This is a genomic window from Lysinibacillus sp. A4 (assembly GCF_024919535.1).
GTDB classification, from domain to species: domain Bacteria; phylum Bacillota; class Bacilli; order Bacillales_A; family Planococcaceae; genus Lysinibacillus; species Lysinibacillus capsici.
Map to the genome: position 1 here is coordinate 113,701 of NZ_JANWTB010000001.1, position 113,365 is coordinate 227,065.

Here is a 113,365-nt window from a genome sequence, read left to right on the forward strand (position 1 = left end):
CCTTTACATCATGCTCATTGTAATCATCAGGCAGCATATCCCCAATGGTTGATCGTAACTCAAGTGCGATATCCTCACGATTTTTTTCAGGGAGCCTCCGCGTGACTTCTTGAATATAAATTTCAGTCAGATTCATCTTTATCCTCATCTCCTTTTAGTAGCTCATAAAGTTCTTTTGAATTATTAATCCATTCTCGTTTCAATTGCAAAAAGACGTCTAATCCAAATTCACTTAAGACATAATACTTGCGGGGTCTACTCTCAGAGGTTTCCCAGCTACTTGTCACTAACTCTTGTTTTTCTAAACGGCGAAGCAATGGATATAAGGTACTTTGATCGATGTTAATGCCCGAATCTTCCAATAATTGAACAAGTGAATATCCATACTGCGGTGTTCGTAATTGACTTAAAACGGCTAATGTCAGTGTTCCTCTCCTAAGTTCTGTCATTAATGAATTCAGTAACGTACTCATTCACTCACCTCAATTCCACTTACTATATGATATACACTGTATAACTTATACTATGTATCGTACACTATTATTGTTACAACAACAAGCAATTTTTTTCCTTTATAGAAAAAATAGCTGTTTTCAGGAGTCAGGAGTCTTAGTTCCTTTTCAGCTGCTTGGTTTCTACCAATTAAAACGGAATGGCAAAATTTATAGCAACAACCTTCTGCTAATTAAAGGTCCAATCACTGTATTATCGTTAAATTTCCAATACATAACATTTCAGACATTAGTCTGAAGACAATCATTGATGTTAGACGTTATATTGTATTTATACTTTTTAACGATAAAAGTATGAGGAAAAATCCTAGACAACCATTACGTATAGAAAAAAATTACTACTAAAACGTTCAAGTATCTTAATTTATAAAACTATACGTAATGTGTTTGTTAGATTTGTACTTGAAAAATTACCAACAGGTAGAACATCTTGTACAACGTAGCGTACAGTGATGTTTTTTTTATGCGTTTTGCTATGAGCAAAAACTGTATGTTCAGACCGATTAACTATTTATTAATAAGGAAATACAAATGTGTCGAGGTGACTTCTATGAAAGAGAAAATGCATTTTACAATTTTAAGTAACGATTCAACTGACGGAGATGGAGGTTACGGAGTAGGTACCCTTGATCTAAATAATGTAACGTCAATTATTATAGATTGTGAAAAAGAGCACGTGTTTATAGATTTAGAAGCCTTACACGGACGAAGTAAAATTGAAAAAAAAGTTCGTTTTTCACCTGATCTAGCTCATGCTAGTAGCGATTATTATCGTTATTGGATAGTTTGGGTAGCGATTCAGGTTAATCAAAATGGCCCCTATTATGCGGGATGTACCGCAAGTGAAGTACGGGTATCAAAAGAAGAACGTCGTATTAAGCTTGGCTATAAATCTTTGCCAGAGCAGGTAAATTTTTTAGATAAGGCACTGAAAGGGAAATTTCACTTGCAGCATATGGATAGTCATTCAAAAAGGCTACTTTTTCAGTTTTTATCTGAATTTAATGAAGCGTATTGGAAACACTCACCCGAAGAATTAAAACACCAGTTGTCTGTATAGGAGGATTTATAATGGCATTTGTAATTACAGAATTATGCAGGGATGAAAAAGCGGCTGTCTGTTTGGATGTCTGTCCAGTAAATTGCATTGTTATGACAGATACCCAATATGTAATTGATCCAGATCTTTGCATTGATTGTGGAGCTTGTGAATTAGTTTGTCCAGTAGAAGCGATTTATTTTGAGGATGATTTGCCTTCTGACTATCAGTCAGCAACCCTTCTAGCACGAAATCATTTTCGAAATTAGCATGGTCTTTATCCATATAGATTGAATAGAAGCGAGAACAAGTCGATTTCCTATACAATAAGAAATCGACTTTTTCGTATGGCTTATTTAATAATGACGAATTTAGCCTAACTGGCGTTTAAATTGTTTAATGGCGAAAAAATATGCGATGACCATGATGCCGATGCTCCACATAAGAGCGGGCCAGATATCATTACTAACAGAGACTAAAAGAAAAACCTTGCTTTGAATCGATAAAGTCTGTTTGTTCAATAAAGTAATAAGGGCTACCTCGCAACTCAATGTTACCTTTTCTGCTTTAGAAACATTCTTTATAAAATCTTTAACTATGTGTTGAATAATCGTATCATTAACTTTTTCATCCTTCGGAAAAATTACTGATGCAGACCTTTTTTAAATTACCACCTGTTCTTATGCTAGTAAATCCTATCATTTGTATATCTATTTATCCATAGCAGGTATCGTGTGGGTCATTACTTATCTAAAAGCAAAAAGCTTACGCTCGATTATTTTATCCCATGTGAGTGTAGATTTAAGGAATTTGACTGTCTTAACCTTCTTAACTATTTACCTTCCTCATAGGCAAAGATGGTGTGAAATCTAGGACACCATCTTCTATTTTTCATGCTACTTAACGATTGCTAAAATATCCTTTGGCTCATAAAAAACGTAATCTGCCTCCTCAAAGCCAATGGTGGATTTGGCTCCCCAATGGGCAAGGGCAAATTTGGTGCCTGCTTGCTTTGCGCATTGGAAATCATAGATAGAATCACCAATATAGATGGCCTCTTCTGGTGCTACCTGTAATGCGTCCAGACATTTTAACAGCGGCTCTGGGTGTGGTTTATGCTTTTCCGTATCACTGGCACTTACAATATGCTGGAAATACTCACTTAACCCAAACGGCTCAAATTCATCCACTACCTCTTGCGCTGTTTTAGAAGTGACAATCCCTAATTGTAGTGGCTTTGTTGCAAGGTGCTGAATAACTTCCTCTAGACTTTCGAAAACAGCCACTTCATGTGAAAAATCCAGCACAGCCGCAGACCATTTCTGATGCACAGCCTCTATGTCATCCACGTTAAGCCTCTGCAATGCATCTTTTCCTGGGATGCCTAAAGCAAATCGTAATGCCTCAAAGGGATAGTCCTGTTGTGTTTCTTCTCGTAAGGTTCTTTGCAATGACTGTAAAATCGCTTGCTCCGTATCCAAAATCGTTCCATCTACATCAAATATAATCGCTCTTAACATGTATAACCCTCCTAGTTAAAGCACGTTATTTATATATGTGCATAATTGCTGATACAATTCCTCTTCATAATCCTTCTGGCCTCTTATAAATTTCTCCTTTAAATTATAAAAACATATTTCAAGATATTCCTGATTATGATGCTGTTGAAAGGGTCTCCTATCCTTTACTGGGCCCAAACCCTTAAAGTAGTTATTCTTTTTTTCGTAGGTTCGAATTTGATAACCCCGCTTCTTCATTTCATCCATGACTTTTTCTGTATACAAATACAAATCTTCTTTTGGGTATTCGTATATATAATTAATCAGTATATGCTGATCCTCTTTCGCAAATATGCTATTTAGCTCTCTCCACTGCGACAGTAGTTGTCCTTTTGGTAGATACGCAATTAAATCTATATGCCATAACCTCATGCGCCTTCTCCTTTCTATTAATCAACCATTAGTGTAAAATATTACTTACTATGATACTAAACTGACGGAGGGATAGTATGGAAATAAAAACTGCAACGCTCGATGAAATTCCACAAATTGAGCGTTTATACCAAGAGCTTTTTTTAGAGATGTCGATTCTTCAACCTAAATATATCAAACCTGCCAAACAAGATGCCAACTTTATCAGGTTTACGATCATTGAAGATGATTCAGATATTTTAATCGCAACATTCGAGAACGAAGTAGTAGGCTTTTTGCTTATTAAAGAAACGACGACCCCACCCTATACTTGCTTGGTTGAACACAAATATGCTTTTATTGTGGATGTGATTGTTGGCAAGCGTTACCAAAATAAAGGAATTGGATCTGCTTTATTAGAAGAAGCGAAAAAATGGGCAGCCTATCGTCACTTGGACTATCTGGAGTTAAATGTATTGACTGAAAATAAAGGCGCTAAATCCTTATATGAAAAACACGGATTCAAGGATACGAACCAGACGATGCGCTTAGAATTTTAAGTATGTGATGAGAAAGAAGGGATTTCAATGGAAGAAATGAAAACCGTACACAAGAAAGCCAACCTCATAGTGCCTGTCTTTATTGGCATGGGGGTAGGTGCGTTTATCGGTTTACTTGCCTATGTAAAAGACTGGCTATAAAAAAAGAGACAAAGCCCCTCAAACTGCTTTGTCTCTTTTTAACACTATATTAGTTTACTTTCTTTCAGTAAATCATAGATGATTGTATCCTTTGTTTTATGAATACCCAATTTACCGATTTGCTTTAAGATAAATGGTGCATCAATATCTGTTAGTTTTTTACCATCCAGCAAACGAGCCGTTGATGCTAATAATGTGCGAACATCAAAGGCAGACGCAAACACCTCTGGCACACCTCGGTCAATCGTTAATAGTTGATAGACCGCCTCCATCGCCGTTCTTACGGAATATTCCGTAGTAAAGACTGTATCTTTTGCTGTTTCGCTGAAGTTGCCAATAAAGGCTAAATTAGCTGATCCTTCTGGCACAACAAGTGGACGATCACCCATTGCTCTTGGCATGAAATAAGAAGTGATGTAAGGCATATAGCATGGAATCGTATTGCAAGAATTTTGTGCAATGTCTGGAATTTCATCCACTGGTACACCCATATGGTATAACCACTCTTGTGCAATCTCAATGCCTGTACATTCTGTGATACTTTTTTTAATAAAATCACCTGGCTTGTTTGAAAGTAAGCCATAAATCCAAACAACTAACTGGTCCTTTGGTTGATTTTTAAAGTGAGGTTGGCGGTTCAATGTATAGCTTAGCATCCAATTAGAATCGGTAGCTGTGACAATCCCTCCTGTTACAACCTTACCAGCGTATGGATCCCTTTTACTGATTTTTTCAATATATGGAGCCACTCGATCATCTAATGTTGTAAGGGTAGCTGAAACAAACCAGCTTTCCTCTGGCAGATTATCGCAGAACTTTTCTGGTCGACCAAACTCTTCACCTTGGGCAGCGATATTTTTCCACAGGGACCAGCTGCCACCTAAATCTTTATTGATAGGGGCTGGCGTATTATTATCCCCGTATGTTGTACTTTCTGTAATACTACCATTTGTCACAAACACTAACTCATTTTCTGTTAGTTCAATATTCTTTTTCACACCATCTTTTCTTAACACCAATGTATGAGCTACTTTTTTGTCTCCTACCTTATCAACTAAAACATTTTCTACAACCGTATTATATTGGAAATCAACATCATGACTTTCTAAGTATTTAATCATTGGCAGCACGAGCGATTCATACTGATTATACTTTGTAAATTTTAAGGCCGATAAATCTGGTAATCCGCCAATATGATGAATGAAACGCATAATATAACGACGCATCTCCATCGCAGAATGCCATTTTTCAAACGCAAACATTGTAGACCAATAGAGCCAAAAATTCGATTCAAAAAATTCATCTGAGAAAACATCTGTGATTTTTTTGTCCTCTAATTTTTCCTCAGGCGTAAAGAATAATTTAATCATTTCTTCTGAGGATTTGTCTGATAAAGTGAACTTGCCATCATCCTCAAGTCTTTGGCCTCTATCCTTCATTAATCGACATTTTGAATAATTAGGATCCTCTTTATTAAGCCAGTAAAATTCATCTAAAACGGAAGCATTTTCTACTTCTAACGAAGGAATGGAACGGAATAAATCCCATAAGCATTCAAAATGATCTTCCATTTCTCGTCCACCGCGAATAATAAACCCTCTCGTCGGATTAAGAATGCCATCTAGACTTCCTCCTGAAATATCTAACTCTTCAAGAATATGAATGTTCTCACCTTTCATTTGGCCATCACGAATTAAAAAACATGCTGCTGACAGTGAGGCTAGTCCCGAGCCAATCAGATAAGCAGACTTTTTATCGACTCCCTCAGGTTTTTTAGGACGTGCGAAAGCTTCATAGTTACCATTGCTGTAATACATATTACCGCCTCCTAATTTATTATTCTAATATAGAATAACACAGGTTATCGACAAAATGGTAAAATGAGCTAATAATTAACAAAAAATTCAAATCCGCTAATTGTGCGTTAATTTATCTTCCCTTCTCATTGGACAAAGCAAGTGCTTGTATTTTTATAAAAGAGAACCATACAGTAAATAATCGTAATAACTCCCTTAACGCCTGCCTTAAAAAGGAAAAACCAATTCAATATGTTACTATTAGCTTTGCATAATTATTATCTCAATAAACCTTTTTCAGCCTTCATTCCCTTTTTATGTTTAGCCAATTTCTCGTTACCTCGTTTAAAATTTCCCGTCATTTTAGCTAACAATAGCTGGATTTCCTTTATCTGCCCCTCCACCTGCTGAATTTTTGCTAGTAGACGCTCAGCCTCTTTCTCCTTGACGATTTTAATGTGCTTCCCTTCATAATAAATAACGACAGTCCCCTTTTTTGTCGTTTGATATGAGAATGGTTCCTTGTTTAGTCTATTACGTTTATCGATTTCACTCACAGCTTCATCCCCGATTTCTTTTTAATTAGATTCAATAATTGCTTACAACTTTTTCTATTTTCAATATGTTATTATTAACATATATTATATAAATATGGTATTTTCAGTCACACTTCAAGCATAGTGATAAGGAGAGAGGTATTCATATGGAATGGTTGAATGTTCAAACACTAATTTGGTTGTTTCCTATTTTATTTATTATCCATGATTTTGAAGAAATTATTATGATAGAGAAATGGTTACATCATAATCGTCATAAGCTGTATGAAAGATTACCCCAAAAATTAGCCGATAAAGTGGTAAAACAATTTTCAATGAGCACCGCACAATTTGCTGTTGCTGTCTTATTTATCTTCTTGTTTGTCAGTCTCTCTACCATTCTGGCTAACTACTATTTTCTAAACGGGGCTGCTTTTACTATTTATTTTTTCACAGCTGTTACACTTGTTTTCTTTATCCATGCTTTTACCCATATTGGACAATCGCTCTTATTTCGTTCTGTTACTCCAGGAGCTATAACATCAGCCATCATCATTATTCCCTATAGCATTATTTTATTTAAATCTTTGTTTACTAGTGGCATCCTTACTTGGCATATCGTTTTGATAAGCCTGCCTTTTGGCATACTATTTTTCCCCATTGTCTTTACTGCGCATTGGATAGGAAAAAAAGTGATATAGATACATATTCATGAAAAGATAGAAAGGAGGCAGGAGAATGGCAAAAACTCCGATTTATTTAAAATTAATGATTGGTATTGGGATGGTTATTATCCTAGCTTCGTTGTACTTTTTAAAAGACCAGCCTTATTATTTATGGGTTAGGTGGACAGGTAATATTTTATTGATTGTAGGCATTGTATGGATGCCGTTCACTAAAGAAACCAATAAAAAACATGTAAATTCTTAGCAGGAGTAAATCTTCTGCTTTTTTTGCGGTAAATTTACCTACGATTATAATAAAAGTGATAAAATCAGATAAAAAAAGAAGGTCTTTGTATGTTAGAAAAACTAAATGTATTTCTCCAAAAATACATTGCGATCCTGACACCATTAAGTTTAATTGTAGGTGTATTCTTAGAAAGTATTGGACATCATTTATTATTCCTCGTCTCCTGGCTATTTGCCTTCATGACATTCTCAGGAAGCTTACATATGAAATTTAAAGATGTAAAAATTTTCATGAAGCATCCAGTTCTCATTTTATTCTCCATCCTTTTTCTTCATCTCTTGATGCCTTTATGGGCTTATTTCTTATCCACTGTTTTGTTCGATGACCATTTGTTGACTGTTGGTTTTGTCTTAGCAGTTGCACTTCCAACAGGTGTAACGAGTGTTATTTGGATCAATATTTGCAAAGGGAACTTACCGTTAGGCTTATCAATTATTTTAATTGATACGCTCCTTTCACCCATCCTCCTCCCCTCCATCCTCTATATCGTTTCGGGTGAAAAAATTGAGTTGGATGTGGCATCCCTGATTCTGAATTTACTATGGATGATTGTCTTACCCACGATTTTAGGTATCTTAGTGAATGAACTTTCGAAAGGAGCCATCCCTCAAAAAATCGGTAAAAAACTTGCTCCTTTTTCAAAGCTATGTTTATTTGCTGTCATACTGATTAATAGCAGTGCCATTGCTCCCTACTTAAAGGATATCAACATGCATCTCTTCTTCGTGGTGCTTTTAGTGTTCTTCCTTGCAGTATCAGGCTATCTATTTGCTTACCTCATTGGTCGATATCTGTTAAAAGACGGTCCACAAATGGCAACCTTTGTTTTTACTGGTGGCATGAGAAATATTGCAGTCGGTGTCATCGTAGCCACAACGTACTTTCCAGGTAAAGTCGCCATGCCTGTTGTGTTCGGTATGCTGTTTCAACAGGTGCTAGCCTCCGTTTTTAGTAAGATGGTGAATCCTTTGTATAAACCAGATAAGAGCACCGTATAGACGGTGTTCTTATTTTAGGTTTGCACTTATACTAAATAGGAGAAGCTTTTATTTATATTTGAAGGGTGTGCTAATATGTCATACAATTTCCAACTTATATCACCAAAAATATCCCCGAATCTTGACAAAGCAAATTTTCAGGATATTTTTTATGAGGAGGAACCCTATTTAACAAATTGCAAGATTACGGATACGGTCATTGCTCACGAGGATATTGAACGATTAATCGTCTCTAATGTTATCTTTAAAAATGTCACATTCATCGATTGTACCTTTCAAAAAATTGATTTAACGGACGTCATTTTTGAAAACTGTGATTTATCTAACACTAACTTAAGTGAAGGCATCATTCATAGAGTGGCCTTCAAAAACTGTAAATTATTAGGGTTGAATTTAACTGAAGCAAACCTCGGCAATGTTTCATTTGAAAATTGCCTTGCAAACTTATGCAATTTCCCCGAAGTGCGCTTTAAACAAGTGCTATTTGATAGCACCTCCCTGCAAGGTGCGAATTTTTATGATTGTTTACTTAATAAAGTAGCGTTTCAGGAAAGTGATCTAAATGATGTTGATTTCTCTCAAACTCCCTTAAAAGGAATAGACATCAGTACATGTAAATTTAAAAGACTTCAAGTAACTCCAGAAAGTTTAAATGGGTGTGAAGTCTCTACTGAACAAGCCATAGGTTTTGCTTCATTACTAGGGTTGAAGGTTAAATACTAGTTTAAGGGCTTAAAAGTTCAAGAAAAAAATAAAGCGCTTATCCTTATGCTCGGATAGCGCTCAATTTTTACAATTTGTTAATCTGCTATTTTATCATCTTTTAGTATTTTATCCTGCTATTTGAGGGCTATCCTCCTAATTTGCGGGCTATCCCTCACTTTGAACGTTCTATCCGCTACTTTTTCAGTTTTATCCTCCACTTTTAGAATTCTATCCTTCTACTTGAGGGCTATCCTCCACTTTGAGCGTTCTATCCGCTACTTTTTCAGTTTTATCCTCCACTTTTTGAATTCTATCCTTCTATTCGAGGGCTATCCTCCTCTTTAAACGCAAGGTGTCTGATAATTACAGCCTTTTATATAGCATTTCTATATGTTCTATTCCATCTTCTAAATAAACATCTGATGTCTTTTCAAATCCGAAGCCCTCATAGAATTTTAGCAAATATGCCTGCGCAGAAATGCGGATTGCGTCTTCTCCAATATCATCTAGAATGTAATCAATTGCTCTTTTAACCATTTCCAGAGACAATCCCTTTTTTCTGTAGGTTTGCTTTGTTAACACTCTTCCGATTGCTGCTTCTTGATATGCTATTCCTTTGGGTAGAATTCTTAAATACCCAACTACCTCTCCTTGGTCTTCACCAAATAAATGATAAGCATTTTCGTCTTTTGAATCTAGATCCTGATAGACACATTTTTGCTCTACAACAAAAACTTCCGCACGAACCTTCAGTATCTCATATAGTTCTTTTACTGTTAATTCATCAAATTTTTTTATCTTCCAATCCACTTTTATAGCCTCCTATACTATTCAATTTCATAAAGTATAGCAAAAGTAGAATAAAAGTGGATCAGCCCCCTTAAAAGATTAAACTACATATCTATCTAGAAATTTACTTGCGTCACTATTAAACTTCCATAGGATTCCGAATTCTAACTGATAGGTTCTACATCTCTTCTATGAGCAGTTTTCGTTTGGCTAATATCACCATATCATCCATCTCAGACCGTTAAATCATTTTCTAATTTTATATTCGTCACTTCTTGTAGAAGCCGCTGGAGGACAGCCGCAAAAATGGCGATAACTAGTGAAACAAAAATGATGAGGAGTCCCACTATTCCAAAAGGAGGATCCATTTTGTTTGTTATAAAATGAAAAAGTGGTGAAGCTAAGACATGCAAGCCACTGATTATTATCGCACACCACTTTATGTACTTTAATGCTTTTACAGATAATTCCGAGAAAGCTGTATTCGCTTCAATGTACCGTAAAAGATTAAAAGCCTGATAGAGAGCAATGTAAAAAGGTACAGCCGATCCATACATCACAATGAAAATGAGATAATTCATTGGGTAAAAATTCGGATACAAACTCGATGCGAAATGAGCCATAGGAGGTACAAAAAATATACATAGGGCAAGAATGGCCATCCCAGCCAGAAGAATTATTACCTTTAAAAAAGATGTTAAACCTGGTTTAACATTCATTGAAAGCACCTCACTTATTTAATGACACTATAAATTTAACACGAAATTTATTGATTAACAATAAATAATAGTTGTTTTTAATTATATTATTATTGTTATTTATATATTTAACATTCATTGAAATATTCACAAGCGCCTTACTACATTAGATTGTAGTAAGGTTATTTAAAAAGCATTTGACTTTCCCCTGCACAGGAAACTGTATACTTGCATTAAGTTATTAGATTGGAGGTGATATTTTGTTTAAAATCAGTGAATTTTCTAGGCTAAGCAAAGTATCCTTGAAAACATTGCGCTATTATGATCAGATTGGCATATTAAAGCCGAGAAAGGTGGACCATGATACTTGCTACCGATACTATTCAGCAGACCAGCTACTAGAGCTCAATCGGATCTTTCTCTATAAGGAATTGGGGTTTACCTTGCCACAAATTATACGTTTGCTCCACGAAGATATTTCGTTAAAAGATATACAAGGGATGTTTAAGCTGAAAAAAAGTGAGATTCAACATATTATCCAGACGGAACAGGCCAAGCTTGCACGAATTGAAGAACGTATGCAACTTTTAGAACGAGAGGGTCAGGTGGAATCAGATCAAGAAATCCGCATCAAGGCAGTGGATGCTCAGCAATTCCTTTCTTTGAAAGCACGCGGGAGAGAAGAAGATATTCCAGATCTGTTTCGTACATTTAATCAATTACTCACAAAGGAAATGCGCCAATTAGCTCAAAGTCCTCAGGTTGTTTTATGGAAAGAAATAGAGGAGAAAGAAGACGAGTTTGAATTTGAAGTCGGCTATTTTTTAACCAAGGAGCTTTCATCATTCCCTGAAACATTTCAACTACGGACTCTTCCTTCTGAGCCAATGATGGCCACAATGACCTTTCGTTCAGATTCTAACTTTGCTTGTACAGCCTGTGTTGATTTAGCTAACTGGATTGTAGAAAATAACTATCAAGTCAAGGAAAACGAACCAGGTAGAGAAATCTATTTACCATTATCTACAACCCAAAACGTCCAATTAATGGAGATACAAATACCTATTATAAATAGCTGAAGGAAGCGTGAATTGAGTTGAAAAATAAGCTGATTATCTATGTTTTATCACTCATTGTTTTTCTAATCGGAACCGTTGAGTACATTATTACAGGCGTTATTGAAATGATTGCCGTCGACTTTGGAGTAACGATTTCAGAAGCTGGGTTATTAGTGACTTTATTTGCCCTAGCAGCAGCTATTTTCGCTCCAATTCTCATTGCGCTCACGATCAATGTGGATCGCAAAAAGTTGCTTATGGCTACCGTTAGTGTGTTCATTATTAGTAACGGATTCATGTTTATCAGCTCTTCTTTTGAGTACGCACTAGGGATACGAATTATTCAAGGGGTTAGCGGAGGAATTGCTACAGTGGTAGCCATGGCAGTAGCTACTCGATTAGTTGAAAAAGAACGAAGAGGCCGTGCTATCGGCATCATTTTGATGGGACTAAGTAGTTCGCTCGTGCTGGGTGTTCCAATTGGCACATTTTTTAGCGAAATAGTTGGATGGAGAGTTTTATTTATGCTGATCGGTTTATTAACTATTCTTCCACTGCTTATCATCTATAAAAAAATTCCAGTTATCAAAGAGGAAGAAGCTGTTACACTCAGGTCGCAGCTTTCGATTTTAAAAGATTCAAAAATTCTAACTGCCCTGGCGATTACTTTATTTTATGTCGGTGGCTACGCTACCCTATTTACTTATATTACGCCTTTCTTACAAGCCACATCCCCTCTTTCTATGACCGAAATTAGTGGCATTCTATTTTTAGCTGGCATCTGTAGCTTTCTTGGCTCAAGAGTGGGCGGGCAATTGGCTGATGCAAAGGGTTCGCGTTTTACCATTTGTTTTGGCTTGCTGTTACAAGCAGTAACGCTCCTCTTATTCGCACTAGCTGGTATCAATCTCTTTGTATTGATCTTGATTTTAATGATTTTTATGGTAGCAACTTGGAGTATTTCTCCTGCCCAGCAGCTCCTTCTTGTTACACTAGTACCTCGAAATCCAGACATTGCCCTCAGCATAAATACCTCCTTTATCCAATTCGGTTTTGCACTGGGGTCTGCATTAGGCGGGTTTGTCATCAGTCATACCTCTGTCCTAAATTTGAATTGGGTCGGTTTTGGTACTGTAAGCATGGCTTTATTCCTTGCTATCTGGCTATTCCAAAAATTGAATAGTAGAGTTGAAACCCCTATTATCACTAAAGTCAAATATTAATTTTTTATCCTACCTTTATATTGAAAATGGCATATTCAATATAAAGGTAGCTTTTCTAAATATGTACTCTTGATTAAAAACATTTATATTTAAAAAATAACAGGTAAAAGCCCGATTGGATATACCTGTGGCAGCTTCCACATGAATGCCATAGAGTGAGCAAAAGTTTCGGCTCTCTGCTATTCCTTCCTTTGTATCAGGGATAAACGCATGAAATCCGCCTTTATTATGCAGCCTAGCATACTCCGTTATGGCATCAAAAACAGGCTTTAAAGCATACAGATTATTGTAGGGTTCCATCCCAAAGACCTGCGTAGTAGTTTTTGAAGAGGCTTGATAAACGTGCATAATCATCAAATGTTTTTCCTAGCTTAGGTTGATCGTTTTAACAATAAAAATCATTTAATATTCCTTTCTATAACGAAAAGGACTCGCACTTTTACTGACACAAAAGCACGAATCCTTTTTGATGAAAGCTAAATACCAGCCTCTATTTTGTATTGATTAAGATTGTTGCGTGAGCACGCCATCTTCCATACGATATACATGGTCACAGAACTGTAGCATTCGTTCATCATGGGTTACCATTATGGCAGCTTTATTACGTTCTTTTGCTTCTTTGGCAAGAAGCTTTACGACTTCAAGTGCCCGTTTAGAGTCAAGGCTAGCAGTTGGTTCATCGGCTAAAATCACTTTTGAGTTATTCATGAATGCGCGTGCAATCGCAACACGTTGACGCTCACCACCTGATAATTCATTCGGCATTTTTTTACATTTATCACTTAAGCCAAGCTCTGTAAGTAGTTGCTTTGCAAACTCTTTATCATCTTTTGTCACTTTACCACCCATTTTTTTCACCAGTAGTAATTGATCAAGTACATTTAAGTAAGGTACTAAGTTAGATGTTTGTAAAATGAAACCAAGCTCTTTTAAACGGAAACTTGCTAATTGTTTTGCTGAAAGATGAACAATATTCCTGCCGTTAATTTCTACAGTACCCTCTGACATCTGTAATAGAGCTCCTGCAATTGAAAGTAGTGTACTTTTACCCGAACCTGATGGACCGATAATGGCTACTAGTTCCCCAGCTTCTACTTCAAGTGTTGCTTGCTTTAATGCTTGGACAGTGCTAGCGCCTTCTTTATAGCTTTTAGAAACATTTTGTAATGATAATAGCGCCATTTATTCCACTCTCCCTAATGCTGTTAATGGATCGATTTTAACGATTTGACGTACAGAAACAATTGAACTTAATAATGCAATAATTAATAAAACAATCGCATAGGTAATGATTAAGGTCGGTTCTAAGTCAAATGGCATACCCTCTGGTAAAATTTTAGCCGTTAAGTATGTGAAGACGATACCAATAACGATACCTAATACTGATAGAATCGCTACTTGTGCAACAATTGCTTTACCGATGAAACCATTGCTAGCGCCAATTGCTTTCATGACACCAAATTGTTGTGTCTTTTGCATTGTAATGACGTAGAAGAATACAGCAATAATGAATGCAGAGATAACGATACAAAAAGCAAGCATCATCATAATAGTGCCGTTTTCTTCTTTATAACCAGGCATACCGTTGATTGCTGTTTTCTTTGTTACCGTTTCAACATCTTTTACGGCTTTGTCGATAGTAGATGGATCTTCTAAGTTTGGAGCCTTTAGGAAGAAAGCTTGTACAGCCTTGTCCGTATCATTGTCAAAGCCAGGAGCTGCATATTGAAAATCACGCCAGTTTTCCAGTACTGTGAAAATAGCAGGTAAGTGATTATAGGTTTCACCTTTTACATAACCTACCACTTCTAATTTCATGTCAGAGTTTGCTACTAGTAAAATATCACCAATCTTGTAGCCTGCTTCTTTTAACGTATCGTTAATAACAACACCTTTTTTGTTGTCGTATGATAATTTTTCACCCTCGATTACCTCTGGCATAAAAAATGCGTCTGGCTCAACGCCTAAAAATGCGACATCTTCCTTCGAATCGGCATCTTTTGACTTTGTTTTACCGACTGCTATTGTAGAAGCGCCAAACGCAGCGACTTTATCTACATTTTTTTGTTTTTCTAAATCATCTTGCAGATTTTCTGACAGGATCGATTTTGCGAATGTAGCCCCTGCTGTTTCTTCATAGACAACGTATTCTGCGTCGATATTTTTCAGTGTAGCGGCACTCAAAGTCGCTAAACCGTTGCCAAGTCCTGATAAAATGAACACGAGCCATGCGATTAAAATGATAATTGTGGTCATCATTACATAGCGGAACTTCGCATATTTTAATTCTTTTAGTGCTAAAAACATGATGTAGCCTCCATATTAGAAATAGAATTCATATGAGCAAAGATTGAATCCTGCTAAATATGAATTCTTTTTCATTATACACAAAAGTTACACCTGTGTAACTAAAATAAGTGACACGCTTGTTACTTATTTTGAAATACCATGTAAAATAAGCAATTTGATCTCCTTTAAAAAGCTTTCTATAGGCATATTGAGATGGTTTGGCATGTCAATCAATTGAAAAATGAAGCTAAGCAAAATAAAGTTGTTACGATCTTCTGCAATTATCCCCTCTTCCTTCCCCTGTTTAATTACTTGTTGAAGTGGTATGTAAAGTCCACCATGCATGTTATTTAATACTTCCTTTTTTTGCTTCACAACCAGCGATACGTCATTAATTTGTGAGGCGAATCCTAAAATTTGATGTAGGTCGCGCATATCAAACATACGAACAAGTAAGTCCTCAAGCTGTTGTTCAAATGATTGCGAAAAATTAACATTTGAAAGGTTCTCGATGCTTTTTTCCATTTGCCAAACCATAAATTGAATAATAAGTTCTTCTTTATTTGGATATTGTTTATAAATTGCGGCCCTTGATACACCGATACTTTGTGCAAGCAAGCTCATTGTAAACCCTTGATATCCAACAGATAGCAAAAGCTGATGCGTATGATGCCAAAGGTCTTGTTCAGAAAATTTTTTATCTCGTCCCATACGATACCTCCAATATTCTACAATGCTAACATTGAGACAAAAAAAAAGCGAGTAACCTTTAGCCATGTTTGATGTTTGAGAAGATGGCGTTTTTGTAACCCCAAAATCAATATTGTCAAATCTCCATAGGTATTTAAAATGTAAGAAAGTTGAAAGGAATGATTGCTAATGTTCGTTTCTCTTTACAAGTGTTTTCAACAATTTTAATAATTATCTTTGTCTTCATAATTTTTCGGGGGACATAGGATTCGATCACCTTCAAACTTTACAAAAAACTCCATTTCAAATCATCTGTGGTAAAAATAGAAATATACTGGTATATTATAGGTTATATTCTATTTATTTCATGAAGGATGGTGCGTTGATGGATAAAACACTGGAAGATTTACAAAAGGAAATGATTGTTGAAGTAAAAAAGGGATTTCCCATTTTACTTTCTGGTGCGGTTGTCTTTTTACTTTTTACTCTAATGCCCTTAGTTTTGCCAATCGAAGCGGTTCGTTTAAGTTGGATATTTGGCTTAGGTGCCATTTTCCCTATTGGTTTAGGCATTAGTAAAATTCTTGGGATTAATTTAAACGCTACTGGCAATCCTTTAGGGACGTTAGGAGGAATCGTTGCCGCTCCTCAAGCTTTTTACATACCTGTATTTATCATTGTGTATATGAACATACCTGAATATCTTCCCTTTACAATTGGTTTACTTGCAGGCTCTCATTTTCTGCCATACATATGGATTTATAAAAGTAAGGCTTATTTATTTGTGACTCTAGGTGTCTGCTTTTCTGCCCTGATTTTAGGTGGTTTCTTTGTTGATCAAGCCTTCACACTTGTACCTTTAGCCATTTCTATCGTGTATGGAGTGGGCGTTCTTTTAATTCTAAGAGAACTTAAAATCAATCCGATCTAATCACCTTCCTCTAGGTGATTTTTTTAATATTCCAGACCTCTTTTAATCTGAGAAAAAAGGATTCATTTCCTATCCTGTGCTTGCTCCTTTACAATAAACCTATTAATAAAAGAAAGGATGTATAGATGTGCTATTTCCATATCGTAATGATCTAAGGAAAACGTTAATACCTTACCTAAGGACACTTGATGAGGCGTTTTGGTTTAAGACATCTGATTTTTATCCAAATAATGTAGCATGGATTATTTCTCATTTATCAAGTAGCGAAGACTATTGGGTGAATGAAATTGGACTTAAAAATCCTTGTATATTAAACCTTCACGATGATTGTTCGCCTAAGGAAATACTAGATAGCTATATTCAAATTAGAAATTATACAGATGACATTCTACATACATTAGACGAATCGCAGCTCAATGAAATAGTCGAGGTGCCGAAGTTTTCCGATGGTTGGACGCCACCTTCCGTCCCTACATGTAACTGGTTGTTTCATCATGTTTACTCACATGAAGCTTACCATGTTGGGCAAATCTCTGTTATCGCGCATCTTAGTGGATTGCCAAAGCTTTTATTTTAATAAAAGGCAACGTAATGAAAGGAACAGCTTTTTAAATGGAAGAACAGTAATATGAAAAAATTTCGTGGGAAAAGGCGTTATTTCCGTAACTTATGGCGACAAACAACCACAGAGCTATCTATTGTAGACATTGACGAAGAAGGTTGGTTTAATTTGTGGCACAATTCACCTTGATTTTTACGGGTACGGCAATGATGGTTTAAAGATAAGAAGAGAGCACATCAAAGCACATATAGCCCTATATAACCGCTTATCAGAAAGGCTCTCGACATTGGGAAAACCTTATCAAATATGGATGGAGTTTGTAGAGGAGGATGCTGGTTTGGATTTAGCTAATATCCATACACCTAATCCGGCTGAGGATAATTTCCCACTAACAATAGCAAATGTAGATTGGAATTGCCCTGTCCCCAAATCCCTTAAGGATTTAATCAACTTGAATGAGTGGAGTGTAGGGCACTATAAGCAGGTATCCACTAACAGCTATTTCATCCAGTCTAAAAATGTAGGGTCGGAAACCATTGGTGGGTTTCCGCCCCTTCCCTTTAATCCAAATATTCTTGAGCTAGTTGCTGATTTTTATAGATGGCCATACCCGTTTTCAATTTTCTAAAGCCCATTTTTGCATAAAACGGTTCATTCCCTGTTGTGGCGATTAACTGAATGCAGGATACCTCCCTTAACTGTGCGATCAGATCCTCCAGAAGTAAACGAGCAATCCCTGTGCCTTGATAGGCTTGATGCACAATCACATCGTAAATGGCGGCATTAAAGACGCCATCTGACAAAGCTCTGGCAAAGCCCACTATTTTTCCATCTACCACAGCGAATACTTGATGTGTGCTTGCATCGAAAACTTGTTTGATAATCTGTTCATCATGTTTCATCCACCCAACAGATTGATAGACCTCCTTTATGATTGGCAAATCCTTCTCTTCCATCACATATTGAAGTATTACCATTTTCATCCCCCTCTTTTTGCTTTCATGAAATCTCCCTATGAAAACGATGTCTATTCTATTATACTAATAAAAAATGACTTGAGGATGGTGGGATTATTATGATGTTTGCTCCATTATTTGAACAGGACGTACCAGCACTTCTTCTTCCTTAACGGTAGAAGCTCTTTTTCTCCGTTAAGGGCATAGGTATCTATGAAAACGGAGGAAAAAAACATGAGAAATCTAATAATCGGTGCTATCTTTTTATCGCTTGCTGCGAGTATTTGGGGTGCCATGTATGTAGTTGTTAAAGTAGTGGTGGAGGTTGTGCCACCATTAGAGCTTGTTTGGATGCGCTATTTGATCGCGGTGATTGCACTTGGGATCATTGGGGTCATGATGAGGCAATCCTGGAAAATAGCTAAAAAAGATTGGCTGATCATTTTTCTTGTTGGCCTTATTGGGAACACGATTTCAATTGTGACACAGGAAATGGGCACAATGCTATCCACCGCGCAGATGGGGGCAATTATTACTGCTACAACCCCTGCTTTTATGGTTGTCTTCGCCCGTTTGATTTTAAAAGAAAGCATTACGCTGAAAAAATGCTTGTCTATCACTCTTGCCACGATTGGTGTCGGGATCGTTGTAGGCAATGGTCAAATCGATGTGACACAGCAATTAGGTGGACTCTATTTACTGCTTGCTGCCTTAACGTGGGCACTGATGTCGGTATTCGTCAAAAAGGTACCAAGCCATTACTCACAAATTGTTGTCACAACCTATACATCTATGATTGCCGTGATGTTATTGACCCCTTTTGTCCTTCCAAGGCTAAAGAATTTAGATCTGGCAAGTGTTTTACAACCGACCATTTCAGGAGGCTTGCTTTACTTAGGCATTATCTCAACAGCTGGTGGTTTTTTATTGTGGAATAAAGGGCTTCAACTAATGAATGCGTCTAGTGGCGGCTTATTTTTCTTCTTTCAACCAATTGTCGGCACATTTTTAGGCTGGCTCTTATTAGGAGAGACGATTGGGCTTTCCTTTTGGATAGGCTCCCTATTAATTTTTAGTGGTGTTTTTATTGTCCTTCGAGATGAATAAATGGAAGTGCGTTTCTATGTTAGATAGAAACGCACTTTTTATGTTGGCTCAGCTTATGGTCATTGAACGTCTTGTTGGCACATATATTGCCAATGCCTAAAGGAGCTGATATTCTGAACATCTTTTTAGATAACTTAAAGGATTTTACTTTATTAATTTTTTTACTTGCTAGTATGGTCTATTGTCGACAGCTAAAATTAACGAGGTGGCAACGGAAATTATCGATTGGTGAATGGAGCATGTACATCCTGCTCTCGATTGCCCTTCCCCTTTATGCAGTGCTTTATCTTGCTTTTCTTTTAGGAGCATAGGAAAATAAGACATCATAGGCTATTTTTGGGGGGATTTCATGTTTCAAACAATCGATCATTTTTTACAGTCTTGGGCATTTGAAGCCGCTGCTACGCAAAAATTACTTAATCATCTAACAGATGAATCACTACATCAGGCAATCACTCCGGAAAACTGGACTTTAGGACGCGTTGCTTGGCACACGGTTACTGCAATTCGAATTATTACCTCGAATTCGAATTTAGCGTTTGAAGCCCCAGCAAAGGATTTTCCAGTTCCTACCTCTGCTCAGTTCATTGCAGATGGCTATCACCAAGCGAGTGAAGCCTTTGTGGAAGCGATACAATCACAATGGACTGACAAGACAATGACTGAAACGATTGAATTTATTGGTCGACAAATGCCCAATGGTTCCCTGTTATTATTTTTACTACAGCATCAAAGTCATCATCGCGGTCAAATGACGGTTCTGATGCGTCAGGCTGGTTTAACTGTTCCAGGTATTTATGGTCCAGCGAAAGAGGAATGGGCTCAGTTTGGGTTGGAAGCTCCTCAAATGTAGCTAAGCTTGTGCCAACTAATAAAGAGGTTGTCTATTTTAAGACAACCTCTTTTATTGATTAACTATAAAGATGCTAGCCAGTTATTCGTATCAGCGATGGTTGGGTTAGCGAGGTAATGTCCGCCTTCAATTTGTAATGTTTGGCCCGTCATAAATTTTGATTCGTCAGAGGCTAAAAATACAACTGCATGGCCAATATCATCCGCTTCCCCATGATATGGTAGCGCATTAAATTTCGCATAAATGGCCAGCATTTCTTCTGGCATATTGTTTTTTGCGGCAGGTGTTAATATGAGACCTGGTGCAACCGCATTACAACGGATATGATCCTTCCCAAATTGTGTAGCAATGTTTCTTGTCATATTCACCACACCTGCTTTTGTTGCCCCATAGGCTGTACGAATTTGGTCACTGGCGAATGCAGCCATAGAAGCCGTATTAATAATTGAGCCCCCGCCCGCTTTTTGCATATGTGGAATGGCAAAACGACTACCCAGTAAAATCGATTTTAAATTCACATTGACTAAACGGTCCCATTCATCTAAATCAATATTTAATACATCTAAATCTTTCTTCAGGTTAGTTAGACCAACATTATTAAAGAGCACCGTTAATGAGCCGTATTGTTCTACAGTGAAGTTCACGGCCGCTTCAATGGAGGAAGCATCCCCTGCATCAAGGAAAACCGCTGCCGCCTCATACCCATCATTGACTAAAGTTGCTGCTGCTTCTTTCGCACCCTCTACATTAAAATCAGCAATGACTACTTTTGCACCCTCTTTTGCTAACAAGCTAGCTGCCGATAAACCAATACCAGAAGCCCCACCTGTTACTAATGCCACTTTATTTTTTACTCGATCCATTTTCAATTCCTCCTTCAAATCACACGAAAAAGAGCAAATTAGCTCTCCTAACGTAAAATAGTTTAACATTAAACTATTTAATTTTAAACTAATAACCTTTAGCATTTTATAGCTCCACTGTGAACTTGTTGATTTTACAAAGATCGTGAAGATGGCATAAATGATTCACTAAACATTCTCTATGTCTATAACGTAGTTAAACAGCATATTTTCAGGAATAAAGATATCACCAATCAGAAAACACCCAATCTTTTCGTTCAAATAGCCAATTCGATAAAATCAAATGAAGTCGCAACATCTAGTTATTTTCCTTCATCTATACAATGAATAAGTTGTTATGCTATAATACTTTTGAAAACCTCAAAGGGTATCAACCAATTCTGACTACAGTGATGCATATCGCTGTAGTTTTTTCTATGCTATAATTTCCTTAAACTTACATTATGAGGTGAGAATATGGAAACAAATACATATAGTTGTAAAGCCTGTGGCGGGCAATCTTTTTCTGAAGGAAAATTAGATGGCTATGCTGCTTTAAGACCCATGAATACCATCTTTTCCTCAGGTTCACCCCTTATTTTCACTGTCTGTACGCAATGTGGAGAAATTGCCTCTATTAAAGCCACAAAACCCGAAAAGTTCAAATAAAAAACAAGAGAGCATCATTTCAATAAATGAAATTTGCTCTCTTGCTTTATGTTTCTTTATTAGTCTTTTTTCCCCATTGATACGGCTTTTTGGACCAATTCCACATCCAAACAAAGAAATAGATGAAGACCATTGTGATGACCAACATCGTCACATTTTCTCCCCATGCAATCGACTCATGCTTCCTCCATTGATTAACCGTTCTAACAATGAAGTATAAAAAAGGATAAATAAAATAACCTACTTGATCCCGTCTCATCTAAACACGCCTCCTTTTAGAAAAGATGAATTTCTCTACTCACCAATCATTGTCGCAAGCTTCATCATCGTTTTCCAATTGCGAACTGTAGCAGGCACCTCTAGCTTATGCAGTTGTTGACTAAGCTTGGCATTGCGAATGCTATCGTAAAATAAAAGATAGACATCTCTCCCCTTGATCATGCAACGCTCTTTTTCACTTGCATATTGTAATAACTTAGCACCGTTCTCTTCAGTTGGAACTGTTGGAAGTAGTGCAACATGGAGACTTTCCCCTGTAGCTACAGCTCTTGCATCTGCTAAGTCTTGATCTGAGAAAGGACAATTGTTCACAATAGAGCAAAATTCTTCAGCTGTACGAATGATTACTGTACTCGTGATAGTGAAGGTAGTTTGAATGGTCTCTTGAATTTGCTGTTGTAAAAGTTCTTCTGATTCACTCGATTCAAACAGGATATTGCCACTTTGAATATAGGTCCGAATATTTTGGAGTCCTAATGGTTGCAACGCGTCTCTCAATTCAGCCATTTTTAATTTATTGTGCCCACCTACATTAATACCTCTTAAAAGTGCTACGTATTTAGTCATTCGCTTCCACCTTTCCTGTTATTTATAGTATAGCAAGAGTTAGGGAATAATAGGAAAAAACTGCACCCTTTGACGGAAGGTGCAGCTTGATTGGCTATACTAATTGGTGGATGTCGTCTAGTAAACGATCCACATTTTCTTTGGTCGTAGCCCAGCTTGTGCAAAAGCGCACAACTGTATGAGTATCATCGTATGCTTCCCAAATGGAGAAGGAATATTTTTCTTCTAACGTTGGAAGTAGATGGTTTGGTAAAATTGGAAATTGCTGATTCGTTTTTGAATCATAGCGCATTGCGAAGCCTTTATCGAGAAATGCCTGTCGTATCAGCATTGCCATATCTACCGCATGATGCGAAATATCCATATAGAGCGTATCTTCAAATAGCGTTTCGAACTGAATGCCTAATAATCGACCTTTGGCAAGCAGCCCCCCTCTTTGCTTGATCATGTAGCGGAAATCCCTTTGGTACGCAGGATTAACAATCACGACTGCTTCGCCAAACAATGCACCCATTTTAGTGCCACCAATATAAAATACATCACAAAGCTTAGCGATATCAGCGAGTGATAAATCACTGTCTTGTGCCACTAGACCATAGCCTAAACGAGCACCATCGATAAACAGTGGTAGGTCACAGTCTCGGCAAACTTCACGTAAGGCTGTTAATTCTGTCTTACTATAGGTCGTGCCATTTTCTGTAGGGTGAGATATGTACACTAAGCCTGGCTGCACCATATGCTCATGTGTGCTATCCAGCCAGTGCGCATCATAGCAGGCTTTCACCTGTGCCGCAGTTAGTTTGCCATCACCGCTAGGCAATGTCAGCACCTTATGACCAGTTGCCTCAATAGCTCCTGTTTCATGTACCGCAATATGACCTGTACTAGCAGTAATGACGCCCTGATGAGGACGCAAAATAGACGCTATCACGGTCGTATTCGTTTGTGTACCCCCCACTAAAAAGTGAATGTCTGCCTGCTCCGCTGCAATCGCTTTTTTAATAGACGCTCTTGCTTTTTCGGAATGCTCATCCATACCATACCCAGGAGATTGTTCTTCATTTGTAGCCACTAACCGCTGCAAAATTTGTGGATGGGCACCTTCTGCATAATCATTTTCGAATCGAATCATATCAACTACTACCTCCAAATTCTCTCTATCTATTCCTCTATCTTACGCCTGTTGCTTCATTTTCGCTATATCTTAAAGAACAGTTCACAACTTCTCTAGTAACAATAGTTACTAGTGGTGAGGTGATGAAATTTTACATATGTACTTCGGAAGAGATCGGTGCAAAACAGACCTCCTCCGCTTTTGATCACGTTATAAAAAATTTGCTCTTAGTTCGATTACTTTGAATTCTCGTAAGCCAATTTACTAGCAATATCTCCATAATTCAGAATGGGCCACCTTCATTCCCCACCGGAGCCACAGGATGAGTCACTCGTAGTAGCACTAGAATCAGCACACTGTTGGCTGTCCTGGGAGGAAAGATATGCATCATTTGTTGAAAAATCGTTAGGGGAATGGATATGGTGGTTGTGCTCATTCGATTTGCTGTGATTTTTATTTGCATTACTGACGATGCCTATGACAACGACAACTCCAACAAATACGATAAATAAAATCATTTATTCCAGCTCCTTTCATTCATTCTATAAATTGTAACATTAAATCAATGCTCGGTAGTACAGTTCTATGTAAAAGTGGCAAATAGATAAAATAACACCACAATCGGAAATGATTGTGGTGTTTACGTTATGATTGCGATTTGCGTGTGGCAGATTTTTTTGAACGATTTCCTTCGCTCGAATTTTTCTTTTGCTCTTGTGTTAGAGCATTTTCTTCGCGCACATCTAAATCATCTGGACTTAAATCTGTCGCTAATTCCGCCAACTCTGACTGACGTTTATATTGCTTGCCCTTTGTCAAAATGATCACCTCCAAGTAGTATTACATTGCCCTATTTGGTTTGATCTATTCCCGCGACGGTATGAAATGATGATTTCTAGCTAAACTAATTGCACCATCTGCTGGTTCAAAAGATGGTGATAAGCTTGTAAATCTTGCTCATATAAACGCTGATAGGTCGCTAGGCTATGCTGTTTAATATAGTCAAAGTCCTTTTCAGGAACTAAGTGATGTGTATGGTTAAGCATCCATGCATTTTCCCAAGCCGTTTGCTCAAATTGAATATTCATTTCATGTTCTTCAATCAGCATGGCTAGTAGTTGTTCCTGACGATATATTTCTTTTAAGGCATGTTGCTTTTTCATCGTAAAGATTTCAATTGTACGTGGAAGTGACGCCTGTAATGCTTGTCGATCCACTGCATGACCTAGCTCATGAAGGGTCATTGTTTTGACATAAATTTCAAGTGAAGTTGGAAGCATTAGTTCATTTCTTGCCTCTACTAATCGTTTCGCATCAAATCCTACATAATCCCCAATAAAGTTATAGCTCATATTAATACCTGAATCATCTTGTTTTATCTTGACCGTCATGTTCACAGCCTGCACGACGGATTGAATTACCTGAAATAGTTCTTTATCTTTAAGTTGTGTCATTCTCTCTATCCTCATTTCCTCTAAAAACAAATAGAAGCGGATTAAATATATACTACAATTAGGAGAAATTCAACAAATTTATCCTGTGGATTGAGAGGAACTTAACAACAAAAAAGGCGCCTGTAGTTTAAAACTACAAACGCCCTGTGTGTGAAGGGTTTCAAGCTATTTAAAAGTGATTAGTTATTATTGTTATTTCGACGATTTTGATTGCCGTTGGAGTTGTTACTACGCTGTTTACTGCGTGCTTCTCCACCTTTACGTCCTATTTCTTCATAAAAATCGTCGTCGTGCTTTTCAGAGGTAGCTTCTCCGCCTTTGCGGCCAATTTCTTCATAAAATTCTTCGCCGTGGTTTTCAGCCGTAGCTTCTCCACCTTTGCGGCCAATTTCTTGATAAAATTCATGTCCATGATTTTTAGACGTAGCCTCGCCGCCTTTACGTCCTATTTCTTCATAAAAATCACGGTCATGATTTTTGGAGGTAGCTTCTCCGCCTTTACGTCCCGCTTCTTCGACAGTCATGTTTTCATTGTTGTTTCTGTTGCGATTGTTTTGCTTGTTAGCCATTTCTATTCCTCCTAAATATTTTTTTGAGCTTTTTACTAGCTCGCTATTTATATTCCCAGTCAAAACACATCTAAACATATTTTTTTAAAAAATTGATTTTCTTATTGTAATAGAATACTGTTAGGAGCTGATTGTTAACAAGCCCATCAATCATATACATGTACCCTTTCCAATATAATACTAATCTATAGTATGTCATCGATGATGAAAGAAGGGTGATGGAAAAATGACGACGCTCACAAAGCCATCTATTGGTTTAACACAATTTACAGACTTCACAATGAAGGGAAGTGCAGCGAAAACAAAATTTGTGAAGGATATCAAATATCAGGGAGAGTACCATCCAATAAAAGATTATTGGAAAGCCTTGCGTGATGGATTAAAAAAATACCATGAGCAGCGTTTTAATGATACCTATTTACTCGACATCGTGGATAATGCCCTTCCTGCACGCCAGAAAAATTACCAAGAAGCCGTTAAAGCCTATATAAAATTCTTAAAAAATAAAAACGTTCAGTGGTTTGAACCAGGTAAGGCAAATTGGTATTGTGACGATTTAATTGTGCGTTCCAATCCTGAGCTCGGTTTAATCATTGACGATGTGCCCTATTTAATTAAGCTGTATTTTAAAGGAAAAAATGAGCGCATCGATAAACATAAATGTCGATCTGCCCTCACTCTTCTAAAAGACTCCCACTATGCGATTGAACATCCAGACTCTGTTAAACATGCCATTTTAAACGTGCAAAAAGGTCGCTTGATTACAGATGATGATTCAACAGACTATCATCAAATTGCCCTCGAATCGGATGCAGCTCAATTTATGTTTATTTGGAATAGGCTCTAGCTAAAATGTGGATTTGGAAAATACCAAATCCACATCTTCATTTCATATAATAGTATTTTTTCTATTCTAAAAAAATAGATGACATTACAGATTTTTCTCTTTTCTATTTGCTAGGAATAATTTTATTTTGTCGGCAAACCCAAACCAAGCTGGAATAAAAATTGGCATCATCATAAACGTCAAGATCACTAATCCAATAATGACTGCCATCGCTACCTGAATCAGCGTAATAACGCCAGATGGCATTAATGCAGCAAAGGTGCCACCTAAAATAACAGCCGCTGCTAAAATAATGCTTCCCATCTGTAGGCTTGTCGGAATAATTTCCTTCAGTCCTGCTTGTGCTGTCTCGTTATAGCGCATCAACAAGAAAATCGAGTAATCCACACCAAGTGAGACAATCATAATGTACGTAAAGAACGGTACATTCCAGCTAAGCATGTCATAATCTAGCAGCTGTTTCGCTATCATTTCAGTTATACCAAGGCTGGAAAATGTCGCGATTAATAAGCTGGCATTAATAATAAGTGTTTGTAAAAAGGAGCGTGTGATTAACCATAGAATCACGCTAATGCCGGCAAGCATCAGTACTGCACTTCGTATAAAGTCAGCTGAAGAAATTTCTTGTAAATCGATATTACTCATTGTTTTACCTGTTAAATAGCCGTTTGCTTGCTGCAATAACGAACTTTCCACATAGCTGTCTACTCGACGCTTGATGTCACGCATAATCGTCATAGCTTCTTCCTTATAGGGATTGACATCCAAAATAATCATGAAGGTTGCGGCATGACGATCATCGGTCATATAGGCATTTAAGCTTTCTTGGAATTCACCCTGTAACACCTCTGCTGGTATAAAGAATGTCCCTGTTTCTTTGTTTGACAATTCATGTAAATAGCTATTTGCATCATCTAATCCTGCGTAGATATCTTCTAGCCCTTCTGCTCCTTCGCCTAATCCATTGCGCAGTTCCACCATGCTATCCTGTAGACTAATTAATTGTTGCTGTAATTGCTGTTGACCTGCTTTTACCTCAGCTAATCCATTGGTTAAATTGTGTGAACCAGTCGTTATTTGATTGGCTCCTTGTGCTGCTGTCCCTATTCCTTGGGATAAATCATTGACACCATTTTTTAGAGTACGAGCGCCTGCTTTTAAAGTCACAATGGCTGATTGAGCATTACCTAAGGAAGTATTGGCTTGCCCAAAAGTCTGTGTTAATTGATTAAAATGGGCTGAAAGTGATACAGCATCTAATGCATTTAACGAACTTAGTCCCTGCTGAGCAGTCCTTATAGTTGTTTGGATGTTGTCATCTTCTGCTGCTTCCGGGTTTGCTTGGACATACGCATTCATGGCCCCTAAAATACCTTCGAACGCTTGTTTAGAGGACGTGATTAGCTGCTCGATTTGAGAAAAAATGGAACGATATTGTTGAAAGCCCGTATCAATTTGTTGATAGGAGGTTTGTAATTGATTGAGCCCTTGCTGAAGCTCCCCAAGTCCCGCTTCTAGGGATACTGTCCCGTCTATTAAATCGGTAGAACCATTTGTTGCATTGTCTAAGCCATTCGTTAATCCCTGTAAAGCATTCGTTAAATCACTAGCCCCATTCTGTAATTGTATGGTGCCATTAATTAAATTTTGGACACCACTGACATCTTGTTCTTTCGATAATTGATTGGTGGCATCCTGTAGTCCTTCTTGAATGGAACTGACACCCTCCTGTGCTTCTCCTAAGCCCCCCTGTAGTGTATTTGCTTGTTCATTCACATAAAGATCAGCAATACGCTCCCCCTCTGGACGTGTCGGAGAATAGACTTTCGCTACACCAGGTGTATTCGCAATAATGCCAGTTAATTCATCTAATGCACGTAAATAATCAGTGCTTGCGAGCGATTCATTTTGTTGGATGACAAGTGTGGCGGGCGCACTCATACCAGGCTCATAATGTTTTTCAATCAAACTAATTGCCTGCTTCGATTCATATTTGTCATCGATTTCTACTAAATCATTATAATTAAGCTCTCCTGAATAGTGATAAATAAATGGTACAGTGAGGATACAGGCAAAGATAATGCCAACGATAGGTCTTGCAAAGGCGTTTTTTGCTAAAAAACCCCACAGCTTATTTTCAGTATGCTCTGATATAACCTTACTTGGCCAAAACAGCTTAAAGCCAAGCAATGCCATAAAGAATGGGTTTAATGTCATCAAAACCGCCAATAAGATACAAATGCCAATCGCGATTCCACTAACACTTTGATACAAGGTAAATTTTGAAAAATACAACACCGTAAAGCCTATTAACACAGATGAACTGCTTAGTAATACGGTTTTGCCTGCGGTTCTGTAGGTGTTTTGTATCGCCTTTAAGATATGATTTGTTTTAGCCAATTCCTCTTTAAAGCGAGTAAACAAAAGAATATTGTAGTCTGTACCAATCCCAAATAATATGACAACTAAAAATACTTGTGTAAAGTTAGAAAACGGAAAATCCCAATAATTAGTAAGTAAGGCGATGATGGATAATGATACAGCATAAGCCAACCCTACTGTTAAAAGCGAGATCAATGGAATGATCGGTGAACGGAAAATAATCACTAATATGGCAATGATAAAGACAATAGCAATGATTTCAGTCTTTTTCACACCTTCTTGGGTTGTGGCAGAGAAATCATCCATCACAATATCGGCTCCTGTTACATATGTATCCATTGGTAAATTTTTTACTTCCGCCCTTAATAGCGCTGCTGCTTCACTGGCTGTACCGATCTTTCTATCGATTGACAATTGTGCCATGACGGTTGTATGGTCTTTACTAACCAATTGATTCGCCGCCTGCTCACTGTCTGTATGGAAGAGCGCATTTGTGATAAGAAGCTTATTTGTGTTTAAATGATGAAGGACCCCTTCGATTGCCAAATAATCAGTAGCTGTTAAACCCTTTTCTTGATGAAATACATAGACAAACGAATAGGTATCCTTCCCTTCGTTTTGAATATCGTTTAACAGCTCTGTGCCAATGACACTCTCTAAGTCACTAGGCAATGTGATTTGTCCTTTATCTAGTACAAGTTTTTCAAGATTAGGCATTATCATCAGCATCACGATAACTGTTATCACCCAAAAAACAGGACTCAATATCCATGACTTTTTCATGCTTTTCTTCCTTTCCAATTAGAACTGACTATACTGTATATCAAGAAAGGAAGAGCAAGATATAGACAGATAACGTGATCTGTATAAATTCAGACAAAAATGCAAAATTGTAAAAAAGGTGATCTGTATGAAAAAAAGTGAAAAAACAAAAAGGCAATTAGCCAGTGTCTTAAAAGAATTAATGGTACTCAAGCCATTAGAAAAGATATCCATACAGGAAGTCATGGAGAAAGCACAATTAAATCGACAGACGTTTTACTATCACTTTGAGGATATTTATGATTTATTGAAGTGGACACTAGAGCGAGAGGCAATTGAGTTACTGGATGATTATAAGGATGAAAGCCTTTGGCAAGAAGGCTATCGAGATATATTATTGTACTTAGAAAAAAATCGAGCGTTTGCACTAAATGCTATTAACTCCATGGGCCATGAGCATTTTAATCGCTTTTTTCATCAAGAAATATATAGCATTATTGAAGACTTTGTGAAGCAAATTGCGGAAATGTGTCAAGAGGTAGAGAAAAAATATATGAGTTTTGTGACCCATTTTTTCACTGTATCCATTACGGCTGTTACCATTAGCTGGCTACAGGGCGAGCTTGATTTTTCCGTTGAAGAGCTTATTCAAATGGTGGATCGGTTCTTAAGCGACCACTTAGAAGGAACTAAAACGCTATATGGTGTAAATAATACTAGCTGTCTCAAGGCAATCGATATTTAAAGAAAAGGAAGTGCTATTATGAATGCTGAATTAGTGATGCAGGAGCTAGAGGCTCTTGGCAAAGAACGGACGAAAAAAATGTATATGTCAAATGGCGCCCATGAGCCGTTATTTGGTGTGGCAACAGGTGCCATGAAGCCTATTGCGAAGAAAATTAAAATAGATCAGAGTCTTGCAGAAGAGCTTTATGCTACGGGCAACTATGATGCGATGTACTTTGCTGGCATCATAGCAGATCCAAAAGCCATGACTGTGGAAGATTTTAATCGATGGATGGAGGCAGCTTATTTTTATATGCTGTCGGATTATGTAGTAGCGGTTACTTTAGCAGAGGCACCGATTGCTCAGGAGGTGGCGGATGCGTGGATTGCCAGTGGTGAGGAACTGAAAATGTCTGCGGGCTGGAGCTGCTATTGCTGGCTATTAGGGAATCGCAAGGATAGCGAATTTTCCGAGAGCAAGCTGGCTAACATGCTGGATGTCGTGAAAAATACCATCCACGACGTACCCGAACGTACAAAATCGGCCATGAATAATTTTTTATACACAGTGGCTATTTCCTATGTGCCGCTCCACGAACAAGCAGTAGCAACCGCACAAGCGATTGGTCCTGTAGAAATGAAGCGAGACAACAAGAAAAGCACACAGCTAAATGCTTATGAAACAATTCAAAAGGAAATAGAGCGAGGCAGAATTGGCTTTAAACGTAAATATGTAAGATGTTAATCATCCCACTTAAAAGGCATCTATCCTATAAGGATAGATGTCTTTTAAAACGAAAAAATCAATGAATAGCAATATGTTTTTATTGAAAAACGATAAATTTTATTTTAAAATCAATATACCATTACCAGTGAGGTGTTTTGTATGAAACATAAAAAGGGCTCAACCATTTTCCTAAAGAGTGTGATTATGCTGCTAGGTATCCCTGTATTAGCTTTAGGACTATTTTGGCTACCTGGGATAGCCAGTAGAGATGCAGCGGCACATCCCGAATCCTCCTATTTGTCTTATCTTTTTTTACTCTATGTGTATGCACTATGCATTCCCTATTACACGGCGTTGTATCAGGCCTATCGCCTCTTAACGAACATCGACCAGCATAAAGCGTTCTCCAAATCATCTGTACGGGCTTTGAGAACGATCAAAAATTGTGCTCTCACTATTGTAGCCGGCCTTGCGCTAGGTATTGCATCAATTATGATAATGTTTACTGGCCAGGAAGATATTACAGGAATTATTACGCTGACACTTATCAGCATCTTTGTAACCAGTACGATTGCAACCTTGGCAGCCGTTCTGCATCGACTGCTCCAAAAAGCCATTGATCTCCAAAACGAAAATCAATTAACCGTATAACAAAATGGCACTACCAATCTTGACTGGTAGTGCCTTTTAATGGGTTAAAACTAATTTCCTATAAAAACATATCAAAATTCTCTTTTCAATAGTATAATAATTACATATTTTGACAATTGGAGGATTTATATGAAGAAATTGGTTTTGTTGATGGCGATGCTTACATTATTTTTCACCACAGCCTCTATTGCGAGCGCACATCCAGGGCGTTTAGATAACAATGGCGGTCACAACTGTTCTGACAAATCAAAGGCTAAAGGGCTTTGTTCTGGCTATCATTATCATAATGGCAATGGTGGCAATAATGATGCAGGGTCTTCTTCAGGCGGTCAAAGTTATTCTACGCCAGCCCCTAAAGCAACGGTAGCACCTGTATTAACGAAGGTTGCTGTCTATTTAAATGACGTGAAGCAAAATTATACGCCTAGCGCTTATATGAAAAATGGCACAACCTTAGTGCCAATGAAGGCAATCTTTGAATCTCTTGGGGCATCGGTTAGCTATGATAATGCAACGAAAAAAGTAACGGCAACAAAGGACAGTAAAAAAATTGTGATTGGTGTGGGGAATAAAACGGCTTATGTTGATACAAATGGTTCTGCATCAACAATCACACTCAGCCATCCTGCTGAAATATATCAAGGTACAACAATGGTGCCTTTACGCTTTGTCAGTCAAGCACTTGGCGCAAATGTAACATTTGATGAGGCAGCACTTGTTGTTTATATCTCAACTAAATAATGGACAAGTCTTAAGCAGTATGCTCCTACAAGGTGCTGCTTTTTTTATTGTTTCTTAAAGTTAAAATCATACTTCTTGTTGATTTTACCAGCAATCGTTTCTAGAAACAAAGCCACTGTCATATTCTCGACTTCATTTGTATACCATGCTAGCTTTGCACCATAGTTCTTTTTATTATAATTCACTTCTAATGGCCAGAAATTTTTTTGTTTTATACGTATAATCAAATTTTACATAGAGTTGCTTACCATCGGGACATTCCATCACCACCTGGTATAATGGATTTTTTCTTTCTTGTTCAAATTTTACTTTTCTTATTTTAGTTAACATCAAAACCCCTCCTCTCTTCTACTACATTCGACAAAATTTTGAAAAAACCTTTATTCAATGAAAAAGGATAAAGCTCGTGATGACATAGGAGCTTTATCCTACACAATTAGTTGGCTATAAATTTGTCGTAATAGCGTTTCAGCATGGTCGCCATTTGCTCTCTTGTTAAGGCGCCTGCTGGATTCATGTTCTTACTTCCATCGCCTCGGATAATGCCTTCGCTAATAGCCCACTCCCAAGCCTCTTTATGGGCTGCTCCCACTTCTCTGCTTGTTTGTAAACTAGCTTTTTCAGCTAGTAAGCTTTTCAACGTTTCTATTTCTTGTTTTAGCTCATTATATTGTGACACTGTTAATCCCTCCTCAAGCCCATTTTTAATATCTTGCTGGAACTGTGCTTCTGTAATCCCCATACTTTTTAAATAGTCAAAAGGATCTTTGTGCGTAGTGCCTCCTAGATTTTTTGCAATCCATCGATGTGACTTAATGCCGTTGCCGCTACCATCTAAAACAGTGGGAATCCCTGCCTCTATCGCAAGCTTACGTAACAGCCAAATATAAGCCGCATAGTCCTTTTTAAATTGTTCCTTATCAGCAGTCCGTGCCAATTCCACCTGGGCATAGCTATACGGATTTCCCTTTGGTCCACAGCCATATTGCACGCGATTGACTGGGGCTACTTGTACGATTCTTCCACCACCGCCTACCCAGTGAGAAACAAAGGCATTGGCTTTATTTCGATTCATATAGGCAATTTCGTTTTCCAATGCATTTGGACCTGTATTGCTGCCATTACCTGATTCATGCGCCACAACGTATTTGACTGCCGTTAGCGCTTGATTCGGTAGCCCTGACATCATCTGTTTTTCAATAACATAACTCATGTTGCACCGTCCTTTCCTATTATTTTTAGCGACTGATGCTATTGTTATTCTTTTCTTCCTTTTGGGTTTTTTAGGGTAAACAACAGATAATTAGAGGTTCCTTTTGTGGCTTATTAGCTTCTTTTCGCGCTTAAGGCTATCACCTCTCTTTCCTCGAAGCTATGAAGTGTGAATGTCACAAGGACATCCACTTACTATTAGTAAATGCGTGCACAAAAGTGTTTTCTAGTTAGTTGTGCTCTTTTACTATTTTTTCATTATGATTTTATAACCTCTTTTCTCGCTTCCAAGCATTGACAAAGTATTATTTTCTGTAGTATTTTAGTTCTTCTAAAATATTGAAAGCGAGGAAAGAAAGTGTGCAGGCAGTAGAGATTATTCGTCAAATACCAAGCTTACACGGCTTTACACAGCTAGTGAAAATTAACAAAGGCTATTCACCTGATAGCAAGTATCTGGTAACAGTTGGTGAAACGCGCTATTTGGTGCGCTTGTCAGATCTAGCACATCATGACAAACGTGCAGTAGAGTTTTCCTTGCTCCAAGAGTTAGCAAAGCAGGGTGTAAGAACACATAAAGCCGTTAACTATACCTTGTTTCAGGAAGCCAATGTATCCGCAATGGTCGTTAGCTTTTTAGAAGAAACACCAGCAGATGAAATTATTCAGGAACTTTCTGACTCTGAGCAATTCCACCTTGGTCTTGCGGCGGGGAAAGAATTGAGAAAAATACATCAAGTGAGCCCTCCGCAAATAATTCATTGGGAGACAACACAGCTCAAAAAGTTTTCTACCTATTTGAAGGCATACCAACAAGATGCCTATCAACTTCCACAAGAAGCTAAACTATTGCACTTTATTGAAACGCACTTACCGCTATTAAAGCAACGCCCCATCACCCTGCTTCATGATGATTTTCATCTTGGTCATATTATTTGTAAAGGACATACTTACAATAGGGTGATAGATTTTAATGGCTATGATGTGGGCGATCCTTATCATGACTTTTATAATCTTGCCTTGTTTAGTAGACGACAAAGTATCCCCTATTGTATTGGGCAGATTGATGGCTATTTTTCATCTGCACCAGACGATATGTTTTGGCGTTTATATGCTCTCTATGCAGCCATGACTGTCTTTTCAACCATTGTTTGGACTCGTCACTATGACCCACGCTCCTTTGATGATGCGTTGGAAAGAATTCACATGATTTTACAGGATCATGATAACTTTTCATCGATTAAGCCTATATGGTATGCGGAGAATTTATTCACTCCGTAAGAGGGCTAAAATTTTTTGTCGTTCTGCTGCAAAATCAATTGTTGGCCGAGATTCTTGTTCCTGATCACGCTGCTGAAACCACTGCGGAATGATTTTCCGTCTTCTGGCTTTAGAATGTGATGACACTTGCTGCTTGCGGGCTTGAAAACGCTGCTGGTCGATAGCAATATCTGCAAGACTCTTTATGTTCTGATTGCACCAATTTTGTAAGATGCTCTCGACATACCGCCAGCGTAAAACATTATGCACCACCGCTAGCTTCATCGCATAGATGACCATGTCCTCTGAAAAAATAGTGAGCCAATGACGAATTTTACTAGCAATATAGGCTGTTTGTGTGCCAAAGCCTTGTTGCACATAAAAGTGGTAGGCAGTGTTAGTAGACTCCTTATCATCTTTATCTTTTAGTAATTGATTATTTAGTAAATTATTATTTAGTAGTGTGGGCTTTTCCGTCGATGGTACGACCGTTGACGAATTTCCCGTTGACGGTATAGCAGCACGTTTTGATGCTTCATAGACGAAAAATTCTACCCTACCGTACTTGCCGTCTTTTCCTCGTTCCTGTACTTTTTGAAGATAGCCCGCCTCTATGAGTTCGTCCAAAATTTTGGCTGTCGCTTCCCGCCCACATTTACTACGTATTGCTAAATCTGCAAGACTAAATGACCAATCATCTGGCAAAGACAGCATATAGGCAAGCAGACCCTTTGCTTTCCAGCTTAATTGCTCATCCTTTAAAAAGGCTTTATCCAAAACCACATAATTCTCCTTTTTGGCTACTCGATAAATCATGACGATCCCTCTTTCCATCTAATGTCCTTTCTAACTAGATAAAGAAAATTTTTAAAAATGGGACATAAAAAAAGAACATGCCATGAAGCATGCTCTTTTAAGAACAAGTGAAAGATGGTAGAAAGAATGAATTTTGTAACGTCCCCTCTTAAAAAGAAGGTGAATAATGTTTTTATTCATGTCCGAGATTTACGTCAATCAGCAGAGATCTGTAATGGAAAATGAAAGCAGAAGCAAACAATTGCTTCTGCTGTTTGTTATTCGTAAAGCTCTTTATAGACAATGACTTTTAAAGCCGCAATCTCTTCATCGGATAATTTGCCTTCCACCATTTTCAGGGCTTCTTCCTGCGTCATCGAGCCGTCCTGCAATTTTACACGCAAGTCGTTCAAATCGGTAATGCCCACTTTTTGAATTAAGACTTTCGTTGCCTCTTCTTTAGTCGTAAACGGTAATGTACTGCTATCGACCGTTTTCGCCTCTTCCATATAGGCTTTTAATTGTGGATCATTTTCAATGGTATTTTTGATTTCTTCCTTTTGTCCGCTATTTTCTAATTCTGTCGACAAGGTATCTACAATTTTTTCAGAGGCAAATTTTGTGCCGAAATGTAGTACACCATACCCCACTACACCAACAAATATAGCAATTACCACTAGAAATTTAATCAATCTCAACTACGCTCACTCCTTTATACACGTTCATCATACTATATGGAGCGGTTGTTGAGAAACAATTCTCCCTAGAAATTATGTAAAAAAACCCCATCTATGAAGATGAGGCTTATTTAACGTATTTCAAATACTTCCGCACAAATTCAACAATGTAGAGAACTTCCTCTTCCGTCATCGTTAGCAGCTTGCAAACACGTTGTAGTCTAGCCGGTAATGCTAACTGCTGACGCACCTGATGAATATACATATATTTGCATTTCCGCGGATTTACTTTGTCTCGTATTTGCTTATATCGTAGGTATGCATAGCGGGCAAAGGCGTTGAGCATCTCCCGCTCCTGCTCATCACGCTCCCTCTTTTTAGCAGCCTCATCAATGATGTCCGTGTCAAATATCTGTGTACCATCTGTTAATTGCATAGTACCACCTCTCTATTGCAAATGTACTCCTCTCTATTAAATGCAACAAAAAAAGCCACACCTAGGGTAGATGTGACACTTTTTATGATTTTTATATGTAACGATTGGTGGATAGCCTGTAAAATGTGGTGGATTGAATGCTCATTTTGATGGATAGAATCGCTTAGAATGGATTGCTCATTCATATCGGTGGATTGAATCGCTTAGAATGGATGCTCATTCAAATCGGTGGTTTGAATGCTAAATGTGACGGATACAATGTCTAATCTGACGGTTACATCGCTCATTTTCATGGATAGAATCGCTTAGAATGGATTGCTCATTCATATCGGTGGATAGAATGCTAAATGTGACGGATACAATGTCTAATCTGACGGATACAACGCTCATTTTGATGGATAGAATCGCTTAGAATGGATTGCTCATTCATATCGGTGGATTGAATGCTAATTTTGACGGATACAATGTCTAATCTGACGGATACAACGCTCATTTTGATGGATAGAATCGCTTAGAATGGGTTGCTCATTCAAATCAGTGGATAGAATGCTAATTTTGACGGATACAATGTCTAATCTGACGGATACAACTCTTATTTTGACCGATTGAAACGCTTAGAATGGGTTGCTCATTCAAATCGGTGGATTGAATGCTAAATGAGTTGAATACAATACTTATTCTAAATTGATTGCTGCTATTAGCTTCATAGATAATACACAAAGATTGCTACGATAATGTTTGGTATGGCTAATAGTAACGCATTATTCATGAGAAGATTGCGTTCGTTTCTGTCTTCATTGGTTTCTGTTGCGAAATTGGCGCGCATTCGATCTCCGCTTGCGATGGCTCCTGACAATAACATGGCAGAAACGATGAAAATTCCACCGAGTAGCCCTGAAAGCAAATGGGCTTTCTCTGTACCCCATATGAGAATGGAGCATATAACACCTAGAATGGACAAGATGGTGCCAATGCCTATATACTTCATTTTCAGCTCCCCTTCGTTTATTATACGGCTAACCGCTCTTTTTCGTTTCAATAAATCCCTATTTACCTATACAAAATTTTTCCTTTTCCAGTAAAATAACTATAAGGAGGGAGGCTATGCAAATGAAAGACAAAATAGAAGCATTAACAAAAATGACCTTAGATGATTTAGTACATAATAGATACGAGAAACTTCAACAGGAGAAGATATTAACAGAGGATACTGCTATATTTCTGCAGGAGGTTTTCGCCTTGCAAGGTATCTTAACATGGCCGCTGGATGAAGCTTCCGTAGCTATTGATGTGTATGAAATGAATGACCAAAGTTGTTTTACAACAGAAATTCGCTATTTATGGTTTGATGATGAAGAAAGTGCTGTGGTTCTTTTTTGCAAGGCCTATACAAATGCAGATCAAACGGAGATCACTGCTTTCATGATTGATACGGTTGATGCCTAGTATAGTATCCGCGCCAAACGTTCATAGTAAGTATGGTGTGAAACTCACGCCGAATCATACGACGGAGGGATCAATTTATGAATGGAATTCGTGAAGGTTTAATCCCCACTATACTCGGGTCAGCTGTTACGGCGGCAGGCTATGCAATGAAGCAAAAACATGGCTCTAACAAAATGGTGGCCAATACGATTTTTGGCTTCGGATTAGCACACATTGTGTTAGGTGCGATTGACCTGGTAGAGCATCGTCGTTAACGAGAGAAGGGCACGCTATGTGCTCTTCTTTTTTGTATTTTTTTCTATTAAATGCTAACATTGTCATAAAAGCTTAAGGAGTACAGTGATGGCGACAATAGAAGATTTTATAGCACTTGATATACGAATCGGCACGGTATTAGAGGCTGAGGAACTGCCAAAGGCTCGGGTTCCTGCGATTAAAATGAAAATTGATTTTGGTGAAGAATTGGGCATTAAACAGTCTTCCGCACAAATTACGAAGCGTTATACACCCGAAGTCATCATTGGGAAGCAAGTAGTGGCGATTGTTAATTTCCCGCCACGTCGCGTTGCGGGTTTTAAGTCAGAGGTATTAGTCATTGGTGGTGTACCTGTGGAAGGAGATGTAATCCTGTTAACGCCCGATCAGCAGCTGCCCAATGGAACGAAAATACAGTAAAAGCCTCTCGCATTATGCAAGAGGCTTCTTTTTCTGAAGTGGTATCCAGATTTCACTTGTAAAGGTTGGTGAGGAAAAATCCGTGCTTGTATGGCGCACGATTTCTGGACCAGCAACCTGTTCATAGCCAGATGATGGGAACCACTCCGCATAAATGCGCCCCCATGTTTCCTGCAGTGTTTGTGGGAATGGTCCAACCGCTTGAAAGACAGCCCACGTACAAGCGGGTACATCCAACTGTGAAAAATGGTGAGACGTTTCGGTTGTGGCTACGCCGATATAATGATCAAGCTCGCCCTTTTCCTCCATTCTGTCCTCAGAAAAGTTTGTGGAGGCTTGGATGATTCCTGTTGGTTCTACATTCGACAGCTTTTTTAGGTGCCCAATATCCTCCATTGTTAACGCACGTGCCATTTCAGTTATCGCTTGATTTTCTCCTTGAAAGACGATAGGTACTCTTTTCATAAGACCCACGATGTGAAACGCTTCTTTTTGTTCGAGTCGGTAATTCATTTCACAACCTCCTTGTATGGTAAGTTGGAAGGTCATTCGTGGAAACGCTTTTAGGTGCTGACCATTTTGCCTCGCCTCCGATGGTGTGATGCCATGCATTTGCTGAAAGGCTCTTGTAAATGCATCTGCAGAGCGATAGCCATAACGAATCGCGATATCGAGAATTCTCATAGTTGAATCTGATAGTTCCAGTGCGGCAAGCGTCAGACGCCTACGACGAATATACTCTGATAGCGAGATGCCTGCTAGAAAGGAAAACATACGTTTAAAATGGTATTCCGAGCAATAAGCTAATCTCGCAGCTTCTTGCACTTCAATTTCCTCTGTTAGATTGGCCTCGATATACGTAATCGCCTCATTCAACCTTGTTAAAGAATCCACTTCTATCACCTTCCTTATCTTTACTTTAGCAGGAATAGTAGCCTTCCATCCGACAATTGGTGCCCCATTTAGTCGCCTTCCAAAAAATAATCTATTGAACAGGCAGATAACTAGCTTTTGAAGCTACTTTCACATACATATAATAGTGTAAAGCTAATTTTAGCCTTACACCTCCTGACTTGATACTTAGGGTCACTGCTCGCACAGTGGCCCTATGAAAAAAAAGATTCTTGTGTCGCCTCATAATTTCCGTTACAATATTTGTAAAAACAGTCTATTGAGCTGGAGGCAGCAACATGGATCGTCTTTTCCAGTGGTACAAGTATTTAAAATACATACTCATTCCTATAATTATTTTAAAATACTTTCGTGGTGAGGGTGTATCGAATGTGCATCCTCTAATCATTCTTGAATATGCTCTCCTATTTGGAGTGAGCTTTTTACTCATTATTCTACAGGATTTTTTCGCCATTCGTAAAAAAACAAAATTCCTACTGCGCCTCCTCATACTGATTATTTTACTGTTTTTGGCTATAACCGCCATTGTCTATCAAGCGATTATGTCTATTATTTTTTCAACCCTACTACTAGGCGTGTTAGGTACGGTACTTTATTTACATAGCAATGATGAAGGAGAACAATAAATGGTACATGAAAGCAATAGTAAGCGATTACTTTTAATCATCGGTTGGGTCAATGTGATAGCTGCTCTTCTCCTATTCCAAGCTTTTTGTGGGCTCATGGCTATCTGTATGGGGTTTGTACTTAAAAAGGATTATCAAGCACCAACCCATGGGCTGGTTTTGATAGTAGTTGGTATCTTCAGTACTGTTATAGGTTGGTTGCTCAATCACTTCTATATGTAAAAATGACCAAGAGCCTAGATTCTTGGTCATTTTTTAATTAGCGATAACTATTATGTGTTGGTTCAAATAATGCTTCGTCGGCGTTTCGTACAAGTGAGAAATGATCCACATTATAATGGCCATGTAGGATGTCGTTATGGTGTGCAACCGTATCTTCTGGTGATAAGTAGTCGGAACCATTTGTTGAATGGCCATCTCCCACTAAAGTGACATCAAAGCCCTGTATAGTTGCTGCTCTAACTGCTGTATCCACGCAATGCTCGGTTTTGCAGCCCATCATCACCAAATGTTCTATCTCATTGGCCTGTAAATAATCGAGTAAGCCCGTCTTATAAAAAGCGTTTGTAGCCAGTTTATCAAAATAAACAGCGGTAGTAGGTACTTGTATCGCTTGATGTACCTGAAAGCCTTCCCCTTCTCCACCCGCTACATCCTGATCACGCACAAAGATAATATGTGCCTCTGCCTCAATAGCTTTTTGAATAACAGCATTGATGGTTTTAAGCAATTCATCCTTGCCATAGACGGCTTGTTCATCCTGATTTCCCTCGATTAATTCTTGCTGTGCATCAATGACCACCAGTGCTTGCTTCAAAAGCATCTCTCCCTTATCGTTTGCTAACAAGATTTTACCATTAATAGTTAATTTCTGATATGCATTATTTTATAACTTTTGAAACCGTCATACCATCCCCAATGGGTAAAAGAATCGAATCCAGCTGCGGATGATTAGCCACTGTGACATTGAACTTTTTCATGATGGCTGTATAGCGCTTGGGTGTCGCCATAGGGTCTGCTACACTGCCTCCTGCTAGGACATTATCTGTCACAATGAATGCACCAGGGCTTGCTAGCTGTATGCAATAGGCTAAATAATTTTCATAGTTATCCTTATCAGCATCAATGAAGAAAAAATCAAAACACTGTCCCGTTGCCACAAGCTTTTCAAGGCTATCCAATGCAGGACCTGTCATATACGTTACCTGCTCGGCAAAGCCTGCCTTGGCAAGATTTTTGGCGGCAAGCTGTGCATATTTATCCTCTAACTCTAGGGATGTCAGTTTGCCTTTCCCTTCCATTCCTCTCGCCAGACAAATACCACTATAGCCGCCAAGAGCACCAATTTCTAAAATAGCCTTTGACCTAGTAATCGATACAAGCATCGTCAACAGCTTTCCTGATGATCGAGAGACAGAAATAGCAGGCATACCATTTTCGGCAATAGAGGACAGGACATCCTCTAATAGGGCATCGTCCTGATAAAATACCTCATCTATATAGTTATTCATTTGTTTCATGTGCGTTATCTTCCTCTTGTAGACTGACGTCGGTTTCATTTTCTTGAATATCAAACAACTGGCAAAATTCTTGGATAACCAGATCGATGGCTTTTAATTCACCGACTAAAATTTGCTGAATCGATTGAAATTCTGGCTGTTCTAATTGCTGTTTAATGGTAGCTCGCTTCACATGCAGCATCTCTAAAAATGAAATCGCTTTGCCGCGTCGGAACGTTTTTGCTCCTCGCTGTGGCGCGCCTTCCATTCCTCTGTGGCGTCCTCCACGGTGATGTCCCTCTCTCATATGCTCTCTAAATCCAGATCCTCTCATTTCTAAAACACTCCTTTTGTATACATTTGTATACATTAATTTAAACTGATTGTATACAAATGTATACAAATTGTCAATTAAACATAATGCTTTCATGCTTCAACATATGTTAGACAGTAGGGTAAACGTATCGAAATGGAGGTAAGATGAGTGAAAAGGGTTATAAAATATGTGTTGGGCATCGGTACATTATTGATACTGTCAGGCATATTTTTGATTGGAGCACAATCTCACTATAATCAGAAGGAAATTAAAATTGCCAGTAAGCTATGTCTTGAAAATGGCGGACAGCCTACTATCATCCGCGATTATTTGGCTTTGAATTACTCCTTTTCATGTCAGAAGAACTGAGGTAGTACATATATGGATAGTGAACTGAGTTGCTAGAAAATCGAGTAAATTTCATCTATCTTTCAGGCAAATGGCTAGCTAACAAGATTTCTTTTACATACAAATAGTAGTGTAAAGCAAATCTAGCCTTTCCACAGCTCTCCTGTTTTGAGGTCACTTTCCTTGGAAGGTGGCCTTTTTTGGCATGAAAAAAGACGTCATGTCGACGTCTTTAATGTTTGATCGATATCCTCAATCAACCTATCCACTTGTTCCTTTGTTATCTTGATGACATATAATTCTGTCGTTTCGATTCCATCAAGGCTTGTTAGGTGTTTAGGATATTGATAGTTATTTGATATCTCCTTGTCCATACAATCACCTCTTCAATAGATATATTCGACATAAAGTATAGCAAACCTTCTATAAAAAGGAAAATAACAGTATATTTTTTCACTAAAATAGCCATCATTTGGACGATTTAGGATAAAAAAAGGTTAAAGTCATAAGTCCATTTAGACTATCCTTATGTAAAAGTGCTTATTGCTTACCAAATTTCGCAATTTTTTTGAGGTAGAATGACCCGATGAAAACAATGATAACTCCATAGACTTTCAGCAGCACATTTCTCACAGGTGCCTCTTCTATGGTTGTACTGAGATAGGCACATCCTACGACAATGATTGTCATCCCGATGATGGCATGAATATATTTCACCATAGCTCCCCTTTTCTAGTAGGCAAGTCCGACGCGCGTTCTCAAAAAATCCTTGCTAAAGATTTGTTGGTAGGCAAAATCTGCTGTATCCGCTACTGAAATTTCGCTACCTCCCTCTGGCAAGAAGTTGCGTTCAACGCGGTAGTTTCCTGTCCAGGCCCCATCAGGTAAATAGGTAGGACAAACAATTGTCCAATCCATTGCAGATTGCTGTAGCTGTTCGAATACACGTTGGTGCTCCTGTGCAGCAAAGGTCGATTTTCGTTTCGATTCCGTTGATTGGTAACGAAGAAGAGTCGGCGTTACACGACTTTGTAGAATCCCTGCTGTTCCAATCGTAATGATTCTTGTCACCTGTTGCTTTGTCATCGCTTCAAGAATCAATGGTAAGCTAGCCGATAATGTAGTGCCTCCATCTGTATTTAATGCACTCACCACCACATCCACATGATGCATTGCCTGCTCGATATCCTGCTTGTTTAAAACATCCCCTTTCATTACACACAGCTGTTGATGATGGTGCGGTAATTTATCGGGATTTCGGACTAATAGGGTGACCTCATGCTGATCCTTTATTGCTAGTTCCACCAGATGGCTGCCGACACGACCACTCGCGCCTAATATTAATATTTTCATTTCTCTCACCTCTTTTATCATTATATTACAATTCCCTATATATGTAAAAAGGCACAGATCACAGTGCCTCCCCTCTACTATTCACGCTCTAGTAATTGAACATCAACCATAAATAGATGCATATTATTCTTTTCAGCTAGCTCATCGATAATCGATCGAATTTCACTTTCTGTACTTACATCAATTTCTTCCCCATCGTGTAATTGAATAGTGATGACTTGATGCGCTGGAGAGTCTATTAGATAACCAACTGTACTATCAGGCGAGTAGCCTGCCGACCGTATCGCCTGTAACACTTGTTTTGTAAAATTCGTAGCTTGTAATTTTTCGCCAAGCTCCTCTGCATAGATAGTCGCTCTTTCAGGGCTCGGGGTTATAATTGAAGGCTCCCTTTGTACCATCCACAATGACACCACAACCAGTAAGCACATGAATAAAAAGAAGATTTGCAGGACATTTTTCATACACTCGCTCCATTTCTCCATGAAATTTACAGGCGGAAGTCTAGCAATCTTTTTCCCTGAAATTGTTATTATTCTCACAGCTATGTATAGCTATTTCTCTCATTAATTATTAAAAAATAATTTTCTTTTTGTACAAAGGGCAAATTACCAAGAAGTTTTGTTTGTGGCTTCATAGATTAGAAATGTAAAGGTTAGCGCTACCATTACTAAAAAACTAACAAAAAGGGAGATTAAAAGATGCAGGATAGTAGATATAGTCAATATATGAATTGGAATCATAAAAAAGAAAAGTGCTGTGAACAATATGTAAAATGCTATTGTCATTTAGAAAAAAAATGTGAACACAAACAAGAAGGATGCAAATGCAAACACAAGCATGAGCATTGCAAATGGGAACAGAAGCACCAGCGATGTAAGTGTCATGAAAAGGATGACCATTGTAAATGGGAACATAAGGAGGATTCTTGCTCTTGCAAAAAAGAGGAGGAAGAGTACTACTACGAGAAGGATTATTCCAAAGATCACAAGTGTAAAGGCTGTATTTGTCATCTATTAAGATGCTTATCTCCTGGTACTTTGGTAGATGTTATTTTAGCAGGTGGCGGTAGCTTTGCAGGAATTTCCTTTATCAGCTTAGATCCTAAAACTTGCTGTGCTACATTCTTAGAGATAGAGGCAGCAGCACCAACACCACTTATCATTGATTGCCAGCAAATTATTGCCATTAGAAACGCGTAACTGTTCCATTATCCTACTTGACAACAATTCATATACCATAATCCTACCACTATAAGCACATTTAATCTTCTGCCAGGTTCGTGAAACCATACCTGGCAGAATTCATATTTTTTCAGCTATTCATTGACAATGACTTTGACAATGGGCTCTAATTTTCCTCTATTCACATCGCCAAGATAATCAACATCTACTACGACAGCTCGTGGCTCAAAACGTTGGATACATTCTATGAGGCGTTTTGTGTTTATTTTCTTCATACGCTGGAAGGGTTTACGAATATCAGACCTTGTCACATATTCGCGGAGCGGACAAGGAATCGTAAACGTCGATAAAATAAATGCTACATTTTGTAATATACCTTCCACGCCTGTAGCATTACCATTAACATTACTTAAAGCCGTTACTTGATGTGTCATTCTATCAACCTTTCTTCTACGTTCATACAATTGGTACTTTGGAAAAGAGCACTTTGTTATTTATGCTTGCTCATTAAAAATTATGAACGCTTTGTTTTTATGTACCCAATGTTATTTTTATTCAAACAACATCTTAGTTGATAGGCTGACCTACAAGCTTAGCGCATGATGGCGTAGTAAATAACATACAGCCAGCTAAAACAGCCATGAATGATTGCCCAAATGATGGAGTGATGCACACTCCAGGAGATCGTAATCGCTAAAACCGAACCAAAGCCAATGCCATTTTTGACCACCGTTTTATGCTCCACTTTTTTCACCTTCCTAGTGCTTTTTAACTCTCCTTCTTGCCATCGCAATCGGTTTCCCTCCTATCGTTTTCTATGTTTATGCAGGAACGAACAAGGGCAATCTGAAAGAAAGGATGTGATGTTATGACAATTTTCATGCTGACTGCCACGATTGGCATCCCCAGCCTTATGGCATATCTTCAGCACAAATGGGCTAGCTTTCGCCTTCTTTTCAACATACTAGGTGTCCTTGCTGCGATTCTGTTTAGCACGATTGCCGCTACAGCTATAACGAACATTATTCTTGAGGATGTAGTCTTTATGACAACGATCCATGCTGTGTTCTTAAACCCTGTCTTTCTAATTACAGGGGCGTACCTTGGCTTATATCTGATTTACCGGTTCATCATGATGACAATTCATGAAAGAGACAAGCCGCCATCCCTTTAGTAGAAATCACAATAGACGTGCCAAGTCTGGATGGTTGGATTGTAGAAAAAATAAAAATTACCATGATCCACGATGTTCAAACGCGCTTTTGCATCGGAGGCAATTTGGAGGACAAATAGCGCATCGTCACCGAAATCAACGCCACTTTGACAAAAGCTTGGATAGCCACCAATTTTATGGAGTGGATAGAGGTCTTCAACAATATCCTCAAAATAGTCGAGCTGCTCTTCATGCTCCAACGTCAAAATCTCTTCCTCCAATTGAGCAGGAATACCGCCCCCATCCCATGTTGGATAGTCGTTCGTGATATGCTGTGGTAGGAGTGGAAATGCGCGAATTTGTTCATGCTGCCATTCGCGCTTTACTAAGCCTTCCAAAGAGGTGTACGTTCTAATATTAAAATAAGAACTAAGATCATCCTCCATGAGATGATCTAATAGACGTTCATCGACAAAGACTGTGACTAAGTGAAAAGGCTGTAATGCCATCGGTACATAGGGTAGACCTTTTAGAAAAAACGTAGCGAGCGGCTGATAGCCAGATGGTGGCTGCTCTTCTGGTAAGGACCAGCCCACATAGCCAATCCAGCTTTCCAATAAATCATGTGTAGGTCGAATACCACCCGTTTGAAAAATCGTGGCCTGCGTGGCTAGTTGAGCCCGAATATGTTCAATTGCCATCCGCTAGCTCCTTTTGTCGACAGCAGCAATCTGTTGTATGGTCGTTTACCATGCCTACTGCCTGCATAAAGGAATAACAAATTGTACTACCGATAAATTTAAAGCCATCTTTCTTCAATTGCTTGCTCATACGATCACTAATTTCTGTCGTCACAGGCACCTCTTTGATGGATGCCCACTCATTCATAACTGGTTTGTGATCTACAAAGCCCCAAATATAATTTGAGAATGAGCCATGCTTTTCCTGTATTTGGAGATATGCTTTAGCATTTGTCACCACACTAGCTATTTTTAATTTATTGCGTACAATCCGTGTGTCTTGCTGCAATTCCTCTAGCTTGTCTGCTGTATAATGGATAATTTTTTCCACATCGAATTGATCAAATGCCTCACGATAGCCTTCACGCTTTTGGAGAATCGTCCACCAGCTCAAGCCAGCCTGTGCCCCCTCCAAGCAAAGCATCTCGAATAAATGCTGGTCATCATAGACAGGTACACCCCACTCCTTGTCATGGTATTCCACATACAAAGGTTCATCTAGCTTGACCCAATCACATCTTTTCATTTTTATACCCTCCATTTTATGTATCCTTTACTTAATAGCTGTAATGCAAAGCCATCCTTTACTTGATTTTTCGGTGACATACACGGTTTGAAAACCGATACGTTCTAATAATTGCTTCGTTGCCTCAGGTGTTTGATAGGCTTTCATATGATAGTTCATTTTGTAGAGCTCTGCTATGATAATAAATTTCCCACCGTTTTTCAGAACCCGCCATACTTCCTCTACATCCTGCTCCAAGGATGGCCAAAAATAGTGTGTTTGAAAGGCTGTAATCGCATCAAAAAACTGATCATCGTATGGAATGCTTGAAACACTTGCCTCTTTCACAATGACGCTACCCCTGGCAACATTTGCTTTATTCAATTTGATTGATTCCTTCACTGCCTGTGTGGAAAAATCTATCCCATATATTATACCATTTGGATTCAATTTGGATAAAATTTGGAGCGTTTTCCCACCACCACAACCTATGTCTAACACACGATCACCGTCATTGATAGCTCCTTGCCTGATGAACCATGCATTCATACCACGATGGGCAAAATTCATAATTTGTAGCATCGTTGAGCCAATCCATCCATTTGGCTTTTTCGCTTGTTCAATTAACGTTTGTAAGAGTGACATGATTGGATTCCCCCCTCAAGTAAGATTGTTAAAATAGAATTAGAGCTTTAAAATAAAAACGCTTACTAGTTTGTACGTACTTCAAAACAAATTGTTTCATTTTTTACAAAGGAGGAAGATTTTATGATTCAACAAGCAAACCAGAAGGACGCTCATGCTGCAGCCTCATTAGCCTTACTGCTCTGGCCCAATCATACACGAGAGGAATTTACCGAAAAGATGACACAGCTGCTAAAGGAAGAAAACGCAGCTATTTTCCTTGTCTATGATGATCACGAAGCAGTTGGATTTGCCCAATGCCAGTTAAGAACAGACTATGTAGAAGGGACTAACTCGAGTCCAGTCGGCTATTTAGAAGGCCTTTTTGTGAGAGAGGAATATCGCCAGCAGGGCTATGCAAGACTGCTTGTGGAGAAATGTGAGCAATGGGCAAAGCATAGGGGCTGTCTAGAGTTTGCCAGTGACTGTGAATGGGACAATGACGAAAGCCTAAGGGTTCATCTTCAGCTCGGTTTTACAGAAGCTAATCGCATCATTTGCTTCACAAAAAAATTATAAAAATGGCTGACAAAAAAATCACAGGCGTTGCAAACATAGCACCTGTGATTTTTCGACATTTTTTTAGTTTAGATATGTATTGTTGGAAATATTTCGTTCGCGCTCATCTATGATTAAATGGATCATTAATGCGAGTTGTTGTTCGATTCGCATATTATTTAGATGTAAGATATCAGCAATCACATTCTTGTGCTTCTCTGCTAATTCCATCTCCTCTAGCATTAACATAATTTCTTCTTTTGTCAGCCCAAACATACTCATATCACCCCAATACTCTCTCTATTTATTATTGTAAAATCATTACTCCCATTTCATAATTAACGAAAATTTATCTTATTGCATGAACCATTTTTACTAATTATAGGTTTAAACATAGAAAATAATCAATCTATTATCCACATTTATTTAATATTTATTTTACATTCAGTAAAAACTTTTATTATGTTGGTTATAACTTATACAAAGATTGTATAAGTTTTCCTGTGGAATATTTCAAAATATTGCAGTAATTGCAACAAGACATCTATACCATTATAAAAATATTCTTGCATTTTGTCGAATTATAGTTTTTTTTCACAATTTAAATTTAATTAACAACCCAAACGTATTCCTTTACCCATTTTTCACATATATGAAATATCAATACGCGAATCCATAAAAAAAGTAATTTCAAAATTGAAACTACTTGTCTTATTTGTATAATCGGCTTTTATATTATTTTTTTAATATCATGTTTCATTATTTCTAATTTCATGTCCTCCATTTGCGAAACCTTTGATGCTGCATCCTTCTGCCATGTTGCTGACTGCACATGTCCTTGTACAAATAATTGGCTGTTTTCCTGGACCACCGCTGGAGCCTTTACCGCAGCTATATCTGTATGACGCATTTCCAATAATGATTTATTGGACAGCGCTAAAAATGGTCTAGCCGCCTTATCCACCCTACAATTTTCAATACGCCCCATTGATTGATCTGACCAAATCATGGCATACGAGCTTTCTTGACCATCTTTAAAATAGCTATTAGCTATCTCAAAAATTGCATCAATGCAAGTGATTCCGTTTCCTTCCATTTGTTCAAACGTGCAATATTGTGTAAATAATCGGGCATTGTTGATATAGATATGGTGGCTTTGCAGCTCTCGTATCGTTGTATGATGCATCATGATTTTGGCATGTTCATTACCATAAACACCACCTGATTGCCCAAATTGAATAATCGATTGCTGTAGCTTTAATCCACTAGCATCAACAATAATATGAAATTGCTGATGGTTTTGAATTTTACATTGGTTCATCGAAACATTTGCTTCATCCACAATGGTAAGTCCGACAGCCATACCATTGCGAACATGACATGTATGAAATTCCACCTTGCTATTTTCAATCAACACCTGCGCCTTGACATGCCGAGAAACTTGACAATCATAGAACTTAGCTTCGGTTTTTTCTCCAAGATACAACCCATGACTTTGACCATCTGAAAAAATAGAATCAGATACCATTAGATCACTGCGATGAACCACCATATTCGTATCAAGATGCTCTTTTATTTCACAGCCATCCATCCTGAAAGTCGTGCTATCAAACAATTGAATGCCCACCCCTTGCCCTTGGTGCACTAAACAATTGGTCATCGTCATCTCACTCGACGCAGCCATTACTTGTGCCTTGTCATGCCCATGAATTTCACAGTCCTCCATTGTCAGCTTGACATGGCGAATCGCAAAAACACCATGCTTCTTCCCTTCCAACAGCATACAATTCGTCAAGGTCAGCTCACAGTTTTGAGCAATAATCTGTGCCTTCCTATGATGCTCAAATGTCGTGTCGACTAGAATAACACTGGAGCCATTCGCCACACGCAAACCAAAATGATTCAGTGGTGTAGCAAGCACTGCACAATTTTTCATCAGCAAACTACCATAGCTCACCATCATCTGCGTTCGAATCAATTGCTCCTCAATGACACAATTCTCTAGCTGTAAATCACCTTTCACATATAGCCCCTGCCCTTGCCGGAACCGTAAATTACGCATCGCGACAGGAGTTTGATAGCGAATAAATACACCACCCTTGATGGTCACATTGCCAACCCCATACAACGTCAGCCGCTTGGCAATATCCAAGCTTTCCTCATAAATCCCATCCCGAATTTCAATCATATCCCCAGGCGCCGCCTCTTCAATCGCCTGCCCGATACTTTGATAACGATGCATTATGCTCCTCTTCACCACAAGTACAGCCATTTACACACTCCTAACCAAAAAATGTTCGTACCCTATTTATATACCGAACATGCTTGTGCTTATTCAATTTTGTGTAAAATTGCTGGAATATGCAGGTGTTTATTTGGAATGTTTGACGGTTTAATGAAAGTGGGGAAAAATGAAAAAACCAACAACAACCGAATTCCCTCGGTCATTGCTGGTTCTTTTCATTTACATTATTTCTTGCGTTTCACAAATACAATAACAAAAATAGCGGCTAGTGCTGCTAGGATGGCGATCATCCATACTGTGTTTGAGTTGGATGTTGTGTCATCTGTTGCGGCTGCTTGTTGCTCTTCTCTTGGTGTAGCGTTCGAAGACTCCATTTCTTTGGCATCCTCTTTTACCACTTGTGCAGTGCTAATTTGCACATATTGTAGTGTTGCTTCATTGGAGGCGGATGCTTCATGCTCGTGGCTGTCGCCGTGGCCTTCTGCATGATCCCCGTGGCTTTCCTCTTGCCCACCGTCATGATCATGATGGTGATCCGCTGCTGTTGTAAAAATAGAACGTTCTAGCTGTTGCCCTACCCAGCTTTTGGCATCTGGTGAATCGGCAAAGATGCGAGGGTGTCCTGACAGCATGTATGTTTTACCGTCGATGATGATTCCTGTTTGGTCACCTGTGACAACGTCTTCAATCGTACCCGTTGGTCCTTCTGCAAAGCCGCCCATTTGAATAAGCGTATGTCCGCCCATATCAAATGTAAGGTGCTCTGTTAAGAATGCAATGTACTCTTCTTTCGTCATGGTTGCATCAGGATTGGCTAGCTCAAGTTTATGATGAAAAAGTGCTGTATTTATTTCCTTGTACGTAATATCTCCCTCTAGCGAAGACACGTAATCCTCTTTTTGAGCTGCTTGTGCTAGCTCATCCACTGTTGCTCCCTCAAGGCTGAAAAAGCCACCTACCCAGCCTGCAAAGTCCTTGCGTGAAAGATTGTCTGTTGGGTTTAAGGCCATATCCTTGCCATTGTACCCAAGAAGCCCAATACTGTGTAGTACCATAATGTCCTGAATATTGGCGGCTGTTTCAGGGACATCCGTGAATAGTGTACTTTTATCCATCGTATGGGCGTAGGCAACGGGTGCCATGAATAAAGTACTCATCAATAATAAAAGTAAATATTTTCTCAAAATGATTCCACCTTCCAATGCTTTAGTATACAGATGAAATGTGAGGGAAGTTTGAAATCCACAGCTAATTACTATAGCTTAAATTGACGAATCAGGGCGTTTAGTTGTTCAGCCATTTCTGCTAAATGCTCGGCACTATGTTTAATTTCCGCCATGGAGCTTGCAGTTTGCTCAATGGTAGCCGATGTTTCCTGAATACCCGCCGCTGACTGTTCGGAGACCGCAGCAATTTCATCGACTGCTTTATTAATCGTGACAGTATTGTGAACAACCTCTGCTAGCTCCACTGACATACCTTCTATGCCTGTCGCAATCGCCTCAATAGCATCCGCAATTCGATAGAATGTCGTATTGGTTGCAGCCATTTGTGTTGTGCCCTTTTCGACTTCCTCATAGCCTTGCTCTAGCGAGGAGGTTACTGTATCGGAATCATCCTGAATTTTTCTGACAATCGCTGTAATATCATCAACGGAGAGGGCGACCTGTTCGGCTAATGTCCGAACCTCGTCAGCCACCACGGCAAAGCCTTTCCCATGTTCCCCAGCTCGGGCTGCTTCAATCGCTGCATTCAATGCGAGTAAATTAGTTTGGGCAGCAATCGTTTGAATGACCGCTACAAGCTTAGAAATCTCCTGTGTTTGCTTACTTAAGCCATTTACCTGATTCACCGCGTCCTTCACTGTATGCTGGATGGCTTCCATTTGTTTGGTGGAAGTGGTCATTAAGCTTCTACCTTCTTGTGTTAAAGCCTTTACATTCTGCGAATACTGTTGAACATCTTTACTGCCGTGATGAACCGTAGTGACTTTGCTAGTAAAATCATTCATGACGGAAGCGACATCAGAGGCATGATCTGCCTGTAATTCTGTCCCACTTGCCATTTCCGTAACCGTATGAACAATTTGCTCTGTCCCAGTTTTGACCTCTGAAGTTGACTGAAGAAGCTCCTCACTATGTGCCGCTACATCATTGGACACCGTTTGAATGTGCTTTAATAGACGATTTAAAATATCTGACATCGTATTGGTCGCTTCCATCAGTTGCCCTACTTCATCCTTCGATTGAACCTTCAAAGGCGGCTCACTTAAATCACCATTAGTCATTTGTTGCATACGCTTGGTTAACGTCACGATTGGTCTTGAAATACCACGAGCACTTAATAGCTCAATTATAACTGCTAGAAGAACAATCACAATACCTACGATAAAGGCGATTCGCTGTTTCTGCTCTCCAGCAGCAATGCTGTCTGTCCCTACCTCATTAATGGCTAGCTTTCGTTGCGCCGCTAAGTCTTCGTAGCCTTCACGAATGGTCGTAGCTGTGTTATCCATTTTTGTGAGGTTTTGGGTAGCCAGCTCGGTGTTCCCTTGATCATATACCGCAAATACCTCTTGCTCAATATAACGGTTCCATTCCTTAGACATTTCCGCAAATTGTCCGAATTCGCCTGAGGAAGATAATGCTGATCGCTTTTCTTCATTGCTTAGTTCCTTTGCAACATTATCCTGAAATATCTCTTTATACTTTTCTCTCCCAGAAAGCACATAGCCTCTAGCTGCCGCTATTCTTAAATCAATGGACTGTGCCTGCTCGTAATCGATAATTAATAGTTGTAATTCTTGCTGTACAATTTGCTCTGTCGCATCATTGCTTTGCTTGATGGCAAAGTAATTGTAAACAATGTATCCTATCATGATTGCAATCACAATGCTAAAGGAAAAAACAATGCGTCTACTGATTGTTTTGAACTTCATTTGCAAAAACCCCTTATTTTCCTAATCTATTCCATCCTTAAAAATCTACCATTTAATTAGGAAGATTAGCGGTTTTAGGAATTTTTGCTATATTTCCAGAAATAACTTGGTCAATATAATGTTTTTTATAGCATCTTTTATCGTGCGCCTTTAGTACTAGACTTAATCCCAGCTATTGAACATTACATCGCCAATGGTTTGGCTATTAAAATAAGTAACGTATTTCCATTCTATAGCAGATAGGCTATGGAACGCCTCATCTTTTGTTAGTAATGTTGTAAGTGTTTCCGCTTCCAAGCATTTTCGCATAGGAAAGTATTTATGCAGGTGAGACTTGGATAAAAAGGTAAAGCTACTCTCCTCCTGCTTGGCAAAGGCGATATACGGCATCAAACGATGATGAAGAATTGTCAGTGTTTCTCCATCGATTTCAATTACTGCCTGCATATAGACAAAGGGCGCTTGATCGATAAATTGCCGTACTTTCGCTCGTTGTTCACTTGTCACTAAATGGTACACCATCGACTGAAACATGCGCATGTCCTGCTGAATTAAATGCGCTGCATCGAAACCAGAAATTCCTTTTGTTAAACGCAAGCCATCCATCACTCCTTGATATTTGTCTCTATAATAGGACCTTCTCGTTCGGTTGAAGAAATTCCTGCCAATCTATGCATTTCTTTTAATATGATAATCAATTTGTAGGAATGGAATACCAAATAACGTCATCTGATGGCGTGCTGACAATGTCTTGTCATCTACCGCAGAAATTTGAAAATGCTCCTGTAGAGGTAGCCTCATCACATTTTTTCCTATCGCCAAATAAATTCCTGCATCTCCATCATGGCGACTTGTTAGGTGTAGCTGACCATTTTCTTCATAGGCATACAAAATGCCAACCATTGTTGAGAACGGGAGTGGTAAGGCTATATTCATATAGGTCGTTTCGTCGCTTGTGTGCTTCGAATAAATCGCGACAAAAACGGTTTGCTGATGAATTGTCCGAATCCATGCACGTGGAGACGGACGGCTATCTCGTGCAGAATCGACCTGAACAATGCTACCCGTCATCTCAACTTGCTTACTGGAAAAGGGTAAATTGAGCTGTTGGAGCAAACGGCTCATTCCTTGGTACAGAAAGGCAAAAGGTCGAAACCAAGCCTTCCATTGCACCGTCGAAAGCAGCCGATAGGTCGTCGTATACTCATAAAAATGTGGAATGACAGGCGGTAGCTTTGTAGTATCGACAAAATCCTGTAAGGCATCGACCAAGCCAGGGTGTGGTATATTCTCATGATGTAGCTTCCCGCGAATTTGGCTTACAGGGAACTCAAACGGACGCTGTGTTGTTGGGGGGACAGCCATTAGCCAGGCGATGACCCCTATCCCCCCAAAGAAAACACCATTGATCACACCATGGAATTGAAGCATTTCTGGAATGTCGATGGAAACGTTTCCGCTGACACGACTGTAAACATACAGACAAGATCCAAGAATCGTCAGACAGAGCGCTCCATAGGAAGTCCTCAGCAATAGCCCCTGTCCAAACGGAAGCTTTGTTTTGAGCGCTACGAAAAACAAGCCGTAAATGGCGAAAATATAAAGAATGACTGCGATGATTTCGATGAGAATGGAAAAGGCAATACCTATCGCAACAAGGATTGGTCCTGCCAGCAACATCATCACCATCACACGATAGCCGCTACTATCATGTAATCGACCTAAAAGTCCGACTGAAATGGGTAATAAACAAGCCGAATAATGAAAGTGAATGGCCGTTAACCACGTGATTAATGGTGAAAAACCAGTATCCATGTTGATGACATAGGCGAAAAACCACAGACCACCGAGGGCTAGGTAGAAAAGCCCCATGTCGATAGCAAACTCCGCAATATTTGTAAAACCTCGTTGTAAAAATCTTTTCACGCCTTGCATGGCGATATAGAAGGTATACAGTACATACATGCCTGCCAAAACATTAGCCAAAACGCCATCCGTCGACCAATGCAGCAGTGTAACGGCTAGCATCATCCCTAAAATAATGGCTGTGCCGACTTTCTGAACATCCACAACCATTGATACCATGGTGGGAACGAAAACTAGTTGAGCAACGGTTAGTAACCATAAGTAATCGGGTTGCCCACTAAGCACAAAGCACATCACCGTGAACAAAATACCTAGTAAAAAAATGAAATTACTTCGATTGTTGCGTAAATTCACCAGCATACATCATGAGCCTCCCTATGAATGGATTATGGATGGAGACATGAATGGTAAAGACATTTTTCGATTCATCAAAGCCTTCCTCTACAATGACTCGACCCTCTAACAGTCTAGGCATCGGGCATTCGAAACGCGAGAGGACAAAGCGCTGCTTACCTGAACGAATGACCAATGTCCCCGCTCGTGTCACCGTAAAGTGCAAATCGGAATAAAAAAGAGCGGGTGTGCCTAAATAATCTTTCACAATTTTTTGGATTGGATCAATGGTCATCCTTGCATCAAAATGCCTTGTTTTCTGCGGGAAATAAAAGGTGCGCTCCCATAGCACGTCTAGTTCCCCACTTGGCAGGGCTCTGCATGTATTCGAAATAGTAAAGGGGATATCCTCCCCTGACTCTGGGAACAGAAATCGCGTTTTCGCAGCCAGTGTATAGAAGGGACACATCCATTTAGCACCAGATTTTATTTGATGCATCACGCCCTTAGCAAAAAATGGTTCATCAATTGGTAACGCATAACGCTGTTGTAACATCGGATGAAGTCTTGCAAAATCATCCCCTAATAATGTTTGATAGATCGTCATCCTTGTTATCCTCGCTTTCTTTTACAACTTTTAGCACTCGGTACATCCTTACTTAAGCTAAATCCGACAATCGACAACACCCATAAAGCACTATTAAAGGTAAGTGGATTAAAGGGTGCTTGTACACTTGTCGGGTCCGCAACAATAGCAGCTATCGTCAAGAGCGGAAAAACGATGATTTGCATGCCAAAGAGCCAGCGTTTTCCTCGCGGGTAAAGCCAACAAAAAGCAAAGAGAATTTCCGCAACCCCTATCCACATAACTAGCTGATCTGCATGGTTTAGTAATGAAGCGGTCATCTTTAATTCCTGCGGATGCATATGGATGATCTTTGGTACAAGACCATGATAGAACCAGACAAAGCAAAAGAATAGACACAGAAGCATCGTTAAAAAGAATCGTCTATACTGTGCGGTAGGATTTTCTCCTTTTTCTAGCCATCTTTTTAAAACGTCAAAGCTGAGTGCCGTCGCCCACCCCATTAATGGACGAAAAAATAAATCAAAGAATACGCCAAGCTTGCCATAGCGTGTATCATAATCATATTGGGTCAGAAATATCAGCCCCTGTTGATGCGGGATATATTGCCAATAGCCTTTTCCCTCCGCTATGGGTGAGCGCTTTTGAGGCGTACCAAAATGCAGTGAGGATGTTCGCGTGCCATTTTCTTTATGATGCTCCCCCTTGCTTTCTCCCCAGCCGCTTACCTGTAAGCCTGGCATTACCTTCGTTTCATAGTTAAAACGCTGTGGCTCCTCGGGTGCTTTTTTAGGAATATATGTAATCGATGTAAAACGTAAATCCCATTGCTCATGCAGATGAGGATTTTGTGTATAATCCCATGCTTTCTCTATAGGAGCCTGAATGTCTATCTCGACATAAATAGGTTTTCTGCTCATAAACTCACTCCTTTTTTTGATGAAGCCACTATCATTATAGCAGTAAATTGATAACCTTCTATTAAATGGGTATGCTTATGACGTTTCTCAATAAAAATAAAAAACTTGAATCGAAATGATGACTTGCTGAGTCTAATGGTTGAAAAGGAGGCGATTTTCATTACGAGCACCCAACAAACTCTTGTAGCCTTAGCCCAACAAGGTGATGAGCAGGCGTTTTATCAGCTCATTGAGCAGGAGCAGCATAAGCTTTACCGAATGGCCTATGTCTACGTACAAAATGAAAACGACGCCGTAGAAGTTTTTCAGCAAACCATTATTCGAGCCTATGAGGGGCTACCGCAATTAAAGGAGCCTCACTATTTTGCCACTTGGCTTACCCGCATTATGATAAATTGCTGTAAAACCTATATTGCGAAGAAAAAAACAGTTATGCCTGTTGAACCACAAACTTTCGAGGATTTAACAAGCGCATCTCCTACATACATCGAAGAAGAGCTGGATTTATGGCAGGCTCTTTGCCAGCTCGAGGAAAAGTACAAAACGGTGTTATTGCTACGATTTTATCAAGATTACTCTGTCAAGGATATTGCGGCGATTTTGCAATGCCCTGAAGGTACCGTGAAAACACATATTCGCCGTGGCTTGCATGCATTACGACAACAATTAAAGGGGGCATATCTCGATGAGTGGGTTCAATCCGCTGAAAGAAGTCATTAATGCAATACCCATCCCTGAAGGACGTTTAACAGAGGTGCTACGTGTTGAAGGGATGTCCAAAATTTATCAGCAAAAGCATCATACTGTGAATGCCTTGAAAAATATCCATTGCACCATTTATCAAGGAGAAATGGTGGCGATTATGGGGACAAGCGGCTCTGGTAAAAGTACTCTTCTGAATATGATCAGTGCAATCGATGAGCCAACAGATGGAGCATTATTTTTATTTGGCAAGGAAGCGCAGGCTATTTATCAAGAGCCAAAAGCATCGCAATTTCGAAAAGAAAATATCGGCTTTATCTTCCAATCCTTTCATCTGCTAAAGGATTTAACCGTCGAGGATAATATTGCACTTCCCCTTATTTTAAATGATATTCCTAGCAAGGAGATTAAGGTGCGTGTGCAGCACATGATGGAAACCTTAAACATCGCTGCTTGGGCAAAGCATCGACCACATGAGCTTTCTGGTGGACAGAAGCAACGTGTCGCCATTGCGCGAGCGATTATTGCCAATCCTCCTATTTTACTGGCAGATGAGCCAACGGGGGCTTTGGATGTTCATACAACAGATGAAATTTTAGAACTGCTTGTTGCTCTGCAAAAAAAGAACCAGCAAACGATATTACTTGTCACACATGACCCCTATGTGGCTACCTATGCCAATCGGGTATTGTTCTTCCATGATGGGGCGATTGTGGATTCCTATCAAAACCGGCAAAATGAAGAGGATTTAGATTGTATTCTAATGAAATTCAAGGAAATAACGAGGGAGGATCGCTAATGTTTACGATGCGCAATATTGCCCTCAAGCTTTTTCGTGCCGCTTGGGCAAATGTCCTAACGAGTATTAGTATTATTACGATCTCGATTTGCCTGGTGATGACGATGACCGTCTACATTTGGAATGCGAATAGCCAGATGAAGGCAGACATCCAAGCGTTGTATGGGGAAATGGATTTAATGGTTGGTTATAATCCCGATCAGCAAAAATTGTTGACGACAAATCAAATAGAGGAGCTTTCTACTCTAGCCGGTGTCACACAAGTGTCCCGCTTATCGATAGCTCATACAATCGTTGAACATGAAAAGTACACCGCATTTTATACCGTTGGCGTCGAAAATGATGACCTTGTGAAAAGTCGCTACCATTTTGCGGTCAATCTTGGACCGAACGATGCCATTCTTTCGGAAAATGTTGCCCGTCTTTTCAACAAACGAGTTGGGGACTCCATTCATATTCAATCAAAGGATTTTATCGTGCAAGAAATTTTACCGACGATGAAAGGCACTGACAGCCCTAATATCATCCTCTTAGCGAATGACGTAGTTAAGGCATGGATGAACAACAGTCAGCCACAAACGGCAGGCATATTTGCGCTCATTAAAACTGATGAGGGGCGTGCCAAGGCAGTAGGCGCAGAAATCAAACAACTGGATGAAACATTACGTGTTGATGTTATGAGTGATTACGATGTCATTAAAAGAAATTTACAGAGCTTAATGGTTTTTATGATTGTACTATCCGTTTTTATTTTACTCATTTCAAGTGTCCTATTGCTGTCCACATTCCAGCTATTATTTTATAAAATTAAAGAGCAGCTCATGATTTTACGGGCTCTCGGGGCATCCGCGAAACAGGTTGGACGTATAGTCAAGCTCCAACTATCACTGATTATTAGCTTTGGCGTTACACTTGGAACAACGCTGAGCCTTGTGATAATAAAAAGCTGGCTACCACAATTAATTAGCTTTTTGCATTTACCCGAAGCTAAAACAGAGCTTCCTATTGTGTTTATTCTTTTAATTGCCCTTTCCAGCTTCATCATTCTTCAAGTGATGACAAAATGGCAAGTAGCGAAAAGCTCTCGACTACTGCCATTACAAATCGCGACAGATAATGAAAATTTAGAGCTGCGTTGGACAAAATGGAAAACAATTATTGTCAGTATTGTAGGTGTGTCAGCTACCTTCTTCTTTTTACAAGCCTATTTAGCTGGGACAGGAAGCGATCAAGGTGCCTTATTTATTTTACTCGGAACACTATTTGTATGTGGGATTTTACTGTTACTAATCCCCTATCTATTTACAGCCATCCTTCATCTGGCTTTAAAGCCGATTCGAAGGGTACTTGGCAAGGAAGCCTATTTAGCATGCCAGCAGCTCATGCCACAAGTACGCAAAAATATGCCCGTGGTGCTCAGCATGATAGGATTAATGGTTATTTTAACCTTTGGAAGTTCATTAATGAAAACCTTACAACACAATGACCTTGTCTACACAGAATCACAATACGAAACAGCCATAAAAATCAATAATGAATTAAATGATCCAACGATCACGCCTGCAATTATAGAGGAAATAGAAGCATTGCCAAGCGTACAGTACGCGTATACACAAAGTAATAATACGTATATTGCTCTACAACTCGGTGATGAATGGCTACCAGAGAACTATACAACCATTGATATTAAGAAATTTATGCAATTAAAGAAGTTGCCTCAAATTGAGGAAGGAAATTTACAAAATGGCCTTGTCGTGACAAAGGGCTTTGCCGAGCGTTATCATTTGGCAGTGGGTGATCGTGTAACGATGGGTACCTATGATTTTACGGCCCAGCAGGATATACCTACTGGTGAGTTACAAATTATAGGAATTACTGATACACCTATTCACCGTGCTGATTTAATCGTTGATTGGTCATCATTCCTCACGGCACAGGATCACCCAATTATCGAAGACATTATGGTCGAAACATCCCACCCAGAGCAGGCATTGGTGGAGCTGTCATTCTTGGGACAGCGCTGGCCAGCCCTGAAGTTGACAGATAAAGCGACCATATTAGCACAATCCAATGAAATGTTCTTCCAACGGTGGAGCTTATTTGTTGGCGTCTTTGTTATTTTAATAGCTGCCACGGGGCTTGGTGTCCTCCAAACATTACTGCATACCATTTATACAAAACGCAGTGACTATGCCATCCAACGATTAATTGGTCTGTCACCAAATGGGCTGATGAAGCTCATACTGACACAAGTCCTATCGTTCGTCCTTTATGGTCTCATGGTCGGGACATTTCTGGGGTTCGTCTTAACGAGAATGGTAGCCTTCATTGATGGAGGCTCTCCAATGTCCTATGACTTTCTAACATTGGGCCTCACAAGTCTCGCCTTCCTAGGGTCAACCCTCATTGTCTTTACCCTCCAAGGCTACTGGATGAGCAGACAAAAATTAGCGAACGAGATATTGGAAATATAAGTAAAACAGCCCCTCTATGGTTAGAGGTGGCTGTTTTTTTAGAATCGGGGCTCTCTCTTGAGCGAGCGCTTTTACCCCTCTTTGGAGCGGAGCACCCCCACTCCTTTTATAAAATGAAATTCTCCCTAAATTTGAAGAAATTCTATCATTTCCTTTATGATAGCCTCTTGATCTCGTCCTAATGTCATGAGATGCTTAGAATTTCCAAAGCCTTTCTTCTGCTTTCTAGATGAATGAACATGTTGAGAGATCATTTCAGCACTTTGCGTGTATAAGGCATCGTCTTTTTCACCATAGTAGATAGCGATAGGAATGGTAATTCTATCAAGGTGCTCCATCGTTGCTTGGATAAATGTTTGGAATGCGTTCATTGCATGTAATGGCATGTTCTCAAATGGCTCCATTTCCTGAGCGATTTGAAGTGGTGGCTTGCCCTCTATTGTTTTGTAATTATGGGCATAGTCAATAATCCTTTGTTTTAATTGCTCTGGCTCCTTATCAAACGGCACAGATAAGACAATGATTTGCTCGAGCCTTTCTAATTGAGCAAGCTTCAATGCGAAAATTCCCCCGATGGATAGACCGATGACCGAAATCTTTTGATAGCCTTCATCCAATAAAAATTGATGAGCATTCACTACATCCTGCCACCAGTCGTCTACCTGATAGTGTAATAACTGTTCTGGATGAGTGCCATGTCCACGATACAGCGGCGCATAGCAAGTATAGCCTTGGTTATGTAATGCAGTGGCTACTGTCTTCATATCTCTTGTATGACTTGTAAAGGAATGTAAAAGCAATAGGGCATGCTCATTTCCCTGTAAATAAATCTCTTTTGCTGGTAATATGTTTAGCATTTCATCAAGCCCTTTCTTCCATCTACCTTTATTTAAGCCCCAACAAACAGCACAGCCTGTCCGATCGCAATAAAAAAGGCTTCCTCCTGGATGGGACTACTGTCTTCAATTTCTAGCGTAATATCAAAATGCGTCTCACAGAAAGTCGCTTGCCAGCGTGCGATAGGCTGCTCATTCACAGTAAAAACAGACCAGTCCTCCATTTCTTTGTTGAGCTTGATCTGCTGTTCGCCATCGGTAATAACTAAATCAGGAATCATAATTTGCCAGCCATCATAGGCAATCATATAGTCTTTCCCTGTTACCAAATCCTTGCCACGGAAATGCACGCGCCCGCGACGGGATACTTTTTTACACGTAAAAAGCGGCTGACCATTGCGATCGTGAACATCAAAACGAACGAAATAACGATAGTCCATCGTTTTATCGAATGCTTTTTTTAGTGCATTGGAATACACGCGTTGAACGGTGGACGATACCTCCCCCGCTTCATTTAAAATTTTAACGGCCTCTGTTGACTCGATGGCCGCTGGTTGCTTGTATGTATAGGTCTTCAATCTATTCGCTCCTTTGAAACATTGCTTTCTTAAAACTACCATAAAATAAGCGCCAAATACAAAGGATGTATTTGACGCCCCTATTATTGTACGGGTACTTCTACTGTAAATGGTTGGAAGTTCACTTCTTTATAGGCTGATGGATTGAATGGAAGATGTGTTTCTTTGCCATCAGCATCTATTTGAACGCTCCCACCCCCTGTTGGAATAGCAACATAAGGCGTAATGGTTAATTTTCCAACGTGTTGTGCTATTGGATCAAAGGCTTTCGTGCTGCTTAATTTCCACACCCCATCATCAAATTGCGCTTTTCCACCGCCCGAATGAGAGGCGATCTCCCTGCCTTGCCCATCTGTTATGAAAAATTCTATAGATGCTGGTGGGTTATCGAGGATTCCATTCATCTTTGCTTCATAGTCAAGGGAGATCCCCGATGGACTGAAGGAGATGTTGGATATATCAAGCTCAATGCCTTCAAACTGCTGTCGATGATTCACAGGAACATGGACAATCTCTGTAATCTTTTCAATCGGGGTCGAAAACGTCCATTTTTCTCCCTTTTCGCCTGCTAATATTAAGCCCAATTGAAAGAAATCTGGCATTTCCTCAACCTGTTTGACATCAAACGTCGCAATACCTGTCCGAACCGTAGGACTTAACCTCTGTTCAGAATAGCTACCTGAGCTGACAGTTGGTTGGGCGCCATTAATGGTAAATTCCAAGCCTGCTCCAAAATATAGTTCACTCAATTCCTGCTCAGATTGCATCGTTACCCCAACCGTTATACGAGAATCATCATAAAGCACCTCATCTACTGTGACCGAAATCCCATTGATGGTTTGTGTTTCGCCAACAGCTTTGGTTAGTCCCTGTTCACTGGCTTGTTTTAGCCCAGGCAAGCCTGAGTCATTGAATACGGAACCGATAATTGGTAGCTTGGACAATGTGCTCGCAAATGTTGGTGATACATAGGCTGTGCCAATGGTTAAACTAAAAACGGCAACAGTACTGGCAATAAATACGAATGGTTTACGCTTGCTTCTTCTTTTCATTTGAATTGGTTTACCTTGTGCTTGTTGAATACCTTGTGCAATCGCTGCTCGTACCTCATCCCGTGGAAATTCAGGTAGGGTCACTGACTTTTTCATTGAACATTGCACTCCTTTCTAATTGTCGTTTTAGCTGTTTTTTACCACGATGCAAATAGGTTTTGATGGTGTTCTCAGGCTTTTTCATCATGTCTGAAATTTCTTTAATAGGTAAATCGTGATAATAAAATAAAAGGAGCGCCATCTGCTGGGAATGGTTTAATTGTTGGATAGCTTCTGCTAAATCAATAGGATTCCCTATGACCTGCTCCTGATCATGCAACCGCTCTAATAATTCCCTCTCCTCATAGGGAATCATTTTCTTGCCCTTTTTCAGCAAACGATAGCATTCATGAATTAAAATGCGGAACAGCCATGTCGAGAAAAATGCTGGATTTTTTAGTTGATGAACGGTTAAATAGGCTTTACATGCCGCTTCTTGAATAGCATCTAGCGCATCCTCTTTTTGACCAACATACGATAACGCCGTGTAATATAGTTTTTCTTCCTCTAGCACAAGTAGCTGTTCAAAGGCTTCCTTCTGCCCCGCAATCGCTTGTTTAACGATAGATAAATCATGTTCCATGCTTGTTTCCCCTCCTTCCATACTTAGAGTCTTTTATCCAAGCAAAAGGTTTCACTTTTATTTATTTTTTTGGCCATACAAAAAGAGACTACTTCAATGAAAGTAGCCTACTCCATTTTCTATCGATCTAACTTAAAGGTAATTTCCCCGATGCCCAATTCCGAATTGACCTCTAGCACGACATCCGCCTTGTCGTAAGCTTCGTTGACATAGACACCATTCCCTTTTGATATAAGGCCCTCCACATTAGACGAGCCAATGCCTTTTTCTGTCGTTAATTTCACGCCAACCTTTGAAGGTAAAATAACTGTTGTTTGACCGACACCTGTTTCAATAGTCGTTGTAAAGCTCTTTTTCCAGTCGCCACCTAGATTAACCGTTAGATCACCGACACCCGCTTCAATATCGAGCTTTTCCAGCTGAAGACCCTGTAAATCAAGATTGGCAAGAGAGGCACCCGTTTCCACATTTAGATCCATGGGGATGCTGTCGTTCAGTTGAATCGCCCATGTGTTTTTAATATTGGAGAGCCCCAGCTTCGTTGAGCCCTTATGCTTGATTTCCACTTCTCCTGTATCGCCATGTAGATCATAGTCTACCTGAGGGGCTAGCTTTTTTACATTATATTCTGCGTTGCCCTCAACCCATTCCTTTGCACCACTCGATACATTCATTTCGCCAACACCTAAATCAATGTCTACCTCTAATGCTTTCGCTTTATCCTTTTCCACCAAAATGGCTTCCTCTCGCATTTTATTTGGAATAAAGGAAAAGCACCCCGATAATACCAATGCTGACGTGCCTATCACGACACCTAAACCCACTAATTTTTTCACTATTATTTCCTCCCACCGTATAATCTACCAATAATTTCATTATATAGAAGGGAGGAAATTAAAATACGACCCTCCGCTCGAAATTCATCTAAGACCTAAGACGTAGAGAGGCTTACTGATAAGGAATGTCATGCCCCTCCAGTAATGCCTTTAAATTCGCAAGAGAGGCATCATAGCCTGACGAATTAAAGCTCACCGTAGTGCCATTACCCTGTTGGGCTAGCGTAATAGCAATCAATGTTTCAGGAACTTCTAGATAGAAGGAAAATTCCTCATTTTTCTTCACTTGCTGAATCGTTAGCTCCATCGGCAGTTTTTCAGAAAGCTGGTTATGGGCATTTGGCATTAAGGTAAATGTCATCTTTTCCCCAGCTGTTAGTATAGGGATGTCCCATATGGAGTCTGGTGCGTACCATCGGGAGAGGGATTGCTCCTCTGTAATCGCCTGCCATACTTTATCAATCTTTGCCTCAATCCAAATCGAACTGGTCATTCGCAGCAACCTCCATTTCCTCTTTTCCATTATTTTACCGAACTTTCAGAAGTTAGACTACCTTGGGATGTTCTGTATAAGTGAAATGCCCCCAGTATAACCATCACAGCGATAACATCCAAAGCGAGCTGATAGCTGGAAAAAACAGTAACCAATAAACCATAAACCGTTGGTGCCAAGACAATAAAGAACTGATTAATCGTTAACGCTGCACTAACAGTTAGTCCTACTGCTTGCGAATCGGATTGCTCCGTGACACAAGTGATATATATGGAATACCAGCCAAGCGCTAAAAACCCAAATAGACTGCAAAATAAAATCATGAGGCCCTTGCTATGTATGACAAAGGGCAAAAAGCCAACCATCAGGAATGTAGCGACCATGACGAGCACTAATAATGGCTCTCGTTTTTGAGCGAAATAATGGTCACTCATCCAAGCAAGTACAATTCTCCCAAACATCCCACCAAATAAAATCAGACTTAAACAGCGCCCCGCCTCGGTTAATGTATACCCACCTTCATGATGTAAATAGCTCATAAAGTGAGCAATGATAATCATTTGGAGGGACATCATGATCATGCCCACAAAAAATAAAGGATAGAGCGCTCGATTGTGCCGAATAGCACGCATCTTCTCTTTAAAAGGAATGAGAGGTGCCGTAGCGGTGTCATGCTGTTTTGGTTCTTTGTACAGCAATAAAAATAATAGTCCCCCACCAATCGCCATCAAGCCCTGTGCTAAATGGACAGAGGATAGATGATGATGTTGATACAAATAGGTCAGCAAAGTGGAAGCCAATGCACCACCAATCGGAATACCTGTTTGGCGTATCCCAATAGCAAGTCCTCGATGCTTGTTAGGAAACCATTTCACAATAGCAGTACTGCCACCTGTTTGCGCACTGCCATACCATATCCCCACAACTATTAATACGAGAAGCAATGTCGTATAATGATTCACGGGTATTAGCAATAAGGCTGACAGGCCCAGTAGTATCGAGCCCCATCCAATAATCTGCTTTTCTCCCTTTTTATCCATGAGATAACCAAATAGCAGCATGGAGAAAATTGGCCCTATATTGACGGCTGAAACAATTAGCCCTGTCTGGAAGGACGTTAAGTGCCATTCCATTTGATAAAAAGAGGCAACTGGCCCCATTCCGTAGGTCACAAAGGTTGCGGCTGTTTGCGAAAGTGTAGCCACAAGCAAGATGACCCATCGATAATATGTATGCATAAAAACCCTCCATCAGGTTACTGCTTTTGCAGTCTACCTTTTCATTATCTAGAGTGTACGTGGACAGCTAGCGAACGTAAAATGGAGGAAAATGATAGCGGCTATTAAAAAAATCTATAGGTATGTGAGGAACAACATGAACATTGAAGAAATTGCCTTAAAAATGGAGCTTTTAGAGAGGCAAAACTTGAGTAAATCGGCTGAAATCACCAATTATACACAATCTGCTTTAACAGCAAAGGTGAAAAAAATGGAGCGTGAAATTGGGCAGGACGTCTTTAAACGAACACCCCAAGGCTTAAAGCTGACAGAGGTAGGTCAACATTATTTACAGTTTTTAAAGAAAGTTGCCGAGCAGTATGAAGACTTTTTACATACCATCGGCCCTACACAAACGAGCATTTTGGTTGGTACATCTCATACAACCATTAAAATATATGGACCATCCATTATGAACGCACTGCAAACTAGTCGAAGTCCGATAGATGTTGATTTCACTGTGGAATCAAGTACAGCCTTAAATCACAAAGTCCATCTGGCGGAAATAGATTGCGCATTGACAAGTAATCCAATCAAGCATTATAGCGATCTACACTATGATGTACTAGCCACAGAGACGTTTGAAGTTATCTCAAGCTCCGCCCATATCATTGACTTTGATCAACGAACACCTGTCACATTGCTTGTGTTAAGTAAGGGCTGCATGTATACCCATGCATTAGCACAATGGCTCACTGACAAGCAGGTACCTTTTACGATGAAGGAAATTAAATCAGTTAGTAGTATTTTAGATTTTCTTGAAATCGAGCATACATTGGCTGTATTAAATACCAAATTACTAGCACTTTATCCTTGTCCCGACCTGTATTTTTATGATTTAGATGGGCTTCACAGTGCGATCGAAACAGTTTATATCTATAAAAAAGATGACAGTAAGCAGCCCTTCATTCTGCAATTAAAACAGGTCATTGAATCCTTGCTTGAGCAGAATTAGCTCCATAAACCTATTTTGTGCTAATATTCTAAAAACCCTATATTATTCATGCGGACTACACTATAATAGGTTTGTCATTATTAATCTTGTAAATGCTTAGGAGTACATCATGTTTTATTACATCTCGTTATTTTTTGCAGTATTTGCATTATCTACCTCAGCAATCTTTGTTAAGCTAGCTGATGCACCACCAGCGATTACAGCCTTTTATCGACTATTTTTTGCGATGCTAGTACTTCTTCCATTTTTATTGGCACAGAAGAGCTTGCGGCAGGAGCTTACAAGTCTCTCGAAAAAACAATGGGGACTCGGCATTTTATCAGGCTTATTTTTGTCCTGTCATTATGTGTTATGGTTTGAATCATTAAACTACACATCTGTGGCTAGTTCAACCGTCATTGTGACACTTCAGCCACTATTCTCTTTAGTAGGCAGCTATTTTTTATTTAAAGAGCGATTTTCAAAAGGAGCGATTGTTGGCTGCTTCGTAGCGATCATCGGCTGCTTCATTATTGGCTGGCAAGATTTCCAGATTAGTGGACAAGCCCTTTATGGCGATATTCTTGCCTTTATTGCGGCAGGTATTATTACAGCCTACTTTTTTATTGGGCAATCAGTGCGCAAGGATTTATCGCTCATTCCCTATTCTATTATCGGCTATGGCAGTAGCTCGATCTTTTTAGCCGTTTATGCCCTCTTTATGAAAGAATCGTTTTTTGATTATTCAGCCTCCACCTGGTGGTCCCTTGTAGGGCTGGCTGTCATTGCAACGATTTTCGGGCAAACCATTTTTAATTGGCTATTGAAATGGTTAAGTACAACGGTGATTTCCATGAGTATTTTAGGCGAAACAATCGGCACATGTATATTAGCTTATTTTATTTTAGATGAGATGATTTCCGTTCAACAGGGGATCGGTATTGTGGTCATTTTACTAGGACTTGCCCTGTTCTTACTACAGCAACGAAAATCAGTGTAAAAGAAAAAACAACGGCAAAGGCTGCCGTTGTTTTTTATTGGTGTGTAAAGTAGAAGGTCGTGCCATTTTTGTTTGATTGTAAGGAAGCTTCGATATTCAATGTTTTAGCAATATCCTGAATGATTTTAAGCCCAAGTCCGCCATGCTCATCTTCCGTCGTAAAGCCAATACCATCATCACACATGACAACTTGCCCGTCCTTGATCGTCACCTCTAGCTTGGATGCTTGGGCATGCTTTAATGTATTTTGAAAGACATTATCGAATAAACGCTGTAGCCACAATTCATTGCTAAGCCAAGTTGCTTGTAAATCATCGTGCTGAAAATGCAGCGTAATATTCTGCATGCGATATAGATACTGCCACTTCTTTATCATCATTTGTAACAATGGGACAAGTTGAACCTCCTCCTGCATGACATAGGACTGTTCACTCGTATCAAAGGACTGTAACTGAAATGCATTAGTTAAATTCGTGATATAGTGAATTTGTGCATGTAAGGATTCCACCAATTTGGGCTGCCCCTGTAGCTGATCCTCTAGATAAAACAGCTGCAAACGGATAGCCGTTAACGGCGTATGAATGTCATGTCGCAACTTTTGTAGCAGCTCTTTTTGAAGCTCCTGCTGCTGGGCAAGCTCTAATTCTCGGTAAGTTGTACGCTCAATTAAAAGATTGACAGATTGGCTAAGCTGTCCAATTTCATCCTCACTTTTTATCGTTAAAGTGTCAGGTATTCGCTCATTACTTGCTAGTTCTCGTATCGTTTTATTAAGTAGTGTAATTTTGGATAGTAACGAATGAATCGATGTGGAAAATAGCCATGCGAGCATTCCTAACGCTAGCACAAACGTAATCAGCATCACAGGATAGGCATAGGACTCATGAAACGGAATGCCGTCATTTTTCATTTTAAAGGCCTTGTCATACAAAATTGACATGGCCACACTAATGCCTAATAGTACAACAGGCACACTCCCAATGGCTACAAATAACAAAGTACGGTATTTTGTTTTTAAGGTCATTTTTTATTATAGGTATTTAAACGATACCCTTCTCCATAAATATTTTGCACAATAGTACCTGCTGGGTCTTGTAGCTTTGTTCGAATTTTTTTAATATGGACATTCAAAATATTATGATTGCGTTCATCGAGCGGCCAAAGATAATCAAAAAAATGTTCCTTTGTTAATACTCGGTCACGATTGTCAAATAAATAAAAGAAAATTTTTCGCTCAATTGCTGTCAGGGCGATTTCATCATGGATACTATGATGAAATACTTGACGGCGCTCCCCATCGATCAATAAATGCTGAATTTGCGTAAGTGTACCATACTGTTGTGCTAGCATTTTTTGCATTCTTAGCAACAGCTCTCGCGGATCAAATGGCTTTGTCAGGTAATCCTCTCCGACCATCAATCCCTCTAGCTTACTTTCAATATCATTACGTGCCGATAGAAAAATGATTGGAATATTTAAGCCTAAACGTTTAATATTTTTGCTTAATTGATAGCCATCCTCTCCTGGCAGCATAATATCCATTATGACTAAATCCACCTGCTGAATCAGCGCCATCATATCCTTGCCATCTGTTTTCCAGATTGCCTCATAGCCCTCACGCTGTACTATTTTTTGCAGTAGATCACCAATCATGTGATCGTCTTCTATAATTAAGATTCTAAAACCTTTCATACTTATCGACCTTTCTCATCACCCGTTGTTTTCATAAATTCCATTGCCAGTTGATAGATTTCATCTGGCTGATAGAGATAAATACTATGTGTCCCACTGACCTCTTTCACCTGTGCATAAGTGAATTGCTTTGCAAAGTCAGCATAATCCTGCCGATTTTGCTTCGTATATTTCGAATGTTTATTTTCTTCCGCAATCGCATCAATCAGTAAGATAGGCGTGTCTTGCGGCTTTTTGAGCTGTTCTGATTGTAAACTATTTTCGTAGACCTGCAACAGCTCATTTTGCATATCTTCATTAAAAAATTGCTTAAAGGACAACGCCTGATAGATTTCCTTTTCCTGTGCTGTTAAAAACGACAGTTGAAGTACTTGCGGATTATAGACCTGTGTTGGCAAAAGTCGATGTAAGCCGAGTTTAGTAGCGAGGTGCATGCCTCTCACCATCCAACGATCGACCGTCCCCATTTCATGCTTTACATATTGACTAGGTAGGCCAATGTCTAGCGCGATGATGCCCTTTACTTCCTCTGGGTATTTTTGCGCCCAGTAAATGGCCTCTAGCCCTGAAATGGAATGTGGCACAAGGACATAGGGCGGTTCAAGCCCACTTTGCAGAAGTGCCTGTCGTGTTTGCGCTAAAATCGTATCGATTCCTCTATCATCATGGGCTACGTCGCTATAGCCATAGCCAGCTCGATCCACTACTGCAATTTGATGATGCTGTGAAAACTTACGATACAGCCCTTTTAGCTCATATACGGGTGCTGCGATACCTGAGCCAGCCATAAAAATATATGTATCCTCGCCAGCCCCCTCCTGATAAACATGGAAATTTTGACCATCTACATTGTTTAATGTGCCGTTAGGTTGTAAAATAGCTGACTCCTTCTGTATTAAGCTATAGTGATAAATACAAATTATCACCATTCCAAGCACAATCAATGCCCCCATATAGACAATCATTTTCTTTGCTTTCTTTTTCATACGTATCTCCTCTTTTCGTTGATACTTGCAAGGATACACGGTAAAAATAAATTTCTACTAAACTTTTGGAGAAAATAGATAAATTTCATACAAAAAAGCTACCTAACTAATAGGCAGCTCTCTTGATTAAGCATCTGGATAGGTTTTTCGTAAAAAATCGATCGTTTGTTGTATAAGGGCTTTTAAGATGTCTTCATTCACATCAGCTAGCTTATTAATATAAACGCAGGCTTTTCCTGTTGTGTGTTTACCAAATTGTTGTAATAGTTGCTCTCGTTCATCCCCAGGAGCAAAATATAAGCTAATTTTCGCTTTGCGAGGGGAATAAGCAGCTAGTGGGGCATCCCCTTCATGGCCTGTTTGATATTTGTAATGATATTTACCAAAGCCTATAATACTCGGTCCCCACATTTTGGCTTCATAGCCTGTGACCTCTGTAAAAATGTCCAATAATCGATAGGCGTCTTCTCGCTTTTTTGGATGGTCTACACTTTCAATAAATTCAATGACACTTACATCGGTTTCTTTGGTCTTTAATTCATACATGTCAATCCCTCGCCCTCTGGAAGATGTACCTTTATTATTCCCTATTCTACCTGCTCTAACAATAGTTTTTGTTGAAGATGACGATAGATCCCCTGCTGCTGCATCAGCTCTTGGTGATTGCCCTGCTCGACAATTTCTCCCTGCTGAATCACGAGGATTTGATCGGCATTTTCGATTGTTTTCAGACGATGGGCAATGACAAAGCTTGTGCGTCCCTGCATTAAATGCTGTAAGCCTTTTTGAATATCGACCTCTGTTTGGGTATCCACGCTAGATGTCGCTTCATCCAAAATTAAAATATCTGCATTCTCTAATATCGCACGGGCGATCGCAATAAGCTGACGCTGCCCCTGACTTAAATTGGCTCCTCCTGACTGCACGGGTGTTTCGTATTGGGCAGGTAAATATTTGATAAAATGATGGGCATTCGCAATTTTTGCCGCTTCCACAACCTCTTCATCTGTCGCATCTAGCTTACCAAAGCGAATATTTTCACGAATCGTTCCCGAGAACAAATAGGTGTCCTGTAAAACCACACCAACTCTTTGGCGAATCGTCGCCATCTGATAGTGTTCAATATTATGCCCATCAATTAAAATCTCACCTTGATCGACGTCATAAAAACGTGTTAATAAATTGATAATCGTTGTTTTGCCTGAGCCTGTTGGGCCAACAAGAGCAAATGTCTCTCCTGCCTTGGCATGGAAGTCAATGTTTTTTAACACAGGCTTATTTGGCCCATAGCTAAATGATACTTGCTTGAAAACAACATCCCCCTTGAGCGATGCCGTCTTGATCGCATTAGGCTTGTCGGCTACCTCTGAGGGTTCATCTAGTATCTCAAAAACACGCTCTGCCCCAGCAATAGCAGACTGGAAGGTGTTTAATAGATTAGATAGCTGATTAAGCGGACGGAAAAATTGCCGTGTATAGGTCACAAAGGCGGCAATAATCCCCACTGTAATAATACTCTTTACTGCTAAAAAGGCACCTGTTCCGATGACGACAGCAAGGCCTAAATTATTCATAAAGTTATTAATCGGACCTAGTAAGCCAGAGATAATTTCTGCTCGTTGGGCAGAGTTTCGTAGATTTTCGTTTTGCTGATGGAACGTATCAATCGTTTGCTGCTCCTTGCCAAAAAGCGTAAGTACCTCCGAACCTGTAATCATTTCCTCAATATAGCCGTTGAGCTTCCCAAGATCCCGTTGTCGTGCTGCATAATTTTTACTGCTGCGTTTAATGATTTGCTTGGTTGTGAAAACGATCAGCGGAATAATAATCAATGTCACGATTGCTAATTGCCAGCTTAATGTAAACATGGCGATACTGACACCGATTACAGTTAAAATGGACGACACGATTTGCGTAACACTTTGCGCAAGTGCTGTATTTAAATTATCAATATCGTTGGTCACACGGCTCATTAAATCCCCAAGTGCACGCCGATCAAAGAAGCGTAATGTCAGTGTTTGAAGCTTTTGAAATAATTCGAGACGCAATGTCCGAATGGTTTTCATCGCCACATGAATCATGACATAGGTTTGCAACCATGTCAGAATAGAGGCTACTGAAAAAATAACGGCCAATAGGATGCCTAAACGAATCGTTCCGTCGATATCCTTTTTCATAATATAATCATCAATAATATGCCCAATCATATAGGGCCCCGCAAGGCTTAAAAAGGTCGAGGCAATGACAAAAAAGATAGAGAAAAACAGCCCTATTTTTTGTTGCTTGACATAATGCCACACACGTGACAATGTCTCCCTTTGATTTTTCGCCTTCTCAGCTGGTCCTCCCATACGCGGTCCACGTCCAAAATTCATTTGCTTTGGTTGACCTTGACTCATCCTTGTTCACCAGCCTTTTGCTGTGACGCATAAATTGCTTGATAATGCGCATTTGATTGTAGAAGCTGCTGATGGGTTCCTTGCCCAACAATGTCGCCATCCTCTAGTACCAAAATAACATCTGCCTGCTGAATGGAGGCAATTTTCGACGCTACGATGAAGGTCGTTGTGTCTTGATAATAGGTGGCAATAGCTCGCTGCACTTGTTGTTCTGATGCACTATCGAGCGCTGACGTTGTATCATCCAACACCAAAATAGCAGGCTTTCGAATAAACGCACGACTTAATGCAAGGCGCTGCTTCTGCCCACCCGAAAGATTCGTAGCACCCTGTGATAATTCATGTGCTAAACCCCTATCAAGTCGCTCTACAAATTCACTGGCGCAGGCCGCCTCTAATGCCTGCTGTATGTCCTCAGCTGTAGCATCATCCTTACCGAGACGAATATTTCTTTCAATCGGTCCTGAGAACAATAATGCTTTCTGTGAGGTAAATCCGATATGCTCACGTAGGGTTGCGAGTGAGTAGGATTTTAGCGGTTTTCCGTCTATGCGGATTGCGCCACCAGAGGGATCAAATAAGCGAGGTAATAGCTTCACCAGCGTCGATTTACCACTACCTGTTTTCCCAATAATACCGACCGTTTGCCCTGGTTTCACCGAAAATGAAATCTTTTTGAGGACATCCTCAGCTGTTTCATAGTAACGATAGCTCACCTGATCAAAGTCAATGGCCCCTTTTATTGGATCGGTCAGCGCATGTTCCGCTTCCTTAACAGCAATCTCTTTGTTTAACACGTCCACAATGCGTTCTCCTGAAGGCAAGGCTCGCGCTATCTGCATCAGCACCATACTAGAGGACATCAGTCCATTTAAAATAATCGTTAAATAATTGATGAATGCAAGAATAACGCCCACTTGCAGCGTACCAGCGTCTACCTTAATGGCTCCAAGCCAAAGCGCGGCTACAATCCCTAGATTGACAACAAACATCGTAAAGGGTACAAGCACGCCGACAATTTGCTCAGCTGTAATAAAACGTTTCGTCAACGCCTCATTTAATTCTCCAAACTGTGCTACCTGCTGTGTTTCACGGCGAAAGGCTTTAACTACACGAATACCCGCCAAATTTTCCTGTAGCTTCGTATTGACGGCATCAATGGCCTCCTGAACACGACGATACAATACACCCGAATATTTCGTAAAAAAATACATCGCTATAACCAACAATGGTACGATAATGAGCAATATGGAAAAAAGCTCACGTGCTGTGACAAACACAATAATCACTGCGCCGATAAAGAGCAAGGGCCCACGCACAAAAATACGCAGCGTCATCATAAAGGCACGCTGAATACTTTCCACATCACTCGTTAAAATCGTAATCAGCTTCCCCGTTGTAAAAGCATCTCGCTCCTTGGCTGAGTAAGTCATCATCTTCTCATAAAGAACCTGTCGAATATCCGAGGCAAAATGAATCGCCGCCTTCGAGCTATAATACGAGCAACCAACCCCACCAATAAGTCCGAGCACTGCACTGCCAAGCATCCACACAAACATATTCAATACGTAACGATTATCCCCATTGGCAATCCCCGTATCGATCATATGTTGCATGATGGTCGGCTGAATTAAATCCATCGTCACCTCTAGCACCATCAATAACGGTGCAATCAGCGTGAAAAATTTATAAGGCCCCAAATACTGCCCTAATTGTTTAACTGCCTGCATACATTCGACTCCGTTCTATTCAAATCCCATTCGTTCCTTATTATAACTGAAAATCATTCCCATTTGATAAATAATTTTTCGGGTCTCGTAATATTATTGGAGTGGTTTAATTGTGGTGTAGTGTCTTCATAAGGAGAAAAAATCTAATTTCTAAGCAGATTTTGGAGGGTGGTGACTTTTTAGAGCGAAGTTCTACTTTGGAGCGGGGTTATCCTTCTTTGGAGCGGCCTCTTTGCTCTCCTTAAGAGCGACTTCCTCCCCTTTCAGAGCAGGCCTTTTCCTTTACAAGCAACAGCCAGCTACTTTAGATTCAACGTCATCCTGTTAATATGTAAGGAACTACCCAGAGCAAGGATACTACAGAAGTAAAATAACACTCGCTCTGAATTATCTGGCCCTGTCCCAAGAAACGATCATTTGCCCAAAACAAGCCCCATCACTTTTCAGAAATGCGTAGTTTCTCAAAATTTCGCAGGAAAATTTTTTGTGCCTGTGATTCATTGTCTGGAGCAATGCCTAGCAAAATGACCGTACAGGGGCCTGCTGATTTTGCACCATCAAGGGCGCATTCCACATGTCGCTCCCCAAACAGACGGGCAAATTCTCCTTGCAGCCCCCTTGATCCGACTGGCCATACTTGCTGAACAATTTCTGACTGCCATGCCTTGAAAACAGGCAGCAACTGCGCCACATCTTCAGGCTGTGCCAACACCTCTTCACCCACAAGCGGCAGGCCATAGGTGTACCAGCTAAGCTGATCGTGGTCAAATACTCGACGCTGCTGCTGAATTTCTCCAAGCATTGTAACAGCTAAGCCTGACTGCAATGTGGGCATATTGGATTCCGTACTCCCCGTAATGGCTGGGCATGTAAGGCCTGCCTCTGTAAACACTTGCTGTATACCTTTTTCATAGCGAGGCCATGCGGCATCTCCAGAAAAATTCGCAAGTAGAACTTGAATAGGTAGTGCCTGTGCAGCAAGCTGTTCTAAAAACGTTACACGGGCTGTCATGTAGGCTGTCAATTGGTCTGGTGCCGACACAACATCTTGCGGTTTTTGTCCAATGGCCGCGGCATTATCCATGGTCGCAATGAATGCCCCTACTTTCATCGCATTTCTCACTGTGCACGACCTTCCTTACGCACAAAAACCTTTGATAGGACGGGCATTACTACCGCAACAATGATTAAATTGATCACCGTTGCCATTAGAATACTACCTAAAGCACCCCAGAAAAATGCTGGACTAATAATAAAATAAAATGGTAGTGGCGCAACAATACCATTTAATACTAAGGCAACTGGCCATTTCCAAAAGTGCATGCCTTTTTTATGCATCACCCCGAAGACCCATACAACAATCAACATTTCTACCGCAATAATAATATGTAAAGGTCCTAGGGGGAATCCAGATGTTAATGCTGTAATAAAATGGCCGATTAATCCAGCAACCCCTGCTAAGATGGGGGATAGAAAGACAACACCTAAAAAGGCAGGAGCCGAATCCAGTGCAGCCGTTGAAATAAACGCTGGTACCTTAATCATTGCTCCTACTGCACAGATGGCCGCTACCATCGCCGTCAAAATCAATTTTCTTAATTTTTGTCGTTCCATTTCATTCCCTCTTTTCTGTTGAATGTCTACTTTACTTCAATGGCTCAGCTATTCCATACCAAATCCGTACAACTTGCTCCGCTTCCTTGAACAAAGCTTGATATAGACGACCACAGGTATCACGTAGCTGTCGGGCTTGTTTTTCCATTGGCACAACCCCACGCCCCATATCCGTCACAATAAGTGCGAGTGTACAATGCTGTTCAAGCTCTTGTAATGTAGCTAGCACCTTTTGTACGATTTGTTCATCTTCCTCCAAGTTTTGTGTCACAAGCCATTTTTCTAAGTTCTTTAGGACAAGGACATCACAGGCGGGCGCTACCTCAGGTAGTTCACCAGCAATCATCACCATCTGTTGCGGTTCATACAAGCGCCTCACATAGTCGGTTTTGCCGTTATAGGCACCTCCGATAAAGACATGCATCGTGCTCCCTCCTCCCAAGCCTTTCTTGTAAATGTTAAAACAAATTGTTTATCATGTGGCACTTGATAGGACCAAAAGGGCTGTTCTGTTGGCGCAAAGGCAACAAGTAAGGCACGAATAACCCCACCATGAACCACTAAATAATAGCTATCCTCATTTTTCGGTAAATAATGAAATCCATCTACAACACGTTTCATAAAATCATCGAATGCCTCACCTTGTGGAGGGGGTGTACGGATTGGATCATCTATCCATGCCCGATAGTGAGCATCCATTTTTAGCTCCTCATAGTTTTTCCCTTCGAATGCACCAAAGTTCGTCTCTCGAAGGGATGCCTCTGCCTGATAGCTAGCATTGGGAAAATAATGAGCAGCCGTTTGTCGACAGCGCTGTAGATCACTGCCATATACCTTTTTAACCAATGCATCCACAACAGCAAGCTTGGCTGTATCTGCTAATGGTGCGTCCGTCCACCCAAGGTAACGCTTTTCAAGATTCTCTTTAGTAGGCGCATGCCGTATTAAGCACACAGTAACAATGTCACCCATAGCACAACCTCCATCCCTTCAATGGAGGCACCCAGTAAATCGCCAGATACTCCACCAAAGTTACGCAACGTAAATTGTCGAAAAATAAAAAGTGCAATGGCTAAAACGACGACTAGGACAACAGGAAGAAGTAAGAACTGCGTGCTGATAAAAATAACCGTCATCGCCAATAAGAGCGATAACAGCATGAACACTTTTAATCGATTAGCATTCATATGAGACTTAAAAAAATAAGCAAGACCTTTTTCCTTTGAGCAATGGAGTGACATAAAATAAAAGCTCATGCCCACCCTTGTTAGAAATGGAACGAATAGTACCATCCACAAGTCGAATTTCTGCTGCACTAAAAGCTCATGTAGAATAACAAATTTCCCCATTAATAAAAACACCACAGCCAATACTCCGAACGCTCCCACACGGGGGTCATCTAAAATCTCCAATCGTTTTTCTCGATCTCGATAGGAAAAATAGGCATCGCCCATATCAATAAAGCCGTCTAAGTGCAAACCACCTGTCCATAAAGCAAATAGCCCTATCACAGTGAAAGCTAGCATCACTTCACTGCTGGCTGTCCACTGCATAAGATTATAAAGCACAGCTGCCACCGTTGTTCCCATTAAAGCACCTATCCACGGTAAGCAAGCAAACATGCCTGTGATGGTGGACCTTGTTAGCGGAAGCTCTTTATGTACTGGCAATACCGTAAAAAATTGAAATGCCAGTAGGAGGCTATGCCAAAAATTTTTCATCCTCTTGCCTTCCTTCTTGATTATTTCCATCTCTTTACAATGCCATAGTTCATTTCATAGGCCTCCTGTGCCATAGAAACCAACCATTGATGGAACTGTCCGAGCGTTCGTCGGTATAATTCTACTTCCTCACTAGCATAAGGAGGTTCATCAAACAGTTCATTGGATACCACAAAAAAAGTCAAATCCTTCTTCAGTAGTGATTGGATCGCCTGCTTGACGGCCTGTAGCTTCTTAGCTAAACAACCAGGCTGTTGTAAACAGGGTGTCCCCTTGTCATACCCTTCGTAAAAAGCATTGGTCAGCCAAGTTGTCACGCAATCCCACAGCACCACATCTCCATCCTGAAGTGTCTCAAATACTTCAGAAATTGCATAGGGAGCCTCCACCGTCAGCCATTGAATAGGCTGTGCCTGGCGATCTGCCTGATGCCGTAAGATTCTTTTTTCCATTTCATGATCTAAGGCAATACCCGAGGCCAAATAGAGCAAGCGTTTCGCTGTACATGTCTGTGCCTCATAATGCTGAAGCGCTGCTTGCTCGGCAAAATGGGATTTACCACTACGTACACCACCTGTAATAAAAATAAGCGCCATGTAGGACACCTCCTATTGTAAATGATGTAGATTACCAATATCCTTCACAAGCCATTGTTGACCTTGCCGTTCAATCACTGTCACACTTGTCCCATGAATGTATGGGGCTGCCCACAGCTCACTAATGCTGCGCTGTAAAATAGCATTGATAATGCATTTAATCGTTACAGCGTGGGAGACAATGAGGATCGTTTCATTGTGATGTTGGGCTGCTATTTTTTTTAATGTAAACATCGCTCTTTCTGTTACAGCTCCAAAGCTTTCTGTATGACTCGCCACAAACTGCGCAGGGTAGTTCGTATATAGCTCATAATCAAGCTTATGTGTCGCCAGTATATCGTCGATTGTCTGCCCCTGCCATTTCCCTAAAAAGATCTCCCGTAAATCATCTTCATAGGCAATAGGCAGCTTGCGATTGGCCATCAAAATAGCCATCGTCTCTCTTGCACGACCACTTGAACTACAATAAGCAGCGGTAAAAGGAATCTGTTGCAGTTGCTTGTGAAGTTTTTCAGCCGCTGCTCTACCGTTTTCCGTTAATGGAGAATTCAGCCACCCCTGTAGTCGATGCTCCTGATTCCATTGTGTTTCCCCATGTCTTACTAGATAAAAAGTTGTCACTTTTCTCTCCCCTTATTTAGGTTAAACCACGTTTGTAGACAATTATGTAAAGATGTCATGGCTGCAATGTCTTTTATGCCAATACGGAACCACTCACCCTGCATACCTTGAAAGTTTTTTGTGTGACGCAGCACAACACCCTGTGCAAGACAATAGCTGAAAAAGGCGTCCGCTTGCTGTGTTTTCGGTAAGGAGAAGCATACATAATTCGTCACACTATTCGTTACTTGGCAGCCATTGTCCTGTAAGTAACGATGCAGCCATTCCCTTTGCGCAGCGGCATAGGTAATTGCCTGCTGACAATAGTGCTGCTCGTCTAAACAGCTTGCCCCAATTACAAGCGCAAAGGCATTTAAATTCCAATGCGGTAGCATTTCTTTTAAGGCGCCCACAATTGTAGCATGCGCAACCAAATACCCAAGTCGTAAACCTGGGATCGCATACATTTTAGTCATCGAACGAACGACAATTACATGTGGGTTTTGGGCACTAAACTGAATCAGCGAATGCGCCTCATCTACCCAATCCATAAATGCCTCATCGATAACAAGCTCACAGTTAACGATTGCTCCGTGTGCGATTAAGGCGAGTAAATTTCCCTTATTTGGCAGTACGCCAGTCGGATTATTAGGCGTGCAAAGATAAACAGCATCTGCCGTCATCATTTCCTGCTGTAGCTGCTCTAATGGCAATGTGTAATTAATAAAATCCGTCACGACAATAGGAACAATCGTAGCACCTGCAGCACGCAATGTTCGCTCATATTCTGAAAAAGTTGGATGCACAATGATGACACGCTTATTGGCATAGCGTCTTGCTAGTACACTAAAAAGCTCTGAAGCCCCATTGCCTAGTAAAATCGTATTCTTTTCTACCTGATGAAAAGCTGCGACCTTCGTTAAAAAAGGCTCCCCATCTGGATCTGGATAGCGTTGAATTAGTGGATAAAAAGTACGCCAACGTGCCTCCACAAAGGCTGGTGGTCCTGCCGCATTGACATTTTCGCTGAAATCATATACCACCTCAGGCATCGTTAAGCCTAATTGCTGATAAACATTTTGCGGATTTGCTCCGTGATTAGGTAACCGCATAAATTAACACCTCCACTGCTAACATAACAAGCGCAAACAGTACTGTGGCAATACGCATATGAATAATGGACGTTGCAATATGCTCTTTCGTTAATGGCACTATTTTTTCTCCCATAATTGCTCGATGAGAGACAACGCCCTGATACGTATTTTTTCCCCCTAGCTGTACACCAAGCTGCACTGCAGTCGCTGCCTCTAAATAGCCACTATTTGGACTAGGATGCTTCTTAGCGTCCTGTACCCAACGCTTTAAGCGCTTGCCAAGCGAACGATCTGTTTCATTTTTCGTACCAAGCACGATCAGTAAGCCTGTAATGCGACTTGGAATAAAATTCAGGACATCATCAAGCTTGGCTGAAAACATACCAAAGTCTTTATATTTTTCATTTTTATAGCCCACCATCGAATCCAAGGTATTGACAGCCTTATAGCCCCATAAACCAATTGCCCCAAATAAAAAGGCATAAAAGAGTGGAGCTGTCACACCATCACTTGTATTCTCAGAAACCGTTTCTACCACACCACGCACAATTTCATCCTCACCTAGCTTATCGGTATCACGTCCGACAATCCAAGACAGCTTAACACGTGCTTCGGCAAAATCCCCTTTGACAAGCGGCACATAGACAGCCATCGCCGCTTCCTTCAAGCTCCGCTGTGCCAGTCCGATACCAATCAGCAGACCCTCTACAAGGATGCCAAAAATGATACTCACCTGATAGCTTAGTAATAGAATTAGCGTCACCACAAACATGGTCGTGCCAACAACAGCAAGTGCCATCACTGTCCCACGTAGCTTGCGCCATTTGCCCTTATTCCATAAAGCTGTTTGCGATTGAATCAAGTGTCCAATCCAGCGTACAGGATGAGGAAGCTTCGGAGGGTCCCCTACTACTAAATCAAAAATAAGCCCTATGATGCAGGCAATCACAATAGCAATCATTTAGACCTCTCCTCTTTATCTTTTTTGTATTTCCTAACCGCCTCACACATCGTTTCATAAACACCATAGCCAATGACCTTACCAAGCATAGTGATGGGACCTGCATATTGATGGAAGTCCCCTTCTTCTGTCGAGGCAATAAGCAAGCTATCAGTAGATGTACCTGTAGCTAGCGTGCCTGTCGTAGGATCTGTAACACCCTCATCTACTAAAGCCTTGACCTTGGCTTCCGTAGTTGAAATCATTGCCTGAAAAAGTGCCTCATCAGACAGCTTGCCATTGATCAGCACCCAAGTATTGATAGTGCCTGGATGATACTGCTCCTCTCGATGAAAAGCACGGGTAATATCTACCGCATTGCCAAGTCCTGCGGTAATCATAATGACAAGGTGGATTCCCTCATATGTAAAGTCACGAATAGTCGCAAACTTGGCTTGGACAGCCGTCATCATAGCCACTGTATTGTCATGCGGGAAATGCTGTGCCTGCAAAAACTGCAGCAATTCCTGATGTGGCTGTCGCTCATCATAGGTAATAGGCACCGTTCGATTCATCAGATGCGTATAATGACCAAAGCCTGGGTTATGCATGGCTGAGGATACAACCTTCATGGCTGAAGCTGTTTGAAGGGCAACATAATCGTCAAAAATATGAATGCAATCCTTAGTAAGTATAGGCAATCAATCGCCTCCTCGCGATAAAGTTGTTACGGAACATAAAAAAACAAATTCTTACAAAGAAGAATTTGTACGGTCGATTCTTTATTAAAATTTGAACCTTCTGAACATTTGTACAGAATAACAACTTCATAATACTCAAATTATTTATTTTCTTTGAAATTGTATCATAACTTTGGCGATTGTCACAATTCCATTTTCAAAGTGTTATTGCTGCTTTTGTTTGAGATTCTTAAAGCGGATGACAGAGCCGATGATAATAAAGACCCATCCAATGCCTATGTAGACAATTTTCATTGTTTTTGTCGATGACGGTAAAATATCCATAATCGTTAAACAGACAAAAAGTATTCCAATGACCGAAAAAAGCATACCAATTGTTAAATTCTTCACGAATAACCCTCCCAACTATGTACGCCCTCGATTTTACCGTATTCTCAGCAAAAAGAAAACACTAATCCAAGCAAGAAACACTTGGATTAGTGACGATTGTGTCATTATGCTTTTGCATGGGCAAAAAACTCTTCATATAACGCTTGTAAAATGCGGTTTTCATATTCCTGAAGGACACCAAACACGAGGCTCACTTCAGAAGAACCTTGATTGATCATTTCAATATTTGCGCCAGTTTTTGAAATCGCTGTGGCAGCACGGGCAGCTAATCCTGTGTTATGACGCATCCCTTCGCCCACAATCACGATCATGGAAAAACCGTGACGCATTTCTACATACTCTGCATGTAGCTCTTCTTTCACACGACTAAGAATGCGTGCTTCATTTTCTGGTGTTAGTTGATTCGAACGCATGATGACAGAAATATCGTCTAAACCAGATGGTGTGTGTTCATAAGAAATATTTTCATCTTCTAAAATTTGGAGTAGCTTACGTCCAAAGCCTACCTCACGATTCATCAAATATTTAGAGACATATAAAGTTGAAAAGCCACTGTCTGCCGAAATACCTGTAACTGGACGACCTGTTGCAGGACGGCTTGGTACAATACGTGTACCTGGGGCTGATGGATTATTTGTATTTTTTATGTTAACGGGCACCCCAATCTTGTAGACAGGCATTAACGCTTCATCATGGAACACTGAAAAGCCTGCATATGATAATTCGCGCATTTCGCGATACGTAATTTCTTTAATTTCCACTGGATCGTTGACGACTTTCGGATTCGCGGAGAACACACAATCCACATCCGTAAAGTTTTCATACAGCTCCGCTTCAACGGCTGCTGCTAAAATAGAGCCTGTAATATCAGAGCCACCGCGGTCAAATGTTCGCAATACGCCCGCTTTAGTGTAACCGAAGAACCCTGGGAACACAATAATTTCTTTTGTGTCTTTTAAAGGGGCTAAATTAGCATACGCTTCAGGTAATGCAAAGGTTCTTTCTGGTAAATCATTGACCACTAAACCTTCTTTAGGACTGACATAGCGTGCGGGCATACCAATGGCATTAAAGTAAGCGGCAATAAGCTTGGCGTTATTATCTTCACCTGCTGCTTTAATACTATCGATGAATAATTCCACATTGGTTTTGTCACCTTGTACACGTTCACGTAAATCTTCTGCGATTACGTCACAAATGGCATTATCTAGCCCCAAACCATCAGCAATCGCTCTAAAACGATCCACAACAGTTTGCAATTTTCCCTCTGTATTCTCTTGTAGTAACGCTGCATTTGCTAATTGTATTAATAGGTCAGTTACTTTTATATCGTCACCAGAACGTTTCCCTGGTGCTGAAACGGCAACAATCTTACGCGCCGGATTAGATTTTACAATGTTTGCTACTTTTTGTATTTGTTCTGCACTTGCTACAGATGTTCCACCAAATTTACACACGATCATATCTATCAAATCCTAACTTTTTCAAATTAATTGTATTCCTCCACAAAACAATTGACTGTACACAGTGTACAAATTATCGTTTCCTACGTCAATACAATTTAAAAAATTCACGCAATTTTTCGAGAAATATGGACAATTTTCGTACTGTTTGATTTATTATACGGATTTCACATGAAATAGTTAAGGTTTTTGTGAATTTTTTTTCGTGACGTTCACATAATCGTGAAATTTTCGGTTTTGACTTTCTTCTATATAAATGAAGAAAACGCTTACTCCATTTATGATATGCACAAATATCCACTATGTCTGTGCTATTTTTGTATGTATCAAGGATTCCTTCAGCAGGGATTTCTCTTTTATTTATTTGGTTTATCGCTCGTTATCGAGGATTTATTGCTTAATCGCAGGTATGACCGCGTTTATCTTCACTCGATTTGCCGGTATTCACCCTCGTCCATATAAAAAAAACTAGGCTCACGTCGAGTGATGCCTAGTTTTGATTTTGCTATTGGATTAAATGGCTGTCCAGCCGCCATCGATTACGAGCTCTGCGCCTGTCATAAAGCGGGATTCGTCTGATGCTAAGAACACTACGCCATAAGCTACATCTTCAGGTTCACCGAAGTATGGTAATTGCGTGTAAGCTTGATAGTATGGCAATGCACCGCCCTCTTCCATCGTAGGCGCTGTCATTGGTGTTACAATAATGCCTGGATGAACAGAATTCACACGAATTTTATCTTTACCATATTCAATCGCAGCCGATTTAGAAAGCACACGAAGCGCTCCTTTTGCTGCTGTATAAGGGCTTGTACCAGCCATTCCCACGATTCCACCGATCGAAGAAATATTGATAATTGAACCACCGCCAGCTTTTTGCATTTCAGGAATCACATATTTCATGCCAATGATACAACCATTCAGGTTAATATCCATAATTTTATTCCATTCAGCCATTTCCATGTTGGCAATTGTTTTAGGTGATGAAACGCCCGCATTGTTGACGAGGATATCCACTTTGCCATATGCCTTTACAGCCTCGGCAATCACTGCTTTCCACTCATCCTCAGAAGTAACATTATGTTGAAGACCAAGAATGTCCCCACCATTTTCTTTAATTTCTTTTACTAAATTATTCAAGGGCTCGATTTGTACATCTGTTGCAATAACCTTTGCGCCTTCTTGTGCAAATAGTTTTGCCTCAGAAGCGCCCATTCCCATTGCTGCTCCTGTAATAATTGCTACTTTCCCATTTAAACGACCCATCATAAATCTCCCTTTCTTCTATATAAATGAACAATTCGTGAACACGTTAACAACTAGTTGTATTATCGACACGGTGTCGTTAATATAATTATAACGCGCAATTGAAAAAGGGCAAACAACACCAAAGCCCATAATGATGCTTTCACAACACTTGCAATCGGACTGTTGTTTAAATAGAAAATTTAATACAAGGAGCTTCAAAATGTCGAAAAAAATGGACCCTCGCGTCATCAGAACGCGCCAATTATTAAGAGATGCACTAGTGGCATTAATTGATGAACAAGGCTATGAAAAGATTACGGTACAAGATATTACACAACGGGCTACATTAAACCGTGCCACTTTTTATTTACATTACCGTGATAAATTAGACCTTCTCTATCAAAGCTCAGAAGAAGCCTTGCATGAGCTTGTAAGTAGTATTCACCCACCCTTCGAAGAGAAGAAGGATTTTGATTTATTACCAAATTATGACCAGCCACATGAGACATTTATGCATTTATTTGAACAAATAGCGCTGAATAGTAAACTATACAAGGTCTATCTCACAGAAAAAAATATCCCTTATTTCTCCGATGGCCTTAAAGACATTATTATCAATTTTGTCTCGAGCGGCATTCAAATGATGGAGCCTGACGACCAAAAGCTGACCGTGCCGCGCGAAATGGCCGTCCGTTTTTATGCAGCCGCCTTTCTTGAAGTAATCGTCTGGTGGTTAGAAAATGATATGCCCTATACCCCCAAATTTATGGCGACCCAGTTAATGCGTATTACCATTAAAGGCCCTTATATTGACAACCCTTTTGAAAGATAAAGCAGAACACCAAATTTCAATTAACAACAAAAACAAAAGGTAATCACAACGCATATGTGATTACCTTTCTCTATTTGTCTCGAGTTATACGATTTTCATGTTTAATTCTCTAGTAGGGTTATAGAATTGTAACCATTTCTCCGCTTCACTGACCATCCACGTTCCAAATTCATTTAAAAACAATAACAAAACGTTCGTATCGATTATGGGTGTTATTGCATATTCAAGTGCCCTTCTCATGTCGCTTTCCTTGTCAGGGAAATATTCTGAGAACCGTTTATAGGAGGGGTATAAATCCCTTGTATAGGTGTTTTCCTTCGTTATGACAAGTGCAAGCCCTGCTCTTACTATAATTTTCATAATCCACTTACAACAATCTTTAATATCCTCTCTATCCGAATTATCTTGAAGATCATCACAGGCATTTTTTATTTGCCCCTGCAATTGGATAAGGTGGTCATTCGCTAAAGCCTCGTTCGCTTTATATCTTGGTAATCGAGGTATTAAATCCTCTCCAAACACACATATACTATGGGTTTGGAGGATGAAACTAATGATTGAAAAAGATGTCGTATTTAAAATATCTTCTTTGCCGAATACACTTAGCTCAATCCCATCTACACAATGATGGTTTTGAGTTAACGCTTGCTCTACATCTTTTATCCGCTTTACCTGCTGTTTTTTAGGATTTTGCTTCGTGACCGCTATTGTGTCTAAGTCAGCTACTCCTTCAATACCTATACCCTTTGGAATCGATCCCCTTATATAAATGCTATGTAAGTCATCTTGGAGAAGGGTGCGATAGGTATGAACCACATCGTTGATGACAGCAAGAAAAATAGGGTTGATTTTATTCCAATCTGCATGATTAATTATGTATCCATCACTATCCGTCAGACATAAGCTGCCAATTTCTTTTATAGTCGTCATTGCATCGCTCCTTTTAGGTGACTGATTTACTTAAAAATAGGATAGCATGTCCTATACAAACACACTATCCTACTTTCATGTTGGAAGTCCTTTGAAACTAACAGCATTTACTTTTCTTTAAATTCAAATTCAATTTTTCCTTCTACCAAACGTAGGGCTGCATTAAATTGTTTGCCATTCTTTGATTTAAAGCCTTTCATCATAGCAGTTTTCCCACTCTTACATAAATCATGGATGTTTTTTTCCGTTAGTTTTTTTCCTAATAGCCTTTGTGGGAACGTTTGCTTACAACCATTTTTATAATTCGAACAACCATAAAAGGTTTTACGCAAGCTTATTTTCCCTTCCTTGCATGCTGGACACATGGCAATATCTTTTACCACGGCTGGTTTAAACTGCTCCGCTTCAATTGTCAGTGCCTCTAACTGTTTAGGCACCTCTGCTATTAATTGATGAATAAACTTGCCTATGCTCTCAATAAAATGCTTGGCAGAGCCTTCCCCATGGCCAATTTTATGTAAGTAAATTTCCCATTTGGCCGTCATAGAAGGACTTGACAGTAATGTTCCTTCAATTGCCTGACATAAAAGCTGTCCTTTCGGTGTAATGCTCACGATATTTTTTCGTACTTCAATAAATCCATGCTTCTTAATCGTCTCAATAATGCCACTCCGAGTTGCTTCCGTCCCAATCCCTTCAATCGATTGCAGCACCTCGATTTCCTCTTCATCCTCAACCGATTTACCACAGGTTTTCATCATCGTAATGAGTTGACCTTCTGTATAGGGCTTCGGAGGTGTTGTCGTGCCTTCTACAATAGCAATCTTACTTTGTACCAGCTCATCTTGGAAGACAACAGGTAAAGACTCCTCACGCGCCTGCACCTCTGTCTCATTTGAAAATAATTCTTTCCAGCCTTTGACAAGCTCTGTTTTCCCTACTGTTTTAAACTCTACATTTTTGACATTCGTGATAATCGTTTTTTCATCGTATTCATAATCCTGATGAAACATAGCGAGTGTCGTATTGAGGATTTCAAAATAAATATTTCGTTCATCAGCATTCATGGATTGCAACGCTTTGGCCGTCGGTATTTTTTTCGTTGGAATAATCGCATAGTGCTCTCCAACATTGGCACTGTCGACATAGCGCTTGTTCTTCCCTCTATTGATTGGCTGAAATGCTTTTCCCACGAGCTGCTGATAGTTTCCTAAGGATTCATTTAAATAAGCAAACTCATTATGCGTAATGAGCTGTGAATCGGTACGTGGGTAAGAAACGAGCTTTTTCTCATAAAGTGATTGCGTAAGTTTCAACACATGTGATGGACTGTATTTCCAACGTTTATTGGCAGCCGCTTGTAAAGTTGATAGCGCATGTAGTTTAGGTGGTGCCATCCGCTTCGTTTTGTTCGTGACACTTGTAATGAGACCTGTATCATTCGGTTCAATCCCATGCTGTTGCAATAACTGCACTGCCTCAGCCCGCTCTTTTGTCTTTAGCTTCGCCTTCCCTTTATAAACACCATGTTGAGCTTTAAAAACCCCTTCGATTTCATAAAATTTTTCAGGCTTGAACTGTTCAATTTCCTGCTGTCTTTTATAAATTAAATAGACGGTTGGCGATTGTACTCGTCCGATGGAGATACTGCCCTTGAAGCCCTTTTTCTGCAACAGTAGCGTATAGAGGCGACTACAGTTCATACCTACTAACCAATCGCTAATTTGACGCGTTTTGGCTTCTTGGTACATAAGCAAATCCCGCTCATTACCTTGCATATGATTAAAACCTTTTCGGATTTCCTCTACTTCTAATGAATTGATCCATAATCGTTTAACGGGCTTATTTACTTTTGTCATTTTCAAAAGTGAGTAGAAGATATTTGAACCCTCACGTTCACTATCACAGCAGTTATAAATCATTGTTACTTGGGGATCACTAAAGATTTTTTTGACTGCATTGAATTGTGGATACATTTTAGAGACCACTTTATCTTCAAATTTTTGCGGAATGATCGGTAGTGAAGCAAGCGACCACTTCTCCCATTCCTTTTGATATTCTTTCGGCTCCTTTAATTCAACAAGATGACCAACTGCCCAGGTAATAACTGCACCATGAGGAAAAGTAGCACAAGGTTCCAGTTCAATAAAGGTTTTCTCTTTTTGCTTCACTTTAAAGGCGTCTGCATATGCTCTTGCTTGAGATGGTTTCTCTGCTAATATAGCAATTTTCCCCATTAATCATCACATCTTCTTTACAATATTTTAGTAGCTTTTCTATAAAAACATAAAACTCAACTAATCAGATTAGTTGAGTTGATGGTGAAATACCTTACTACTATTTTACTTTAAACCATATAAAATAGCACTTACTAAAATCTATGTACAAGGAACTCCCTTTACATATATTAAATCTCTAGTCGCAAGCCAATCGATTTTGTATTCTATTTTCCCTTTAGATTCCTTTGTTGAGATTTGTCTACTTATTGCTACAGTAAATATAAGATGTTGCTTTAAAATAAAGTTTGAACAAAAATACCTCCCCACCCCTTATTTTACAAACTAATCATACCTTCATGAATATAGCTAATATTCCGAGCCATTTCACTAGTAATCTCCAAATCAGTTGCAATGACCCAATCAATTTGCCTTCGCTCGTAATAAACTCGTTCAATCTCAAACTTTTCAATAACTCGTTGTTATAGTAACAATCGTTGTCTTTACAACTGGCTCATTTGTTTTAGAGTCTGGAGGATGTTTTAGACCTAATTCATCAGCAATGACAATTGTTTCTTCCAACGGCAATAAAGGAGATTGTTCTGGATTACCAACAATAAAAACAGAATATTCAAAATAAATAAAAGATAAATTTTATTATTTCAATGCAAGATTTTTTCATACAAGGATATTCAACACCCTAAAAAATAGTGATAGTTTCGAACTCTAATTAATCTAAAAGGAACTTTCTTGTTTTCAGGAAAGCGACCGATTGTGGAAGATCATTATTGACTAAAGCCCCTATTAGTTCAAGAATCAATATTAGGAAATTTATTTACTTCAAACAAGAAAAAGCCAGTAAAATCGGAATTCCTTGTCTTCTAATAAATTCTTCTTCCCTACTAAAATGTTCACGCTTTGGTGTACCTTCACGTAAATCTAGAACTGAAAAACCAGCTTGTTAAATGCTATTAAAATAATATTCGATTGTACGATGATAATTCACCACTATTTGGCCAATCCAAGCTCTTTTCTTTCCCACTCACAGAAATAGTCATCGATGATCCAATTATCACGTTTATCCCCTGATTGCTTATTAGCAAATGAACCACGGCTGGCATAGAGTCGTTGTACTCCTGATTGTCTTCCTGATTGATGGCCGCCGACACTCAGCTGTTTGCAAAAAAACAAAGAACCGAACCTTTTTTTGATAAAGAGACAATATAGTGTGTAAGCTTACTTAGGAGGATCCTCTGAATGCAAAATGAATATATGTACCAATTACTCCAAAAAATGAAGGAAGGTGATCAACAGGCGTTTCGTACGATGTATGATGCCACCTATCAGGACGTCTACCGGACAGTCTCCTTTCTGGTGGATCATCAGCAGGATCGGGAAGATGTCATGAATGAGATATATATGCAAATGTGGACCTCACTTGCTAACTATGATACGAACAGACCTTTCCACTTCTGGCTAAACGGCTTGGTAATCCGTCAAGTGCAGAGATTTCGGGTCAAGAGCTGGCGGAGATTCCGAATTTTTGAACGCATCCGTGCCTTTTCTCAGGAAGAGCCTCATTGGGATCAACCTTCTGTGTTGATGGATGGGACGAAGCAAATGATAACACAGGCAATCCAAAAACTGACCGATAAACAACGATCGGTGATTGTCCTCCGCTTTTTTCACGACTATAAACTTGAGGAAATAGCGACATTGCTCGAAATTCCTCTGGGTACAGTCAAGTCCAGGTATCATGCTGGTCTTCAGGTGCTTCGAAAAAACTTAAGTAATCTCCCCCCAGAAAGGATGGAAGAAATCAATGCCAATTGAACGTAAAATCCGTGAATATCTGCACAAAGAGGCAGAAACTATGGAATGCCCTCCAGCCATTTCCAAACGAATAGAACAATCCTATTCTCAATATTTCCAACGAAAAAGGAGCGAAATAAATATGAAAAAACGATTAATTAGTGGATTAGTTGCTACTGCGATTTTGATTCCAACCGCAGCATTTGCGGCCCCTAACCTGATTGAAATGCTTACTAGAACACCAATGACTGTTGAACAAGTCAAGGTGGATGAGGATGGCAAAGCAACACTAGAGAAGCTGTATAACGCATTTCCCGAAACAAAATCATTTGAGATTATCAATGCAAGCAAGGTTCAAGGTGTCCAAACAAGCATCATACTGCAGGAAAAAGGAGGAATTGGCAAAAAGATTTCCCTTCATACAAATGGTATTACAGGTGCGATTGAACACGTGAATCAGGAGAATTGGGAGCCAAAGGAGAAACCACTCACTGCCTTAACCGATCAGGAAATCAGGTCGAAGGTAGATGATCTAATTGATAAAATGTTTGGCAACATCGAAGAGTACGAGTTTGCTATGGAGCAAATGGAGAACCCGGATCAAAAAACGTTTATGTTGAATTACACCAAAAAGGGATCAAAAACACCTTTCTACCAGGTATTTGTTCAAGACAATACAATCAGTGTTTCTCTAATCGGAGGTGAGACTACACCTTTAAACAATAAAGTAGAAGGTTTTTTCTCTACAAATGGTAAGCCTGATTATACTGCTGATTCCTTTTTAAACGATGAAAAACTGTTTTCTTTACTAAAAATTAGCCCAACAGAATTAAAACAAGAATTAGCAAAAGGTAAATCTGTTGTCGAGATTGCAGCATCTAAAAATGTCTCTAAACAACAAGTGATTGATGTGATTGCAAATACACAGGCTGAAGGACAAATTCAAGGTGAAAATAATGATGATGTTCCTAAAAGCAATCGTTCAAGTGAACAAATGTTAAAAGCTGTTGAACCGAAAGTAGTACAAGTTATTGAACATAAAACTGAAACACCATGGTAGAAAAACAAATCCTAGGCGGAAGGGGTTGCAGAATATCGCTTGAGTACATCTCATTCAATGGTTGCTTCTTAAATATGAATTTGAATGGTGGCATGAGGTGCTTTTAATCAAACTTTATGACAAACCTGTACTTAAACAAATTGGCCAATAGTACAACTAGGGTTTAAAAAATAATCAAACTTTTTTATATAAAATTTAATCTGCTACATTAAATAAGAGCATGTTTTGATCAATCTTTTTTCAAAACATGCTCTTTAGATCTACTCTCATATCAAAGTTGATATCCATTCATTTAATCAAACTTTATGACAAACCTACAATTGTATTTTATTCAATTAAATGGCTCTTTAATGAAAACGAGCGCTGATCTTTGCTACAGAATCGCACTCAATTGTTGAATAACTTAGGGAAAAATTATTTCTCTTCCTTGTCGGTCCATAAAACTTTGTATATAAATGCTAGCTCAGCTTCTTCAATACCCTGTGGCAGTTCCCCAGTTGTGCCACCGCCAGAACGCAGTTCGTTTTTAGTAGTACCTAGCCATGCTGTTAAATAAATAGGTTTATTTTTTTCTAAAGTCATTTTTCTATCGATTAGCAAACCAAAAGATGATGTAGTCATGTTATTTGAATAAAACGTTGTAGCAAGCCCAGAAGGTATTCCATTTAAAAGTTTTAAAGAATGATCTTCGTCTCTATTGTCAATAATTCCAAAAGAAATAAGGCTGTCATTATATTTTGTTTCGAGTTCACCCCAAGTCTTTAGTAACTCCTCTTTAAACTTACCGTTTTCAAAAACTTCCACCGAAAATTGTAAATCATCATCTTCTTTCAAAGTGCCATTCAACTTGAAAAATTTAATTTGCTCTACACCTGTTTTACTAATTAATAAGGTTTCCTTTTCACTCATGTTGTAGGACTCAATAGTTAATTTCGAATTTGATGGAGATTTTTCTGTTTCTACTCCTACACATCCTGTTAACAACAATGTAATAACTATAAACAAGTAGTAGCTTTTAAAATAACGCATATTAGCTCCCCCAATTGATGAATGTTTCATTAAATTATTTCTAATTTTATCCATTTTTGCAATACTCATTACTCCAATAATAGCCCTTTAATGAAAATGAGCGTTGATCCTTATTACGGAAAAGCGCCCTATTGTGAAGTAAGCTTCTTCAACTTAATATAAGATTTGAAATCATACACATAGATTTTTTATTAACACTTCTATAATACACTGACAATTTAAATGTTACATAAATTTTATTATTACTGTCATTATTCCTACACTGACCATGTCCTATGTTTTAACTATCAAGTTCAATCATGAGAGTATCTGTAAAATCCTTTGGTTGTATAGAAGAAAAAGCTATTCTTTGTGTAGTCAGTTGTCCCAGTTCATCTGGCTTTTCAATTTTTCTAATACCTGTATTTGCTTGTATTGGAAGTTTACTTTGGTTGTATACTGAAAAATATTTTCAGGAGTAGCAAAAACCAAAATATGCAAAGGCATATCATTTAAATTATGATAACCATATACATAATTTGTCCATCCAAAAACAAGGCTATTTTTATTAACAACTATTTGTTCTTTAAATGAAATATCATAAGTCAATTCTCCTTCTAAAATTAGAGCATGATCTTCTCCATAAGGATGGAAATAGAACTCTATGATTCTTCAAAAACTTTCACAAATTACTTTGAATTTAATATCTGATTTATTAAAATTTTAAATCCATACCCTATCACCTCATTATTATTCAATTAATCACCCTAATTATTAACATAAATACCATTTATTTAAGAAAAAGGGTTGTTCAATAAAATTGCCCTTACTTGAAAAAAGACACATTCCTTATTAAAGAAATGCGCTCAATTGTAGAAGATTGTGATTCAACTTTAAGCCCTCGTTACTTCAATATGACAAATTACTAAATGTCAGTTGATAGTTTTGAGCATATTTATTCCCGCTATTTCAAATCCGAGTTCCTCATATAGTTTTCTAGCCCCTTTATTACTTCCAAAAACATGAAGTTTAAAGTAATAAATCCCTTTCCGTTCTAACCACTCCTCAACATTTTTCATCACTCTAGTCCCGAAACCTTTACCTCTGTATTCTTCAAAAATAAAAATTTCATAAAGAAATGCGCTTTTCTTTTCCTGTTCAACCTTTATCCAAACAAATCCAATTAACGAATCACCTTCATATATATTATATAAATGATGATTAGAGGTTTCTATTCCTTGAGGAAGTAGATTGTATAACTGTTTACGTGCTTTTGAAAGAGGATCTTCGCTACTTACCTCATGTACATTTTCTGATTGAACTTTGCTATATCTCTCTACCTTATCTTCGAAATAAATTGTAAATTCGTTTTCTGACATTTTCTTTAATACAATATCCATTTTAATCTCCTATTTTAAATGACTTGTAAAAAAATTGATGAACTTAACTGTTCAGTAAAATTAAACGAACATTCTACAAATATATCTATATGTTAACACTCATACTAATTTATTTGTGGTGTATTACTCAACAATCTGCCCCGATTGTTGAATATCTAATTGTTGATTTACTCCATCAATTTTCATCATTAATTTCGATTTAATCCGCCCTCGCTTGTTCTAAATAACTTTGTTCTTTTGCCTTTATCCAAACTGAAACATTTTATCCCACTTTTAAAAATGTAACAACATCTGTTGAAAACCAAATCACACCTGGTTTCCCATCTGGTGATTTTTTCGTTGTGCTTTCCCCAAAAGATCTTCCATTTTCGATTTCAACAATTTCTCCTGTAATTGTAGGTAGAACATCATTATCAAATCCGACATTTTCAGTAGAGAAACGTAGTAACTATAAAGCTCAGAAATATGTATAAATTTAAAAAATTTATAGTTTATAAAAAGCTATTATCATTTTTATAGATATAAAGAAGTTGATATTAGAGAATTTGTGAGATTCGTAAAATACTACTTTGATTTAAAAGATGATACCCTATTTGAAGATTGGTTAATACTAGAAAAATAAAAACTAATAGTCAAAAGAGACGTAAAAAAGCACCCTTTAAGGCTGCTTTGAACCCTTTTTTGTCATTCCTATTTCTCTTCATTTTTACTTTAAACCATATAAAATAGCACTTACTAAAATCTTTGACCACTTTTATAGCTAATTATAAAGAATCAAAAATTTTCTTTACCCATTCAAGATACGCTTGCATATAGTATTCCTGCTTAAAGCCATGATTCTGGTCCTCTGCTACTATCACAGTCACATCCGCGTCTGCGTTTCGTGCAGATTGGATATATTCCTGTGGACCTTTTACCCCGATTGCTAAATCCTTTGTCCCATAAGCTATAAACTGAGGTATATGAGCTGTTCTGAAATGCGTAGATAAATCTGTCTGCTGCAAGAGCTCTTCACGTTTTTCTGGATTTCTGACAGCTTCATCATTAAAAGAAGCAAAGAGCATGGGCACATTATAGCGATACGTCAATGCAGGGTAAATCATAGCAGCGGATGCCACTTGATCATCAACAGCATCAATGGCATCAGGCTGATAACTAGCAGGAAACAGTTTTTCTCCCTGAATAAGGTTAATAAAGCTACCCGTTTGATAGCCTCCAGCACTAAAACCTATTAAACCAATTCGATCTGGATGGAGACCATAATCATTGGCATGGTAACGTAGATAACGGACCGCACGCTGAACATCTAGCTGTGGAATAGGCCACTCATAGGGATTGGAACGATAGTGGAGAACGAATGCATTAATACCTGCTTTATTTAATGATGCAGCTACTTCCTTTCCTTCTGCTGTTCCTCCATCCATTTCCTTAAAGCCATAACCACCACCTGGCATAATAATGACGGCACTGTCACTGTTCGCTACCGTATAAGGAATCAGATAGGGCTCATCTTCATAGGTTGATTTTTCATAGCCCCCTTCAATTTCATGGATATAGGTAAAGGTATCAATGACCGCTTCATTGTCTTTATAGTCTTCTCCCACAATGCCAGTGGAAAATTTGAATGTCGCCAAAAGTCTGTTAGGATTGCCCTTAATATTCATATCGTCTAGCTTACTTTCTGAATGATTACCTGCCACTTCTTCTCCCCAAATCTCCACCTTGTCTTCAATATCCGCAACTGGCTTGCCTGGTTTATTTCCTAAGGGATTAATCACAAGAATAGCGTATCCAATCCCCATAAACAAGGTCAGTATAACTAGAAGGATTCCTGCTATCTTGGCTATCTTCTTCGCTACCCTCATCATCATAACCTCCATTAAATTTACTTATGTATCGTTTACTATTTATTATCTCGGGTAAAGGATTATTAACCTTTAGCTCATTCTTTAGCAAATAATGATTGAAGATCTTGTATAGCATCAATACAAGGTTATATTCTTCCATTTTCTAAAGGATTAAAGCGACCCTTTAGAGGAAGCATGATGCATTCCTTACTAAAGAAATGTCTGAAGACCACAAATTTTTTAAAAACTGCATACGTACCTTGTAATGACGTAAACTATAAAAACACAACCATAATTTTTTCGGAGTATGAGGTAGGTATTGTAAAAAAGAAGGAGGGATACGATGTTTGATGAAGCTGCATATTTTATTTTTAGAGCACTGTTAATTTTAACGGTTTTGGTTGTTGTGGTTGGAATCCCACTTGGTGAAACCCTGATTAGAAAAAAATAAAACTGCATCTAAATGGATGCAGTTTTTGATTTTTATCCTACTTTGTGTCGGTAATAGATTTTGGGATTGTTGAAATAATGAACTATATAGAAGTCTTAGAATGGATTTTCACCTTTTATAAAAGGAATAAAAACTACATAAATTGAACCAATAAAAATGAGCCAAAAGAGTACGGATGTACGTCGCTGTTTAAAGATATTACTTTCCTGAAAAATAAAAATACCGACAATCAACGAGTATAAGACGAATAAAATATACGATAATCCAAACCAGTTTACCCATACGTCACCTGTAAATTGAATTCCAAAATTCTCGTATATAGGTCTTAAAATATAAGTTGTGAAAAGTAAACCAATCGATAGAATTACAATGATTTCGAGTAAACTAAGTACAACTTTCTTCCATTCATCCAAATAAATTACCTCATTTCTTCTGACAACATGAAAATATAAACCTGCGTAATGGTACAAACAAAGTTGCAATGTTGTTTAAGTAGAAAAAGGCTCTACTCCTTATTAAAGTAAGTCCGTTAAAACAATAGTAAAACACTATCATCCACCTTAAGGAACTGTATTACTCATAACCGTCACAAAGCCGTTCAACGAGGCTGTATCAATTAATTGAAGTATTCCCAGTCTTGCGGTATCACTGTAGACATACCAATGATTTGCAGTAGTATCATGCACCAAAACTCCGCCCAAGTCCCCCGTGGAAAAATAAATATCAAACCGTTTGATACTGTTCGAGTCTTGGTCTAAAAAATCAAATTGCGCATTTTTATCATAGTCTCCTACTGGAATGGGATGAGAATCCCATGGATTATAAGTAGGTGCTTCAATTTTACTTCCATTATTTTTTATAAAAGTATTATAAATAGCTTCGTTATAACCATTCCCATTGATTTGCTGTACGACTCCGCCTAATGTCATATGATATTCGTATTGCAATGCTTTTACTTTTATACCATCAATAAAGAGAGGCTGTGTCTCAGCCGTTACTGTACCGTTTTTGTAAGTGATATTGCTGCCAAATGTTTCGGCAAGAAAACGCATCGGAACAAAAGTACGATTATTCTTCATATATGGCTTTACATCAAGCGTTTCTGTTTTACCGTTTTTCACCACTTGATTACGATTAAGTTTTAGTGTTACCTGTATATCGTTTTTAGTAAGGGTGATTTGGGCATCCGTCCATACAACATTTACCCCTAAATTTTCACTAATTACACGTAAAGGAACCATTGTCCGATTACTTTTAACTTCTGGATTTACATCAGATGCAATTGTAACACCGTCAACTTTTATTTGAAAATCGGCTGCATATGCCGGTGACGAAGTCATGATTAGAATCAACCCAAGAAAAATTCCTGAGAACACTTTTTTCAACTTTGAACACTCCTTTTCTTAAAAGTCACTATTCTCCCCAAAAATACATTCCACTAAATATTTTACCATAAAAATCCACCTATATCGTTAAACTATTCTGCTCTTTATTCAATCTACACGACCCATTAAAAGAAGACGCGTTTCGAAATAAACGCGTCCGATTGTTAGATAAGGATACTGATGAAAATTATCAACTAGAATTGATATCCTTTCTAAAAAGCTAATAAATTCCCCTGCTAAAGGCTGGCTGCCAAATTCCTTGGGCATTTTTCTCCATACCTAGCTCTCTTGGTCCATCAAGTGAGATAAATTTTATAACTCCTGTTGTATCTGTTTGTTGCTCAAATTCCGCATGTTCTAGCCCAGCAAAGAGGTTTGCGATAATAAGGCGATTTATTTCCTTTGTAAACAACGCCTGTCGTACGATTTTCGATTTCTCATAATATCTTCGAACACTTTCAGTTTCATCGTTCCTATTTGTTGTGAACAATGCTTCATATGTTTTAAAATCTTTTTCAATATCACTCATTAAAAACATTTTAGTAATCGCTTGGGGTGTCATATTTTTTAACTTTTCAATATTATAATCCGTTTTAAAGGCATTAAAAACTTGCTGCTCCTCTTCAGTCAATTCAAATGTTAGCTCAAAATTTTGGAAGCCTACGACCTTACCGACTAATTGCCCCTCACTAATTTTCATAATCGTATGACCTTCGTCACTGTCATAAACAACCATTTCTTTTTCTTTCGCAGAAATCGATTTGTCATTGAATGGCGCTGGTCTTGTTCCAAAATTATGAAAAAAGTAAGGATTTTTCATTGGGTCATTGATATCCTCTTTTTTTATTTGCTCATTTAATCCATGAACTTTTAATGGGGTATTCTCTACTAAAATTTGCCCTTGCTTCATTGTTACATGATCATTCCCTAATCCTAATACAGTTGAAACGACAAGCCCATCCGTTCCATAAAAAGCAACATAATCTCCATACGTAATGGGGGCTTCCTTATCGATAATCATTGGCAAAAAATGCAGCATCCATTGTTTCCCAAGTAGATGGGCATAGTTCGGCTCAATGATGTCTAGAGAGGAAACATCATCGACAATTGGTAATAGCTCATTTTGCTGACTTGCGTTTTGTAGGTTATTCTTTTGAGAAAATTCAACGAATAGCATGAACCCAATCATGAAAAAAGCTGCAATAGATACGGAGACAACCTGCCAGTTCAACTTTCTTTTCATGGGTTTCTTTTGCAATATACGTTGCTTGATGTCATTTGTAAATGGGGCATCATGTCGCAATTCTTCTTTTAGCTTGTCTTTAAATTCCTTCATAAAATATTGCCTCCAGTTCCGGATTTGTTTTCAACAATTCTCTCGCTCGACGAATCCTTGTACGAACGGTGTTTTGTGAGACATTTAATAAACTAGCAATCTCAGAAACATCAAATTCTTCATAATAAAACAGTACAATGACTTCCCTATAATGAAGTGGTAAGGCAAAGACAATTTGCTTTAAAGTTGCAAAATCTTCAGTTGCTATATATGTTTGCTCTACAGAGGGTTCAGTTCTACCTAGTGGTAAAAGCTTTGAAATAAATGATTTTCTCTTTTGTTTACGTAGTTCATCGTGACAGCAATTAATAGCGATACGGGTTAAATACGTTTTCAATGAAGCATCTTTTCTAAAATCGTCTTTATGTAATAAGTACTTCATGAGTACGTCCTGTGTAATCTCCTCTGCAAGCTGAAAATCCTTCATATATAAATAGCTAAGATGATACAAATATTCACCATATTGTTCTACGATTTGTTCCAACAACAACTCACCTCGTTTCAATCCTACTACTTAGACGCTCGTTTTCTAAAAAATTGTTCAATCTCCTGGAAATATTTTAGAGTAGCCTTTTTATCAAGATTGCAGTAGTATGCAATGCACTTCTAGATGATGCCACAGTACCTATGTATTAGATGGGCTTACTGATAATTGCCCTTTTCATGAAGAAAGACGCTTCCTATTATTTCAGAAAAGCGTCCGAGAAGATCGTTATTCAACTTTACCTATAGTTCGTTCAAGAAGGACTGTTCTTTTTCCGATTTGTTAAATAAATCTATTCTTTCTTTTATACTTTCGTTCTTACTAGTATCCCACCAATCAACGACCACATAAATCTCATGTATATCTTTCAGTGTAATAAAGTCACCATTTTTATTGATGTATGGCCCTGCAATAGCACCAGTTGTATATTCTGCTATATTCGTCTCACCAGTAACTGAATCAGTATGAACGACTGAATCATCATTCTCGATAACCACATGCGTTTCAAAGTGGAAGAAATCTGTCTTATACGTATTGATGTTTTTCATTTTTAAGGTCCCAAATCCTGCTTTAAAGTCTTCTGGTGTTATAACAATTTCATACCCAGTTAGATTCCAGCTTTCACTTTCACCCATCAATAATAAATAATAAGTGTTACCACTTTTTTGAGCATTGCAGCCAGATAGTACAAAGAACGACAACATCAAATAAATGCAAGGCACTAAACCTTTTATATATTTCTTCATTCAATCTCCCTTATAACATTCCTTCTATAAAATAAATATCTAATTCCCAAAAAGAATGCTATTCAACTCTTTAAAGAAAAAGACACGTTCCTATATTAACGCGCCCTTTTCTGGACTAAAAAATGAGTTACTAACTATTCATAAACTTTTGTAGGTAACTTGAACGATTTGTTGTTCACCATTCTTCTCAAAAATCTTATAATTTTCCATCCCGATTTTTTCCGCAACTTTTTGGGACGGGATATTTTTTAAGGTCGTGTATGAAAATATTTCAGAATTGCCCAGAACATTCCATGCATATTCCTTACAAGCAGATGCCGCTTCTGTCGCATACCCCTTATTCCAATACGCTTTAATAATGTGAAAACCGATTTCAGGTAACCATACACCGTCAATGTTCTGCATGGTTATTCCACAATCACCGATAAATAGATCTCCTTCTTTTAAAACAACTGCCCATAGTCCGTGATTATATTGCTTATAATTTTTCTCATTCCATCTGATCCAATTTTTAACCTCTTCTTGATTAAAGGGATGAGGGTAATATTGCATAGATTCAGGGTCGGAAAGCACTTTTGATAATTCATGATGATCGTCCATTTTTAACGCTCTAAGGCATAATTGTTCCGTCTCGATTATTTTCAAAATGCCCACCCTTTGCTTTTAATATATTTTGCTACAATATTTCATTTAGAAATGTGCAGTACCTGTTTTTACTCATTTGAAGCCAAAAAGTTACCCAAAGTAATGATGGACACACCAAACAACAAGAAACAGACTTACGATCCCCCAAGCAGTGGTACTCCATATCCACCAAACTACAGATCTTGCTTTTGATGAATTTCCCTCTTCTTCCAGATTCAATTTTATAAAAGCGACCTTACTTTCCATATCTTTTTTCATAGAAGCGAGCACAACAAATCCAATTATTATGAAACCAATAGTTACCCAAAGTAGTAGGTCCACCTTTACACTCCCTTTATATAATTGAATTTCACCGCAATTTATTATAATAATTAGATTCTACAAAGATAACAATATACCTTGTGTTAATTCAAGTGCGTTTAAGTATATCATGTATTAAAATGCTGAAACTTAAAGTGCCAGAAGCTTTGTTTGGAAACTTTACTTAAAAGAATGTTATTCAACAATTGGACCCAATGTTAAGATAAACACGCAAATGTAAGATGTATTGCTTTACTCAACAATATGACCCTTAAATGAAAAGGAGCAAAATAGATGGTCCTATCCCTCACTTTGCCTACTCTATCCATCACTTTTCACGTTGTATCCGCTACTTTTCATGTTTTAACCGCCTTTTTAGAACCTATCCCTCACTTTGCCTGCTCTATCCATCACTTTTCACGTTGTATCCGCTACTTTTCATGTTTTAACCACTACTTCAGAGCCTATCCCTCACTTTGCCTGCTCTATCCATCACTTTTCACGTTGTATCCGCTACTTTTCATGTTTTAACCGCTACTTTAGAGCCTATTCCTCACTTTGCCTGCTCTGCCATTTGAGTGGTTGAACTAGAGTCATAAAATAAACCGACCCAATGAATCCGCCAAGTGCCATTAATTGCATGTGACGCGTACTTAATTCCCGCTTTAGTTGTGAATCTTGATGATTATCTTTCATAATGCTTACTCCTCATACGTTTAGATTTTCAAATACTTGTTCAAAAAAGGAATAAAAAAAACGCCCTTTTGGATTAACCAAAAGGACGATTCAACTCGTGTTACCACCTTTAATTTATAAGCAATTCACATTACTTACCTTAAGAAGTACGGTCATTTGACGATACTCTCGCACATGATTACGGGTGTAGCCTACTTAGAATGATCTTTTCGGTACATAGCTCCAAGATGAATTCTCACTCGTTTTACATGCACCTCTCATCAACCGGTAGCTTTCTGTTCGTAAAAATAATTGATACTATTTTTTTCATAGCCTTTGTTCTAGCCATCTCACGAGAAATAGTAGATTTTCGCTAAATAAAGCGCCCGATTGTAAAAGGCCCAAAAATTACCATTCTCTTCATTACACTCTCTGAAAACCAAAAATATATTTCAATCATACGAACAGGCAACGAATATCCTACTTTTTGTTCTGCCGGTATACAATAAAAGCAATTCCATTTACTATAAATGTAAAAATGAGAAGAACTGCTGTGGCTATTACGACTGCACGTGTCGTGTCCATGAGTGCCGCCCAATCCTCAATTTTTACTAAATGATAATGATAGAACATCTGAAAACTAATTGAAATAGCACAGGCACTGATGCTGAGAACGGAAAGGATACCCCAATTAGATTGTTCATGTTTTTTATTTCCCATTAGATAAATAACTGGAAGTATCCAAGCGATTAGTCCTAGTAAGAGACTGCCAATATTAAGCCAACCCATCATAACGAATCCCCCATTCTATTTGTATAGCTGTTTAACAATACTTAACGGTAAATTGTAGGAAAGGTTTCAAATAACTGTATTATTCAATAATATTGCCCTTAAAAGAAAAAGACACGTTGATAAATAAACGCGCCCAATTGCCGAAAACTATTATTCAATTAAAACTACCATGATAAACTCTATCTTTTCGCTTCATTTGTATATGCGTAAATATTTTCACTATTAATATACCAATGATTCCACCAAGCATATTACATAACAAGTAGATAGCATCTACAGAACTAAGGTTCCTAGGAACTAAACTAAACGCCCCTAAGAGAAGACGCAAAAGCTCTGTACCTAAACAACACAATATCACTATAAAAATGGCTTTATTTATATTTTTAAAATGGAAAAGAACGAATAAAAATATCCCTAAAGGAAGTAATAATAAAAAATTATAAACTATAGCTGAATAAGTCCACAAATACATATTGAAGTGGATACGATCAAAAATTCCAAACCAATCATTAGCTCTAATAAAACGACTACTATTGTCTGCTGGATTTAGAGGTAAAAGTGTTATTCCCCCTACTTTAATTTGAAGTAAACATAGTAAATAGAAGAAAAAGCTGTATAGAGGAACACGTCTTTGATTACGCTTGATTTCTTTTCTAAAGTAATCAAGAAATACATCTATTAAAATATAGACCAACAACACTAAAAATCCGAAAGGAACAATATTATATAGAACATAGTTTGTATGCAAGTAAACACCTCCTAAATTTTGTAACTTAGTCAAAAGCATTTTTCCATTTAGATGCTTTTAATGTCATATATAAAAAAATACCCCTATAGACCACCATATCTATAGGGGAAAAAACGGTACGATATTATACTAGTAGGTTATCTCGGAATCTTTTCGATTCGGCGTAAGTGCAGTAATAAGTGCAATTAAATTAGGTGGAATACTAAATAATAAAAACAGCCAGTTTGTCGTCAGGATCGAGATGATCGTGAATACAATAATGGACGTAATGAAGACGAATAGGCCCACCTTCACACGTGAAGGCTGTAACGGGGCTGCACTGGACATATTGATGGTCAAAATAATCCCAATGATTCCCCAACTCGCTACGTGTGTTAATAAAAGGATACCTAAAACCATAGCAGTGCTTAAATCAATTCCAAAATTGAGTAACGTAAAGAAAACATACAGCGCTCCTAATGTCACATACCATGAATAGGATCTCGCCTTTTGCCAAATATGATAGTACAGCTCGTCTAAACCTCTGTTTTTTCTAGCTTTCTGTCGCCCGAACCACCATCCAAGGAGTCCACCAATCACTCCCCCATACAATCCAATCATACCCCAGATATTAATCTCCATCATTCATTCTCCCCTCTTCAAATATAAACACTTCTTCAATTGTGCTATTGAACGCTTTGGAAATATTGTAGGCAAGCTCTAAGGATGGATTGAATTTGCCTGATTCAATAGCAATGATCGATTGCCGTGAAACACCAACTTGTTTCGACAACTCTTCCTGCGTAATCTTGTTCAATTTTCGTAATTCTCGAATTCTGTTTTTCATAATGCCTCCTTTATAAATGTAAAGCAAACTATACATTTAATGTTAAGTAAAGTTTACTTTACATCACTACATATGTCAAGCAAACTTTACAATTTGATTTTTAGTTAGATGAAATGGCAATGTCGAGTAAAGAACAACAAAATTCTATTACTATGTACTATTTTCTGAAAATTTGATAAATTAATAGTGAGGAATGTTTTGAGCGTTACAAAAAGGAGGTTATTCAAATGAGTAAAAAAGAGCTCTTGCAAAATGGAGTCAATCAGGTGTTTTACGAAGAGGAATGGTACCCACCGTTATCAGAAGCATTAACGAATCTCAGTGCTGCGCAAGCTAGTTGGCAACCAGAAGGAAATGCCGCTAATACGATTTGGGAAAATGTAAACCATTTATTAATCTTTAAAGAGCGCTTACTTTCTCGCATACATAAAGATGAGACATTTGTTGCTCCACAAAATAATGATGAAACGTTTGTCCAAGGCGGTGCTCATGATGAAGATGCTTGGCAAGAAACAGTGAATCGAACACTTCACGTACATGATGCCCTACAATCTTCATTAGCATCCTTGCAAGAAGAGGCATTAGATCAACCTAGTCCCGCTCTTCCAGTTTGGCAACAATATCTAAATATCCTTTTGCACGACGCTTACCATACAGGACAAATTGTTCAACTTCGTAAACTACAAGGTTCATGGCCAGCTAAGCGCTCCTACTTATAAACGAGGATTCAAATTGGTGACGGAAAAGCAGATGCCCCCTTAAGTTAGAGACAAACTACTAACTATAGGGGGCATAGCATTTAATTCGTTTCATTATCAATCTTAAGCTGTTTATCTAACATAAACAGTAGAACATCACTAATGTCGAGAGTGGTTTTAGTAAGTTTATAAGTCTATCGGCTTACCACCTGTCACTCCATAAATCTGACCCGTGATATAACTTCCTTCATCCGAGGCCAGAAGAACATAAACGGGTGCAAGCTCTACTGGCTGTCCCGCACGGCCGAGAGGCGTATTTTGACCAAACTCAGGAATCTCTCCTTCTAATTTCCCGTTATCTAGCTGAAGCGGCGTCCAAATCGGGCCAGGTGCAACACCATTGACACGGACACCTTTAGAAGCAAAGTACGAGGATAGGGATACCATAAAGTTGCTTATTGCACCTTTTGTCGCGGCATAATCCATTAAAGATGAGGATGGATCGAAAGATTGAACCGATGTGGTGGTGATAATTGCACTTCCTGGTTCCAAATGTTCTTCAGCAGCTTTTACGGTCTCGAACATGCTGATGATGTTTACTTTGAAAGTGTCTTGCACTTGTTTAATTGTTAAGTCACTTAGGGATGGCTGTGCGATCTGTTGCGCAGCATTTAATACAAGAATGTCCAATCCGCCAAAGGCTTCTATGGTTTTTGTAACAATCTCTGTGGCCGCGTTATCTTCTCGCAAGTCATACGGTAGCAGTAATGCTTTTCTTCCTGCTTTTTCAATTAATTCTTTAACGACGTTGGCATCTTCCTCTTCACCAGGGAAGAATTGTATGGCTACATTGGCTCCTTCACGTGCATAGGCAATAGCGGCAGCACGGCCAATCCCAGAATCGCCTCCTGTAATTAAGGCATTGCGCCCTCCTAGACGATTGTATCCTTTATATGATTCTTCTCCGCAGTCAGGTTTGGGGATCATTCCACGCTGTAGCGCTGGCGTGTTCTGTTCCTGATTTGGGAATTTTTCGGTATGAAATTTTTTACGTGGATCGGTTAGATGTGGGTTTCCCATCAGCTATCATCTCCTATTTTGATTAATTCGTGACAAACACTTTGTGTGCTTACACTGTTACATTTTGTTGAATACCCTCTGAACATTTACTTTAAACAGCATCAGATTTCTTCTGCCCTTCCACCAATGATGGAGTCATTTACATTTTCCTTACAAAAGAAAAAACACCCTATATAAGCGAGCAGACTAGTCCAATGTTGAAATGGATAGTTTGAACACTTACATTGAGTGTTTGAAGAACCTCTATAAAGTAGGTTATGAAAGATATTTAATAACGCTTTGTTTGTTTAAATTAACGCCTCAATTGCTTGAGCTACTTGCTCTTCTGTTAAATTGTGACGCACGATGTAGCGATTGCGCGCATGCTTTGTACATTCGATTGTACAGCCACCTAAATGCTTTGCTTCATTTTCTTCAGATGCGATGATTTGCTTGTTACATTCAGGATTTGCACAGTTAATGTAGCGTTCACAAGGTTCACCGTCATAGTGATCACGACCGACAATCACATGCTCTACTTGATTGATTGGCACCGTTAAACGCTCATCGAAAACGTACATTTGACCATCCCATAATTGACCTTTCGCCACAGGATCTTTTCCATATGTTGCTACACCACCATGTAATTGACCGACATCGCCAAAGCCTTCACGTTTCATCCAACCCGAAAACTTCTCACAACGAATACCACCCGTGCAATATGTTAAAACATTTTTCCCTTCGAATAGCTCACGGTTTGCACGGACCCATTCTGGTGTATCACGGAAATTTTTTACCTCTGGTCGAATCGCGCCACGAAAATGGCCGACATCGTATTCATACGTGTTACGCACATCTAATACTACTGTATTTTCATCTTGCATTTCAGCAAGGAATTGTTCTGGTGACAGGTAGCGACCTGTTAATTCATGTGGGTTGACGTCTTCTTCTAGGCCTAAGTTGACTAACTCAGGACGTGGGCGAACGTGCATTTTTTTGAATGCATGTCCTTCTGCCGCATCAATTTTAAAGACAATGCCTTCGAATAATGGGTCTGCTTGCATGTTTGCCATATATTGCTCTGTTTGCTCAATCGTCCCCGAAACAGTCCCATTGATGCCCTCATTGGCTACTAAAATACGACCTTTTAAACCGATTTCTTTACACATTTCTAAGTGCGTTGCTGAAAACGTCTCTGGGTCTTCAATCTTCGTGTAATGGTAATATAACAAAACTCGATAATTCATTGTTTTCCACCTATCATTTCAATATTTGCAGGATATTCCTGATAGTGTCTTTTACGACCTATTAACCATAAAGGATAATCCGTTAATATGCTATCGGTAATTAGACTGAAATGAGTAGAAATAATTTTCCATATGCCGCTAGATAAAAAAAGACACATTCATTCGTTAAACAAATTTTATATTTTTCTTCACCGCATTTTCTACTAAAGCATAGAGTAAACTCGCAATACCAAAAATAAGCATCGAATTGATAATACTTAAATTATATTCTTCTATAAATCGCGAATCATAAATGATTACGAAAGAAAAAGCCCCTATTGCCCCACCAAATAAAGTGAAGGTAACCACTTTGAACAGCCAATTTTTCATAAAACGACTCACAATAAATGTTAGCGGTAAAAACGAAATCGGATAGAGAATAAAAGCAAAAGAGCTCATTAAGAACATATAACCAACGCCTAAATCACGAAATCCCGTCATATATTCTGATGTCCTGATTTTTCTTCCTTCTAAAACTTCTAAGCCAAATCCAGCTAAGGCAAACAGCACTATAAAAGGTATCCACATGATTAAACAATGATAGAAAGTTTTCATTCTTATCCCTCCCCTTATAAATTTTTACTATAGGTACAATTAAACCCCTTAATCTATCAAACGAAAATCGGGGAAGAATGTTACAATGTTTCTCACCTGACAAAAGATCAAAAAAAGCATATTTTAGGGATTGATACGCCTAAAATATGCCCTTTAATTTCTTCTAATTAAAATACAATCCCAATAATGATGGCTGATAGAACACTTACAAGTGAGGCACCGTATAGCAATTTTAATCCAAAGCGTGCCACTACATTGCCTTGCTTTTCATTTAACCCTTTTACAGCACCTACAATGGTACCAATTGAGCCAAAGTTAGCAAAGGATATGAGGAATACAGAGACAATCGCTGCTGTACGCTCACTGAAGCTATCTTGGATTTTAACGAAGTCCAGCATGGCAACGAATTCATTTGCCACAAGCTTTGTCGCCATGATACTCCCTGCATTCACAGCTTCATGCCAAGGTACACCCATGACAAACGCAATTGGGGCAAAGACATAGCCTAGGAAACCTTGGAATGTGATACCGAAAATGCCATCAAACACACCATTAATGAGGGCAATTAACCCTACAAAGCCTACTAACATAACCCCGACGATGATGGCTACCTTAAAACCGTCCATAATGTATTCGCCTAGCATTTCAAAAAACGTTTGCTTTTCACCTTCCTGCACTTCGATTATATCTTCCTCCGCTTGTACTTCATACGGGTTAATGATTGAGGCCACGATAAAACCACCAAACAAGTTTAATATGAGAGCTGCCACTACATACTTTGGCTCTAGCATCGTCATATAAGAGCCCACAATGGACATCGATACCGTTGACATCGCAGAAGCACATAAGGTATAAAGCCGATGCTTTGGTAAAAAGCCGATTTGATTTTTCACTGAAATGAATACTTCATTTTGCCCTACGATTGCCGCTGCAACCGCATTATAGGATTCTAGTTTTCCCATGCCATTGATTTTACTTAATACGAAACCTATATATTTAATCATAAACGGTAGAATTTTATAATGTTGCAATATGCCGATGATGGCTGACATAAATACGATTGGCATTAAAACATAGAGGAAAAATGTATGTGCACCCTCATTCGCCATCCCACCAAATACAAAATTTGTGCCCTCATTGGCATATTCAAGTAGTTTTGCAAAGCTATCAGCAAATCCTTTAATTAAAAATTCCCCAATACCTGTCTTCAGTAATAGAAACCCTAAAACAAGCTGGATAACAATCATCACAATGATTGGGCGATATTTAATATTTTTCTTATTATTACTTGCAAGCCATGCTAAAAATAGCACGAGTAGTAGACCTACTATCGAAATAATATAATGCATGTTGTCCCCTCCGTAACGAACAATGTTTTCAAATGCTTTTTCTTCCCATCCCATGCAATCCCTTACGCATCGATGATTGTATGAAGAGCAATGTCCACCATATCAAAAAAGGATTTTTCACTTTCCTCGTGCGTTAAGCTTTCATTTGTTAATAGTTGACTACCTACCGTCAAAATAGACAATGCCTTTACCCCATATTTTGCGGCTAACGTATAGAGGGCGGTGCTTTCCATTTCTACCCCTAAAACACCGAATTCCATAAACTTATGAAGCCTGTCTAATGTTTCACGATAAAATTCATCTGAATTATAAATATTGCCAACAAACACATTGCCTTTTTTCCCTTGCGCTCGTTGAAACGCTTTCATTAATAAGGAAAAATCCGCAATTGGTGCGTAATTATTGCCGTAGAAAATTTTCTCCGTCAAATTGCTGTCTGAAGACACTGCTTGGGCTAGAATGATATCGCGGATTTGAATGTCCTTTTGCATCGCGCCACATGTGCCAATACGAATCAATTTTTTCACGCCATAATCGTTGACCAATTCAGTACCGTATATACTCATCGATGGATTCCCCATGCCCGTCCCCTGCACGGAAATCGGTACACCTTTGAACGTTCCTGTATACCCATACATTCCTCTTACTTCGTTATAGCAATAGACATTCTCTAAAAAATGCTCTGCTACAAATCTTGCACGTAAAGGGTCTCCAGGCAGCAAGACACGCTCAGCTATTTCTCCCTTTTTTGCTCCTAAATGTCTACTCATTTTCATTCCTCCAAAAACTTGTCATTTATCTCCAATCCAATTAGGTAACCGTTTTCATTTACCAATAAAAAATACCCATAGCCATTTCCAAAACTACTTCTTTTACAAGAAATCTGTTCAGAAACTACTATGAGTATAAGGTTTAATAATCCTGACAAACTAGACCAGATTGTTACGTTGTGTACGGGAAATAATTGACCAAATTACCGAAGTAATTCTTGACGAATATTATCTAAGTCCCTTTTGGTAGGAATCGTAGATATAATAACAACCGGCACTGTCGTCAAGGCAACGGGAAAATTACTTATGACAAAATCAATGTGATGCTGCTGCACCATCTCATCCGTTAACCCCTTCATAATAGAGGTATTAATAATCAGCTGGTCCCCAATTTCATTCTTGATTAAATTGGCGATATAATGGCGGATTGAAAATTCCTCTCCAATGACCAAGAAGGCTCGTTTACTTTTATAACGTAGCCCTGAACGAACAAGCAAGGTAAGCTTGGTTAAATGAAAGTCATTATACAGGATAGAAGGGTACGCTTTTTTCCATGTTTGCATACAGACCTGCATATCTTGGTAAATTTGCTGACATTCAATTTGGACATAGTTTGTTAAATTACTTTTTGAAATCATCAGCCATTCAGGGATGGCATTATCGATTAAAAGCTTGTCTAAAAACTCATATACCTCCAAGCTAAACCGCTCATTCATATGTAGATTAGGGTAAGCCTTTGCCAATAAGGTGAATAACTGCAGCGCCATTTGATCAATTTCTTTATTTTTATATAATTCGATTTCCTTCATTGGCGTCATGTCTGATCCTTCATAATAATGATATTGGCTTAGACTAAATAGAGATTGCATAAAAAACAATTCACGCTTTGGTAATTCAATCGAAAATTTTTCTTCCAGTGCCTGTGCAAAGTCTTTTACCGGCAAATAGAACATTCCTCTTTCCCAGGCGTAATCATCCTCCGTAATTTTGACATAGTTCCCCTTTCTGGCTCTTTCCAAGACAATCGCCACTAAAAAGGATAATTTCCTTTTGGAGTTAATAAAATAAACAATGCTTTGCTCATGCTCTATTTGCGTGATGCATTGATTGATAAAATCAAAGTCACTATTGGTAAATGGCCATCCTGTATACTCATAGGCATCACCATATAATTTCCAATAAAAATAGCGGATATTCAATTCATTTCCCTTTACGGCGGGCGTCGAGTATGTAATGCGTAGCTTATACGGCTTCAAATCATGATTATTTAGTTGCGTAATCAGCTTCTTCAACGAGGAAGTGCTCATAAACATCGCCTCTGCTAGCTCCTCCATCGAATAAGGTTGCCCATTGATAAACAATAAGTGCATGAAGCGATAGAAGATGGTTTGCCTGAACATGCTCGAAAGCACTTCACTAACGGTTGTACTTCGCCCATCTCGTTGTAGAAAAATTCCCTTTCCTCTAGATACGTCAATCGTCATTGTTGCTGGTAATTGCCGATTGATCTCTTCTA

136 protein-coding genes and 2 pseudogenes (2 of these 138 running past the window's edge) are annotated in these 113,365 nt (G+C 39.0%); 39 read left to right on the plus strand and 99 right to left on the minus strand.

The features are described from left to right. On the minus strand, positions 1-136 hold the beginning of the coding sequence (locus NY607_RS00670; protein ID WP_237900578.1) for an HAAS signaling domain-containing protein. The gene continues 863 nt to the left of window position 1, outside the view; 136 of the gene's 999 nt are visible here — the first part of the coding sequence; it begins with the start codon at positions 134-136; the stop codon falls past the left edge of the window. Further along, positions 123-473 (minus strand): PadR family transcriptional regulator, encoded by a 351-nt coding sequence (locus tag NY607_RS00675; RefSeq protein WP_048393791.1) that lies wholly within the window; start codon positions 471-473, stop codon positions 123-125. Before NY607_RS00675 ends, NY607_RS00670 begins: the two co-directional genes overlap by 14 nt. 589 nt (positions 474-1,062) lie before the next feature. Between NY607_RS00675 and NY607_RS00680 the strand changes: the two genes are divergently transcribed. Then, on the plus strand, positions 1,063-1,572 hold the full coding sequence (locus NY607_RS00680; RefSeq protein ID WP_131519998.1) for a YwhD family protein: 510 nt from the start codon (positions 1,063-1,065) through the stop codon (positions 1,570-1,572). 11 nt (positions 1,573-1,583) lie between these two features. After that, positions 1,584-1,820 carry a DUF362 domain-containing protein gene (locus tag NY607_RS00685; RefSeq protein ID WP_131519997.1) on the plus strand — a complete coding sequence of 79 codons (237 nt, stop codon included), beginning with the start codon at positions 1,584-1,586 and terminating at the stop codon, positions 1,818-1,820. Positions 1,821-1,922: 102 nt separating this feature from the next. Here NY607_RS00685 and NY607_RS00690 read toward each other — a convergent pair. The 3 genes and pseudogenes from NY607_RS00690 to NY607_RS00700 all read right to left on the minus strand — a co-directional run. Continuing rightward, positions 1,923-2,069, minus strand: a pseudogene (locus NY607_RS00690) (ABC transporter permease); the annotation flags it as partial. Between the two features lie 378 nt (positions 2,070-2,447). Continuing rightward, positions 2,448-3,071, minus strand: coding sequence for an HAD family hydrolase (locus NY607_RS00695; RefSeq protein WP_259418930.1), 624 nt, complete (start codon positions 3,069-3,071; stop codon positions 2,448-2,450). A 15-nt stretch (positions 3,072-3,086) separates the two neighbouring features. Then, positions 3,087-3,482 carry a pyrimidine dimer DNA glycosylase/endonuclease V gene (locus NY607_RS00700; protein ID WP_048393800.1) on the minus strand — a complete coding sequence of 132 codons (396 nt, stop codon included), beginning with the start codon at positions 3,480-3,482 and terminating at the stop codon, positions 3,087-3,089. A 77-nt stretch (positions 3,483-3,559) separates the two neighbouring features. Between NY607_RS00700 and NY607_RS00705 the strand changes: the two genes are divergently transcribed. Further along, positions 3,560-4,021: a GNAT family N-acetyltransferase gene (locus NY607_RS00705; RefSeq protein WP_131519994.1), complete on the plus strand. Its 462-nt coding sequence runs from the start codon at positions 3,560-3,562 to the stop codon at positions 4,019-4,021. A 185-nt stretch (positions 4,022-4,206) separates the two neighbouring features. On the opposite strand, the gene NY607_RS00710 is transcribed toward NY607_RS00705, so the two are convergent. Together NY607_RS00710 and NY607_RS00715 are read right to left on the minus strand one after the other, a co-directional pair. Next, positions 4,207-5,979 (minus strand): oleate hydratase, encoded by a 1,773-nt coding sequence (locus tag NY607_RS00710; RefSeq protein WP_066038265.1) that lies wholly within the window; start codon positions 5,977-5,979, stop codon positions 4,207-4,209. A 257-nt stretch (positions 5,980-6,236) separates the two neighbouring features. Beyond that, on the minus strand, positions 6,237-6,515 hold the full coding sequence (locus NY607_RS00715; protein ID WP_259418931.1) for a hypothetical protein: 279 nt from the start codon (positions 6,513-6,515) through the stop codon (positions 6,237-6,239). Between the two features lie 146 nt (positions 6,516-6,661). Between NY607_RS00715 and NY607_RS00720 the strand changes: the two genes are divergently transcribed. From NY607_RS00720 to NY607_RS00735, 4 genes are all read left to right on the plus strand, one after another. After that, complete coding sequence (locus tag NY607_RS00720; protein ID WP_259418932.1) at positions 6,662-7,195, plus strand: HXXEE domain-containing protein; 534 nt, start codon at positions 6,662-6,664, stop codon at positions 7,193-7,195. 37 nt (positions 7,196-7,232) lie between these two features. Next, positions 7,233-7,424, plus strand: a complete 192-nt coding sequence (locus NY607_RS00725; RefSeq protein WP_054549391.1) for a hypothetical protein — start codon at positions 7,233-7,235, stop codon at positions 7,422-7,424. An 89-nt stretch (positions 7,425-7,513) separates the two neighbouring features. After that, entirely contained in the window at positions 7,514-8,464 is a 951-nt protein-coding gene (locus NY607_RS00730) for a bile acid:sodium symporter family protein (protein WP_237900568.1), read from the plus strand. A 75-nt stretch (positions 8,465-8,539) separates the two neighbouring features. Continuing rightward, positions 8,540-9,187, plus strand: a complete 648-nt coding sequence (locus NY607_RS00735) for a pentapeptide repeat-containing protein (protein WP_131519989.1) — start codon at positions 8,540-8,542, stop codon at positions 9,185-9,187. Positions 9,188-9,532: 345 nt separating this feature from the next. Here NY607_RS00735 and NY607_RS00740 read toward each other — a convergent pair whose 3' ends face one another. Further along, on the minus strand, positions 9,533-9,979 hold the full coding sequence (locus NY607_RS00740) for a GNAT family N-acetyltransferase (protein WP_259418933.1): 447 nt from the start codon (positions 9,977-9,979) through the stop codon (positions 9,533-9,535). A 212-nt stretch (positions 9,980-10,191) separates the two neighbouring features. Then, a complete protein-coding gene (locus NY607_RS00745; protein ID WP_131519987.1) occupies positions 10,192-10,677 on the minus strand; it encodes a DUF2975 domain-containing protein in 486 nt (161 codons plus the stop codon). Between the two features lie 239 nt (positions 10,678-10,916). Here NY607_RS00745 and NY607_RS00750 point away from each other — a divergent pair, with 239 nt between their 5' ends. Further along, positions 10,917-11,735 carry a MerR family transcriptional regulator gene (locus tag NY607_RS00750; RefSeq protein WP_259418934.1) on the plus strand — a complete coding sequence of 273 codons (819 nt, stop codon included), beginning with the start codon at positions 10,917-10,919 and terminating at the stop codon, positions 11,733-11,735. Positions 11,736-11,752: 17 nt separating this feature from the next. Then, positions 11,753-12,937 carry an MFS transporter gene (locus tag NY607_RS00755; RefSeq protein ID WP_131519985.1) on the plus strand — a complete coding sequence of 395 codons (1,185 nt, stop codon included), beginning with the start codon at positions 11,753-11,755 and terminating at the stop codon, positions 12,935-12,937. A 15-nt stretch (positions 12,938-12,952) separates the two neighbouring features. Here NY607_RS00755 and NY607_RS00760 read toward each other — a convergent pair whose 3' ends face one another. The 4 genes from NY607_RS00760 to NY607_RS00775 form a co-directional block, all read right to left on the minus strand. After that, entirely contained in the window at positions 12,953-13,291 is a 339-nt protein-coding gene (locus tag NY607_RS00760) for a hypothetical protein (protein WP_259418935.1), read from the minus strand. Between the two features lie 150 nt (positions 13,292-13,441). Then, positions 13,442-14,119, minus strand: coding sequence for an ABC transporter ATP-binding protein (locus NY607_RS00765; protein WP_112117959.1), 678 nt, complete (start codon positions 14,117-14,119; stop codon positions 13,442-13,444). Then, positions 14,120-15,244 (minus strand): ABC transporter permease, encoded by a 1,125-nt coding sequence (locus NY607_RS00770; protein ID WP_237900558.1) that lies wholly within the window; start codon positions 15,242-15,244, stop codon positions 14,120-14,122. A 126-nt stretch (positions 15,245-15,370) separates the two neighbouring features. Continuing rightward, positions 15,371-15,937 carry a TetR/AcrR family transcriptional regulator gene (locus NY607_RS00775; protein ID WP_048393822.1) on the minus strand — a complete coding sequence of 189 codons (567 nt, stop codon included), beginning with the start codon at positions 15,935-15,937 and terminating at the stop codon, positions 15,371-15,373. 364 nt (positions 15,938-16,301) lie between these two features. On the opposite strand from NY607_RS00775, the gene NY607_RS00780 reads away from it, so the two are divergent. The 3 genes from NY607_RS00780 (at position 16,302) to NY607_RS00790 (ending at position 17,598) form a co-directional block, all read left to right on the plus strand. Then, on the plus strand, positions 16,302-16,847 hold the full coding sequence (locus NY607_RS00780; RefSeq protein ID WP_131519983.1) for a DUF7010 family protein: 546 nt from the start codon (positions 16,302-16,304) through the stop codon (positions 16,845-16,847). Positions 16,848-16,974: 127 nt separating this feature from the next. Then, the gene (locus NY607_RS00785) at positions 16,975-17,424 is read left to right on the plus strand and encodes a DinB family protein (protein WP_237900556.1); all 450 of its coding nucleotides are present in this window, start codon (positions 16,975-16,977) and stop codon (positions 17,422-17,424) included. 51 nt (positions 17,425-17,475) lie between these two features. Next, the gene (locus tag NY607_RS00790; RefSeq protein WP_256451369.1) at positions 17,476-17,598 is read left to right on the plus strand and encodes a hypothetical protein; all 123 of its coding nucleotides are present in this window, start codon (positions 17,476-17,478) and stop codon (positions 17,596-17,598) included. 371 nt (positions 17,599-17,969) lie between these two features. Here NY607_RS00790 and NY607_RS00795 read toward each other — a convergent pair whose 3' ends face one another. Next, a complete protein-coding gene (locus tag NY607_RS00795; RefSeq protein ID WP_131519981.1) occupies positions 17,970-18,386 on the minus strand; it encodes a GNAT family N-acetyltransferase in 417 nt (138 codons plus the stop codon). A gap of 213 nt (positions 18,387-18,599) precedes the next feature. Between NY607_RS00795 and NY607_RS00800 the strand changes: the two genes are divergently transcribed. Both NY607_RS00800 and NY607_RS00805 read left to right on the plus strand, forming a co-directional pair. Then, positions 18,600-19,472, plus strand: coding sequence for a DMT family transporter (locus tag NY607_RS00800; RefSeq protein ID WP_131519980.1), 873 nt, complete (start codon positions 18,600-18,602; stop codon positions 19,470-19,472). 349 nt (positions 19,473-19,821) lie between these two features. Then, entirely contained in the window at positions 19,822-20,325 is a 504-nt protein-coding gene (locus NY607_RS00805; RefSeq protein ID WP_131519978.1) for a DinB family protein, read from the plus strand. Between the two features lie 62 nt (positions 20,326-20,387). Here NY607_RS00805 and NY607_RS00810 read toward each other — a convergent pair whose 3' ends face one another. Next, entirely contained in the window at positions 20,388-21,188 is an 801-nt protein-coding gene (locus NY607_RS00810) for an SDR family NAD(P)-dependent oxidoreductase (protein WP_016991487.1), read from the minus strand. A gap of 456 nt (positions 21,189-21,644) precedes the next feature. Here NY607_RS00810 and NY607_RS00815 point away from each other — a divergent pair, with 456 nt between their 5' ends. Continuing rightward, positions 21,645-21,836 (plus strand): hypothetical protein, encoded by a 192-nt coding sequence (locus NY607_RS00815; protein WP_131519977.1) that lies wholly within the window; start codon positions 21,645-21,647, stop codon positions 21,834-21,836. A 46-nt stretch (positions 21,837-21,882) separates the two neighbouring features. Here the strand turns inward: NY607_RS00815 and NY607_RS00820 are convergent, their stop codons facing one another. The 6 genes from NY607_RS00820 to NY607_RS00845 all read right to left on the minus strand — a co-directional run bounded on the left by NY607_RS00820 (position 21,883) and on the right by NY607_RS00845 (position 25,819). Continuing rightward, positions 21,883-22,095 (minus strand): hypothetical protein, encoded by a 213-nt coding sequence (locus NY607_RS00820; RefSeq protein ID WP_131519976.1) that lies wholly within the window; start codon positions 22,093-22,095, stop codon positions 21,883-21,885. 35 nt (positions 22,096-22,130) lie between these two features. Further along, positions 22,131-22,682: a DUF1697 domain-containing protein gene (locus NY607_RS00825; protein WP_131519975.1), complete on the minus strand. Its 552-nt coding sequence runs from the start codon at positions 22,680-22,682 to the stop codon at positions 22,131-22,133. Positions 22,683-22,776: 94 nt separating this feature from the next. Further along, complete coding sequence (locus tag NY607_RS00830; protein WP_131519974.1) at positions 22,777-23,814, minus strand: threonine aldolase family protein; 1,038 nt, start codon at positions 23,812-23,814, stop codon at positions 22,777-22,779. Positions 23,815-24,441: 627 nt separating this feature from the next. Further along, a complete protein-coding gene (locus NY607_RS00835) occupies positions 24,442-24,624 on the minus strand; it encodes a hypothetical protein (protein ID WP_227744851.1) in 183 nt (60 codons plus the stop codon). A 71-nt stretch (positions 24,625-24,695) separates the two neighbouring features. Continuing rightward, complete coding sequence (locus NY607_RS00840; RefSeq protein WP_112117949.1) at positions 24,696-25,250, minus strand: integrase; 555 nt, start codon at positions 25,248-25,250, stop codon at positions 24,696-24,698. A gap of 179 nt (positions 25,251-25,429) precedes the next feature. Then, entirely contained in the window at positions 25,430-25,819 is a 390-nt protein-coding gene (locus tag NY607_RS00845; RefSeq protein ID WP_131519972.1) for a KGG domain-containing protein, read from the minus strand. Positions 25,820-26,045: 226 nt separating this feature from the next. Here NY607_RS00845 and NY607_RS00850 point away from each other — a divergent pair, with 226 nt between their 5' ends. After that, positions 26,046-26,666: a hypothetical protein gene (locus tag NY607_RS00850; protein ID WP_131519971.1), complete on the plus strand. Its 621-nt coding sequence runs from the start codon at positions 26,046-26,048 to the stop codon at positions 26,664-26,666. Between the two features lie 84 nt (positions 26,667-26,750). Here the strand turns inward: NY607_RS00850 and NY607_RS00855 are convergent, their stop codons facing one another. Further along, positions 26,751-29,831, minus strand: a complete 3,081-nt coding sequence (locus NY607_RS00855) for an MMPL family transporter (protein WP_259418936.1) — start codon at positions 29,829-29,831, stop codon at positions 26,751-26,753. A gap of 127 nt (positions 29,832-29,958) precedes the next feature. Here NY607_RS00855 and NY607_RS00860 point away from each other — a divergent pair, with 127 nt between their 5' ends. The 4 genes from NY607_RS00860 (at position 29,959) to NY607_RS00875 (ending at position 32,655) form a co-directional block, all read left to right on the plus strand. Beyond that, positions 29,959-30,555: a TetR/AcrR family transcriptional regulator C-terminal domain-containing protein gene (locus NY607_RS00860; RefSeq protein ID WP_131519969.1), complete on the plus strand. Its 597-nt coding sequence runs from the start codon at positions 29,959-29,961 to the stop codon at positions 30,553-30,555. An 18-nt stretch (positions 30,556-30,573) separates the two neighbouring features. After that, positions 30,574-31,281 (plus strand): DNA alkylation repair protein, encoded by a 708-nt coding sequence (locus NY607_RS00865; protein WP_131519968.1) that lies wholly within the window; start codon positions 30,574-30,576, stop codon positions 31,279-31,281. Between the two features lie 141 nt (positions 31,282-31,422). Continuing rightward, on the plus strand, positions 31,423-31,914 hold the full coding sequence (locus NY607_RS00870; RefSeq protein WP_131519967.1) for a DUF2975 domain-containing protein: 492 nt from the start codon (positions 31,423-31,425) through the stop codon (positions 31,912-31,914). A 129-nt stretch (positions 31,915-32,043) separates the two neighbouring features. Further along, on the plus strand, positions 32,044-32,655 hold the full coding sequence (locus NY607_RS00875; RefSeq protein ID WP_259418937.1) for a copper amine oxidase N-terminal domain-containing protein: 612 nt from the start codon (positions 32,044-32,046) through the stop codon (positions 32,653-32,655). A 44-nt stretch (positions 32,656-32,699) separates the two neighbouring features. Here NY607_RS00875 and NY607_RS00880 read toward each other — a convergent pair. Together NY607_RS00880 and NY607_RS00885 are read right to left on the minus strand one after the other, a co-directional pair. Next, a pseudogene (locus NY607_RS00880) lies at positions 32,700-32,985 on the minus strand (hypothetical protein). Between the two features lie 106 nt (positions 32,986-33,091). Then, complete coding sequence (locus NY607_RS00885) at positions 33,092-33,868, minus strand: N-acetylmuramoyl-L-alanine amidase (protein ID WP_259418938.1); 777 nt, start codon at positions 33,866-33,868, stop codon at positions 33,092-33,094. Between the two features lie 359 nt (positions 33,869-34,227). Here NY607_RS00885 and NY607_RS00890 point away from each other — a divergent pair, with 359 nt between their 5' ends. Beyond that, positions 34,228-35,148: an aminoglycoside phosphotransferase family protein gene (locus NY607_RS00890; protein ID WP_259418939.1), complete on the plus strand. Its 921-nt coding sequence runs from the start codon at positions 34,228-34,230 to the stop codon at positions 35,146-35,148. On the opposite strand, the gene NY607_RS00895 is transcribed toward NY607_RS00890, so the two are convergent. The 4 genes from NY607_RS00895 to NY607_RS00910 all read right to left on the minus strand — a co-directional run bounded on the left by NY607_RS00895 (position 35,134) and on the right by NY607_RS00910 (position 38,023). Beyond that, positions 35,134-35,943, minus strand: a complete 810-nt coding sequence (locus NY607_RS00895) for a DnaD domain protein (RefSeq protein ID WP_259418940.1) — start codon at positions 35,941-35,943, stop codon at positions 35,134-35,136. The genes NY607_RS00890 and NY607_RS00895 overlap by 15 nt on opposite strands. 257 nt (positions 35,944-36,200) lie before the next feature. Beyond that, on the minus strand, positions 36,201-36,620 hold the full coding sequence (locus NY607_RS00900; RefSeq protein ID WP_131519963.1) for a hypothetical protein: 420 nt from the start codon (positions 36,618-36,620) through the stop codon (positions 36,201-36,203). 106 nt (positions 36,621-36,726) lie between these two features. Next, positions 36,727-37,035 (minus strand): hypothetical protein, encoded by a 309-nt coding sequence (locus tag NY607_RS00905; protein WP_004228634.1) that lies wholly within the window; start codon positions 37,033-37,035, stop codon positions 36,727-36,729. 703 nt (positions 37,036-37,738) lie between these two features. After that, positions 37,739-38,023: a DUF5316 domain-containing protein gene (locus NY607_RS00910; RefSeq protein ID WP_048393866.1), complete on the minus strand. Its 285-nt coding sequence runs from the start codon at positions 38,021-38,023 to the stop codon at positions 37,739-37,741. A 116-nt stretch (positions 38,024-38,139) separates the two neighbouring features. Between NY607_RS00910 and NY607_RS00915 the strand changes: the two genes are divergently transcribed. The 3 genes from NY607_RS00915 (at position 38,140) to csaA (ending at position 39,156) form a co-directional block, all read left to right on the plus strand. Continuing rightward, the gene (locus tag NY607_RS00915) at positions 38,140-38,481 is read left to right on the plus strand and encodes a DUF7668 domain-containing protein (protein WP_131519962.1); all 342 of its coding nucleotides are present in this window, start codon (positions 38,140-38,142) and stop codon (positions 38,479-38,481) included. 77 nt (positions 38,482-38,558) lie between these two features. Beyond that, on the plus strand, positions 38,559-38,735 hold the full coding sequence (locus tag NY607_RS00920) for a hypothetical protein (RefSeq protein ID WP_004228639.1): 177 nt from the start codon (positions 38,559-38,561) through the stop codon (positions 38,733-38,735). 88 nt (positions 38,736-38,823) lie between these two features. Continuing rightward, positions 38,824-39,156 (plus strand): chaperone CsaA, encoded by a 333-nt coding sequence (csaA, locus tag NY607_RS00925; RefSeq protein WP_004228641.1) that lies wholly within the window; start codon positions 38,824-38,826, stop codon positions 39,154-39,156. Positions 39,157-39,168: 12 nt separating this feature from the next. Here the strand turns inward: csaA and NY607_RS00930 are convergent, their stop codons facing one another. Then, a complete protein-coding gene (locus NY607_RS00930; RefSeq protein ID WP_259418942.1) occupies positions 39,169-40,050 on the minus strand; it encodes an AraC family transcriptional regulator in 882 nt (293 codons plus the stop codon). 296 nt (positions 40,051-40,346) lie between these two features. Between NY607_RS00930 and NY607_RS00935 the strand changes: the two genes are divergently transcribed. Together NY607_RS00935 and NY607_RS00940 are read left to right on the plus strand one after the other, a co-directional pair. Then, complete coding sequence (locus NY607_RS00935) at positions 40,347-40,694, plus strand: hypothetical protein (protein WP_237900542.1); 348 nt, start codon at positions 40,347-40,349, stop codon at positions 40,692-40,694. Beyond that, positions 40,695-40,916 carry a hypothetical protein gene (locus NY607_RS00940; RefSeq protein ID WP_259418943.1) on the plus strand — a complete coding sequence of 74 codons (222 nt, stop codon included), beginning with the start codon at positions 40,695-40,697 and terminating at the stop codon, positions 40,914-40,916. A gap of 37 nt (positions 40,917-40,953) precedes the next feature. On the opposite strand, the gene NY607_RS00945 is transcribed toward NY607_RS00940, so the two are convergent. From NY607_RS00945 to NY607_RS00955, 3 genes are all read right to left on the minus strand, one after another. Next, entirely contained in the window at positions 40,954-41,511 is a 558-nt protein-coding gene (locus tag NY607_RS00945; protein WP_259418944.1) for an isochorismatase family protein, read from the minus strand. Positions 41,512-41,575: 64 nt separating this feature from the next. Beyond that, positions 41,576-42,214 (minus strand): O-methyltransferase, encoded by a 639-nt coding sequence (locus tag NY607_RS00950; protein ID WP_048393874.1) that lies wholly within the window; start codon positions 42,212-42,214, stop codon positions 41,576-41,578. Then, on the minus strand, positions 42,198-42,527 hold the full coding sequence (locus tag NY607_RS00955) for a hypothetical protein (RefSeq protein WP_237900533.1): 330 nt from the start codon (positions 42,525-42,527) through the stop codon (positions 42,198-42,200). The genes NY607_RS00950 and NY607_RS00955 overlap by 17 nt, the downstream gene beginning before the upstream one ends. Positions 42,528-42,677: 150 nt before the next feature. On the opposite strand from NY607_RS00955, the gene NY607_RS00960 reads away from it, so the two are divergent. Beyond that, positions 42,678-42,878 carry a hypothetical protein gene (locus NY607_RS00960; RefSeq protein ID WP_016993987.1) on the plus strand — a complete coding sequence of 67 codons (201 nt, stop codon included), beginning with the start codon at positions 42,678-42,680 and terminating at the stop codon, positions 42,876-42,878. Between the two features lie 197 nt (positions 42,879-43,075). Here NY607_RS00960 and NY607_RS00965 read toward each other — a convergent pair whose 3' ends face one another. The 4 genes from NY607_RS00965 to NY607_RS00980 all read right to left on the minus strand — a co-directional run bounded on the left by NY607_RS00965 (position 43,076) and on the right by NY607_RS00980 (position 44,674). Beyond that, complete coding sequence (locus tag NY607_RS00965; RefSeq protein ID WP_016993988.1) at positions 43,076-43,231, minus strand: hypothetical protein; 156 nt, start codon at positions 43,229-43,231, stop codon at positions 43,076-43,078. Positions 43,232-43,397: 166 nt separating this feature from the next. Then, a complete protein-coding gene (locus NY607_RS00970; protein WP_250783381.1) occupies positions 43,398-43,574 on the minus strand; it encodes a hypothetical protein in 177 nt (58 codons plus the stop codon). Between the two features lie 15 nt (positions 43,575-43,589). Continuing rightward, positions 43,590-44,210 (minus strand): NAD(P)-dependent oxidoreductase, encoded by a 621-nt coding sequence (locus NY607_RS00975; RefSeq protein WP_131519957.1) that lies wholly within the window; start codon positions 44,208-44,210, stop codon positions 43,590-43,592. A gap of 77 nt (positions 44,211-44,287) precedes the next feature. Further along, positions 44,288-44,674: a hypothetical protein gene (locus NY607_RS00980; RefSeq protein ID WP_259418945.1), complete on the minus strand. Its 387-nt coding sequence runs from the start codon at positions 44,672-44,674 to the stop codon at positions 44,288-44,290. Between the two features lie 237 nt (positions 44,675-44,911). Here NY607_RS00980 and NY607_RS00985 point away from each other — a divergent pair, with 237 nt between their 5' ends. Beyond that, a complete protein-coding gene (locus NY607_RS00985; protein ID WP_131519955.1) occupies positions 44,912-45,412 on the plus strand; it encodes a hypothetical protein in 501 nt (166 codons plus the stop codon). 116 nt (positions 45,413-45,528) lie between these two features. Here the strand turns inward: NY607_RS00985 and NY607_RS00990 are convergent, their stop codons facing one another. Together NY607_RS00990 and NY607_RS00995 are read right to left on the minus strand one after the other, a co-directional pair. Beyond that, positions 45,529-45,828 (minus strand): GPW/gp25 family protein, encoded by a 300-nt coding sequence (locus tag NY607_RS00990; RefSeq protein ID WP_048393880.1) that lies wholly within the window; start codon positions 45,826-45,828, stop codon positions 45,529-45,531. Between the two features lie 158 nt (positions 45,829-45,986). Further along, positions 45,987-46,187 carry a hypothetical protein gene (locus NY607_RS00995; protein ID WP_048393883.1) on the minus strand — a complete coding sequence of 67 codons (201 nt, stop codon included), beginning with the start codon at positions 46,185-46,187 and terminating at the stop codon, positions 45,987-45,989. 75 nt (positions 46,188-46,262) lie between these two features. On the opposite strand from NY607_RS00995, the gene NY607_RS01000 reads away from it, so the two are divergent. Continuing rightward, positions 46,263-46,568 carry a hypothetical protein gene (locus NY607_RS01000; RefSeq protein WP_048393885.1) on the plus strand — a complete coding sequence of 102 codons (306 nt, stop codon included), beginning with the start codon at positions 46,263-46,265 and terminating at the stop codon, positions 46,566-46,568. On the opposite strand, the gene NY607_RS01005 is transcribed toward NY607_RS01000, so the two are convergent. The 3 genes from NY607_RS01005 to NY607_RS01015 are packed head-to-tail and all read right to left on the minus strand — an operon-like array spanning position 46,565 to position 48,437. Continuing rightward, positions 46,565-47,248 (minus strand): DUF1963 domain-containing protein, encoded by a 684-nt coding sequence (locus tag NY607_RS01005; RefSeq protein ID WP_259418946.1) that lies wholly within the window; start codon positions 47,246-47,248, stop codon positions 46,565-46,567. The genes NY607_RS01000 and NY607_RS01005 overlap by 4 nt on opposite strands. Then, positions 47,238-47,813 carry a DNA-3-methyladenine glycosylase I gene (locus NY607_RS01010; protein ID WP_259418947.1) on the minus strand — a complete coding sequence of 192 codons (576 nt, stop codon included), beginning with the start codon at positions 47,811-47,813 and terminating at the stop codon, positions 47,238-47,240. Before NY607_RS01010 ends, NY607_RS01005 begins: the two co-directional genes overlap by 11 nt. A 27-nt stretch (positions 47,814-47,840) precedes the next feature. Next, positions 47,841-48,437: a class I SAM-dependent methyltransferase gene (locus NY607_RS01015; protein WP_048393890.1), complete on the minus strand. Its 597-nt coding sequence runs from the start codon at positions 48,435-48,437 to the stop codon at positions 47,841-47,843. A 123-nt stretch (positions 48,438-48,560) separates the two neighbouring features. Here NY607_RS01015 and aac(6') point away from each other — a divergent pair, with 123 nt between their 5' ends. Continuing rightward, positions 48,561-48,995, plus strand: a complete 435-nt coding sequence (gene aac(6') / locus NY607_RS01020; protein ID WP_259418948.1) for an aminoglycoside 6'-N-acetyltransferase — start codon at positions 48,561-48,563, stop codon at positions 48,993-48,995. Positions 48,996-49,058: 63 nt separating this feature from the next. Here the strand turns inward: aac(6') and NY607_RS01025 are convergent, their stop codons facing one another. The 8 genes from NY607_RS01025 to NY607_RS01060 all read right to left on the minus strand — a co-directional run bounded on the left by NY607_RS01025 (position 49,059) and on the right by NY607_RS01060 (position 57,862). Further along, on the minus strand, positions 49,059-49,250 hold the full coding sequence (locus NY607_RS01025; RefSeq protein ID WP_048393895.1) for a hypothetical protein: 192 nt from the start codon (positions 49,248-49,250) through the stop codon (positions 49,059-49,061). Between the two features lie 454 nt (positions 49,251-49,704). Further along, complete coding sequence (locus NY607_RS01030) at positions 49,705-51,216, minus strand: right-handed parallel beta-helix repeat-containing protein (RefSeq protein ID WP_227744846.1); 1,512 nt, start codon at positions 51,214-51,216, stop codon at positions 49,705-49,707. A gap of 227 nt (positions 51,217-51,443) precedes the next feature. Beyond that, the gene (locus tag NY607_RS01035; RefSeq protein WP_259418949.1) at positions 51,444-52,403 is read right to left on the minus strand and encodes a hypothetical protein; all 960 of its coding nucleotides are present in this window, start codon (positions 52,401-52,403) and stop codon (positions 51,444-51,446) included. A gap of 71 nt (positions 52,404-52,474) precedes the next feature. Next, a complete protein-coding gene (locus NY607_RS01040; RefSeq protein WP_259418950.1) occupies positions 52,475-54,157 on the minus strand; it encodes a methyl-accepting chemotaxis protein in 1,683 nt (560 codons plus the stop codon). 162 nt (positions 54,158-54,319) lie between these two features. Beyond that, positions 54,320-54,763, minus strand: coding sequence for a hypothetical protein (locus NY607_RS01045; RefSeq protein WP_259418951.1), 444 nt, complete (start codon positions 54,761-54,763; stop codon positions 54,320-54,322). A 63-nt stretch (positions 54,764-54,826) separates the two neighbouring features. Continuing rightward, entirely contained in the window at positions 54,827-56,383 is a 1,557-nt protein-coding gene (locus NY607_RS01050; RefSeq protein ID WP_259418952.1) for a YndJ family protein, read from the minus strand. Continuing rightward, on the minus strand, positions 56,352-56,963 hold the full coding sequence (locus tag NY607_RS01055; RefSeq protein ID WP_259418953.1) for a DUF4166 domain-containing protein: 612 nt from the start codon (positions 56,961-56,963) through the stop codon (positions 56,352-56,354). The genes NY607_RS01050 and NY607_RS01055 overlap by 32 nt, the downstream gene beginning before the upstream one ends. Positions 56,964-56,968: 5 nt before the next feature. Beyond that, positions 56,969-57,862 (minus strand): DoxX-like family protein, encoded by an 894-nt coding sequence (locus NY607_RS01060; protein ID WP_259418954.1) that lies wholly within the window; start codon positions 57,860-57,862, stop codon positions 56,969-56,971. A gap of 105 nt (positions 57,863-57,967) precedes the next feature. Here NY607_RS01060 and NY607_RS01065 point away from each other — a divergent pair, with 105 nt between their 5' ends. The 3 genes from NY607_RS01065 to NY607_RS01075 are packed head-to-tail and all read left to right on the plus strand — an operon-like array spanning position 57,968 to position 61,837. Further along, entirely contained in the window at positions 57,968-58,582 is a 615-nt protein-coding gene (locus NY607_RS01065) for a sigma-70 family RNA polymerase sigma factor (protein WP_310794740.1), read from the plus strand. 52 nt (positions 58,583-58,634) lie between these two features. Next, complete coding sequence (locus NY607_RS01070; RefSeq protein WP_376748000.1) at positions 58,635-59,363, plus strand: ABC transporter ATP-binding protein; 729 nt, start codon at positions 58,635-58,637, stop codon at positions 59,361-59,363. Continuing rightward, positions 59,363-61,837 carry an ABC transporter permease gene (locus NY607_RS01075; RefSeq protein ID WP_259418956.1) on the plus strand — a complete coding sequence of 825 codons (2,475 nt, stop codon included), beginning with the start codon at positions 59,363-59,365 and terminating at the stop codon, positions 61,835-61,837. The genes NY607_RS01070 and NY607_RS01075 overlap by 1 nt, the downstream gene beginning before the upstream one ends. Positions 61,838-61,962: 125 nt before the next feature. On the opposite strand, the gene NY607_RS01080 is transcribed toward NY607_RS01075, so the two are convergent. The 7 genes from NY607_RS01080 to NY607_RS01110 all read right to left on the minus strand — a co-directional run bounded on the left by NY607_RS01080 (position 61,963) and on the right by NY607_RS01110 (position 67,492). Continuing rightward, positions 61,963-62,694, minus strand: a complete 732-nt coding sequence (locus NY607_RS01080) for an alpha/beta hydrolase (protein WP_259418957.1) — start codon at positions 62,692-62,694, stop codon at positions 61,963-61,965. Between the two features lie 32 nt (positions 62,695-62,726). After that, positions 62,727-63,251, minus strand: coding sequence for a tubby C-terminal domain-like protein (locus NY607_RS01085; protein WP_259418958.1), 525 nt, complete (start codon positions 63,249-63,251; stop codon positions 62,727-62,729). A gap of 83 nt (positions 63,252-63,334) precedes the next feature. Next, entirely contained in the window at positions 63,335-64,399 is a 1,065-nt protein-coding gene (locus NY607_RS01090; protein ID WP_131519939.1) for a DUF4179 domain-containing protein, read from the minus strand. After that, on the minus strand, positions 64,374-64,925 hold the full coding sequence (locus tag NY607_RS01095; protein ID WP_131519938.1) for a sigma-70 family RNA polymerase sigma factor: 552 nt from the start codon (positions 64,923-64,925) through the stop codon (positions 64,374-64,376). The genes NY607_RS01090 and NY607_RS01095 overlap by 26 nt, the downstream gene beginning before the upstream one ends. 119 nt (positions 64,926-65,044) lie before the next feature. Then, positions 65,045-65,761: a toast rack family protein gene (locus NY607_RS01100; RefSeq protein ID WP_131519937.1), complete on the minus strand. Its 717-nt coding sequence runs from the start codon at positions 65,759-65,761 to the stop codon at positions 65,045-65,047. Positions 65,762-65,873: 112 nt separating this feature from the next. After that, positions 65,874-66,254 (minus strand): SRPBCC domain-containing protein, encoded by a 381-nt coding sequence (locus NY607_RS01105; protein ID WP_259418959.1) that lies wholly within the window; start codon positions 66,252-66,254, stop codon positions 65,874-65,876. A gap of 29 nt (positions 66,255-66,283) precedes the next feature. Next, positions 66,284-67,492: an MFS transporter gene (locus NY607_RS01110; RefSeq protein ID WP_259418960.1), complete on the minus strand. Its 1,209-nt coding sequence runs from the start codon at positions 67,490-67,492 to the stop codon at positions 66,284-66,286. A gap of 136 nt (positions 67,493-67,628) precedes the next feature. On the opposite strand from NY607_RS01110, the gene NY607_RS01115 reads away from it, so the two are divergent. Together NY607_RS01115 and NY607_RS01120 are read left to right on the plus strand one after the other, a co-directional pair. Next, positions 67,629-68,486, plus strand: a complete 858-nt coding sequence (locus tag NY607_RS01115) for a LysR family transcriptional regulator (RefSeq protein WP_237900521.1) — start codon at positions 67,629-67,631, stop codon at positions 68,484-68,486. A gap of 109 nt (positions 68,487-68,595) precedes the next feature. Beyond that, a complete protein-coding gene (locus NY607_RS01120; protein ID WP_131519934.1) occupies positions 68,596-69,465 on the plus strand; it encodes a DMT family transporter in 870 nt (289 codons plus the stop codon). A 34-nt stretch (positions 69,466-69,499) separates the two neighbouring features. Here NY607_RS01120 and NY607_RS01125 read toward each other — a convergent pair whose 3' ends face one another. From NY607_RS01125 to NY607_RS01215, 19 genes are all read right to left on the minus strand, one after another. Continuing rightward, positions 69,500-70,489, minus strand: a complete 990-nt coding sequence (locus NY607_RS01125; RefSeq protein ID WP_259418961.1) for a sensor histidine kinase — start codon at positions 70,487-70,489, stop codon at positions 69,500-69,502. Further along, positions 70,486-71,157 (minus strand): response regulator transcription factor, encoded by a 672-nt coding sequence (locus NY607_RS01130; RefSeq protein WP_066038510.1) that lies wholly within the window; start codon positions 71,155-71,157, stop codon positions 70,486-70,488. Before NY607_RS01130 ends, NY607_RS01125 begins: the two co-directional genes overlap by 4 nt. Positions 71,158-71,159: 2 nt before the next feature. Continuing rightward, positions 71,160-72,143 (minus strand): alpha/beta hydrolase, encoded by a 984-nt coding sequence (locus NY607_RS01135; RefSeq protein WP_259418962.1) that lies wholly within the window; start codon positions 72,141-72,143, stop codon positions 71,160-71,162. 126 nt (positions 72,144-72,269) lie between these two features. Continuing rightward, positions 72,270-72,689, minus strand: a complete 420-nt coding sequence (locus tag NY607_RS01140) for a DUF1801 domain-containing protein (protein ID WP_004228761.1) — start codon at positions 72,687-72,689, stop codon at positions 72,270-72,272. Positions 72,690-72,730: 41 nt separating this feature from the next. Beyond that, the gene (locus tag NY607_RS01145) at positions 72,731-74,542 is read right to left on the minus strand and encodes an ABC transporter ATP-binding protein (RefSeq protein ID WP_259418963.1); all 1,812 of its coding nucleotides are present in this window, start codon (positions 74,540-74,542) and stop codon (positions 72,731-72,733) included. Further along, positions 74,539-76,272, minus strand: a complete 1,734-nt coding sequence (locus tag NY607_RS01150; RefSeq protein ID WP_259418964.1) for an ABC transporter ATP-binding protein — start codon at positions 76,270-76,272, stop codon at positions 74,539-74,541. The genes NY607_RS01145 and NY607_RS01150 overlap by 4 nt, the downstream gene beginning before the upstream one ends. A 436-nt stretch (positions 76,273-76,708) precedes the next feature. After that, the gene (locus NY607_RS01155; RefSeq protein WP_259418965.1) at positions 76,709-77,395 is read right to left on the minus strand and encodes a hypothetical protein; all 687 of its coding nucleotides are present in this window, start codon (positions 77,393-77,395) and stop codon (positions 76,709-76,711) included. Beyond that, positions 77,392-77,886, minus strand: coding sequence for an ECF transporter S component (locus NY607_RS01160; protein WP_048390640.1), 495 nt, complete (start codon positions 77,884-77,886; stop codon positions 77,392-77,394). The genes NY607_RS01155 and NY607_RS01160 overlap by 4 nt, the downstream gene beginning before the upstream one ends. Positions 77,887-77,917: 31 nt before the next feature. Beyond that, entirely contained in the window at positions 77,918-78,310 is a 393-nt protein-coding gene (locus NY607_RS01165) for a bifunctional adenosylcobinamide kinase/adenosylcobinamide-phosphate guanylyltransferase (protein ID WP_131519927.1), read from the minus strand. Next, entirely contained in the window at positions 78,262-78,858 is a 597-nt protein-coding gene (locus tag NY607_RS01170) for a histidine phosphatase family protein (protein ID WP_259418966.1), read from the minus strand. The genes NY607_RS01165 and NY607_RS01170 overlap by 49 nt, the downstream gene beginning before the upstream one ends. Further along, positions 78,831-79,607, minus strand: coding sequence for an adenosylcobinamide-GDP ribazoletransferase (cobS, locus tag NY607_RS01175; protein ID WP_259418967.1), 777 nt, complete (start codon positions 79,605-79,607; stop codon positions 78,831-78,833). Before cobS ends, NY607_RS01170 begins: the two co-directional genes overlap by 28 nt. Positions 79,608-79,627: 20 nt before the next feature. Further along, on the minus strand, positions 79,628-80,203 hold the full coding sequence (locus NY607_RS01180) for a bifunctional adenosylcobinamide kinase/adenosylcobinamide-phosphate guanylyltransferase (RefSeq protein ID WP_131519924.1): 576 nt from the start codon (positions 80,201-80,203) through the stop codon (positions 79,628-79,630). Between the two features lie 12 nt (positions 80,204-80,215). Continuing rightward, positions 80,216-80,824, minus strand: a complete 609-nt coding sequence (locus tag NY607_RS01185) for a histidine phosphatase family protein (RefSeq protein WP_259418968.1) — start codon at positions 80,822-80,824, stop codon at positions 80,216-80,218. Beyond that, positions 80,821-81,915 (minus strand): pyridoxal phosphate-dependent aminotransferase, encoded by a 1,095-nt coding sequence (locus NY607_RS01190; RefSeq protein WP_259418969.1) that lies wholly within the window; start codon positions 81,913-81,915, stop codon positions 80,821-80,823. Before NY607_RS01190 ends, NY607_RS01185 begins: the two co-directional genes overlap by 4 nt. Continuing rightward, positions 81,902-82,858, minus strand: a complete 957-nt coding sequence (cbiB, locus tag NY607_RS01195; RefSeq protein ID WP_237900506.1) for an adenosylcobinamide-phosphate synthase CbiB — start codon at positions 82,856-82,858, stop codon at positions 81,902-81,904. The genes NY607_RS01190 and cbiB overlap by 14 nt, the downstream gene beginning before the upstream one ends. Beyond that, complete coding sequence (locus NY607_RS01200; protein ID WP_131519920.1) at positions 82,855-83,538, minus strand: adenosylcobinamide amidohydrolase; 684 nt, start codon at positions 83,536-83,538, stop codon at positions 82,855-82,857. Before NY607_RS01200 ends, cbiB begins: the two co-directional genes overlap by 4 nt. A 204-nt stretch (positions 83,539-83,742) precedes the next feature. Further along, entirely contained in the window at positions 83,743-83,928 is a 186-nt protein-coding gene (locus NY607_RS01205; protein ID WP_131519919.1) for a hypothetical protein, read from the minus strand. A gap of 104 nt (positions 83,929-84,032) precedes the next feature. Next, positions 84,033-85,391 carry an aspartate kinase gene (locus tag NY607_RS01210; protein WP_259418970.1) on the minus strand — a complete coding sequence of 453 codons (1,359 nt, stop codon included), beginning with the start codon at positions 85,389-85,391 and terminating at the stop codon, positions 84,033-84,035. Between the two features lie 513 nt (positions 85,392-85,904). Beyond that, positions 85,905-86,657: a glucose 1-dehydrogenase gene (locus NY607_RS01215; RefSeq protein WP_237900502.1), complete on the minus strand. Its 753-nt coding sequence runs from the start codon at positions 86,655-86,657 to the stop codon at positions 85,905-85,907. A 202-nt stretch (positions 86,658-86,859) separates the two neighbouring features. Here NY607_RS01215 and NY607_RS01220 point away from each other — a divergent pair, with 202 nt between their 5' ends. Next, positions 86,860-87,471, plus strand: coding sequence for a TetR/AcrR family transcriptional regulator (locus NY607_RS01220; RefSeq protein ID WP_009371039.1), 612 nt, complete (start codon positions 86,860-86,862; stop codon positions 87,469-87,471). An 84-nt stretch (positions 87,472-87,555) separates the two neighbouring features. Here NY607_RS01220 and NY607_RS01225 read toward each other — a convergent pair whose 3' ends face one another. Both NY607_RS01225 and NY607_RS01230 read right to left on the minus strand, forming a co-directional pair. Beyond that, a complete protein-coding gene (locus NY607_RS01225) occupies positions 87,556-88,401 on the minus strand; it encodes a nucleotidyltransferase (RefSeq protein ID WP_259418971.1) in 846 nt (281 codons plus the stop codon). Positions 88,402-88,508: 107 nt separating this feature from the next. Then, the gene (locus NY607_RS01230; RefSeq protein ID WP_259418972.1) at positions 88,509-90,638 is read right to left on the minus strand and encodes a type IA DNA topoisomerase; all 2,130 of its coding nucleotides are present in this window, start codon (positions 90,636-90,638) and stop codon (positions 88,509-88,511) included. Positions 90,639-91,874: 1,236 nt separating this feature from the next. Here NY607_RS01230 and NY607_RS01235 point away from each other — a divergent pair. Further along, positions 91,875-92,450, plus strand: coding sequence for a sigma-70 family RNA polymerase sigma factor (locus NY607_RS01235; RefSeq protein ID WP_103117924.1), 576 nt, complete (start codon positions 91,875-91,877; stop codon positions 92,448-92,450). Next, complete coding sequence (locus NY607_RS01240; RefSeq protein ID WP_259418973.1) at positions 92,440-93,489, plus strand: hypothetical protein; 1,050 nt, start codon at positions 92,440-92,442, stop codon at positions 93,487-93,489. The genes NY607_RS01235 and NY607_RS01240 overlap by 11 nt, the downstream gene beginning before the upstream one ends. 414 nt (positions 93,490-93,903) lie before the next feature. On the opposite strand, the gene NY607_RS01245 is transcribed toward NY607_RS01240, so the two are convergent. The 16 genes from NY607_RS01245 to NY607_RS01320 form a co-directional block, all read right to left on the minus strand. Then, the gene (locus NY607_RS01245; protein ID WP_259418974.1) at positions 93,904-94,572 is read right to left on the minus strand and encodes a hypothetical protein; all 669 of its coding nucleotides are present in this window, start codon (positions 94,570-94,572) and stop codon (positions 93,904-93,906) included. A gap of 303 nt (positions 94,573-94,875) precedes the next feature. Next, on the minus strand, positions 94,876-95,106 hold the full coding sequence (locus tag NY607_RS01250; RefSeq protein WP_259418975.1) for a hypothetical protein: 231 nt from the start codon (positions 95,104-95,106) through the stop codon (positions 94,876-94,878). Between the two features lie 323 nt (positions 95,107-95,429). Next, entirely contained in the window at positions 95,430-95,897 is a 468-nt protein-coding gene (locus tag NY607_RS01255; RefSeq protein WP_259418976.1) for a GNAT family N-acetyltransferase, read from the minus strand. A 764-nt stretch (positions 95,898-96,661) separates the two neighbouring features. Then, entirely contained in the window at positions 96,662-97,762 is a 1,101-nt protein-coding gene (locus NY607_RS01260; protein ID WP_259418977.1) for an alpha/beta hydrolase, read from the minus strand. A gap of 528 nt (positions 97,763-98,290) precedes the next feature. Beyond that, positions 98,291-98,608, minus strand: a complete 318-nt coding sequence (locus NY607_RS01265) for a hypothetical protein (protein WP_237900487.1) — start codon at positions 98,606-98,608, stop codon at positions 98,291-98,293. A gap of 147 nt (positions 98,609-98,755) precedes the next feature. Continuing rightward, positions 98,756-99,580, minus strand: a complete 825-nt coding sequence (locus NY607_RS01270; RefSeq protein WP_259418978.1) for a copper amine oxidase N-terminal domain-containing protein — start codon at positions 99,578-99,580, stop codon at positions 98,756-98,758. Between the two features lie 220 nt (positions 99,581-99,800). Next, complete coding sequence (locus NY607_RS01275; protein ID WP_237900483.1) at positions 99,801-100,916, minus strand: hypothetical protein; 1,116 nt, start codon at positions 100,914-100,916, stop codon at positions 99,801-99,803. Then, positions 100,903-101,400 (minus strand): RNA polymerase sigma factor, encoded by a 498-nt coding sequence (locus NY607_RS01280; RefSeq protein WP_016994968.1) that lies wholly within the window; start codon positions 101,398-101,400, stop codon positions 100,903-100,905. Before NY607_RS01280 ends, NY607_RS01275 begins: the two co-directional genes overlap by 14 nt. A 242-nt stretch (positions 101,401-101,642) precedes the next feature. Continuing rightward, entirely contained in the window at positions 101,643-102,146 is a 504-nt protein-coding gene (locus NY607_RS01285) for a hypothetical protein (RefSeq protein ID WP_259418979.1), read from the minus strand. A gap of 138 nt (positions 102,147-102,284) precedes the next feature. Further along, the gene (locus tag NY607_RS01290; RefSeq protein WP_396631587.1) at positions 102,285-102,791 is read right to left on the minus strand and encodes a GNAT family N-acetyltransferase; all 507 of its coding nucleotides are present in this window, start codon (positions 102,789-102,791) and stop codon (positions 102,285-102,287) included. A 90-nt stretch (positions 102,792-102,881) separates the two neighbouring features. Next, positions 102,882-103,112, minus strand: a complete 231-nt coding sequence (locus NY607_RS01295; protein WP_259418981.1) for a hypothetical protein — start codon at positions 103,110-103,112, stop codon at positions 102,882-102,884. A gap of 525 nt (positions 103,113-103,637) precedes the next feature. Then, positions 103,638-103,787, minus strand: a complete 150-nt coding sequence (locus NY607_RS01300) for a hypothetical protein (protein WP_237900476.1) — start codon at positions 103,785-103,787, stop codon at positions 103,638-103,640. Positions 103,788-104,246: 459 nt separating this feature from the next. Beyond that, on the minus strand, positions 104,247-104,558 hold the full coding sequence (locus NY607_RS01305; protein WP_259418982.1) for a hypothetical protein: 312 nt from the start codon (positions 104,556-104,558) through the stop codon (positions 104,247-104,249). 154 nt (positions 104,559-104,712) lie between these two features. Continuing rightward, positions 104,713-105,306, minus strand: coding sequence for a VanZ family protein (locus tag NY607_RS01310; RefSeq protein ID WP_259418983.1), 594 nt, complete (start codon positions 105,304-105,306; stop codon positions 104,713-104,715). 129 nt (positions 105,307-105,435) lie between these two features. After that, positions 105,436-105,927 carry a hypothetical protein gene (locus NY607_RS01315; RefSeq protein WP_259418984.1) on the minus strand — a complete coding sequence of 164 codons (492 nt, stop codon included), beginning with the start codon at positions 105,925-105,927 and terminating at the stop codon, positions 105,436-105,438. Next, on the minus strand, positions 105,917-106,132 hold the full coding sequence (locus tag NY607_RS01320; RefSeq protein WP_054548780.1) for a helix-turn-helix transcriptional regulator: 216 nt from the start codon (positions 106,130-106,132) through the stop codon (positions 105,917-105,919). Before NY607_RS01320 ends, NY607_RS01315 begins: the two co-directional genes overlap by 11 nt. 227 nt (positions 106,133-106,359) lie before the next feature. On the opposite strand from NY607_RS01320, the gene NY607_RS01325 reads away from it, so the two are divergent. Next, positions 106,360-106,851, plus strand: coding sequence for a DinB family protein (locus NY607_RS01325; RefSeq protein WP_259418985.1), 492 nt, complete (start codon positions 106,360-106,362; stop codon positions 106,849-106,851). A 165-nt stretch (positions 106,852-107,016) separates the two neighbouring features. Here NY607_RS01325 and NY607_RS01330 read toward each other — a convergent pair whose 3' ends face one another. The 6 genes from NY607_RS01330 to NY607_RS01355 all read right to left on the minus strand — a co-directional run. Then, positions 107,017-107,910: an SDR family oxidoreductase gene (locus NY607_RS01330; protein ID WP_131519909.1), complete on the minus strand. Its 894-nt coding sequence runs from the start codon at positions 107,908-107,910 to the stop codon at positions 107,017-107,019. Between the two features lie 287 nt (positions 107,911-108,197). Beyond that, the gene (gene trhO / locus NY607_RS01335) at positions 108,198-109,136 is read right to left on the minus strand and encodes an oxygen-dependent tRNA uridine(34) hydroxylase TrhO (RefSeq protein ID WP_115674027.1); all 939 of its coding nucleotides are present in this window, start codon (positions 109,134-109,136) and stop codon (positions 108,198-108,200) included. A gap of 165 nt (positions 109,137-109,301) precedes the next feature. After that, positions 109,302-109,730 (minus strand): hypothetical protein, encoded by a 429-nt coding sequence (locus NY607_RS01340; protein ID WP_237900466.1) that lies wholly within the window; start codon positions 109,728-109,730, stop codon positions 109,302-109,304. A gap of 167 nt (positions 109,731-109,897) precedes the next feature. Next, entirely contained in the window at positions 109,898-111,079 is a 1,182-nt protein-coding gene (locus NY607_RS01345) for a NupC/NupG family nucleoside CNT transporter (protein WP_237900464.1), read from the minus strand. Positions 111,080-111,141: 62 nt separating this feature from the next. Beyond that, complete coding sequence (gene deoD, locus NY607_RS01350; protein ID WP_054548784.1) at positions 111,142-111,849, minus strand: purine-nucleoside phosphorylase; 708 nt, start codon at positions 111,847-111,849, stop codon at positions 111,142-111,144. Between the two features lie 203 nt (positions 111,850-112,052). Then, positions 112,053-113,365: the 3' portion of an AcpB/EbpR/MafR family transcriptional regulator gene (locus NY607_RS01355; protein WP_259418986.1), read on the minus strand. 124 nt of this gene lie beyond the right edge of the window; the window shows 1,313 of its 1,437 coding nt (coding positions 125-1,437); its start codon lies off the right edge, out of view; it ends in the stop codon at positions 112,053-112,055.

Excerpts from the sequence above, each read along its gene's own strand:
- NY607_RS00675 (WP_048393791.1), bottom strand. The coding sequence starts at position 473 with ATGAGTACGTTACTGAATTCATTAATGACAGAACTTAGGAGAGGAACA.
- NY607_RS00680 (WP_131519998.1), top strand. The coding sequence starts at position 1,063 with ATGAAAGAGAAAATGCATTTTACAATTTTAAGTAACGATTCAACTGAC.
- NY607_RS00685 (WP_131519997.1), top strand. The coding sequence starts at position 1,584 with ATGGCATTTGTAATTACAGAATTATGCAGGGATGAAAAAGCGGCTGTC.
- NY607_RS00695 (WP_259418930.1), bottom strand. The coding sequence starts at position 3,071 with ATGTTAAGAGCGATTATATTTGATGTAGATGGAACGATTTTGGATACG.
- NY607_RS00700 (WP_048393800.1), bottom strand. The coding sequence starts at position 3,482 with ATGAGGTTATGGCATATAGATTTAATTGCGTATCTACCAAAAGGACAA.
- NY607_RS00705 (WP_131519994.1), top strand. The coding sequence starts at position 3,560 with ATGGAAATAAAAACTGCAACGCTCGATGAAATTCCACAAATTGAGCGT.
- NY607_RS00710 (WP_066038265.1), bottom strand. The coding sequence starts at position 5,979 with ATGTATTACAGCAATGGTAACTATGAAGCTTTCGCACGTCCTAAAAAA.
- NY607_RS00720 (WP_259418932.1), top strand. The coding sequence starts at position 6,662 with ATGGAATGGTTGAATGTTCAAACACTAATTTGGTTGTTTCCTATTTTA.
- NY607_RS00725 (WP_054549391.1), top strand. The coding sequence starts at position 7,233 with ATGGCAAAAACTCCGATTTATTTAAAATTAATGATTGGTATTGGGATG.
- NY607_RS00730 (WP_237900568.1), top strand. The coding sequence starts at position 7,514 with ATGTTAGAAAAACTAAATGTATTTCTCCAAAAATACATTGCGATCCTG.
- NY607_RS00735 (WP_131519989.1), top strand. The coding sequence starts at position 8,540 with ATGTCATACAATTTCCAACTTATATCACCAAAAATATCCCCGAATCTT.
- NY607_RS00745 (WP_131519987.1), bottom strand. The coding sequence starts at position 10,677 with ATGAATGTTAAACCAGGTTTAACATCTTTTTTAAAGGTAATAATTCTT.
- NY607_RS00760 (WP_259418935.1), bottom strand. The coding sequence starts at position 13,291 with ATGATTATGCACGTTTATCAAGCCTCTTCAAAAACTACTACGCAGGTC.
- NY607_RS00765 (WP_112117959.1), bottom strand. The coding sequence starts at position 14,119 with ATGGCGCTATTATCATTACAAAATGTTTCTAAAAGCTATAAAGAAGGC.
- NY607_RS00770 (WP_237900558.1), bottom strand. The coding sequence starts at position 15,244 with ATGTTTTTAGCACTAAAAGAATTAAAATATGCGAAGTTCCGCTATGTA.
- NY607_RS00775 (WP_048393822.1), bottom strand. The coding sequence starts at position 15,937 with ATGGGACGAGATAAAAAATTTTCTGAACAAGACCTTTGGCATCATACG.
- NY607_RS00780 (WP_131519983.1), top strand. The coding sequence starts at position 16,302 with ATGGATAAAACACTGGAAGATTTACAAAAGGAAATGATTGTTGAAGTA.
- NY607_RS00790 (WP_256451369.1), top strand. The coding sequence starts at position 17,476 with ATGAAAAAATTTCGTGGGAAAAGGCGTTATTTCCGTAACTTATGGCGA.
- NY607_RS00795 (WP_131519981.1), bottom strand. The coding sequence starts at position 18,386 with ATGGTAATACTTCAATATGTGATGGAAGAGAAGGATTTGCCAATCATA.
- NY607_RS00800 (WP_131519980.1), top strand. The coding sequence starts at position 18,600 with ATGAGAAATCTAATAATCGGTGCTATCTTTTTATCGCTTGCTGCGAGT.
- NY607_RS00805 (WP_131519978.1), top strand. The coding sequence starts at position 19,822 with ATGTTTCAAACAATCGATCATTTTTTACAGTCTTGGGCATTTGAAGCC.
- NY607_RS00810 (WP_016991487.1), bottom strand. The coding sequence starts at position 21,188 with ATGGATCGAGTAAAAAATAAAGTGGCATTAGTAACAGGTGGGGCTTCT.
- NY607_RS00815 (WP_131519977.1), top strand. The coding sequence starts at position 21,645 with ATGGAAACAAATACATATAGTTGTAAAGCCTGTGGCGGGCAATCTTTT.
- NY607_RS00820 (WP_131519976.1), bottom strand. The coding sequence starts at position 22,095 with ATGAGACGGGATCAAGTAGGTTATTTTATTTATCCTTTTTTATACTTC.
- NY607_RS00825 (WP_131519975.1), bottom strand. The coding sequence starts at position 22,682 with ATGACTAAATACGTAGCACTTTTAAGAGGTATTAATGTAGGTGGGCAC.
- NY607_RS00830 (WP_131519974.1), bottom strand. The coding sequence starts at position 23,814 with ATGATTCGATTCGAAAATGATTATGCAGAAGGTGCCCATCCACAAATT.
- NY607_RS00840 (WP_112117949.1), bottom strand. The coding sequence starts at position 25,250 with ATGACACAACTTAAAGATAAAGAACTATTTCAGGTAATTCAATCCGTC.
- NY607_RS00845 (WP_131519972.1), bottom strand. The coding sequence starts at position 25,819 with ATGGCTAACAAGCAAAACAATCGCAACAGAAACAACAATGAAAACATG.
- NY607_RS00850 (WP_131519971.1), top strand. The coding sequence starts at position 26,046 with ATGACGACGCTCACAAAGCCATCTATTGGTTTAACACAATTTACAGAC.
- NY607_RS00855 (WP_259418936.1), bottom strand. The coding sequence starts at position 29,831 with ATGAAAAAGTCATGGATATTGAGTCCTGTTTTTTGGGTGATAACAGTT.
- NY607_RS00860 (WP_131519969.1), top strand. The coding sequence starts at position 29,959 with ATGAAAAAAAGTGAAAAAACAAAAAGGCAATTAGCCAGTGTCTTAAAA.
- NY607_RS00865 (WP_131519968.1), top strand. The coding sequence starts at position 30,574 with ATGAATGCTGAATTAGTGATGCAGGAGCTAGAGGCTCTTGGCAAAGAA.
- NY607_RS00870 (WP_131519967.1), top strand. The coding sequence starts at position 31,423 with ATGAAACATAAAAAGGGCTCAACCATTTTCCTAAAGAGTGTGATTATG.
- NY607_RS00875 (WP_259418937.1), top strand. The coding sequence starts at position 32,044 with ATGAAGAAATTGGTTTTGTTGATGGCGATGCTTACATTATTTTTCACC.
- NY607_RS00885 (WP_259418938.1), bottom strand. The coding sequence starts at position 33,868 with ATGAGTTATGTTATTGAAAAACAGATGATGTCAGGGCTACCGAATCAA.
- NY607_RS00895 (WP_259418940.1), bottom strand. The coding sequence starts at position 35,943 with ATGATTTATCGAGTAGCCAAAAAGGAGAATTATGTGGTTTTGGATAAA.
- NY607_RS00905 (WP_004228634.1), bottom strand. The coding sequence starts at position 37,035 with ATGCAATTAACAGATGGTACACAGATATTTGACACGGACATCATTGAT.
- NY607_RS00910 (WP_048393866.1), bottom strand. The coding sequence starts at position 38,023 with ATGAAGTATATAGGCATTGGCACCATCTTGTCCATTCTAGGTGTTATA.
- NY607_RS00915 (WP_131519962.1), top strand. The coding sequence starts at position 38,140 with ATGCAAATGAAAGACAAAATAGAAGCATTAACAAAAATGACCTTAGAT.
- NY607_RS00920 (WP_004228639.1), top strand. The coding sequence starts at position 38,559 with ATGAATGGAATTCGTGAAGGTTTAATCCCCACTATACTCGGGTCAGCT.
- csaA (WP_004228641.1), top strand. The coding sequence starts at position 38,824 with ATGGCGACAATAGAAGATTTTATAGCACTTGATATACGAATCGGCACG.
- NY607_RS00935 (WP_237900542.1), top strand. The coding sequence starts at position 40,347 with ATGGATCGTCTTTTCCAGTGGTACAAGTATTTAAAATACATACTCATT.
- NY607_RS00940 (WP_259418943.1), top strand. The coding sequence starts at position 40,695 with ATGGTACATGAAAGCAATAGTAAGCGATTACTTTTAATCATCGGTTGG.
- NY607_RS00950 (WP_048393874.1), bottom strand. The coding sequence starts at position 42,214 with ATGAAACAAATGAATAACTATATAGATGAGGTATTTTATCAGGACGAT.
- NY607_RS00955 (WP_237900533.1), bottom strand. The coding sequence starts at position 42,527 with ATGAGAGGATCTGGATTTAGAGAGCATATGAGAGAGGGACATCACCGT.
- NY607_RS00965 (WP_016993988.1), bottom strand. The coding sequence starts at position 43,231 with ATGGACAAGGAGATATCAAATAACTATCAATATCCTAAACACCTAACA.
- NY607_RS00975 (WP_131519957.1), bottom strand. The coding sequence starts at position 44,210 with ATGAAAATATTAATATTAGGCGCGAGTGGTCGTGTCGGCAGCCATCTG.
- NY607_RS00980 (WP_259418945.1), bottom strand. The coding sequence starts at position 44,674 with ATGAAAAATGTCCTGCAAATCTTCTTTTTATTCATGTGCTTACTGGTT.
- NY607_RS00985 (WP_131519955.1), top strand. The coding sequence starts at position 44,912 with ATGCAGGATAGTAGATATAGTCAATATATGAATTGGAATCATAAAAAA.
- NY607_RS00990 (WP_048393880.1), bottom strand. The coding sequence starts at position 45,828 with ATGACACATCAAGTAACGGCTTTAAGTAATGTTAATGGTAATGCTACA.
- NY607_RS01000 (WP_048393885.1), top strand. The coding sequence starts at position 46,263 with ATGACAATTTTCATGCTGACTGCCACGATTGGCATCCCCAGCCTTATG.
- NY607_RS01005 (WP_259418946.1), bottom strand. The coding sequence starts at position 47,248 with ATGGCAATTGAACATATTCGGGCTCAACTAGCCACGCAGGCCACGATT.
- NY607_RS01010 (WP_259418947.1), bottom strand. The coding sequence starts at position 47,813 with ATGAAAAGATGTGATTGGGTCAAGCTAGATGAACCTTTGTATGTGGAA.
- NY607_RS01015 (WP_048393890.1), bottom strand. The coding sequence starts at position 48,437 with ATGTCACTCTTACAAACGTTAATTGAACAAGCGAAAAAGCCAAATGGA.
- NY607_RS01025 (WP_048393895.1), bottom strand. The coding sequence starts at position 49,250 with ATGTTTGGGCTGACAAAAGAAGAAATTATGTTAATGCTAGAGGAGATG.
- NY607_RS01030 (WP_227744846.1), bottom strand. The coding sequence starts at position 51,216 with ATGCATCGTTATCAAAGTATCGGGCAGGCGATTGAAGAGGCGGCGCCT.
- NY607_RS01040 (WP_259418950.1), bottom strand. The coding sequence starts at position 54,157 with ATGAAGTTCAAAACAATCAGTAGACGCATTGTTTTTTCCTTTAGCATT.
- NY607_RS01045 (WP_259418951.1), bottom strand. The coding sequence starts at position 54,763 with ATGGATGGCTTGCGTTTAACAAAAGGAATTTCTGGTTTCGATGCAGCG.
- NY607_RS01050 (WP_259418952.1), bottom strand. The coding sequence starts at position 56,383 with ATGCTGGTGAATTTACGCAACAATCGAAGTAATTTCATTTTTTTACTA.
- NY607_RS01055 (WP_259418953.1), bottom strand. The coding sequence starts at position 56,963 with ATGACGATCTATCAAACATTATTAGGGGATGATTTTGCAAGACTTCAT.
- NY607_RS01060 (WP_259418954.1), bottom strand. The coding sequence starts at position 57,862 with ATGAGCAGAAAACCTATTTATGTCGAGATAGACATTCAGGCTCCTATA.
- NY607_RS01070 (WP_376748000.1), top strand. The coding sequence starts at position 58,635 with ATGTCCAAAATTTATCAGCAAAAGCATCATACTGTGAATGCCTTGAAA.
- NY607_RS01075 (WP_259418956.1), top strand. The coding sequence starts at position 59,363 with ATGTTTACGATGCGCAATATTGCCCTCAAGCTTTTTCGTGCCGCTTGG.
- NY607_RS01080 (WP_259418957.1), bottom strand. The coding sequence starts at position 62,694 with ATGCTAAACATATTACCAGCAAAAGAGATTTATTTACAGGGAAATGAG.
- NY607_RS01090 (WP_131519939.1), bottom strand. The coding sequence starts at position 64,399 with ATGAAAAAGTCAGTGACCCTACCTGAATTTCCACGGGATGAGGTACGA.
- NY607_RS01095 (WP_131519938.1), bottom strand. The coding sequence starts at position 64,925 with ATGGAACATGATTTATCTATCGTTAAACAAGCGATTGCGGGGCAGAAG.
- NY607_RS01105 (WP_259418959.1), bottom strand. The coding sequence starts at position 66,254 with ATGACCAGTTCGATTTGGATTGAGGCAAAGATTGATAAAGTATGGCAG.
- NY607_RS01110 (WP_259418960.1), bottom strand. The coding sequence starts at position 67,492 with ATGCATACATATTATCGATGGGTCATCTTGCTTGTGGCTACACTTTCG.
- NY607_RS01115 (WP_237900521.1), top strand. The coding sequence starts at position 67,629 with ATGAACATTGAAGAAATTGCCTTAAAAATGGAGCTTTTAGAGAGGCAA.
- NY607_RS01120 (WP_131519934.1), top strand. The coding sequence starts at position 68,596 with ATGTTTTATTACATCTCGTTATTTTTTGCAGTATTTGCATTATCTACC.
- NY607_RS01125 (WP_259418961.1), bottom strand. The coding sequence starts at position 70,489 with ATGACCTTAAAAACAAAATACCGTACTTTGTTATTTGTAGCCATTGGG.
- NY607_RS01130 (WP_066038510.1), bottom strand. The coding sequence starts at position 71,157 with ATGAAAGGTTTTAGAATCTTAATTATAGAAGACGATCACATGATTGGT.
- NY607_RS01135 (WP_259418962.1), bottom strand. The coding sequence starts at position 72,143 with ATGAAAAAGAAAGCAAAGAAAATGATTGTCTATATGGGGGCATTGATT.
- NY607_RS01140 (WP_004228761.1), bottom strand. The coding sequence starts at position 72,689 with ATGTATGAATTAAAGACCAAAGAAACCGATGTAAGTGTCATTGAATTT.
- NY607_RS01145 (WP_259418963.1), bottom strand. The coding sequence starts at position 74,542 with ATGAGTCAAGGTCAACCAAAGCAAATGAATTTTGGACGTGGACCGCGT.
- NY607_RS01150 (WP_259418964.1), bottom strand. The coding sequence starts at position 76,272 with ATGCAGGCAGTTAAACAATTAGGGCAGTATTTGGGGCCTTATAAATTT.
- NY607_RS01160 (WP_048390640.1), bottom strand. The coding sequence starts at position 77,886 with ATGGAACGACAAAAATTAAGAAAATTGATTTTGACGGCGATGGTAGCG.
- NY607_RS01165 (WP_131519927.1), bottom strand. The coding sequence starts at position 78,310 with ATGCATGTCTTTATCGGAGGTGCCTATAACGGCAAAACCGACTATGTG.
- NY607_RS01170 (WP_259418966.1), bottom strand. The coding sequence starts at position 78,858 with ATGGGTGACATTGTTACTGTGTGCTTAATACGGCATGCGCCTACTAAA.
- cobS (WP_259418967.1), bottom strand. The coding sequence starts at position 79,607 with ATGAAAAATTTTTGGCATAGCCTCCTACTGGCATTTCAATTTTTTACG.
- NY607_RS01180 (WP_131519924.1), bottom strand. The coding sequence starts at position 80,203 with ATGGCGCTTATTTTTATTACAGGTGGTGTACGTAGTGGTAAATCCCAT.
- NY607_RS01190 (WP_259418969.1), bottom strand. The coding sequence starts at position 81,915 with ATGCGGTTACCTAATCACGGAGCAAATCCGCAAAATGTTTATCAGCAA.
- cbiB (WP_237900506.1), bottom strand. The coding sequence starts at position 82,858 with ATGATTGCTATTGTGATTGCCTGCATCATAGGGCTTATTTTTGATTTA.
- NY607_RS01210 (WP_259418970.1), bottom strand. The coding sequence starts at position 85,391 with ATGATCGTGTGTAAATTTGGTGGAACATCTGTAGCAAGTGCAGAACAA.
- NY607_RS01215 (WP_237900502.1), bottom strand. The coding sequence starts at position 86,657 with ATGGGTCGTTTAAATGGGAAAGTAGCAATTATTACAGGAGCAGCAATG.
- NY607_RS01220 (WP_009371039.1), top strand. The coding sequence starts at position 86,860 with ATGTCGAAAAAAATGGACCCTCGCGTCATCAGAACGCGCCAATTATTA.
- NY607_RS01225 (WP_259418971.1), bottom strand. The coding sequence starts at position 88,401 with ATGACGACTATAAAAGAAATTGGCAGCTTATGTCTGACGGATAGTGAT.
- NY607_RS01230 (WP_259418972.1), bottom strand. The coding sequence starts at position 90,638 with ATGGGGAAAATTGCTATATTAGCAGAGAAACCATCTCAAGCAAGAGCA.
- NY607_RS01235 (WP_103117924.1), top strand. The coding sequence starts at position 91,875 with ATGCAAAATGAATATATGTACCAATTACTCCAAAAAATGAAGGAAGGT.
- NY607_RS01240 (WP_259418973.1), top strand. The coding sequence starts at position 92,440 with ATGCCAATTGAACGTAAAATCCGTGAATATCTGCACAAAGAGGCAGAA.
- NY607_RS01245 (WP_259418974.1), bottom strand. The coding sequence starts at position 94,572 with ATGGATAAAATTAGAAATAATTTAATGAAACATTCATCAATTGGGGGA.
- NY607_RS01255 (WP_259418976.1), bottom strand. The coding sequence starts at position 95,897 with ATGGATATTGTATTAAAGAAAATGTCAGAAAACGAATTTACAATTTAT.
- NY607_RS01260 (WP_259418977.1), bottom strand. The coding sequence starts at position 97,762 with ATGAGGGTAGCGAAGAAGATAGCCAAGATAGCAGGAATCCTTCTAGTT.
- NY607_RS01275 (WP_237900483.1), bottom strand. The coding sequence starts at position 100,916 with ATGAAGGAATTTAAAGACAAGCTAAAAGAAGAATTGCGACATGATGCC.
- NY607_RS01285 (WP_259418979.1), bottom strand. The coding sequence starts at position 102,146 with ATGAAGAAATATATAAAAGGTTTAGTGCCTTGCATTTATTTGATGTTG.
- NY607_RS01300 (WP_237900476.1), bottom strand. The coding sequence starts at position 103,787 with ATGAAAGATAATCATCAAGATTCACAACTAAAGCGGGAATTAAGTACG.
- NY607_RS01305 (WP_259418982.1), bottom strand. The coding sequence starts at position 104,558 with ATGATGGGTTGGCTTAATATTGGCAGTCTCTTACTAGGACTAATCGCT.
- NY607_RS01315 (WP_259418984.1), bottom strand. The coding sequence starts at position 105,927 with ATGGAGATTAATATCTGGGGTATGATTGGATTGTATGGGGGAGTGATT.
- NY607_RS01320 (WP_054548780.1), bottom strand. The coding sequence starts at position 106,132 with ATGAAAAACAGAATTCGAGAATTACGAAAATTGAACAAGATTACGCAG.
- NY607_RS01325 (WP_259418985.1), top strand. The coding sequence starts at position 106,360 with ATGAGTAAAAAAGAGCTCTTGCAAAATGGAGTCAATCAGGTGTTTTAC.
- NY607_RS01330 (WP_131519909.1), bottom strand. The coding sequence starts at position 107,910 with ATGGGAAACCCACATCTAACCGATCCACGTAAAAAATTTCATACCGAA.
- trhO (WP_115674027.1), bottom strand. The coding sequence starts at position 109,136 with ATGAATTATCGAGTTTTGTTATATTACCATTACACGAAGATTGAAGAC.
- NY607_RS01340 (WP_237900466.1), bottom strand. The coding sequence starts at position 109,730 with ATGAAAACTTTCTATCATTGTTTAATCATGTGGATACCTTTTATAGTG.
- NY607_RS01345 (WP_237900464.1), bottom strand. The coding sequence starts at position 111,079 with ATGCATTATATTATTTCGATAGTAGGTCTACTACTCGTGCTATTTTTA.
- deoD (WP_054548784.1), bottom strand. The coding sequence starts at position 111,849 with ATGAGTAGACATTTAGGAGCAAAAAAGGGAGAAATAGCTGAGCGTGTC.